Origin of the sequence: Glaciimonas sp. PCH181 (assembly GCF_003056055.1) — a bacterium.
Lineage (GTDB): Bacteria > Pseudomonadota > Gammaproteobacteria > Burkholderiales > Burkholderiaceae_D > Glaciimonas.
The window spans coordinates 346,029-461,371 of the sequence record NZ_PYFP01000001.1 but is presented as its reverse complement, the minus strand read 5'-3'; the positions used below and the strand labels follow the sequence as shown (position 1 = coordinate 461,371).

Below are 115,343 nucleotides of genomic sequence, written 5' to 3'. Positions count from 1 at the left end.
ACAGTTTGCCTGGCGACGGCTGCGCACCGGTATCTGTCGAGAAACCACTTTCGAGCTGAAAGTTAGCTTTCAGGTTACCGCCCAAATCTTCGCTACCGCGAAAACCGATACGGTCAGGCTGCATCGTGCCTTGATCAAGACGCACAACGGATTTGCCACCCAGATTATTAACGTAAGCAACCCCGGCATCCAGACTGCCGTAAATCGTCACGTTGCTTTGTGCAAAAGCACTTGCCGTCAAACTTGTCGCTGCCACGGCCATCAGTATCTTTTTCATGTCTCTCCCCTTCTATGATAACCACGGCCTTAACCGTGTTCACTGCTCCCATATGCCCCACGCCTACGAGATGTGTTCTGCATGGCACCGTTGATGGACAGCGATTTGTCTCGCCAGTGAATCAACGTTCCGAAAAAAATTGAGTCCAAAAAAATACCCGAACAATGACGGGTATTCAAAACCTGCTCGCTACAAATCGAGTACCAGCCGCCGTCCCTTGCAGCCCGACACGCAGACCATCATCATCTTGTTTGATGCCCGTTCGCTTTTGCTGAGCACGCCGTCGCGATGTTCCGGTTCGCCTTCCAGCACGCGTGTCTCGCAAGAACCGCACACGCCTTCGCGGCAGCTATGCTCTATCTCCAGACCAGCGTCCAACAGCGCATCCAGTAACGATTTTCCAGCTGGCACAGAGATGGTTTTTTTACTGCGCGCAAGCTCTGCAACGTAAGCGTCGCTTTGCACCGCTTCAACATTTTCAGCGGCAGCGAAGCGCTCGATATGGACGTTTGGCAGCCCGAGTTCGTCGCATATGGCTTCGAATGCATTCAGCATTGGGGTCGGGCCGCAGCAATAGAAATGCGCGTCCTTCGGCTTGCTTGCCAGATAGGCGCGCAAATCTGGCGGTGCGCCTTGTTCGTCGTCGAAATGACCGGTGACACCCGCCTGCTGCAACAGCAACGTACTAAAAGCCGCTTCGCTGCGCGATCTGGCGCAATACAGTAGCTCTGCCGATTTGTCCTGACTGCGCAGTTGATTCAGCATGCAGGAGATCGGCGTGATACCGATGCCGCCAGCAATCAACACCGAGTGGCGTGCAGATGCATCGAGCGCAAAATTATTTCGCGGTGCGGAAATGGTGATACTGGAACCGACCCGCAACTGCTCATGCACATAACGCGAACCGCCACGGCTGTTGCGATCGTTCAGCACGCCAACTACGTAGCGATGGCGCTCCGTCGGCGCGTTCAATAATGAATAGCTGCGCACAATACCGTTACCTAAATGGAGATCGACATGCGAACCGGCCTCAAACGGCGGCAAGTCAGCGTCGTCTAGCGCCACCAGCTCTACGCTGACGATACCTTTTGCTTCGAAGCGCATGGCCTGAACCCGCACCGAAATCAGAGAATTACTCATAAAAACCTCATACCGAACTTATACAAACGCATTGCAAAGCGGTGGCTTATTCCACAGCCTGTAAATCAATGTCCAACCGCGCAAAGGCATCAATCTCGACGGTCAGTTCGGGAAATACCAGCCCACTGACTTGCACCAGCGTTGAACAGGGATACGGTGCCCGGAAGAAGTCGCGGCGTGCTCGCCCTACTTCATCCTTGTCGCCGATATCTTTCACATAAATGACCAACTTGTAGATGCTGCCGAGCGATCCGCCAGCGGCTTCCACCAGATCACGCAACTTACCCAGTACCACCAATGTCTGCGCGTAAGTATCCAGCGTCGCATCACGTGAAGCAGGATGTGCGGTCATGCCTGACATCACTACTTCGTTGCCGATAACCAGACAATTGGACCAGGTGCCCGATGCAGATTCCGGCACCTGGTCAGTCTTCACATGCCGGACTCTAGACATCTTGTTCACGCTGCCTTCGTAGGAGCCGCTGCGTCTTCTCTTTCCAATTGTTCCTTAGCAAGATTGCGCATATGGCGACGCCAGCGCACCAACCCCATGTCGTGCTGGTACAGCATTTCACGTTGATTGGCATCCGGCTCCATCATTTCCAACACCACGCGATCTTGCTCCAGCACAGTCCAATGGCGCGCTTCCAGACGATTCCGATACAGGAAGCGCCAGGTATCGCGTTGCCAACCGCTTAGCTTGCGGCAACGCCAATGGAATACTGCGGCAACGTTATCGGTAATCGGGGTATAGCTGCCGATAATGAAAAAACTGCCGCCGGGACCGCCCGTTTTTGGATACGGAATCGCCAGGCGCATCCAATGCAGACCGGTATCGGCCCATTCGGTCCAATCGAAATTAACGCCGCGCTGGCCTTCTTTTTCGAACACAAAGCCGAGATCGGTTTCGCGCACGCGGAAGGTCGCCGTGTTATCGCCCTCGGCCATCGAGTGCGATTGCTTATGCAGGAAAGTACCGTGCATCGGATCCATGACGTTGTCGGTGACATAGCGATAACCGCCCTTCCACTCGGTATAGCAAAGGAAGTGAGAATACTCATCGCTGGTCAACTCCTCGGGCAAGCGCAACGGCGGCGGCTGGTCGACATTGACGGTAGAGTTATAAAGAAAAATCGCGCCGCAGGCCTCTTGCACATGGAATGAACGCGTTGCCTTTGCACCTTCCAGCTTGCATCCCGGGCTTCCCGGTACGCTGGTGACGACGCCATCGAAACGCACTTGCACGCCGTGATAACCGCAAGCGATACGGTCGCCCATGGCGATCCCCATCGACAAGGGTGCGCCACGATGCGGGCAATGATCTTCGAGTGCATGCAGCTTGCCTGAAGCTTCTCGCCAGAGCACAAATTTTTTGCCCAGACGTCGCAGCGAGACTGGCCGCTCGGCAACAAATTCGGATGGGCAAATCGGATACCACAAATCTTTCAAACCAGCGGCAAGGACTGCTTCCACTGGGTCATTGGCTATTGTTCTCATCACTACTCTCCTGAATGGATTGGTCTGCTCAAGCAGCCAGTCTTGTCATTTCTTCCTGATACAGGGCTTCGGTCCAGACGCCTTCGTTTTGCAGGCAACCGGGGCCGGTGCGATTCAGATGCGCCACTAAACCTTCAAGATCGTGAATGCCTGCGGCAAACGCACGCTCAATAGAATCGCCCAGCAAATCTTCATACGGGGTCGGTGGGCGGCGGCGCGCCTGATGTGGGTTGAGATAAACTTCCTGCCTTAATTCGCTCATTATTGGCCTCCATTGTTTACGCGTTCGCGAATACGCTCACGCACAGGTACAAAATCGTAAGTGGGATAACATTCGGTGCGAAACACACCCCAGGCCGAACGTTCGAGTTCGACATTCACCTGCGGCAGCAGCGACGGCGGCAGTTCCAGAGTAACGATCTGGCCCAATCCCATCGCCACCGTCCACGACACCACACGCGTGCCCGCCACAGGAAAACGTTCCCACCAATCGACACTTTTCATGTGGTCCTGGATTTGCTCCAGGTTCTTTGTCTGATCGTGCTTCAGCAGTACGGTCAGCAACATTGTCTGTGGCTGTGCAGTCATGATTTACACCGTTTCGGTTTCCAGCGGCACCGTCCACGCGTCATAGCCGTAGACCCAATCGGCATTGCCGCCATCACGCAGCCAATTATTGCCACGCGAACCTATCTGGATCTTGCTGGTACGTTCCAGACGCAGTTCTTGATAGCACTGCAAGGCATCGGCAACCGCCGCCAACGTCGTGGCATTTGCCAGACAACGCGCTAATACCACCGCATCTTCGATCGCCATACCAGCGCCTTGCGCCATGAATGGCATCATCGGATGGCAGGCATCACCTAGCAGCGTCATATTGCCCTTGGACCAATGCGGCAAAGGATCGCGTTCATACAAGGCGGTCTTCAAGACTTCATCGCAGGCATCCAGCAAAGCCCGCGCATCACCATGAAAATCGGCGTAACTATCGCGCAATTCCTGCACACTGCCGGGAGTCGTCCATGATTCCAGATGCCAGGTTTCTTGTGCCGTTGTAGCGAAGATAAAAATATCCTTGCCGCGATTCAGTGGAAAAGTGACGATCTGGCTTTCTGGATTGGGCCCCCACCATTTTGTGAATGCCTGCAGGTTCGGGACATCGGCAACACTGTTAGCCGGAATCACCGCACGGAACGCCACCACGCCGGTAAAGCGCGGACTTTCCGCACCAAACATCGCGCTGCGGACTGCCGAGTGAATGCCGTCGCCGCCGATCAGTACATCCACTTTATCGGTGCTGCCATCGGTAAATGCTAGAACGATGCCTTGATCTTCCTGCGAGATCGTTTCGGCGCGCTTTGCAAACCTCACACGTTCCGCAGGAAATATTTCTGCTAGCGCTGCCAGCAGATCGGCGCGATGTATCGTCAACTGCGGTGCGCCATATTTCTTTTCGGCGGTATCGCCCATTTCGAGACGAGAGGTTTCCGCGCCGCTATCCCAGGTCCGGCTGATGCGATGTGTCGGCCGTGCTGCGGTACGACGGACCGCTTCGCCTATGCCCAGTCCGTCCAGCGCACGTACCGCGTTCGGGGTCAGATTAATATCCGCGCCAACGCGCAGGAACTGCTTGGATTGCTCGTACACGACGACGTCATGACCGGCGCGATGCAACGCAATCGCCGCAGTCAAACCGCCGATGCCGCCGCCGAGAATACCGATTTTTAATGCAGACATGGAATTACCTCGTATCAGGATTTAGCGCGGTCGGTCAGAAACTTGCCACTGGGAGCATCGGCATTTTTTTGACGGCGGGTATTGCCGTCAATGCCACCGTCGATCGCCCATTCGGCGAACACCGTCGGGCCCGGTTCGAAATCGCGTGGCTGCCATTCTTCGTTAAGCTGATCTTCATCGGCGTAGTACTCAATCAGGCCGCCTGCGGGATTACGGAAGTACCAAAAATAAGCCGATGAAATCGGATGGCGACCGGGGCCGAGTTGCGTGTCCCAGCCTTTGCGCGACATGTGCAAGCCGCCGCCAAAGACTTCATGGATATCACGTACGGTGAATGCGACATGATTCAATCCGGCGCGCGGCTCGGGCGGTTGCAACAGAAAAATATCGTGATGACCGCCATCTGCGGCACAGCGCAAGAAAGCGCCACGGCCCGGATAATGATCGGACGGCACGAAGCCGAAATTGTCGCAATAAAAGCTTTCACACGCTTTTACATCTTTGACAAAAAACACTACGTGGCCGACTTCAATCGGCGCGGCGCTTTCGTATGCCGGGCTGCGCTGGTTGATGCGATGTTTATGCGACCAGGTATTCATTTCCGCACATTCGAGATCGATCTCGCGTTTTTGTGTGACCTGAAAGCGCACCGCCAGACCGTTTGGATCCGTACAGCCAATTCGTGTGCCTTGATTTACATAACCGGGCATGGCTGCAATCCGCCCAGCAAAACGTTCCAAAACTTCTTGTGCCGATACACCCCAGACTACTTCACGCAACGTCGGCCCTGCTTCGATTGCTGGTGGCAAGTCGGGGTCGTCGCTGTGTTTGACGACTACCCGACAACCGTTTTGCGTTACGAATACCAACACCTGTTCAGTCTCTTCCGCGAGCGTCATACCCCAGTCGGAAAAAAATTGCTTACACAACGGCAAATCGTCGGCGCCGTATGTAATTTCATCAATACCTAATACATCCATGTTGCGTCTCCTCGCACTACCCTTGGTTACTAGTCCGTCATTACCGCAAACCCGCTCAGCCTGCCCACGGTAACGGTTGTTCATTCAAACCCCAATACATGCTCTTTTGCTCCATGTATTGCAAAATTCCCAGCCGTCCTTTTTCGCGCCCTAGCCCACTATCACGCCAACCGCCGAACGGGGTTGAAATCGATAGTTGCTTATAGGTATTGATCCAGACATTCCCGGCTTGCACTGCGCGACCAAAGCGCCAGGCTTTTTTATAGTCGCGAGTCCAGATGCCCGCCGCCAATGCGTAAACACTGTCGTTCGCCTGCGCGATCAAATCTTCTTCGTTATCGAAGGGCATCGCCACCAATACCGGTCCAAAAATCTCTTCCTGGCAAATGCGTTGTTCGTTGGTCAGGCCTTCGATGATGGTTGGAAGATAGTAATTTCCGCGTTCGAATAATTTACCTTCTGGACGCATACCGCCGGTACGAATCTGGCCGCCGTCTTCGACGCCCATCGCCACATACGATTCAATCGAATCACGATGACGCGGAGTAATCAATGGTCCCAACTGCGTACGTTCATCGGCTGGATCGCCAACGCGTAAAGCCGCAGCCCCGGCAGCGAGTCTTTCAATAAAATGTTCGTAAATACCACGGGCAACAAACAAGCGCGAACCGGCTATACAAGACTCGCCGGACGAACTGAAAATCCCGTACAAGACACCCGCCACCGCATGTTCCAGATCAGCATCTTCGAACACCATCGTGGGTGATTTTCCGCCCAACTCCAACGATACCGGCATCATTTTGTCAGCAGCAATGTGGGCAATATGTTTGCCGGTAGTGGTGCCGCCAGTGAACGATACACGCCGTACCAGCGGATGCAGCGTGATGGCGTCACCAATTATTGAACCCTTGCCCGGCAATACACTGATTAGTCCCTTGGGAACACCGGCTTCCTCACAAATTCTGGCCAGCTCCAGCGCCATTAACGGCGTTACTTCGGCTGGCTTGACAACCACGGCATTGCCAGCGGCCAGCGCAGGGGCCATCTTCTGCGCCTCGCTAGCGATTGGCGAGTTCCAGGGTGTGATGGCGGCGACCACGCCCATGGGTTCATATACGCTCATCGTCAGGTTGTCGCCCCGCATCGGCGTAATGGTGTCTTCCAATGTTTCGCAAGCAGCGGCAAAGAACTGGAAAGTGTTCGCGGCGCTGGCCACCAATGCGCGCGTTTCGGTAATCGGCTTGCCGTTGTCCAGACGTTGGCGCTGCGCCAGATATTCCGACTGATCGCGGATCAACTGGGCGACGCGATGCAGCACCGTTGCCCGTTCATGCGGCTTGCGCTGCGCCCAGCCGCTGGTGCGGAAGGCGTGATCGGCACCAGCAATCGCTTCTTCCACGTCGGCGATGCTGGCGGCGTTTAGCCACGCAATCGGTTCGCCAGTGGCGGGATACAAGCTAGCATAGCGATCGCCTTGTCCCAAACGCCAGTTTCCTGCGATGCAGATCGGCAATGTCTCATTTGGATTCATGTCGTTCAAGTCACTCATGTCACTCTTCACTCAAATAGATAAAGCGTGGGCGCGATTGCCAAGCGCACGTACCACACTGAATACGGTCAACGCGGAGGTTTTAGGATTCGCAGCGAGAGGCTTGCCGCGCATGGTCAATTCAAAACCGCCAAACTCGCCTTTGGCCTCAACGTGATGCACGTTCTCGGTGACACCGGGATCGGCCAGCAAGCGCACCTGCGTGTGATCCAGTCCCAGACCGGCTAACGATAAGGTCGCGGCGACGTTGGCATTTTTTGGATACAGACGTGCGGCCTCGCGTGCCGTGCCTTCAAAAATGACGGTAGCGGTTTGCAAATTATCGAGATCGAATAAACCATCGGCTGGCGTGTCCTTCCATGCTGCCGGTGGTTTACGTCCGGTGTAGATGACGGAATCAAGGCCGCCGACACGCGCTGCCGATAAGGCATCGATCGCACCGATTGCGCCTGATAGCAGTTGTACCTGGGTCTTGCCTTCGCGGGCTGCCGCTTCCAGCCGCTCTACCAAGCCCAGCTCAGACAACGCACCGATAGAAACAACCATGCAAGGAATACCGCGTTTCAATGCAGGAATGATGTGCTCCTCGATAGCGCGATGCCCAGCACACTCGATCAGCAGGTCAGGACGATCTCCCCGTTCTTCCAGCCGATTGACAACACGCGCATGCGGTGCCAGTGAAAACACGACCGGACGCGCCGCTTCCATATGCGCCTCGGGTACGATGACCATATCGAAAGCGACTTCCGGGTCGCTTTTCAGCAACTCCATCACGCCGATGCCGATGGCACCACAACCGATCATTGAAACATGCAGCATGTCATTCTCCTCAAGCTACCGTGGCGATGGATTTTTCTGCGACTTTTTCTTCATTCACCGGTGGCCCCGCGAAAGCGGTTTTAAATTTACCGATCGATAACATGTCGATTTCCAGCATGAACGGACCCGGCTCGGCCAACGCCATACGTAATCCTTTCTCGATATCGGCCAGATCGCTGATGCGGGTATGACGCAGACGTAACGACTGCGATAACAGTGCGTAATCCGGCGTATGCAATTCAACGTAGTGGCGACGACCGCCGTATTGCGCATCTTGAATATTCTTGATGACCCCGTAACTCTGGTCGTTCATCAGGACGATGACCATATCGGCACGTTCTTGCACGGCCGTTGCCAGCTCGCCCAGATTCAGGATAAAACCACCATCACCGGCCAGACAGAAAGTCTTTTTCCCCGATGCCGTCACCGCTGCGCCGACCGCCGCGCCGATGCCCATCGCCAAACCTTGTCCGATACCGCCGCCGAGCGCATGCACGCCTGCCAGTGGATCGAAAATCCGCAGATAACGATTGCCCCAGGTGCTGTTGGAGACAGTAACATCACGCACCCAATTGAAATTGCGCCCGGCAGCTTTTTGCAACTGTTCGACTAACGCGCTGTAAGGACCCAGCCCATCGATCAGACCATGCAACGCGCTTTCACGCGCCTTTTGCAAATCACCGATAAATGTCGGATCGACGTCTAGCGATTTCAACTCCTGCAATCGATCTGCTAAACCATCCAGCGCCAGTGCAGCATCACCGCAGACGAAATAATCACTGTTATAGCAACGGCCTTCGGCAGCTGGATCAGCATCGATGCGATAACGGGCTTGCGGTAATTTCAGCTCGTACTTTAAGGTTTCATTGCCGCGCAGGCGCGAACCCACTACAACGACTGCATCACAAGTCTGGTAAAAATTCTCGACCGGTTTATGCAAGTTGAAAGCACCCAGCGAACGCGGATCGTCTTCCGGCACAATACCGCGACCTTGCGTGGTGGTGACCAGGCCGAAACCCATATCAAGCAGACGTTTAACTTGCTTGCTGGCATGGCGTGCACCACCGCCCACCCACAGCATTGGCCGCTTGGCTTTGACCAGTCGTGCGGCCAGTTCATCCAGCGCATGCGCCGATGGCGTATTGGATGGAATCGGCAATGGTCGCAAATCCGACGGCATCGGAATCAAGGCTGCCTGAATGTCAATCGGAATCTCGACACTGACCGGCCCCATCGGCGGTGTCAGCGCAGTTTGCACCGCCAGTTTGATGGTGCTGATCGCGGTATCGATGCTGCGCACGCGGAATGCTGCCTTCGAAATCGCTTTGAGCATGGTCAGTTGATCCGGCGCTTCATGGATATAAGACAGACTCTGATCCAGATAAGGCGTCTCGATCTGGCCGGTCAGATGCAGCAGCGGCGTACCGGCGGTCAATGCTTCAACCATGGCACCGGCAGCATTGCCTGCAGCAGTGCCGGTGCTGGTCAGGCAAACGCCCAGACCGCCGGTAGTGCGAGCATACGCATCGGCCATGTTAGCGCCGCCAGCTTCGCCGCGCGACATCACGAAACGAATCTTGCCGCGTTCACCGAAAGCGTCAAGAATCGGCATGTTGTGAATCGAAATGACGCCGAAGGCCGCCTTGACATTGCACTGTTCGAGAAAGGCTGCGATGGCGCAGCCGACAGTAACCTGATGGATGGTTTTGGTTTTATTAGGCATGGCGAGAAAGTCCTCCTGAAACGTCAATATGACTGCCTGTTGTGTACGAAGAAAGTGCCGTCGCCAAAAACATGATGGCGCGTGCGGCTTCCTGTGGATGGCCTAAACGGCCGAGTTGAATATTTTTCTTTTGTGCAAGTGCCTGAGTCCATTGTTCCCAGGATAATTCGCGTTCTGTACGCGCCTCATACCGACGTCGCCATTGCCCGGATTCCACCAGACCGATGAGAATGCCGTTGACGCGAATGCCCAGCGGGCTGAATTCAGTAGCTAATGAACGAACCAGATTGTGGACACCGGCGCGGGCGGCAGAGGTCGCTACCATGTGCGGCTCGGGCTGAATCGCCAGCAGTGAATTGACGCATACGATGGCAGCAGTGCCATCCGCCTTCGCCATTTTTTCTAGTTGAGGCTGGAACGCTCGGGTCGGGTAAATCACCGAGAAAAACTTCAGGCGCAGCTCTTCCATCCACGCGCCATCCTCAGTGTCGGCGAAAGTCGATACCCGTCCCTGCCCTGCATTGTTGACCAGCATCGATACCGGACCAAGTCGTTCTGCAACCTCGTCGGCGAACTGTTGTACCTGCTCTTGCGACAGCACATCGCATACTGCGCAATAAAGTTTGGCTTGCGGAAAACGCAGCCGCAGCATGGCTTCGACTTGCGTCAGGCGTTCTTGATTACGTCCACACAATGCTACCGCCGCGCCCGCTTCTAGCAGCAATTCTGCGGTGGCAAGGCCAATGCCAGAAGAGCCGCCGGTAACGACGGCAACCTTGCCGTCAAGTCGAATCATGCTCATGCTGTTTTATCCCCGCCACATGTGAACAACCTTGCCGCCCGATTTTTCGGGAGCATGGTCAAGCAAACCGGATAATTCACCGGCAGTTTCGCGCACGCAGCGCACGATATCGTCCAGCTGAGCAGGGTCGATGTGCGGCAACGGTATCGTCGCCCCCATCGCTGCCACAACTTTGCCGGAATGGTCACGTACCGGTGCCGCGACGGTGGAAATGCCGGTTTCAAAAAAAACCTTCCTGCAATACATAACCGCGTTTGCAATCGTGCTGCACCATGTCGAATAATTCGACGACGGTTTTAGGTGTGTTGCTGGAAAAACTCTCCAGATGTTCTTCTGGATATAGTTGGCGCAATTCCGCCAATGACAGGTCTTCCAACAGGACACGACCGAGCACAGTAGCGTGCGCTGGCAAACGTGTACCGACATTGACCGAACTGACAAAAGCAGTCGGCGTCACTGACTTGGCGACATACACGATCGAACGGCCATCGCGCACCACCAGATTGCAGGGATAGGAAATCTGATCACGCAGGCGATCCAGCAGCGGCCGACCGATTTCAGTCAGTTCCAGCGATGCCAGATACTCGAAACCCAGGCGCAGTACTGCCATGCCAAGACGGTAATCACGACCGCCTTCGTTGCGTTCGACGAATCCCATGCGTTCTAACGTAGTCAACAGTCGGAACACGGTCGAACGCGGCACACTCAGACGGCGCGCCAGTTCCGGTGCGGACAAGCTTTTGTCCTGACGGTTGAATTCGCTTAACAGACGCAAACCGCGTTCCAATCCCGGCACGAGGTATTTTTCTTGCATTTCTTCTTCTGGCAACTCTGGTTTATTCATGATCTTGTCTCAAGAAAGTTGATAAAGGTGACGACGTAGCATTGCCGCGACTGCTTCCGGCTGCTCGATATAGCAAGCATGACCGGCACCGTCGATTAGCTGAAACGGCAACTGAAAACTCTCAGCCAGCGTTCGACTGTCCTGCGGCGATGTGACAATATCGGCGTCGCCGCAATATACCGCAGCCGCCATTGTTATCGGTACTGTTGACAACGCTGATTGACCGGCAATCACTGCCAGATGCTGGTGAATATCGTCGTTGCACAGCATCTGTACCGCTTGCATATAACCTGCCGGTTGCAAACTTTGCGTATTCCAGCTCACCCAGGCACGGGCTGCATCGGCGGCTTGCGCCGACAGCATCCGCTCCGGGCTTTTCTGCGCCATTCCCGTCAAACCCAATGTCGTCAGCGCATCAAAGCGTTGCCGCACCATCTCTTGCCCACGCTGGCGCTTGTCTTCGCTGCCGTAGCCCTGCGCCGGACTGAGCAGCAATAGTTGCCTGACCCGGCCCCGGCCATAACCCGCAGCCATGTAGGCCGATCCCATGATTGCGCCCAGCGAATGCCCCACCAGCAGGCAATCACTCACCTCTAAGGCCTGCAATAACTGCTGCAACCGCAACGCGTAATCCGCTGCAGCCGGATGTGTCATCGGCAACGGTGTCGAATTGCCATAACCGGGCGCATTCCAGGCAATTACTCGCACATCTTTTGGTAATGCCAACGCACACTGCAACCACGACGCCGCACTCGATCCAATGCCGTGCAACAGGACGACACAGCGACCGCTTTCCACAGCGCTGCCACAGCTGCGATAAGACACTATGCTGCCGTCAATATCGATACTGGATTCTGGAAACTGCGCATCCAGCAAGGCGAGTGTTTCCTGCATTTCTGCGGTGGCGGTGGTTACAGGCGCTGTCATGTTCATGTCAGCCGCGCTTGATTTTTGCCAATGGATGATCGGGCGGATAAGTTGGCGTGATCGGCGTTTTTGCGCCTAGCATCACGCACATCAACGCATCTTCGTCGCCGATATTGATTTCTTCGCGATACACGCCCGGCGGGATCGACACTACATCGCGCTCGGTCAGAATCGTTTCGTAACGCTCGCCGTCTTTTTCCAATACCAGCTTGAGCTTGCCGCGCAACATAAAAAATACTTCCTCGACATCGACGTGTAGATGCGGCGGGCCTTCATGACCGGCGGGGATGATCATCGTCGAAAACGTGAAATGCTCGGACGGAATCACGCTGCTATCCGCTGCCACGCCGGTGCCGCCGGTGCCGATATAACGCATTTGCGCACGGCGGTATTTGGGGTCGTGATCTGCCTGGAACTTTAGTGCGTTCCAATCGTATTTACGGCTCGAAAAGCGTGCTACGCGGGTTTCCATCCACTGGCTGAAACTGCTGCCATCGGCTTGTGCCCACGTCGGCTTGATATTCTTTTGTTCGGATAAATCGGTCATCGTTATCTCCTTGCTAGTGTTCAGTTGTCCAGAAATTGAGAATTAGTTCATCACAAAGCCGCCATTGACAGCCATGACTTGTCCGGTATAAAACCGCGATAGATCGGATAAGGCAAAAATCACTGCGCCACAAACGTCTTCAGGCAACTGGTCACGCTGGATCGCACGATGATCGTGATATACCTGATGCCGTGCTTTCGGCACGTATTCGGTGGCCTCGACTAGCGTCAGGCCCGGGGCTATCGCATTGACGGTGATGTTATCGCCGCCCAGCTCGCGCGCCAATGAGCGCGTCATGCCGAGTATCGCGCCCTTACTGGCGACATATGCCAGCAAATTAGGCGCACCCCACAACGGTGTGTCAGACGACAGATTGACGATGCTGCCACGGCCAGACTGACGCAGCGCTGGCAGGCAGGCGTTCGTCATCAGCCAGGTACCGCGCACATTGACGTTCATCACTTTGTCCCACATGTCGACTTCCAACTGCTCAGAAGTGCGGCCGCCGGAATTGGTAACGGCGGCGTTGTTGACCAATCCGTCCAGTCCGCCTAACCAGTCGATGGCATGGCTGGCGCACTGCTCGACCGATGCCGGATCGCCCAAGTCAAGCGCAAAACCTGCAACCTTCAAACCGCGCTGCTGAAGATCGGCCACGGCAACTTGCAAACTATCGTGCAGGATGTCGGCCATCGCGACGGTGGCACCAGCTTCAGCGACAGCAGTAACGAATGCCAATCCCAGTCCGCGTGCAGCACCGGTAATCAAAATGCGTCGTCCTGCCAGTAATTGTGTGCTTTGGGTCATATCTCTCTTATGTCTCTCTCTTGCGCTCTCTTATTATTTACTCCGCGGTCCGGATATTTTCCGGAGACGTATTACGCTGAGTAAGAAATCTATTTGTTTCATATATAAACTACTAATCTATATATAAAACATCTTAAGTAGAAATATAGCAGGTATCTTTAAAAAAGATAAGGCTTTTTACTACTTTTATTTTTAACGTAACTTGCTGATTTATATATGAAATTTTCCGCACGCAAGCTTATACAGGCGTCTGGAATTGCCGCAGTGCGAATCTTGTCAATAGAGCATATTTATCTGGCGCAGCCGATGCCGGAACACGCCAGCACCGGCCGCCTCCATCATTGCGTAACGACGCCTTGCGATTCCGACTGCGCTGACTGGGTATAACCGCGTTCTCGCAGCCAAAGGATGAAGCCACAGATAAACACCACCATTTGCGTACCAATCAACAGTGCAAAACCTGCGAAAAATCCCGCCCCTGCTCCGCCGCTTGCGCCGGAACCGGCAGCCACTGCGCTGATGACGCCGCCCATAATGGCGGGCATGAAACCCGCAACAAGGCTACCCGTTCCATTGACGACGCCGAAGGCGCTGGCCGTGTGTTCGGGACGCGAATAATATTGCACCGTGCTGGGAATCGCCGGACTTAACAAACCCCAGAAGAAATTGGCGGCGATCAGACTGTAGGCTGCCATATAAGGATTCTGCACATTGATCGCTAGCAACACCGACAGCGCCACGCCGACACTCGCCGCCATGAAAATGAACGGAACCCGCTGCCGCTCGACCTTATCGATAATGATCCCGCCAAGCAGCACCGCCAGCACTAACGCGTACTGCGGCAAGGACGCCAGCCAGCCCATTTCCTTGATCGAAAAACCGCGTGCATCTTTCAGATACGCGGGCAGCCAATTACTGCTGCCCCATAGATAAGCCAGCGCAGCAGATGTCAGTATGGTGATCACTAGTAGATTGCGGGTTTTCAGAGCGCCACGGATAATATCGCCAGCTTGCTTGACTGCATCGCCAACCGAGTTCGGTCGGTCCATATAGGCTGCCATCTTCGGCATCCGCACAAAAGCCATCACCAGCGGAATACCTAAAGCAATGTTCAACAACGCCAGCAGGTAGAACGAAACTTCCCAATGAAAACTGACCAACATATAGCCGATGATAGGATAACCGAGCGCCAGACCTAGCCCAGTTCCCATATTGACGAAGGAGTTAGGCTTGCCATTTTCGTGGTTGGCGAAATGCGCCTTGATATATGACGACGCGAGAGAAAACAGCGGTCCCTCCGCCACACCAAGCAAGATGCGCGAAGCCACCAAAATCCCATAGCCATGAAAATAAGGCGTCAGAAATGTCACCAGGCCCCACATGATCAAGCCATAAATCAAACTCCGGCGGACACCGAATAGTGCCGCGCAAAACGGCGTGAAGATGAAAGCGGATATGCCATAGCCCAGCATGAATGCCGTAGCGAGAAAGCCCTGACTGGCGCGATCTGCTTTAGCAATCCCGATGTGCGCCAGAAATGCCGGATCGGTGATCAGTACCGAGATGTTGATCCGGTCTATATAGGAAATGGCGACGATCACGAACAGTGTAATGACGCCATACCAGCGGCCGCTATTGGATTTCATACCATCCTCCAAGTGATCGAAGGATTGTATTCAGCAGCATTCAATTGGCGGCAGCAAGGCGTGCCAGTCCAATGAATAACGACGACGCCCATGCGGGACGTCCACAAATCGGCAAGGCTGTTGCCGACATTACGCAATGCAGTTTCGCTCATGATGCCTCTGGCTAGTTAGTGTAGGTAGCTGCGTACCCATCCCAGCGACTGCCTTTGAATGCCGCAATGGGAAAACCCATCGAGGCTAAACAATCGCTTTTTGTCTCATATATAAAACATTAAACCAAATATGATTTAAGTCAAATAAATATAGCAGATTTCCTTGAATATGAAAGCGCATTTTTGTTTCATATATGGTTTTTTGATTTATATAAGAGATTATTTTTATCTTAGCAAATCTCATACCAGCTGAATTTGCCGTTTTTGTCTTATATTCGGTTGCCTAATTCACCAAAGAATCACATTTCTGCACATTCAAGGTGCAGCGTGCACCAGTGCAAATATGCTGTGTAGTCGTGAGCCAGGAAGTTTTGTGCGAGCCGCAGCGTGATATGGCGAGTAGGTAACGCCCGACTAAAGCGCTAAGCTAAAGATATTGCTAATGGCTACCGATGTTAGCAGCGCGGCAAAGAGTTCGCCTTCCGCTACGGCATTCTTCGCCGCCCTCGATTTTCCAGGATGAACGTAATGCAGCATCACGAGAGCCGCGCTGCGTTGACGGTCTACACTTTTTTCATATCTAAAAATTGGCTCGGAATGATCGTCAGGGGAGAAAAATGGCCTTTGACACGTATTCCATTACACCCTGATCAGATTAGCGATGAAGGGCTATTCAGAAGCGAATGCCAACTTAATACAAACTTTAACCGCGACATACAAACATTAAGTAAACTTGCAGCGGGACAAGCGGCGATGCGCCATGTCATTAACGCGATGGGAAACTAAATGATGCATTGGTATTGGCAACCTTTTCACCGACTTTCGTTAGAGCAACTTTATGACGCACTCAATTTAAGGCAGCGCGTCTTCGTTATCGAACAAAACTGCCTCTATCTCGATGCCGATGGCCTCGATCAGTCTTGCTGGCACGGCTTGGGTTATGACGATAACGGGACGTTGCAAGCCTATGCCCGTATTGTTCCACCTAAGCTACGCTATCCTGAACCTTCCATAGGACGCGTCATCGTCTCCGAACAATCTCGTGGGAAAGGCGTCGGCCAGACGTTGATGCAACAGGCAATAGCGCAAACTTCAGATCTCTATCCCGGCTTACCGATCCGCATCAGCGCGCAAGCGCAGTTGGAAGTTTTTTACGGCACGTTAGGATTTGCTACCGTCGGCGAACTATATGACGACACGGGCATCCCTCATATCGATATGTTGTACCAGCCCCCGAAGTAAGAAATTTTTGACGTTATTGCGCGACGAGGAAGATCGCACATTATTCTCGCTGAGGAATTCAGACTCGCATCAACTATAAAGATGCGAGTTTGACTTTTGACTTAAGCGCAACCTCTGCGGCAGCAGCTATCCTACCAACCTCTAAATCGCGCCCACACTGCCAAGATGTCGAAAGAATCGCGATGAACAACGTGGTATTGCGCATGTTGCGCGCTGGTGGCGCAAGCGTGATTTGGCAGTATGCGCAGCATCGTACCGATGGGAAGATCAGGGGTCTTCGCCGGATCGCCTGAGCGATGCGCGATTACGCCGTGCTCCTGATTGGCGTCTACGACCAAAACATCGGATAGCAGCTCACCGTTTAGATCGCATACCAGGCCATATCCCTGATCGACTGGTTGTTTGCTAGTTCCACGGTCGCGCGACATCGCCATCCAGCCTGCATCCGTGATAATCCAGCCTTTTTCCTTTTGATGGCCTATGACCGTGGTCAGCACTGAAAGCGCGATGTCTTCTGCGCCGCAAACGCCCAATCCCGCCATCACTAAATCTTCAAAAACGAAAACACCTGCACGCACTTCAGTCACACCGTCGAGATTATCGGCGAGCATGGCAGTCGGCGTCGAGCCGACGCTGACTGTAGGGCACGCAATGCCAGCATCACGCAAGCGATTCGCGCAGCGAACTGCGGCATCGCGTTCCTGCATAGCCATCTTTTTTATGGCATCGATAGACCGACAGTTATAAGAGTTTCCGGCATGCGTCATTACGCCGATGAGATTTTGTCCACCAGCGACCAATGCTTTACCGATTTCAATGAGCGATGCCGACTCCGGATCAACACCAGACCGATGACCATCACAGTCAATTTCTATCATTACGTCGAAGCTAGTGCGCGCTTGTTTCGCCTTGTCGCCCAGTGCCTGTGCAATTTCAAGGCTATCTAATACGACGATCAGTTTTGTACCAGCTTGACGAACCCTGATCACATGGTCGAATTTGCTGGGAATAATGCCCACAGCATACAAAATATCTTTAAAACCATGCGCTGAAAAATATTCGGCTTCCTTCAACGTTGATACTGTAATTGCGCCAGAGGTATCGCCAAGCATATTCTTGACAACGTCAATGGACTTGTTAGTTTTGACGTGCGGCCTGAAATTCACAGAAAACCGGGCAAGGTTTGAACGCATTTTTTGTATATTTTGATCCATCCGATCTCTATCCAGGACCAGTACCGGGGTTTCAAGATCGGTTAACTTTGATGTCAAAGTTTGAGGAAAATTATCCATTTCAGTTCCTATTACTGTGTTGTGGCTACGAATTGAAGAACATCTGAAATTTCTGCCGATTCAGCCATCGGCGCAGGTGCTCCGGCAGGCGACGTCAAACCGATGCGGTTGTGCCAAAAAGTGTCGAGACCGACTTTGGCGGTGCCAAATAAATCATAGCCAGAACCCGCAACGAAGAGGACTTGCTCGGCGGGCAAGCCAAGCTCCTCCAATGCCAATTCATAAGGCCGTGGATGTGGTTTGTAAAAACCGGCCTGCTCTGAGGTGACGACGATATCGAATGGAACACCTACTCTGTCAGCGGCGATGCGCCCAAGTCTTTCAGAGCAGTTGGTAACAACACCAATGCGATGCGTTTTTTTTAATGCTGTCAGCGTCGAAACAACCCCGGGCCATGGATCCAATGCCAGCCAATTTTGTTCTAGCTCTTTCGCTAGCGATGGTGCGATGCCACTATTTTTTGCCGCTTGTTCGACTAATTCTTCATAGGGTTGATAAGCGCCGCAGCCATAGGTAAGTCTGAGGTATTCTGCGCGCCAGATACGCCCGGTTTCTTCCGAGCCTGCGGTCTTGTTCCATACGGACCAGGAATCCAAAAGCGCAGTGAGTAAATCGCATAAAACCGCTTGATATTTTTGTGCCATTTCAATCTCAATCATGTTTGTGTTTGTAGATTATGACTGCCTGCTTTGAAAATATGGTTAAATGAAAACTACTGTTAAATTAAGTTTTACTTAATAATGATTCCCATCCACGATATTCGCTTTTTTTTGATTTTGGTGAAGGCAGGCAGTCTCGCCGCTGCGGCAAGAGAGATCAACGTCACGCCGCCAGCGATCACCCAGCGCTTACAACAACTAGAAATAAGATTAGGGGTGCGGTTGCTTGATCGCTCAACCCGAAGCATGCGACTGACCGATGAAGGCGAGCTGTTACTAGAAAAAGGCACGGCGATTTGCGCCGAAAATGATATTTTATTTGAACAGCTCAGCGCACGTCGGGCAGTTGTAGCAGGGCATCTTCGAATAAACGCGCCGCTTGGATTTGGTCGTCGTTATATAGCACCTCTCGTGGCACAATTTCAGACAACGTTTCCTGAAGTGAAAATTTCGCTTACTTTATTCGATCGTTTTACCTCCAGCGCGGCACACAATGCTGACGTTACATTTCACATTGGCGCGTTGACTGACTCTAGTCTTGTTGCATACAAAATTGCAGAGAATGCGAGAATTTTGTGTGCCGCACCGGCTTACATTCGGCGCATGGGAATGCCGTCTGATCCTGAATCTCTCTCCCAGCATCACTGTCTCGTATTACGAGAAAACAACGAGGATGTGAGTCTCTGGAGGTTTTCAAAAGGACGGATTCATCAGAGTGTTCGTGTTGATCCAATTTTGGCTTGCAATGATGGCGAAGTTATTCACCAATGGGCCTTGCTTGCGAAGGGAATCATGATTCGTTCTGAGTGGGATGTCGCTGAAAACGTCAGGGGCGGCAGGTTGACTGAACTGCTTCCTGAATGGGATATTCCCTCTGCTGACGTTATTGCGCTTGTTCCGCAACGCCGGGGCATGTCTGCTCGGGTGAAGAAATTTATTGAGTATGTCGTGGAAGAATTTGCGCCGTTGCCGCCTTGGCGGATTAAGAAGTAGAGGATTTTGGTTATTTAAAACGGCGGGCTCTCCGTGGATAGTTTACCGAAGGCGGCCCGGCAGCCGGTCACTTTCTTTTGCTTCAGCTCGGCGCCCGCACTAAAAGAAAGTAAACCAAGAAAAGGCGACCGCAGATATCGCTGCCCTGCGGGTTCCCAAATGTTTCAGGCGTTTACCGGGGTACGTCAACTATCACTACCACTTCAAAAGCCGCTTCAAAAACCGCAGCCTTTTTAGTGGCGGATTGTTGGATTAGACGAAAACTGAGGAATATAAATTGCTCTTAAGGTTGCCCCTCCCTGTTCATGCTCGGCATCACCGCCGAAACCGCCTATGTTAGTACGTACCCATTTCAACGCTAACGCCAGATCGCCCAGCGCCATGTTGCCGGGCGCAATGCCTGGCATGCATAAATTACCGGGTATACCCTCCCAGCCGAAATGGTCGCTGAAAGCAGCCGTCAGAATACCAGCGCAGTTTCCGCCCAGTAGAAAGCCGCAATAAGATGCCGCCAGGGCCGTCGGCCTGTTGCGATCTGTAGCGTACTCGGCAACGAACGTCGCCACCACAGGCATCGCCGCGCCTATGCCGACGCCGGTTACAAAGCGCCACACAATTAACTGCGTCAAAGAAGAAGCGGACTTTGCTGAAAGAATGGAAACGACGCCACAGCCCAGTAAAGCGGTTACCACAACGATTTTCCGACCGAACATCAAGAAAGCGCTGATGCGCGTTCGGCGTTCGACATTAAGTTTTGGGGACAATGGTTCACCGCAAAATATGCAGCACCGCGCATCCCGGCTGGCGGTGCGCTCATTACTTAAATAATTACTTAAATAGTTAGCGCACGCGTAGTCGCTAAGGAGAATCTGCGCCGTATTTCAACTGACGTGTGCAGCAACATCAGGCAGACGGAATGCGGCAAGTTCTTGCGCATTCAATTGCCCGAGCAAGGCTAGCTCCCAGTCTAGATATTGCCGGGCTGCGACCTTATTGCCGTCATGTCGGTCATGGGTAAAAAACAGATAGTCAATGCATTGCGCATCGGCAGGTAAAGCCGGTGTGGATATGCTTGGCAAACCGGCTGCCCGCCAGGCGGAGAAACCACCATCCAGCGCGCGGATACCGGCCTGTAATGACGGTGGCAAGTCGGCAATCGCCCATGCGGCGATGTGCGGATCATCGCTCACCAGAACCACTGGCTGCAAAGCAGATGCAATCACCGCAGCCAAATGGGGACGGATTGCCCAGCGGCTGCCTGCAATATGTGCCTTCCGAAATGCCTGGCTATCGCGTAACTCAATGACTTCGACAGTTCCCGCCAGAAGCTCAGCCGCCAGTTCGGCAACCGACACCAGCGGCAACGGCGCTGGGTAATGCGGCTGCGATACGTTGACTGACAGGCCGCTGCGCACGCCACCGATCAATACGTAAGCCTGATGTCCGAGCTGCCGCAACCAGCTTGCGGTGAGTGGCGCACGGATATTATCGTCATCAATCAACACCAGCGTGGCGTGCCGCACCCCCACATACAGATCCAGCGCCTGCTGTAACTGGCCACCGGGCGTGTGCTGCGCGCCGGGCAGACTGCCGGTGCAAAACTCTTCATGCGTGCGTACATCGCACAAGAAGACACTGCGCAGCGGATCTTGCCACCAGCGCCCAACCTGCGCTGCGTCCACCCACATTACACCGGTACGTTCGGCCAATGCCGTTGCAGCGGCAATCCGCCCTTCACCCTTTTGCCCCGATGCCGGATAACGCCGTTGCTGCCCGTGCTGCAATGGTAAATCTGCGAGAAACCAGCCCTGTGTCCCATTCTCTAATGCGAAGACCGGGTTGCGGATAGCCAGGTTGATCAAGGTTTGTGCGCCCATGATGCTGCGCGTACGACCGGCACAATTAATAACGATGGTGGTGCTATCATCGTCAACCAAATCATCAATGCGATAGCCGAGTTCGCCATTAGGACAACAGATGGCACCGGGAATACTCATTTTTTGATATTCGGTAAATGGCCGCCCATCAAGGACAACTAACTTCTCACCAGCCGCCTGTTTCGCCGCCAACTCGGCAGCACTAAGTCGAGGCGTATGGTAATGGGTTTCCACCAGCTCGCCAAAAGCCTTTGACGGCAGGTTGACACCTTTGAACAACATCTGCCCATAGGCTAACCATGCAGCAACGCCCCCTGTCAGACAATGCACATTGGTATAACCCACTGTGGCGAGACGGTCGGCGGCACGCAAGACCAATTCCTGCTCATCGCCATACACCACCAATCTGACGGCGCGTTTGGGGGCGAGGCGAAATACGTCGCGTTCAAGCACGCTGTAAGGTAAAGAGACGGCATAGAACAAATGTCCTTCGCCATACTGGCCGTGTTCGCGCACGTCGAACACGGCAATTTCATCCCCATCGTGTAGCCAGCGATGGAGGGTTTCTGCAGAAATCATCAAAGTAGTAATCCGGATAAAGGTAAGGCTAAGCGTCTTCAATAGCCGTAGCTGATCGGGGGCGGTTCCCCGTTGAGGTTGTAATCGCCGATGACGCGATATTTGTACGCGACAGGATCGTGTGTCGTGTGCGTGCGCGCGTTGCGCCAGTGCCGGTCGAAATTATGGCTACGTAAGGTAGTTGACGCGCCACCTACATCGAACAGCGCTTGCCCTGCGAATAAAGCTGCCTCAGTTGATATTGCCTTGGCTTCGGCGGTGATGATAGAAGCGTCGATTGCCAGCTTTTCTACGATGGCCGGATCGCCAGCGCCATAGCGCGCATCAGCAGCAGCGTCGATACGCTCGGCGGCGTGCAGTACGAACGCTTCTGCGGCATGCGCCTGTGCAGAAATCTGACCCAACGTCTGCAAAATATACGGATCGTCCTGCGCGCGCTGTACGCCGCTTTCCTTGACTGGACGCACGCCTCTGCGGGCCCAGCTTGCGGCGTCTTCCAGCGCGGCCAACGCGATCCCGACTTCGATGGCGCTATGGATGATCTGCGAAGCCGCGCCGGTATGATGGCGTTCGGTCTGCCAGCGTGCCACACGCATCACTTCATGCTCTTCTACATAAACATTTTGCAGCTCCGTAGTCCCGCTGACGGTCCCGCGCTGACCCAGACCGTTCCAATCGTTATGGCGAACAATCCCTGCGCGTCCTACCGGCAAGACTGCCAAAACGCTGTCGCCAGCTTCATCCACTGCCAGCACCTTTATCAGATCACCGATCAACGCACCGGTAGAATATTGCTTGATGCCGTTCAGCCGATAGCCGCCCTCGCTGGCCGCCAGCAAGGTGCGCACCTCGCCACGAAACTTGCCGCCGCGCTCGGCCGATGCGCCGCCCACCAGCGCACCCGAAGCAACCTGTGCGAGTAAATCGGCGGCTTGTGCAGGCGTCGCCATTAGCAGCGTACGTTCTACAAATACGAAATGCGGCAGCAGCGCCTGCGCCACGCTAGAATCTCCACGGGCAAGCGCAATAATCATCGCCGTGACATCGCGAATGCGCCCGCCCGCGCCGCCCAGCGATCGCGGCACCCGCATGGCCCCTAGCCGTAGCGTCCGGATCCGGTCGAAGGCAGCCAGATTCGGTTCCCCTGCCAGATCCCATTGCGCCGCCTCAGTCGCCAGCCAAATACCGATTTCATGTGACGCCGCTAACAATTGATGCGGATGCAACACCTCAGCTGCGTGTTTATTAAGTGTCGTCATTATTTCTCCAGCCATGCATCTGCCAGGCTTGAATAGAACAGCATCGGTCCCTTGCGCAGGCCATGTAATTTCTTGGAATAGAATCCAAAAAATTTGATTTCCAGCAAATTAATTGACGCGACATCGGTTTGCACCAGCTCTTGCATCTGGTCTATCAATATCTTGCGCCGGGCGATATCACCCTCCTCCTGAATGCCTTCGATGATGCGATCCATGGCCGGATTTGAATAATTGGAGGCGTTACTCGACGGCGTTCCATCCTTGATATTTTTGCTCCAGAATCGCCTTGTAACCCCGATCTGCGGATCGGGATAAGCCGAATACCACATCGATGCGGTATCAAAATCACGGTCCGTATACAGCTTGCGGATCATCGTCGCCAGATCGAGATTGACCAATGTCATCTCAATGCCCACGTTCTTCAATTGCTGACGCATGGCTTCTGCCGCACGCAGATAGACCTGACCGTAGGATACTTCGGTGATATGGTCGATGCGCAGTCGCACGCCATCGGCACCACGCTTGAGCCCAGCCTCGTCAAGTAGTTGCTCGGCGCGCTTGGGATTGAACTCGTATTGCGGCAAATTGGGCTTGAAAAACTGCTTTTGAAAGCTCGGCACGCAACTTTCAGCCACGCTGGCGAGGCCATACCAGACGATTTCAGCCAGCGCTTTGCGGTTGATGGCATGAGCAAATGCCTTGCGTACGCGGATATCCTTGAACAACGGGCGACGGAAGTTGAAATCAAAGAAAAACATTGGTGCCGGTGCTTCCCAGCCTACGGTATCGAGTAACAACCGTGGATTTTTTTGCAGGCGTGCAACATCGCTTTCCGGCACTGGATTGTTGGCCGCAAACTGAATTTCGCCACTTTCCAGCGCGACGGCACGTGCCCCTGCGTCTGGAATCATCTTGAAGATGATACGGTCGAGGTAAGGCTTGTCTTTGTCCCAATAATGCGGATTACGTTCCAGCGTGACATGGCTGCCGCGCACCCATTCTTTGAACACAAACGCACCGGTGCCGATCGGCTTGGCGTTCCACGGATTAGTCAGCGGATTGGTGCCTTCATATAGATGCTTGGGCACAATCTGCGTTTCGGTCCCGAACAGGACAGCCCACAATACCGGTGCTCGACCGCTGAGCCGGAAAACTACAGTATGTTCATCTGGCGTTTCTACTGCGATGACTTTAGCCAAATTAGAGGCGCCGCGCGGATGGGTTTTCTTGACGACGTTCAGAATAGAATACTGCACGTCGGCGGACGTAAACGGTGTGCCGTCGTGCCACAGCACACCTTTACGCAAATGAAAAGTAATGGTCTTGCTATCCTTCGATTGCTCCCACGATTGTGCCAGTTGCGGCTGCGGTTGGTAATTGTTGTCATAGCTCACCAGCCCGTCGAAAATACTGGCAGAAATGACGACCGCCGGACTCGATATATTGATACCGGCCACCAGCCCTGTCGGTTCTGGCGCGACGTTAGCGAACAAGGTGCCACCTTTGACTATAGCGCCCTCGCTGGCCGTCCCAGCCTGCGCTGCCAAGGCAGACGGCAGCATACCGACGGTCGCAGCAGAGCCAGCAGCGGCCAGCATCATGTGCAGCATCTGGCGACGGTTCAAATCTTCAAAATCAAATTTCATAAGTAGTTCGTCCTTAAGATCAATAAGAAAAAGTCAGCGGCGGCGCATTGCCGTTCAACAAATAATCACCAATTGCACGGCACTTGTAAGCCACAGGATCGTGCGTGGTATGGGTGCGCGCATTGCGCCAATGACGGTCGAGATGGTCGTGTTGGCGATGTTGTGGCAAATTGCCCGGCTCCTGATCGGCAATGCCGCCGATATCAAACAGCTTTTGGGTCACCTCCAGCGCGGCCTGGGTGGAGATGATCTTGGCGCGTGCGGTTGCCAGCGACGCGTCTAAGGCTGCTGCCTCGGCGTTCACATCGGCTTGTCCTTTCAAATGTGCGGGACCTGAAAACCGCAGGTGTGCAGCATTTTCCAAAGTCTGCGCAGCGCTTAACACGATGGCTTCGGCGGCGTGGGCACGTGCCGCCATTCGTCCTAACGTATGCAAGGTATGCGGGTCGCTTTTATCAAGGCTGCCACTGCGTATCCAGCTTGTCGCATCGCGCACCGCCGCCAGCGCTATGCCTGCATCTATCGCGCAATGGATGATCTGCGCGGCTGCCCCGGTATGATGCCGTTGACTGGTCCAGACCGCCATCGGCATGATCTCGTCTGCGGCGACTGCAACATTGCTCAGCGTAGTAGTGCCGCTAGCGGTGCAGCGCTGGCCCATGCCGTTCCAGTCGTCAATCCGTTCTATGCCTGCACGATCGGCGGGTATCAGTACAGAAATCATCCGATCCCGTTCATCAAGCGCACGTATTTTCAACACATCGGCAAACAAAGCGCCGGTTGAGTAGTGTTTGGTCCCGTTCAGTCGATAGCCTGCGCCGTCGGCCGTCAGGCGCGTCGCCAGCTCACCACGAAAACGGCCACCGCGTTCAGCAGCAGCGCCGCCGAACAATGTGCCGCCCGCAGCCAGCGGCAACAATCGCAGACACTGATCGTGACTTCCCATCAGACGCAAACGCTCCACGAAAACATAATGGGATAAAAAAGCCTGCGCCACGCTTGCGTCGCCTTGCGCAAGCAAAATGAATAACTTTGCAACCGCGTCCCAGGTTGCCCCGGCTCCGCCATAGGCCTGCGGTACTCTTAGCGCACCGAGGCGTTGGCGACGTAGGGCATGCATGGCATCAAACGGCAACAGACGATGGCGATCTGCCGCAGCCGCCGCCAGCGCCAGTTCTTGTGACAAGTGCTCTGCGGCGATCAACAATGCGCCCACGTCGGGAACTGCAGGTATCTCAGAAATTGTCATATCAGGCCCCGTATCGATGGTGACTGTTTCTGCCAGACAACCGGAAAATGACAGGCCACAGCATGATCTCCAGACAACGAAGACAACGCCGGGTCTTGATCTCTGCAAGTCGGAGCGGCATGGGGACAACGGTTTGCAAAGCTGCATCCGGTCGGTCGAGCGTAAGGACTTGGCGGCTCGGCATCGGCCAGCGCCGACGCAGCCACAGCGGCACGCCGCATCCCCGGCATCGGGCGTGGAATGGCATCCAGCAGCAACCGGGTATAGGGATGCGCTGCGTGTGTCCATAGTTTGCTCTTGGGCAAAATTTCGACGATGCGCCCCAAATACATCACTGCAATCCGAGTGGCGATCTGTTCAACCACGGCCAAATCATGGCTGATAAAAAGGTAGGCGATGCCCAGCCTGCGCTGAAGGTCTTGTAGCAAATCGATAATTTGCGCCTGCAAGCTGACATCCAGCGCCGATACCGGTTCGTCGCAGACGATCAGTTGCGGCCCGGTCGCCAATGCACGCGCTATGTTCAGGCGTTGCCGCTGTCCACCCGATAACTGATGCGGAAAACGTTGCGCCAGCGTTTCGTCCAGGCCGACCTGCGTAAACAATTCACTGCGACGCGCCAGACGGCCAGCAGCGTCAAGCCGACTATGCAACCGCAACGGCAAATCAATCGCATTAACGACGCGCTGACGTGGGTCAAGCGCGGACAAAGAGTCTTGAAACACCATCTGAATGCCACCGCGATACGGTTTCCACTGGCGGCGCGACAGCGGTGCCAGATCGACACCCTGATACAGAATCTGGCCGCAGTCGGCATGATTCAGCCCTACTAGCGTCTTGCCGAGCGAAGTTTTGCCACATCCTGATTCTCCGATCAAGGCCACGGTTTCGCCTTGCTGCACCACCAGATCGACCGCTTGCAAGGCTGTCAGCAGACCATGCGGCGTACGATAGCGAACGTTCAGCCCACGCACTTCAAGCAATGGCTGTGTCATAAAGAACCTCCTGACAAGGGTCGTGAGGCCATTAACTGGCGCGTATAAAAATGTTGCGGATGGTTGAACAAGGCGATTGCCGATTGCGCTTCTATACACTCGCCGTGGCGCATTACCATTACGCGATCAGCCATTTCAGCCACCACGCTCAGATCATGCGTAATGAGCAGAATCGCCATGCCTGTTTCGTCCTGCAAATCACGTAGCAACGCCAGAATCTGCGCCTGTACTGTCATGTCCAGCGCGGTGGTTGGCTCATCTGCAATCAAAATATCCGGCTGACCGGCCAGCGCGATAGCAATCACCACGCGCTGCCGCATGCCGCCCGACAAGCGGTGCGGATATTCCGCCATTCGCCGTTCTGCCTCCGGTATCCGAACCCTTTTCAAGAGAATCAAAGCTTTAGCTCTGGCTTCGGCCTTGCTGACCTGTTGATGCAGGCGCACCGCTTCTGCTACCTGATCGCCAATAGTCATCAGCGGATGCAAGGCAGAAAGTGCATCTTGAAACACCATGCCGATATGACCGCCCCTAACCGCCTGCATGCGCTTTTCATCTGCATGCAAAAGATCGATATCGCCTATCCGCAGGCAAGTGGCGCTAACTTCAGCCTGCACCGGCAATAAACCCAAAATAGCAAACCCCGTGGTCGACTTGCCACTGCCCGACTCGCCAACTAGCGCCAGCGTTTCACCGGCAGCTAACGAAAATGACAGATCGCGCACTACTGGCGCACCAGCGACGCCGTGCTCGTCAGTAAAGCGGACATTAAGATCGGTAACCTGTAGCAGGCTCATCGTAAACTCCCGCTACGCGGATTAAGCCACTGGTTCAATCCGCTGCTCAATAAATTCAACGCAGCCACGGTCAGCAAAATTGCCGCGCCCGGCTCCGCAGTCATGTACCAGGCAGTGCGTAGCTCGTCGCGCCCACTGCCGATCATGCTGCCCCAAGACACCACATTCGGATCGCCCAATCCGAGAAAGGCAATCGCGGCTTCCGTCAGGATCGCGTGACCGACCAGCAAGGCTAGTAATGCAATAACCGGCATCAGTGCATTGGGCAGGATGTGGGTAAAAATAATGCGCAGGTCGCCCATTCCCATAACCAGCGCCGCTTCGATAAAATCGCTGCGCTTGAGTCGACGCGCTTCGCCACGCGACAATCTGGCAACCTGAGGCCAGGATGTGGCGGCGATCCCAAGCGTGATACTGGCTACCGTTGGTTTCAGAATCACCACCAGTACCAGCGTAAAAATCAATGATGGCATTACCTGAAATAATTCAGTGACGCGCATCAGCAGGTTATCGATCCGACCGCCGAAATAACCCGCTGCACAACCGACGAGTAAACCGATTCCGGATGCCAGTAAGCCTGCCTGCAAACCAATCCGCAGCGAAACGCGTGCGCCGTGGGTAATACCGCTCCAGATATCGCGGCCCAGCATATCGGTACCCAAAGGATAGGCATGCTCTTGCCCCGGCCACAGATAGGGGCGCGCCACCATATCCAGCGGGTTGGCGCCAGTCAGGCTATCGGCACCCAGCGCTAGCGCTAACAACAGTAACAATCCCACAGCACCGATCCAGGCACCGGGATAACGTTTGACAGAACTGCTCAGCCTATTCATGTCCGGCTCCCAGTTGCATCGATACGTGGGTCCAGCCAGGCCAGCAACAATTCCGTCAGCAAATTGACAGCGACCACGAACAGAGACGACACGAATAAGATACCGAGCAGTAAATTGATATCTCGCGAAGTCACGGCCGCGAGCGCCAATTGCCCCAGTCCAGGCCATGCAAACACGGTTTCGACGGTGATAGCACCACTCAATAAAGCGCCGAACTGCAATCCCGACAGTCCCACTACCGGCAATACTGCATAGGGCACGATATGGCGCCAGATCAGACGGTTGCGCGAGCTCCCCTTGGCGCGCGCGGTGCGCACAAAGTCCAGCAATGCCGCATCACGTACAGCGTCATGCATCAGCCGTATGTAGAGCGCCAGATAGCTAAAGGCGAGGCAGCCTACCGGCATCAACATGTGTTTGCCGAGGTCGATCAAGTAAGCGAAACCGGTGTGCGACGCGCCCATTTCCGTCATCCCGCCCGAAGGCAACCAGCCGAGCCTGATGGTGAATAGCACAACCACCATCAACGCCAGCCAGAATCCCGGCGTTGCAAATCCCAATGTTGCCAGTGCTGAAATCGCCCGCGATAGCCACGCCCGCCGCGTGACCGCCGACACAATCCCAAGTACCGTGCCGAGCACAACCGCCAGCAGCGAAGCGCACCCCATCAGTAAAACTGTGGCCAACAAACGTTCCAGAATCAAATGGGCAACCGCATCGTTGTAGCGAAATGACCAGCCGAGATCGAAAGATAGAATTTTTTTGACGTACTGCCCAAACTGCACAAGCAGCGGCTGATCGTCACCAAATTGGCTGCGCAGTTGCGCCATGAACTCCGGCGTGGCGGCACCTGCTTCTCCAGCGATGACGTCCGCCAGATCGCCGGGCACAGCCTTGAGCAGAAAAAAATTCAGCACCACCACCATCAAAGCCAAGGGCAACGCTTGAAACAAGCGGGTAGAAATAAAACGCAATAATTTCATATAGATACTTTTCGCATGCGTCTAAATGCGCAGTCCGGCTTGTTTGAGCAACGGCAGCACCGCTTCTCCGAAGTACGCCAGATCAGCTTCGAAATCATAGAAAGTCAGTTGCACCCCGTCGCAACCGGCAGCTTGCAGGCGCAGTAAATACTCGACGATTTGTGCCGGGCTGCCGACCAGCTGGATGTTGCCGCCAACGGCTTTCTGGTCGCGTTGCGCACCACGAAACGAATGACTATCGCGAGCCTGCGCCGAAGCAAAGAAATTGTCGACGGCTGTGCGATCCTGTGCAGCCACGATCGCATCGTGATAGTCCCAGGCTTCGCGCTCTGTCGGGCGGCAGATCACCATCGGATTAATCAGAGTGCGCAACACTCTGCCCTGACGTGCGGCAGCGGCCTGAATCTGCCCGCAGTGCGCAGGCAGCGCGCCCAGTGCAGCTTCAATTTCGGCACCCGCTGGGCTGGTGATAAAGACCAGATCAGAGTGACGCGTAGCATATTCAATCCCCGGCACGGACCCGGCTGCATTGACCATAATCGGCCGGCCAAATTTAGGTCGGGGCGATACGTAAGCATTTTCGGTAGACCAGAATTCGCCTTGTGCACTAAAGGTTTCTTCGCTATGCCAATAGGTCTTCAAGAACGCCGCGAATTCCTCGGCCATGCGGTAACGCGTTGCATGTTCGATCTGCGCCTTGCCGAACATACGCGCATGACTTTCCAGATTGCCGGTCACCACATTGATGCCCCAGCGCCCGCCCGTAATGCTATCGAGGGTCGCACCGAACTTGGCCAGATGCAGCGGATGCCAGGGTCCGTACAGCACGTGAATAGTGGAAATCAGCAAGATGCGCGTGGTGACGCTGGCCAGCGCAGCGGTGACCATGAACGGGTCCAGACTGTCTTCGCGGTAGCGCATTTCGCCACCATGGCCACCCTTTGGATTCCATTGGGCCAGCCCGAATACCAGATCGAGACCGAGCGCTTCCGCTTTGAGTGTCAGCGCCTTGTTATAGTCAAAATGCCAGTCGGTACTGCGGGGCAGCGTCGAGGCGCTCCAGCCGCCGTTTTGAATCGGCAGAAACAGTCCTAGCAGAAACGGTTGCTTGAATATCTCATGCAGAGGACTTCCGACGATGTCGGCCGGGGATACGGAATGGCTTGCTGCTTCTAGCAATGAATCGGTCATACGTACCATTTACATTTGATTGAAGAATGTAATAGATGGTAAGAATCAGGACCGACGATGCGAACGAATTATAGTGAATATCATTATTCTTTTTATGAAAAGCGATACCGACGCTGCTCTGAAGCCAGCAAAACAAATCGTCCAAGCCACTGTTTTATATAGGAATATTAATTATTAAGTGTTTATTCACGCGCTGCACCCAGATCAAAACACATAAATCTTCTTTATCGATTACGTCGCACCGCTTAATGATTTTGTGTGCCGTTCTTGCCCGGCAGATTGCGCTTGAGCAAAGCGAAGGCGTCCCGCACCAGCGGATTTGGATTACCGGGCCGCTTCCACAAGTAATAGTTGACATCTGGCAGACGCGGCAAGCCGTCGCTGTCGCCGAGCACGCGCATTTCAGGACCCAATAATTCGATGCTGCGCGCAGTCACGCCTAACTGCGCCCGTATCGCTGCTTTGATGCCAAGCAAATTAGAGGTCACGTAGGCCTTGCGCCAACGCACATGCGCAGCATCTAGCGCCTCGATCGCCAGCCGTCCGAAAATACTCGGCTCATCGGCCAGCACCAATGGCAGCGGCGAACCCGGCTCATGCACATATTGTGAGGCGCAAATCCATGCGGTCGGCGAGGTCCGGAGCAACAAGCCTTCGAGCGCCGGATCGCGGCGCGTGGAGATGGTCATATCGATTTCTCCGCGATGCAAGGCGTCCATCAGAAATGGACTACGCCCGACATCCAATTCAAGACGCAAATTCGGTGCCCAGCGTGCGATATGGCTCAGGATAGGTGGCAGCAAAGTATCCGATACGTCGTGCGGGCACCCGATCCGCAGCACTCCGGCATGACCGCCACTGGACATCAGACGCATGGCATCGTCATTCAGAAGCAACAATTCGCGCGCGTAGCTTTGCAACTGATGACCGTGTGCCGTCAACGCCTTATTCCGGCCATTTTTTTGAAATAGTGGCAGACCGACAATCGCCTCAAGTCGCTGCATTTGCTGGGTGACAGCAGCCTGAGTCTTGCCGATCTTGATGCCGGCACGGGAAAACGTCTGTTCGCCAACTACCGTGACAAAGGTGCGCAACAGTTCAATGTCCAGATTTTTGATGGTTTCCAGACCGGCTCCCTCTAGGCAATATCATTAGGCAAGGCGGCTAAAATAACAAAAGCGGTGACGATCAGCCAATACCAATTCTGTATTTGCTTATACCCTCCACACTTCCAGAGCGCAAAGCACGTCTGACAATGTGTTTTCATTAAAACGCCGAAAATGCCTAGAAAACAAGGGCAAGAACGATTAGTACAACGTTATTTGGTGAATGCGTTGCGAAGGTCCGCAAAGCCAACATTTTTGCTATGCTAGCGCCTTTCCACTGGCGCATTACTAGTCAGGCAGGCGAACCCTATTTACGGAGTGGTACAGATGGTCTCGTTACAAGAACAATTTTTGAAAGCTGGCCTGGTCGACAAAAACAAGGTCAAAGTGCTCAATCAAGACAAAAATAAGCAGAAGAAAGTTGAGCGCAGGAATGGCACACAAAGTGTGGACGAGGCGCGCGTGGCAGCGCTCGAAACACAACGCAAAAATGCTGAGCGCGCCCGCGAATTGAATGCCCAGCGTGATGCCGCTGCCAACCAAAAGGCGATTTTGGCGCAAATTATCCAGATGGTGCAAAAGAATCGCCAAAGTAAAGGCAGCGGAGAAATCGCCTATAACTTTACGCACGACAAGAAAATTGAACGGCTATATGTGTCAGCTGCAGTTCAGGCGCATTTAATGGCCGGTCGTCTGGTGATCATCTGTCAGGGCGGCACTGTCGAATTGGTCCCAAGAATCATCGCTGACAAAATCGCCGAGCGCGATGCCTCGCTCGTCGTGCGCGTAAACAAGACCAGCAACGAAATCGACGAAGAAGATGAGTATGCAGCCTTCCAGATTCCAGACGATTTGATGTGGTAATGCCAGTGCCTGCCTGACTTAGCATGGGCAGGCAGCACGTTCTGCACAGCATCGTAAGACTTGGATGCCCGTTGTGCGCAGGAGAATGCGCATGGCGGACCGATGCTGAATTGACACAGTTATCTGGATATCACGACCCTATTTGATAGAGCAACTCACTGTCTATCGGACCGAATAACCACACCAAAATGCATTTATATTGACTTTCTTTATTGTGCTAATTATGATCACAATCATGTCGCACACAAACGTCCAGTTTTCAGTCGCTTCGCATCTGCTCGCTGCATTGACTCTTTATCAGGGAGAGCATGCGACGTCGACGATGCTCGCCCAAAGTATCAATGCGGACCCTAGTTTCGTTCGTCGGGTTTTATCGAAATTATCGAAAGCAGGATTGGTGATTGCGACCAGAGGGAAAAATGGTGCTTGTGCGCTTGCACGTGATCCCGCTGACATTACCTTGTTGGATATCTACAAAGCCAGCGAGGCACCAGCAACATTTGCCGTGCACACGTATCCCATTGAAGCAATGTGCCCGATCAGTTGTCATATTAAAGAGGTGATGGCAGAGGTTCTCAAAAAGTCGCAAAGTGACTTTGAACTCAGTCTTTCCGACCAAACCCTCGCAGACATTACGGCGAGTATCAAGACTAAATATTAGAAATTTTTTTAATCTTAAATGTTTTAATTATTGTCTCAATAGGATTGTGACTGTTTGAGGTGATATTCCCGAAAAAATTTTTCCTATAAATGTGCTAATTATTAGCACATTACAGACAGCCAGCTCAGGGAAGTACAAAGAAAAGCAAAGATTTAGCACAACAACGCACACCCATTGGTGGCGCAAGGTTTCAGACATTTTTTAAAATTCAGGGGAATGCAAGATGAAATACGGTCGATATCTAACAACAACAAAAACGGTAAACCGCCCGCTTTTGGCTGGACTGGTGCTAGTCGGATTGGCTGCGATAGGTCTTTCCGGTTGCGATTCAGCAACCGGAAAAGTCCCGTCGCAAGCTGCAGCGGAAGCAGGTGCGCCAGTATCGGCCGCCATCGTAGTCGATAAACAAATCGTTGAAACACAAGAGTTTTCAGGTCGGATGGAAGCTATCGAACATGTGGAAATACGTTCACGCGTAAGCGGCTTCATCACCTCGGTCAACTTCAAACCGGGCAGCAAAGTCAAGAAGGGTCAGGTACTTTTCGTCATCGACCCACGCCCTTTCCAGACCGAATTACGCCGCGCTGAAGCGACAGCGGTATCAGCCCGCGCCAAAGCTGATCTGGCGAAGCTGGAATTAACCCGCGCTGCAAAACTGTTCGGTGAAAAAGCCATCGCCCAACGCGAGTTCGACGAAAGCACCTCTGGATCAAAAGAGCTTGAAGCCAACGCCAGCGCTGCCCAAGCCCAATATGAGACCGCCAAACTCAATCTGGGCTACACACAAGTTGTCGCGCCAATTGATGGCCGCGTAAGTAAAGCCGAAATCACCACCGGAAATTTAATCGACTCTTCCACCATATTGACATCGGTCGTTTCAGACGAAAGTATCTATGCCAGCTTCGATGGCGATGAGGATACCTATTTGCGCGTCGGTGCGCAGGTACGCAATAACCAGCCGATAGCAGTACGCGTCGGGCTAGCCAACGAAACCGGTTTCCCGCACGAAGGCAAACTGGAGTTTGTGGATAACCAGCTTGATCCGCGCACCGGTGCGGTCCGCATGCGGGCGACTTTCCCGAATACTGACAACACGCTCTCGCCCGGCCTGTTTGCCCGCGTTCAATTGGATACTGGCAACGGCACTAATGCCCAGACCAAGGCAATTCTGATCAATGATCGCGCTGTAGGTACAGATCAAAGTCGCAAATTTGTGTTCGTTGTTGGGCAAAATAACAAAGCGGAATATCGTCTGGTGACGCTTGGTAAAACTTTCGATGGATTACGCATTGTAAGAAGCGGCCTTAAGCCAAATGAAAAAATTGTTGTCAACGGTTTGCAACGCGTTCGTCCTGACGCTCAGCTTGTACCAAAGATTGTGGCGATGAATTTTGACGTGGTGAAAGTAAATCAAGAGAAGGATCTGACTTCCGATTCGGCCGCCAAAGACGTTAAGGCGAAGGACTAATCCACATGAATATCTCTCGCTTTTTTGTGGATAAACCGATCTTCGCGGCGGTTCTATCCATCATCATTTTCGTGGCTGGCTTGATCGCCATGGTAAAGCTACCGATCTCGGAATACCCTGACGTCGTGCCCCCCTCCGTGGTGGTTCGCGCACAGTATCCCGACGCCAATCCTAAGATCATTGCCGAAACAGTTGCCGCCCCTTTGGAAGAACAGATTAACGGTGTTGAGGGCATGATTTACATGTCGTCCCAAAACACTTCCGACGGTGCGCTAATGTTGACGGTGACGTTTAAAATCGGCACCAATATTGAGCAGGCTGAAACGCAAGTACAAAACCGCGTTCAACGTGCTTTGCCGCGCTTGCCGGAAGAGGTACGCCAGATCGGTGTGACCACCGTCAAGAGTTCTCCTAATCTGACGATGGTGGTGCATCTGGTGTCGCCAGACCTGACATTTGACGAGCTGTATCTGCGTAACTATGCAGTATTGAATGTTAAAGACCAGCTTGCCCGTATCCCGGGTATGGGTGATACGCAAGTGTTCGGGTCCGGCGACTACGCCATGCGTGTTTGGCTAGATCCGCAAAAGATCGCCGCCAGAAATATGACGGCAAGTGACGTTACCGATGCGATCCGGGAACAAAATATTCAAGTTGCGGGTGGTGCGATTGGTTCTTCGCCGTCAAAAGACAGCGAATTTCAGCTCACCCTGAATACCAAAGGTCGTTTAAAAACCACCGAAGATTTCGAGAATATTATTGTCCGTACTGGCACCAATGGCGCAGTGACACTGCTCAAAGATGTAGCACGGGTTGAGCTGGGCGCCGGGTCCTATTCCTTACGCGCTCTGTTAGACAACAAGCCTGCAGTGGCGCTGGCAATTTTCTCATCGCCCGGCGCAAACGATTTGCAATTGTCGACCGACGTGCGCGCCAAGATGGATCTGCTGCAAAAAGACTTCCCGAAAGGCATGGAATATCGCGTCGCCTACGATCCGACCATGTTCGTCCGCGATTCAATTAGTGCTGTCGTGCATACCCTGCTTGAGGCGCTGGCGCTGGTCGTTCTGGTCGTGATTGTGTTCTTACAAACATGGCGCGCATCCATCATTCCACTGCTGGCAGTGCCAGTGTCGATCATCGGCACGTTTGCTGTGATGTTGTGCTTTGGTTTCTCGATCAATACCCTCACCCTGTTCGGTCTGGTGCTATCGATTGGTATCGTGGTTGACGATGCGATTGTTGTGGTTGAAAACGTAGAACGGAATATTGCCAATGGATTAGCACCGCGCGAAGCGACGATTCAGGCCATGAAAGAAGTCAGCGGCCCTATCATCGCGATTGCCTTGGTGTTATGCGCAGTGTTCGTACCGATCGCTTTCGTGTCAGGACTTTCTGGTCAGTTCTATCGTCAATTTGCATTGACCATTGCGTTCTCGACAGTCATATCGGCATTCAGTTCGTTGACACTTGCACCTGCTTTGGCAGCGGCATTGTTAAAACCGCATAGCGCGCCAAAAGATGCATTAACCAGAGGGATGGAGACAGTATTTGGCAGCTTCTTCAGCTGGTTCAATCGTTTCTTTGGTCGGGCTTCGCAACAATATGAAGTAGGCGTCAAGAGTGTTTTGTCGCGCAAGAGTGCCTCGCTAGGGATTTACGTTTTGCTGATCATTGCGGCTGTTGTGATGTTCAAGGTGGTGCCAGCTGGATTCGTACCATCGCAAGATAAAGGCTATCTGGTCGGCTTCTCGCTATTGCCCGATGCCGCCTCGCTGAATCGGACTGAGAAGGTCATTCGTCGCATGACCGATATATCTTCTGAGGTTCCCGGCGTACGCAATTCGGTCGCTTTTCCGGGCTTGTCGGTGAACGATTTAACCAATGCACCCAATGCAGGAATTGTTTTTAACGGCCTCAATGCATTCGACGAGCGCATAACCTCTGCGTTGAGCGGATCGGCAATTGCCGCTGAAATCAATAAACGTGTAGGCGCTATCGAAGATGCTTTCATCATGGTGTTCCCTCCTCCGCCAGTCAACGGGCTAGGCACGATTGGCGGCTTCAAAATGATGATCGAGGACAGGGGCAATCTCGGCTATGACGAGCTATATAAAGCGACTCAGGCACTGGTCGACAAGGCCCGTGCTGCGCCGGAACTTGTCGGTGTGTTCTCTGGCTATCAAATCAACGTTCCGCAACTGTACGCGGACATTGATCGGACTAAAGCAAAACAGTTGGGCGTGCCACTGACATCGATCTATCAAACGCTGCAAATCAATCTCGGCTCTCTGTACGTAAATGACTTTAATCAGTTTGGGCGTACTTTCCAGGTTCGCGTGCAGGCCGATGCAAAATTCCGCTCACGTGCCGAGGATATCGGGCAAATGAAAGTACGTAGCACCACAGGCGAGATGATTCCACTATCATCGCTAGTTCGTATCAGCGATAGCTATGGCCCGGATCGCGTGCAGCGCTATAACGCTTACGTGGCAGCAGATGTGAACGCAGGTCCGGCACCGGGGTATTCGTCCGGTCAGGCGCAAGCGGCACTGGAAAAACTGGCGCAAGAAGTGCTGCCGAAAGGCGTCTCTTATGAGTGGACTGAACTGACCTACCAAAACATCATCGCGGGCAATACGATGATCTATGTTTTCCCGTTGTGCGTGATTTTGGTGTTCCTGGTATTGGCTGCGCAATATGAAAGCTGGACCTTGCCACTGGCCGTCATCCTGATCGTGCCGATGTCGATTTTGTGTGCATTGATAGGCGTCAAGCTAACCCATGGCGACAATAATATCTTTACCCAAATCGCGTTATTCGTCCTGGTGGGGCTGGCCTCAAAAAATGCCATCCTGATTGTCGAGTTTGCCCGAGAACTAGAGAACCACGGTCGCACTGTGGTGCAAGCCGCCCTCGAATCCTGCCGTTTGCGTCTGCGTCCGATTCTGATGACGTCAATCGCCTTCATCATGGGCGTGGTGCCGCTAGTGTTCTCGCACGGCGCTGGCGCAGAGATGCGTCACGCGATGGGTGTTGCAGTGTTTTCCGGGATGCTTGGCGTTACCTTTTTCGGGTTGTTTTTGACGCCTGTGTTCTATGTCTTGCTGCGCACGCTGGCAAAACGCCTGGAGCGCAAAAAGTCACGACCAGCTGCACCTGTCCCGCATTTAGAAAGCTATCACTAATATGAAATCGTCTATCTACGTGAAACATATTTCATCATTGCTGGCGGCCTTGCTGCTGGCCGCCTGCGGTACGCCGGAGTTTAAGCAACCAGCCATCGCTGTACCGAGCAATTTTAAAGAGTCGTCCAGTGTGATTATTGCACCCGACGGAACAAGCTGGAAACAGGCAAACGCTGCGGAAGCCCAACCGCGTGGCGAATGGTGGCTGGCTTTCAACGACCCGCTATTGACGCAATTGATTGAAACAGCGACTAAGGAGAACGCCAATCTGGCTATCGCCGCAGCGCGTCTCAAACAAGCCCGCGCCATCGCCGGTATCGCCTCCGCTGATCGTACGCCGCAAATCGGCGTCAACGTCGGCGCGGCGCGTGAACGTGCTTCGCCGTTATCCCTGAACCTTCCGGGGAACACACCAGTTGCGCCGATCAACGTTTATCAGGCTAACCTGACGGCTAGTTATGAGGTCGATCTGTTCGGCCGCGTGTCGTCCAATGTCAGTGCAGCGCATGCCGATGCGGCCTCGGTTGAAGCCAACTACCGCTCGGTCTTGCTGTCATTGCAAGCGGATGTGGCGCAAACGTATTTCCGCCTGCGTGAAACTGATGCCGAACTGGCGACCTTGAACCAAACGGTCAGCCTGCGTGAGAAAAGTTTTCATGTGAATCAGCGCCGCTATGACTTAGGTGATCTGGGTGAGTTTGACCTTGCACGCTCTCAGACAGAGCTATCGATCTCGCGTGCCGATGCAATTGGCTTGCAGCAACAGCGTGTAGCCAATGAGCATGCGCTTGCCGTCTTGCTAGGTCAGCCAGCGGCGAACTTCTCTGCCAGCGACAATCCGCTGACTAGCCTGGTCGGGCTGCCTGTTATCCCGCCTGGATTGCCCTCCTCGCTGTTGGAACGTCGTCCCGATATCGCCTCGGCACAGCGGGCGATGGAAGCATCGAACGCAAGGATTGGAGTAGCCCGTTCTGCAATGTTCCCTGCGTTGATGCTCAACGCTTCGGCGGGCGGCGAAGGCACCAGTTTTGCTGATTTGTTGAATTGGAGCAGTCGTTCCTGGGTTCTCGGCGCGTTGATGTCATTGCCAATAATCGATGGTGGCCGCAACAAAAACAACGTCATACGCAGCGAAGCGGTGCTGGAAGAATCGATCGCAAGTTATCGACAACGTGTACTGGTAGCATTCAGCGAAGTTGAAGATAACCTGGCCGGTTTACGCATTTTGGCCGGACAGGCAGCACAAATCGATGCAGCACTCGTATCTGCACGACGCTCCGCCGATGTAGCGCAAAAACTCTATGATGCCGGCCGTTTTCGGTATCTGGATCTGCTGGATACACAACGTAATCTGACGGCAGTTGAACGCAGCGAAGCCCAGTTACGTGGAAGTCGTGCAGTCACGACGGTGGCGCTGATTCGGGCGTTAGGTGGAGGCTGGGATAGTGACGCTGCGATCGGAAACCCGCACCAGAACGCACCGGTGAAAATCAGTCAGATTATTTCGGATTAATCGCCGGATAAATTATAAACAACGGGAGAGTGCATCTGGATGCCGCACTCTCCACATTGTCTCTTCATAGCATGAGCATCCGCACAATTTCAAGTGACGCGTGGCCCGGATGCTGCAATGCAGAATCTCAATCAGTCAGCATGCACCAATAATTTCGCCAAAAAATCTTTAGCCCGTATGCTTTCTGGATTCTTAAAAAATTCCGAAGTCACCCGATCTTCAACAACCGCTCCCTGATCCATAAAAATAATGCGATCAGACACTTTTCTGGCAAATCCCATTTCGTGCGTAACCACCACCATGGTCATGCCATCAGCAGCTAATGCTTCCATAATTTCTAGAACCTCGTTGACCATTTCTGGATCTAATGCCGAGGTCGGCTCATCGAACAAAATAACTTCGGGGTCCATTGTCAGAGCGCGTGCGATTGCGACACGCTGCTGCTGACCGCCCGATAATTCACTCGGGCGTTTTTCGCTTTGGGAACGTAATCCAACACGTTCCAGAAGGCGATATCCTTTTTCTGTTGCTTGCTCCCGACTGCGCCCTAGAACTCTTATCTGTGCGAGACAAAGATTTTCAATAATGGTCAAATGCGGGAACAACTCAAAGTTTTGAAACACCATCCCCACCTTCGCCCGCAAGGCAGGAAGATTGATATTTCCGCCTACCGATATCCCGTTGACAGTAATGCTTCCCTCTTGGAAATTCTCCAATGCATTGATACATTTGATTAAGGTTGATTTACCGGACCCTGATGGACCGCAAACAACGGTAACTTGGCCTTTCTCGATAAACGTCGAGCATCCTTGTAATACCTTAAAATCTCCATACCATTTTGTGACATTTTCTATGGCGATCATTGCTGTCTCCTCTATTAAGAATATTAAAATATTTTTTTTCTTTGCACATGCCGGACCATTACCGACAATGAAAAACAGATGATGAAATAGACGACTGCGACAAAAAGGTACAACTCAATCAAACGATTCTCTCTTTGGGCAAGTTTGCTGGCTGCGCCGACAAAATCTGTGATCGAAAGCACGTAGACCAAAGACACGTCTTGAAACAGGATAATGATTTGTGTGAGTAATACCGGCAGCATGTTTCGGGCTGCTTGCGGAAAAATAATGTGCCGCATGTTTTGCCAGGAAGACAAACCCAACGCCGCACCGGCAACTTTCTGCCCACGACTGACCGAATTGATCCCGGCGCGCATAATTTCACAGAAATAGCACGCTTCAAACATGATAAAAGTAATCACTGACGAGGCATAAGCACCTACTCTGACCGGGGACGAACTTCCTGTAAGCCAGCCGATGAAATACGGCGATAAAAAATAGAACCAAAAGATGACCAGAATCAGCGGAATCGACCGGACTATATTCACGTATGCGCCACAAACAGCCGCCAAATAACGGTTGCCGGATAAACGGCATAGTGCAAGCAACGTTCCAAAACAAAAGCCTCCGACCAACCCGATTCCCGTCAATTTGAATGTAAAAAAGAGTCCATCGACAAACAGATATTTCCAGTTGGCAAACACCACATGAAAGTCAATATCAAGCAGGCTCATGTTTGCTCCTTACCAGAATCGTGGCATCAGGCTTGGTGGCGTTATGTTTTGGAAGCAACGAATAGCGGGCCTCAATTTTGCGCATTCCAAACACAACAATAGTATTTATTATCAAATAGACGAGCGTCGCTGCCGCAAAAGATTCGAATATTTGGAACGACATTTCTTGCATAGTACGAGCACGCGCAGTCAACTCCATCAGGCCAATGGTCATTGCGACAGATGTGTTCTTCACCAAATTGACAATCTCGGAAGTCATTGGCGGCATGATCAACCGAAATGCTTGCGGTAAAAGAATAAGTCGATAAATATCAGGCAGAGAAAGTCCCAACGCTTGTCCCGCCTTAAGCTGACCTTTTGATAGCGCACCGATACCGGATTTAACCTGCTCTGCGACACGAGATGACGTAAAAAGACCGAGGCAAACAACCGCTGTCAGAAAAGGCGCATATTCAAATTGCTTAAGCCATGAGCCGAACCGCTCTGGCATTAATTCCGGGAAGACAAAAAACCATAAGAACATCTGCACCAACAATGGGATATTCCTGAATATTTCAACGTAAATACTGCCGATAATCTGGAGTGTTTTCGATGGCAAAGTACGCCCTATTCCCACCAGCACCCCAAAAATGATGGCGATTGCCAACGATAGGATAGCTGTTGCTAACGTCCATGCAGTACCGTCTAAAATCGTCTGAATATACGAGACCGAGCCACCTGGCGCCATCTCAAGAAAAATGTGCCAGTTCCAACTGTAATTCATGATGTTCTCCTAGGAAAAACGCTTCAATCTTGAATTTTTTTTCGCGCCAATGTCCCTTGGCTTCGCGCTGCATCTATGCCGTCAGACGACTTTGATAGATTCCCAGTGTTTTTCCAGAACTGGTGCAATTAATGCTATTTCAGAGGCAGACAATGCGCCGATGGGCGGCAACGCATGCAACCAGGAAGATTGCGAGGTTGTGCGTGCAACGGCCCATTTGACAGCTGGTAAAAGAGGGAGCGATTGCAAAGCTAATCGAATTTCTGCCGCAGCTTCCAGTGCTGCAACTGCATCGTTATTGCTGTTCCAATATTTGCCAGCTAAGGGCGCGGTAACGTTGACAGTGGCTGAAATGCATCCCGCGTATCCCCTCTCTTTCGCCAGTCCTAGCGAACTTTCCGAGCTGGGGAAAACATCAAAATCGGGCACTGCGGCAACGAATGCAGAGGACACCGATAAGTCGCCGGTACTATCCTTCAACCCGGCAATTACATCGCCGTATTTTTCTTTTAAGCGAAGCGCAATCGTGGGCGTGTACGGCACACCTGTATAGGCGGGCATGTGGTAAAGATAAAGCCGACATTGATCAACATCGACTTTGTTCAACACAGCTTCGATAAATGACACGATACCGTCTTCGCTTATGCCCTTGAAATAGAAAGGCGGCAGCAATAAAACCCCGGCGAATCCGAGTTCTACTCCCTGTGCGGTCAAGACTTGGGCATCCTCCAACGCACTGGCCCCTGTGCTGATCATTAGCCGCGAAAGCGGCAAGCCTGATGCCGAGATTGCCTGCATCACCGCCAATCTTTGGCGAACCGACAATGAGGTTCCTTCACCAGTTGTTCCCAACAGGTTGATGCCATCGCAGCCATTGCTTAACAGCCATGCGCAACGTTCTATCAACAATGCGTGGTCTACATTACCGTCACGGGTAAAGGGCGTCGTTACCGCTGGCATCACGCCAGAAAGTTTGAATTTGTTCATTTATTCCTCGATATATAAGTTCAAAAAGTCGATTTATGCGACGCCTGATGTCGTGCAGCGATTTCTTCGGCCACGCGAAAACCGGTCGCCAGTGACAATGTCCAGCCAAGCGCGCCATGCCCCACGTTAAGAAACAAATTCTCTATCTGCGACATGCCAACAATCGGCGTACCTGCCGGAGTCGCAGGGCGAAGGCCGCACCACGGGTTAATGTCATCAAAATTTCCGTTAATGCCGAAGATTGCTTTCGCTTCAGCGACCAGCACATCGACGCGGCTTTGATCGATGATTTTTTCATAGCCGGCAATGTCAGCCATACCGCCTACACGCAATCGTTTTCCGAGTGGTGCGTATACGATCCGTCGATCATAATCAGTGAAACTTAATGACGGCAGGCCCGCTGCGGTTTTCATTGAAACAGTGATGCTATAGCCACGGACTGGATAAATCGGCACTCTGAGACCAACGGGCACAAGTAAATTGTTGGCCTCAACACCAGTAGCAACAACGACAGCCTCAGCCTGAATAAAGCCATTTGCAGTCGTGACGCCACTAATTTTTCCGTTTTCTATTGCCAGTTTCTGAACAGTTTCGCCGTATCGAAACTCACTGCTGCTAAAGTTCTCAGACAAGTAAGCTGCAAGTTTCTGGCAAAACAAGAAAGCGTCTGCGGTGTGATCGCCTTTGGTAAAAATTGCGCCGACAATGCGCTCTTGAATCGCCATTAACGAAGGCTCGATTTCTATGCACTGCCCGGCGCTGATTACCTCTTGCTGACTACCTTGATTACGTTGCAAAGCCACTTGCTGCTGCGCTGCGTCGAAACTGCTTTTCTTTGAGTAGACAACCAACTTTCCCTTGTCCGAATAATCAAAATCAATAGGGACCGACTTGACGAAATCCGCCATCAGTTCGCTGCTAAGCGCAGAAAGCGCCAACAAGGTTTGCGTTGTTGCAGCAGCCGATTTAGCGTTGCATTTCGCCAAGAACTGCAAGCACCATCGCCATTGATGGACATCCATTTTTGGTGAAAAGCGCACCGGAGAATTTTTATCGCTCAGCCATATTGGCAATTTTGAGATAACCCCCGGCCCCGCCAAAGGCGCAACATAGCTATAGCAGAGTTGTGCGCCGTTTCCCTTGCTGGTGCCCTCTCCGGCCTGAGCATGTTCATCGACGACGATGACTTGCGTGCCTTTTCTCATCAAGAAATATGCCGTCGCCAATCCGACAACACCTGCACCGATAACAATGACCCTCATTATTCCTCCGGATCAGTCAGGAATAGCGTTCAGTTCAAATCCCGCTTTCGTCAATGGCGAAAGGGGCATTTTCAACTTGCCAAACCATTTTTGATACAGCACTTCGCCCTCACCTAACCGAAATTTTTCAGCAATGGTGCGGTTAACGATGCCTAGCAATGTGGAGTTATTTTTTGCAACCATAATCCCGTATGGCAAATAGGAAAGAGGACGCCCCGTGATACGAAAATCATCTGGATGACTAGCGCGATTTTTTAGCCCGTAAAGAATCGTGTTATCGGTGATGTATGCCGCCGCTCTTCCTGTATCCACGGCCAGAAATCCCTCTGCCTGATCCTTCACATACAAGAACCGCATGTTCAATTTTTTCTTAGTATTGATTTCCATAATCAGGCTAAGGCTGGTCGATGCGGTCGGTAACGCAATTTGCTTGCCGGCCAAATCCTCTAATTCCTTCACGGGCGAAGATGCCTTTACAAGGATCTGATCTGCAGCGATCGCGGTAACGTAAGAAAAATCAACTTGTTTTTGCCGCGCCAATGTATTGACGGTCGAGCCGCACTCCATATCGATAGTGCCGTTCTGCGTCAATGGAATGCGTGTGGACAAATCGACAGGCTGCATATTTACCTGGAGATTTGGCATATTCAGCTCTTTTTTCAATGTTTCAACTACCGCCGTGCACAGGTCAATCGCATAGCCTGCAGGTTTCTGATTACCATCCAAAAATGAAAATGGAAGGCTCGATTCTCGATAACCAATCGTCACTTTCTTCAATTCCTTGATGCGCGTAATCGCCGCATCCGCCGTTTGTGCCTCGACTGAGCCACAGATCAAATTACTAAAAGCTGTCGCTACAATCGCGATGGCAACCAATTTGTTTTTCTTGTGGCTCATGTCGTTCCTCCAGATATTTATAGGTTTGTTTAGGCGATTGCCAGATGCGCCTGATGATAAAGAGCAAATTCATGCATGGAATTGAAAGTCAGATCGGGCTTCGCGCCAATCGCATCCTCTGGTCGTGAACCCAGGCTGCGCCCCGGCCGATTTATCCAAACGCTCGACATACCTAGTTGATTCGCCGGGATAACATCTGCACGAAGACTTTGACCGACGTGAAGAATGCGATGCTTCTCAATACCTAAATCTGCGAACGCCTTAAAAGAAGCCGCGAAATGGGCATGATCCGGTTTGTAGGCATTGACGTTTTCTGCGGTGATGATCACGTCCGCTTTGATCCCCAGCTTGCGTTCGGAATACGTGATGGATTGGTTGTCAATATTGCTAAGCAAACCAATCCGAAAATGTTTCTTCAAGTGCGCTAGCGATTTAAGGGTGTCGTCGAACGCAGGCCACAACATGACCGAATTGGCATACACCTCGCATTCGTTATCGTTTGCCTGAATTTTGTATTTGCTGCAAAACTGCCGATATGCCGATCTCAGCACATCTGGATAAAGCAAGGCCGGACGCTGTCTTTGTAATGCAGCACGCGCCTGGTCAAATTCCATCAGAAACTCTTCATCTGAAAGATGAACACCATACTGATCTGCCGTGCTGTGAAACATGGCAATAATCGTTGGCTCCCAGTCAATTAATGTTCCGTAAACATCAAATGTCAGTGCATCAAACTCCGTAAGATTAATAGTCATTCTCTTCTCCTTGTGAAAATCAATTATCGATAATCGTTAATATAGTATCGATAATCGACTAGGTCAAGGAAATTTGTTAAAATGCGCGAACGGAGGTAAATATGGAAATTTTGGAATCTTTTGCGCAGGAAGCCATCGCAAAGCGGCAACCTGCCACCGCATCAATCGCTGATGCGCTTCGGGAAGCAATATTGAAAGGCGCGCTGAAAGGCGGTGACCCATTACGGCAAGACGCAATCGCCAAGCAATTTGCCGTCAGCCAAGTTACCGTGCGGGAAGCGTTCAGATTGTTGGAACATGAAGGCTTGGTTGAGGTCGTTCCGAGACGCGGTGCGGTGGTGTATTCGCTGTCTCCGGCCGATGTGGCAGAAATTACAGATTTGCGCGCAACGCTTGAAGCGCGCTTGATTGAAGCCGCAATACCGCAGTTATCTGCGGCCGACTATGCGATGGCCGAAACCACAATTAAACAACTAGAAAAGGCGCATCACATCGATGACCTGATTGCGTTGAATGTGATGTTTCATAAATGCCTCTACCACAAAGCGAACCGCCCTCGCACCATCGCGATACTGGATCGACTGCGTATCAGCATGGAACCGTATCTCCGCCTTTTGTGGTCAAAGACTGGCTATAAGATGGAGTCGCAGGCAGATCACAAAGAAATTCTCGTGCTCTGCAAAGCGGGCAAAGTGGTTGCAGCACAAAAGTATCTGCGACAGCATATTGAAAAAACGGGAAAGGAAATAGAGCAACTATTACACTCTCAGCTGCCCGCCGAATAATGTTGAATGGGCTTAGATCTCCGCCGTGTTTGGCGGAGTTGTTCAACAAATTTTCGACATTTCCCTATTAGACTAACGACATGCCTGGCGGTAGTTGTTGCTGGCGTGGCTCACACTTGGCGCTTGTGCTGCATGAACGACCAGAGCTTCTATGCCGGCTGACTGACAGCCCGTGCAGTTAAGCCGCGCAACGGGCGACAAAACCAGACGCCAGCCACCAATTGCACCCCCAAAGAAATCGCCCAAGACACTTGATGCGCAACTACGGCATAACCGCCTCCAGCGTGCGGCCAGGTATTCAGTAATAGTCCAAATCCATACTGCACAACGAAAGCGCCAGCAAAGATCGCTAAGGTCAAGCCGGTGCTGACACGACCGGCCAGATGTGCAGGAAACTCTCGCACCAGCGCCGCGTAAGTCAATATCCCCGATGTCCCGAACAACCCGTACATGCTCCACAACATCCACATTGGCAATGCCACGTCCAGCAAAATCAACAGCTGCGCCAACATGAACAAAAACATCCCTGCCCCTGCGGTGATATGCAAAGAAATACCGCGCTGCTGCAATCGTCGCGCCAGCCATCCCGAGCCCACCGCCCCCAGAACCATCGCCAGGCCGATCAGCGCTACGATATTTGCAGAAGCAACCGCCGGTAACCGGCTCACATCCTGCAAATACGGCCCAGCCCACAGACCTTGCACGCCAAGAAATACGCCCTGACTAGCCATTACGAACGGCGCAGTACGCCAAAAAATCGCGCTACGAAATATGCCGCCGATATCGTGCAATTGCGCTCTCAACGTGCTTTTAGGATGCTGCTCATTTTTTTCTGGGACTAGCGCGAACAGCGCGAGCACGACCAACAAGATCAATGCCGCCACCACCACAAACAGCATGCGCCAGGTGGTTAAGCCAAGCGCCCATGCAATCGGGGTGCCGGTCGCCACCGCGCCCAAACCGCCAATTGCATACATCGCGCCGTTCATCACAGGCAGGTGATCATGCGGATTCCAGGCGACGACTGCCTTCAGACCGGCCATCAGACATGCCGACGTCCCAATTCCTAGCAACAGTCGACCGATTAGCAGCGTGGAGAACTGTGCGCATTGGCCGATACCAACGCTCCAATCGCCGCCAACACCAGCAAATAAGCAAGAACCTTGCGTGGACCAAAACGATCAAGCAATATCCCCAAAGGCATTTGGCACGCAGCAAAAGCAAAGAAATACAAGCTGGTGAGAAGGCCTAACTGCGCTGGCGACAAACCAAGTTCGCTGCTGAGCATCGGCGCCAACGGCAAATTGATGCCGCGCGCCAGATAGGAGATGAAATAGCCTGCAGAAAATATCAGGAACACACGGGTAGCAAGTTTCATGGCAAGTCACTAATAAGAACAGAATATTGTCGATAGTAGACAGCCAGCTATACGAAAGCCAACGAAGTGTTTTATCCTTATATGTGAATAGAATTAACCGATTATCCGAACAGCCAATAATCAACCGTTGCCCTCATGTTTGAACGCCTGCCACCCACCCAGACCTTACGTGCTTTTGAAGCAGCCGCCCGCCTCGGCAACTACACCCGCGCCGGTGAGGAACTAAATCTGACGCATAGCGCTATCAGTCATCAGATCCGTGCCCTCGAGCAGCGCACGGGCCGCAAGCTGTTCCAGCGAGATGGTCGCAAAATGGTATTGACCGACAGCGGCCGTTTGCTGGCGGGAGAAGTACGGCAAGCGTTGCTGGCCCTGGATCGCGCGTTGCAATTGGGCCGGATCGAGCGCCAGCAAGGATCGCAAACGTTAAGCGTCAGCGCTTGGCTGGTGCCGCGACTGGCAGGATTTCATCAACTGCATCCGCACCTCAGCATCAGCTTGCACAGCGCGCACGAATTGAGCGAACTTGATTTCAACGATGCCGATGTCGCCATCTGGTACGGCCGCGCCGCTGACAAGAATTTCCGCTATAAACGTTTGTTCAAAGAAGTGGTTTTTCCGGTATGCAGCCCAGCGTTCGCCGCCAACCATCCAGCGATCACGCCGCAAGACCTGCCACGCCATTCGTTGCTGCGATTTGCGCATCATGGCGGCTGGGAGCCTTGGTTTATGGTCGCTGGCATCAAGCAAAGCGAGCCGAAGACAGGCCCGGTTTATGATGACCCGATGCATCTGCTAGATGCCGCTGCGGCCGATCAGGGCATCGCCCTGGCGCGCAGTTGCCTGGCGCACAACCATCTTGCCAGCGGTCGTCTAATACGGCTGTTCGACATTACGGCACCGGCCCGCGGTAGTTACTTCGCAGTTTCGCCTTTCGATACTGAAAAGGCTGAGGCAATTGCAGAATTTCAAGCATGGCTGATCGCTATTTTGCCGACTTTGCTGGCCAATGGCGAAGTCAGCCCCACGCACGGTGGCAAAGAAAAATAATGCGGCCAGACTACGGACCGCAAAATTGGTTGCATATGTAACGAACACCATCGTCATGTCTTCCTCCGTCAACCGGATCTGAGCGTATCCATTCCCCATCTAATATCGCCCGATGAAGGATTGCATGTGTGCGATTGATCGTCGCATTCGCAACGACGGTCGACAATTTTTATGATGAAATCGCACCCTATAAAGTTGTGCTTAAATATACAATATTGCTCTTAACCAAGCATGGCAACTGGTGATCTACCTATAAAAAGAGCAAGGGAAGAGTATGCATAACGACTTGATCAGCCGAATTGTGAGTTTAGTATTGGCAATCGGCATAGTTACCGGAATCGTTTGGATGATGTCCAAATCAATCGTATTTCCCGAAAAAGTCAAAACGCCCACGCCAGCAGCATCCGAGCCAATGCCGTCTTCAGCAAAAAATAACGCCTACTCGCCTCCGCCTAATACAGATCCTGCCAGAACATTCTCTCAAGAACTGCCGCAACCACCGCAGGCCGCACAATCGGGACAAATATACAAATGCGAATCAAACCATAAAGCAACTTACTCAGATCAAAAATGCCTTAGTACCGAACAAACTACAACAGTAAAAATCCGAGAAAGCAGCGGTGGCTTTGTCAGTCCAGATCAACAAACAATCGCAGAAACACGGGAAAGAATACGGCTTGGCATGTCGGATCCGGGGGCCGCAGTCATCACGAACAAAAGAGTTTCGGGAATGACGAACAACATGCAAGGGCAATGCTATTACCTTGCAAACGAAATCGATGTGATTGACGCCACATCCAGGCATAGGCTAACGGGACAAGAACAACAACGGCTTCGGATTCGTCGAGGAGATATCAGGGCGCGACAATACCGTTTGGGTTGTTAGGCTTGAATGTCCGAAACAACGATAATTAAAATGAAAGATCAAGTTAAGTACAACAGGCGCCCTCGCAATACTGACGTTAACATCGTCCACTCAACACCCCAGGCACCCATTAGCCCCACCGTTCGTGGAGAAATGCATGCTCTACGTGCACAAGTTGAGTTGCACCACACAAAGATCAATTTTTTACATGCTTCAAGCTGCCACAATCGATAAGCTACACAACTGCGCAGTATCTCTGCACTTGACCGATACCCACCTGGCTAGCGATTCGCTGAGGTGGACGAAGCAGTTGTATTTGAGCACTTCGCCATACGAATAACCTACCGGTAAATGACTTATGACCACCTACAGCTTTCTTGACGACTACAGCGAGGGCGCACATCCTCAGATTTTGCAAGCGCTCACAGCAACCAACTCGGTTCAGCAAGCACCCTATGGGGAAGATGCATATTCACACGAAGCGAAGGCAAAAATTCGAAGTCACCTGGCTAACCCAGATTGCGCAATATTCTTTGTTGCAAGTGGGACCCTGGCCAACATCATCACAATCGGAAGTTTTCTTCGTCCCCATGAAGCGGTTATCGCCGCAGCTTCCGGGCATATAGTGACGCGAGAAACTGGCGCTATCGAGGCAATTGGACATAAGATCATTACCGTCCCGCCAGTGAATGGCAAGCTCACACCCGATGGCATACGCGCTGCGTTAGAAGCGAATGCGCATTTCCCGCACATGGCCAAACCCCGCTTGGTATACATCTCAAATGCGACAGAGATCGGGACTATTTACTCTAAGGCAGAACTGCAAGCGATCTCAGACCTGTGCAGAGAACGAAAGCTGATCTTATATATGGATGGTGCGCGCCTTGGAGCGGCCCTTTCCGGCTACCAAAACGACTTGACGCTGACTGATATTGGACTATTGACGGACGCGTTCTGGATAGGAGGCACGAAAGTCGGCGCGCTTCTTGGAGAGGCAATCGTCATTACAAATCCATCGCTGGCCGAGGATTTTGCTTTCCATATCAAGCAGCGCGGCGGGTTGCTGGCAAAAGGACGGATTCTTGGTCTTCAATTTCAGGAGTTGTTCGGACCAACTAATTTGTTTTTTAATCTGGCCCTGCACTCCAATGCAATGGCTAAAAAATTAGCGACCGGAATAACAAATGCGGGATACGAGTTAGCAGCTAACACCGAGACCAACCAAGTTTTCCCTATCTTGCCAAATGCTTTAATTGCGTCGCTCAGCAAACTCTTTGCATTCTATGTATGGGAAAAACGGGGCGAGCACAATTCAGTCATTAGGCTGGTGACTTCTTGGGCGACAGAAGAGGCGCAGGTTGACCGCTTGGTCGAAGCCATCAACAGCGAAACTGTCAGCACAAACGTCTAGCTAGCATCGCCTTTGCGCTAAAGTTGCGCCGCAACGACGCATTTATCGGCATAGCCTGCGCGCAAATAATGAACGTAAGGGCGAATAAGCGGACTCATTAAGACATCGACTAAGCAATCGCGGCGCACCAGATTCGCCACTAAAAAATCCTCGGATTTTTCGGGAGATGGTGTATTCCTGAAGGTTGCAAAACCTATGTGCAACCGCGATTTTTATGGCATGAGCCGCAGTGCTGACGTGGTGCTTACCCGCATCCCACCGCAGTTCTGCTTCGATTAACGGCTATCTCATCCTCCGATTAACGTCTTTGGCTCTAAGTACGACTCCAAACCAAACACGCCAAACTCCCGGCCAATATCTCATCTCATACGGGTAGCACTAATCATTTTTCCAGAGGCTACTTGAATGATTAATAGTACGCCCAGAATCAAACGCAAATCAGTCTGAAAGCAAACCCGACATTACAGAATGTATTATCGCGTTACACACTCCCAAATATGGGAATGGCAGAAAATGTATAGCCATCAAAACATAAAAGCCTCCCGATTACTCGGGAAGCTTTATGTCTATTGGTGGGGCGTGTGTGACTCGAACACACGACCTACGGATTAAGAGTCCGCTGCTCTACCAACTGAGCTAACGCCCCAACAGGGGAAAGATTATAGCGGCTATTAACCGTTTCTAGCAAGTAATCTAGATTTAATAGTTTATTTCACTTCTACCCTTCCTCGCAAACAGATTTGCGAGGAAGGGAATCTTTATCAATTAACAAGACTGAAAACGACACTCCACGGCAGCAAAAATACTTTTCGCAAGATTTCCAACCGCATCGCGCCCTTCAATCCATATTAAAAATCTCAAACACGCTCAATAACAATCGCAATACCCTGCCCGACCCCTATACACATGGTACACAGCGCATAGCGACCGTTAATCCGTTGCAACTGATTAATTGCGGTCATGACGAGACGTGCACCGGATGCGCCTAGTGGATGTCCGAGTGCAATCGCACCGCCGTTTGGATTGACGCGGGGATCGTCGTCTTGCAAGCCAAGTTGCCGCAGTACAGCTAACCCTTGGGCTGCAAATGCTTCGTTGAGTTCGATTACGTCGAACTGATCTAGTCTCAACCCGGTTAGTTCTAATACTTTTAATGTTGCGGGAAACGGTCCAATGCCCATGACGCGTGGCGCAACGCCAGCTGTAGCCATGCCGACGATGCGTGCTCTCGGGGTCAGGCCATATTTAGCAGCGGTGGCGTCATTTGCCAACAGTAATGCGCAGGCGCCGTCATTCACACCGGATGCATTACCGGCTGTGACCGTGCCATCTGCTTTGACGATGGGCTTGAGTTTTGCTAATACCTCAAGCGACGTCGCGCGTGGATGTTCGTCTTTGCTGATGACGATGGCGTCGCCTTTTTTTGGCGTAATTGTGACCGGTGCTATCTCGCTATCGAAGAATCCCGCTTGTTGCGCAGCAATGGCTTTCATTTGGCTGGAGACAGCCATTTTGTCTTGATCGGCGCGGTTGATGCCGTATTCGGTGGCGACATTTTCAGCTGTTTCGGGCATCGAATCGACGCCGTATTGAGCCTTCATTAGTGCATTGATGAAGCGCCAGCCGATGGTTGTATCTTCCATTTTGGCGGCGCGTGAAAATGCGCTTTCAGCCTTACCCATGACGAAAGGTGCGCGACTCATACTTTCGACGCCGCCAGCGATCATCAGTCCTGCTTCGCCACTTTTGATGGCACGAGCCGCGGTGCCGATAGCGTCTAATCCCGATCCGCACAAGCGATTGACGGTTGCGCCGGGGACGTCTATCGGCAGACCAGCCAATAGCGCCGACATGCGGGCAACGTTGCGATTATCTTCGCCTGCCTGATTCGCGCAGCCATAGATCACGTCGGTCACAGCTTGCCAGTCGACTTGTGGATTACGCGCAATTAAAGCGCGGATCGGGACTGCCCCGAGGTCGTCAGCGCGAACGCCTGACAACGCACCGCCGTAGCGACCGAAGGGTGTTCGTTGGGCATCGCAAATGAAAGCATGGGACATTAAAATCTCCTGAATATAGAGGTAACAGGTATAGGGGTTATGACGGCATTTTTGTCAGGATTACTACGATTGCGCAGCAACATTCGGCAGCGCAATCAATCTATGCAATTCGGCAGTATCAGCAAGCGTTGACCAACGTTACCGCGGTCACTTTTTGCAGCTCATCGAACGATAATCCGGCGACGATATCGATCACTTTAGCGCCATCGGGGGTCAAGTCGATCACGGCCAGATCGGTATAAATCCGGCTAACGCAGCCTATGCCAGTGAGCGGATAAGTGCACTCGGAGACGAGTTTGCTCGCCCCGGATTTGGTCAGATGCTCCATCATGACGTAAGTCTTTTTGGCACCGATGGCAAGATCCATTGCGCCGCCAACGGCTGGAATCGCATCCGGTGCGCCGGTGTGCCAATTGGCGAGGTCGCCGCTGGCGGAAACCTGAAACGCGCCAAGTACGCACACATCCAGATGGCCACCGCGCATCATTGCAAAACTGTCCGCGTGATGGAAGAAGCAGCCGCCCGCCAATAGCGTCACCGGTTGCTTGCCTGCATTGATCAGGTCATAGTCTTCTTCACCCTCAGCGGGAGCCGGTCCCATGCCGATCACGCCGTTTTCGCTATGCAGAATAACTTCGCGATCACTCGGCAAATGATTGGCGACCATCGTTGGCAAGCCAATTCCAAGGTTGACGACATCGCCATCGGCAATATCTTGCGCCACGCGCACTGCCATTTGTTCTCTGGACCATTTTTTCATATTGCCGCCGGTTGTTGTCGCGTTGGTTAATTTCTCACTCATTCTTCTTTCCCCCTTAAGCCTTGAAGCCAGCCGGACCGGTGGCGACGCGTGCTACTTGCACCACGCGTTTTATATACAGGCCCGGTGTGATGACCGTCTCTGGATCAATGCTGCCCAGCTCGACGATATCGTGTACCGAGGCAATGGTGATCTTGGCGGCGCTGGCCATAATCGGGCCGAAATTGCGGGCGGTCTTGCGATAAGTCAGATTGCCCCAGCGATCGCCAGCCTCGGCCTTGATCAGCGCAAAATCTGCATGAATCGGATATTCCAATACATACATACGACCATTGATCTCGCGCGTTTCGCGACCATTTGCCAAATCCGTGCCGTAACCGGTCGGGCTGAAAAATGCGCCGATGCCCGCCCCTGCCGCACGAATGCGCTCGGCCAGATTGCCTTGCGGCACCAGTTCCAGTTCAATCTTTCCGGCGCGATATAAACCATCAAAAATATGCGAATCTGCCTGACGTGGGAAGGAGCAAATGATCTTGCGCACCTGACCGTTTTTTAATAAAGCCGCCAGGCCCGTTTCGCCATTGCCAGCGTTGTTGTTGACGATCACCAGATCTTTAGCGCCTTGCGCAATCAGGCCATCGATCAATTCGGCGGGCTGACCAGCCCCTCCAAAGCCGCCAATCATGACGGTTGCGCCATCGTGAATATCTGCTAGCGCGTCTGCTACGGTATGGACAATTTTATTAATCATGGCCTATTCGAACAATTGGTTGAAAATCGATAGAAAAGTTCTTATAATGAACAAATATTCGTATTTAGAACTTAATGACGTAAGAATAGTCATCCGATAAGGCCTTGTCAATGGTCTTGTCTGGTCGATTATTGAAATTAGGTGGATCAGAGGTGGGCGTAAAAATCGGCACATAGCGCTGTTGTCCGTGGCCTACAATAATGCGCATCGTTGCATGTTAAGCAAAAGAAAAGAGGTTTGAATGTTGCATCCTGTTCCGTTATCAGAAGCCGAAGACACGCAAATTGCCGCATCCGACCCCAAACCCGGCGACAGCTATGTGCAATCTTTTGCACGCGGACTGGCTGTGCTGCGCAGTTTTGGGGCTGGCGCACCGGCCCAGACGTTGACTGAAGTCGCCGAACGGGCTGGGTTGACACGAGCTGGTGCACGACGGATTTTGCTGACCTTGTTACATCTCGGCTATGTCGAGACTGAGGGACGTCTATTTCGTTTGACGCCTAAAATTTTGGAATTGGGTTTCGCTTACCTGTCGTCATTGCCGGTATGGACGCAGGCGCAGCCGGTAATGGAAGAGTTGGTGGAGAGTCTGCGCCAATCCTGCTCTGCCGCTGTGTTGGACGGTGATGAAATCGTCTATGTATTACGGGTCCCGGCCCATAAAATCATGTCGATCAATCTTGGCGTTGGCAGCCGTCTTCCGGCTTACTGCACATCGATGGGAAGAGTGCTATTGGCCGGTTTGCCGCCTGCGACACTCAAAGAACGCGTTGCCAGCATGACGCTAACGCCATTAACACCACACACAATAGTTGATCCGGAGCGCTTGCAAGCGGCAATCGAACAAGTGCGGATTCAGGGTTGGTGTCAGATCAGTGAAGAACTCGAACAAGGGCTGGTCTCGCTGGCAGCACCGATTGTCGATCGCAATGGCAGGGTCGTCGCGGCAATCAACATCAGCGGTCAGGTAAACAATCCGGGACCGGCCAGTTTGCTAGAAAAGAGCCTGCCTAAATTATTGGCCGCAGCAGCAAAAATCAATGTACTGGTGCGTGCGCAACAGTGATGGTGCGGCTAATTTGTGAGGCGGCTGCACGTCGGCCTCATCGCCTTGCCCAAACGCTCTAAAACTTTGATGTTCATAGGTTAGCAGCGAATCACGAACCCCTTTACACCGAAAAGACCGCTCCACAAGATAGGCTGCCGAATATTTACGTCTGACCGCGATAGTTTGTACAATCACCATCGCCCATTTGCCCTTCATCAAGGAGATTTCATGTCAACGCCAAAACAGCCGCTATCCCGCACCTTTGGTTTGCGTACTTTAGCCGTACATGCCGGTCAGGCACCGGATATCACCACCGGTGCCACCGCGACACCGATCGTCGCTACGTCATCCTTTGCATATGACGATTTCGATGCGGGTGTGCGGCGGTTTAACGGCGAGCAACCGGGATTCTTATACAGTCGCTTTGCCAATCCGACCGTACAAACCTTTGAAGCGAAGATGGCTGCGCTAGAAGGCGCAGAAAGCGCTGTGGCATTTTCCAGTGGCTCAGCCGCTGTTTCATCGACATTGCTTGGGCTGGTTTCTGCCGGGGATGAGGTCATTTATGTCGGCACGGTGTATGGCGGGACTGACGGGATATTACGCGGACTATTGCCGCGCCTTGGCATTCGGACGATTCCAGTGCCGGATTTGGCCAGTGTTCAGGCGCAACTCAGCCCACGTACCAGACTGATCTATGTGGAGACGCCAGCCAATCCGGTGATGGGCATTATTGATCTGGCAGAAGTTGCGCGTATTGCGCATGAGGCTGGAATTCTCAGCGTTGCCGACAACACTTTTTCTACGCCATGCCTGACCCAGCCGTTGGCGCTGGGGATCGATGTCGTTGTACATTCGGCGACCAAATACATCGGCGGTCATGGCGACGCCACTGGCGGTGTAGCTTTGGGCCGCGCAGACCTGATGAAAACCATCCGTTCAATCGGCATGAAAGAACTTGGCGGCTGCATGAGTCCGCATGAGGCCTTCATGTTTATTCGCGGCTTAAAAACGTTGCCGCTGCGAATCGAGGCCGCCTGCGACAACGCACAACAAATCGCCGCGTTCTTGCATAGCCATCCGGCAGTAGAGCGCGTGTATTACCCCGGCCTGCCCTCACATCCCGGACACGAAATTGCGCGCCGCCAGATGCGACGTTTCGGCGGCATCCTGTCGTTTGAGTTTCGCGGTGGCCGTGCGATGGCGCGTCTCTTCCTAGATCGTTTGCAACTGGTCACGCAAGCGGTATCGGTCGGCGATGTCGATTCGTTAGCCTGTCATCCTGCCTCCACCACGCATAGCGCTGTGGCCGAGGCTATTCGTTTGAAGAATGGCGTGACGGAAGGACTCGTCCGCTTTAGTGCTGGCATCGAAGACCCGGAGGATCTGCTGGCAGATGTCGAACAGGCGTTAGCCCATGCCAGCAAAGAGGTCTGAACAAGCTGCATTAATGCCATTAATGCATTAAATAAAAGGTGCCCACAATCTGCATTGTGAGCACCTTTTATTTCGTCAACCCTATTGCAACCGCAAAGCGGCTCGCAACAAATAAGTCGATAACCTCTTAAACCCGACGCGGTGCGACCACTGCCTCTATCGAACGCCCGATCGCCAGAATACGATGATCGGTATTCTGCGTACCCGCGATCATGAGACCGACTGGCGCGTCACCCGCTTGATGGCAAGGCACAGAAAGTGCGCAACCATCAAACAAATTAACAACTGACGGATTGCGCAACATACGGCCATTAATGCGGTAGTAACTCTCGTCGTCCTTCAACACCTCGGCAATAGTTGGCGCGATGTCCGGTGTGGTTGGCATCAGCATCGCATCATAGCCAGCTGCGGCCTGATTGATCGAGCGGATAAACTCGCGCCGCAGCGTCAGCAACTGCACATAATCGGGCGCGCTGATGGCCGCACCGGTTTTGATCCGAGCCAATACGCGCGGATCGTACTTGTCAGCGCCATTCTCAATATATTTGCGGTGCCAGGCATAGGCCTCCGAAGCAGTGATCATTCCGCGTGGATTGATGTTTGCCGCTTGCGCAAACTCAGCCATCGGCAATTCGACGATCGTTGCACCCGCTGCGGACAGTCGCGACAGGGCGATAGCAAATGCACGTGCCACCGGCTCTGACAAGTCGGTTTGAAAGAAAGTCTTTGGCACAGCAAAGCGTAATCCACGCAACGAGGGCGCATCCGGCACCTGGACGGCCTCGGCGGTAAGCACTGCATCCATCAGCGTGCAATCGGCCACACTCCAGCTAATTGCCCCTGCTGAATCCAGCGTCGTTGATAAAGGCATCACGCCTTCTAACGGCACACGGCGTTGTGTCGGTTTAAATCCAACCAAACCGTTAAGTGCCGCCGGAATCCGCAACGAGCCGCCAGTATCGGTACCGATAGCAGCGACTGCCATACCGTCGCCGACAGAAATCGCTCCGCCTGAGGTCGAACCGCCTGGAATCCGGCCGGTAGCACGGTCATACACATTTTTTGGTGTGCCGTAATGCGGGTTCACGCCCAATCCGGTATAGGCAAATTCGACGGTATTAGTGCGTCCGATAATGACCGCTCCAGCCTTACGCAATCTGGCAACAACCGTCGAATCACGCACTGCAGGAGGTTGCCCAATCAATACCGTAGAACCGCCCAATGTAGTTTGCCCTGCTTCATCAAACAAATCTTTGATCGAGATAGGAATACCGGCGATCGGCGAGGCAACGATTCCTTTGCGGCGCTGCGCATCAATCTCAGTCGCCACCGCCCGCGCCTGCGCGGCGTACACGGTCATGAAAGCACGCGCACCCTCAAGATTTGGATCGCCGATAGCGGCAATCGCCTCTTCTACTAGCTGGCGGCTGGTGAGCGAACCGGCGGCCATCCGCTGCGACATTTCCGTTATCGACAACTTGCCCATAGCGGTGCTGCCAGTCGTCCGCGCAAACACTTGCGGCACAACCGTGCTCAACCCGGCAAGGGCTGCATAACAACCTGTTTTTTGCAAAAAATTGCGACGTTGCGTATCCATTTCTATCTCCATTAACATTATTTATCGCGGCGCTTGATGACTGGCCAACGTCGTTATAAGCACGTGCTATGCCATACGCAAACTGCGTTAGCAAAGGTCTGAAAACTAGTGGTTTTTATGCTGAAGCGCATAGAAACTCACACGAATTCACAAGGATTTTCAGAAAATATAAGAAAATCTGGATGGAAATTCAGACGACAAAAAAACCGATTTCCGAAAAAAGTAACAAGGCCTTAAGCCCTCTTCCAACGCAACTTAAAACAAGTCATGTAACTCACAGCAACTCAATCAATCGCCCGCCCGGCAGCCAACTGATATTTCTTAAGTTTGTCATACAGGGTTTTTTTGGGTAAGCCGAGGCGCTCTGCCGTCAGCGCAACATTGCCCTCGTTGGCAGTCAGCGCTTCGGCAATCAACCTGCGTTCATAGGCGTCGATCTGCTGCGGCAAGGTGGCAGCATCAGCCGCGATTTCTGGCAGCCGATCATGGCTATCTGCCCAGCCTTCGGCCACGCCCAACACCAGGCGATCAGCAAAATTGCGTAACTCGCGCACGTTGCCCGGCCAGTCGCGTGCTTGCCATTGCGTCATATCGGCTGGCGACCATTCTGGAAGCGGCCGTTGATAGCGGACCGCAGCGCCTTGCGCAAAATAGGCTAGCAGCAATGGGATATCTTCGCGCCGCTCGGACAGACGTGGCAAGCCTATGCTGACGACGCCAATCCGGTAATACAAGTCTTCCCGAAACTTGCCAGCCGCGCTGAGTTCCAGCAAGTCGACCTTGGTGGCGGCGACGATGCGGCAATCGATCTCGATGCTGTCGTTACCGCCCAATCGTTCCAGACGGCGCTCTTGCAACACGCGCAATAACTTCACTTGCAACGCCAGCGGCATACTTTCGATTTCATCCAGAAATACCGTGCCGCCTTTGGCATATTCAAGTTTACCGATGCGACGTTTCTGCGCACTGGTAAAAGCACCCGCTTCATGCCCGAAAATTTCACTTTCGAACACCGATTCTGGCAGCGCACCGCAATTGATCGCGACGAAAGGCCCTTTGCGCCCGCTGGCGATATGCAACTGGCGTGCGACCACCTCTTTACCGGTGCCGGTCTGCCCATTGATCAGGATATCGACCGCAGTCGGGCCGACACTCCGAATCATGGTCCGCACCCGTTCGGTTGCCGCAGATTGTCCGATCATCGCGGGCATGTCCGGATGCGCTGACCATGCGGCCTTAAGACGGCGATTCTCCAGGACAAGGTGACGCTTTTCTTGTGCGCGGCGGGCAGTTTCCATCAATCTTTCCGAGGCGAACGGCTTTTCTATGAAATCGTAAGCGCCCTGACGCATGGCCTCTACCGCCATGCTGACGTCGCCATGACCGGTCACAACGATTACCGGCAGGTCTGGGTCCAGCGCGACGACTTGCGCCAATACTTCCAGCCCTGAACGGCCCGGCAAGCGCACGTCGGTCACGATTACGCCCGCAAAATCGGCACGCAACCACGGCTGCGCCTGTTCCGCGCTTTCACAAGCGTGCACCGTAAAATCTCCCAGCTCAAGCGTTTGCGCAGTCGCCTTGCGCACCGCGTCTTCATCTTCGATTAATACCGCTTCAAGCGTCAATACGCTGGTTTCCATCAAGACTCCATAATTTGCAATAACGGCAATCGCAGCAGAAATTCTGCGCCACCATCGCTATGATTATTTGCCGTCAATTGGCCGTCCATCGCCTGCACAATCGACGAAGAAATCGCCAGACCAAGGCCAAGCCCTTTACCAGATGGTTTAGTCGTAAAAAATGGCGCAAACAAATGCTGCGCTACCTGTTCAGGGATACCCGGTCCGAAGTCGCGGATACGGATAACGGCGGTATTTTCTTCGCGCTCTAATGACACGCAGATGGATTTTCGCTCTACCGTGGCGACCGCATCGATCGCATTGTGCAACAAATTAATCAGCACTTGTTCCACCCTTACCGTATCGCCGATCACCTGTAAGGACTCACGAATCTCGATATCAAGATGCACTGCATGCTGTTTAAATTCGTTTTGTAATAATGCTGCGGAGGCATTAATTGCCTGCGCCAAATCGACCACAGCGACGGTTTCGTGACTTTTTCTGGCGAAACCTTTGAGTTGCCCGATGATAGTTCCCATACGGGCGCTGGCAGCACTGATATGCGCCAGATTTTCACCTGCTTGCGTCGCCTGGCCGCGTGCCAAAAAAGTCACGGCATTATCGGCAAAAGCGCGGATCGCCGCCAACGGCTGATTCAATTCATGGGTAACGCCAGCCGCCATCTGGCCCAACATCGCCAGCTTACCGGCCTGCACCAATTCGTTTTGTGTGGAGCGCAGCAAATGCTCGGTTTCCTTTAATTTCACATATTTAATTTCAAGATTCTGATTGGCTAATTGCAGCTCTTGCGTGCGTTGTACGATTTTTTGTTCTAGTTCTACCGCTGCACGTTGCAATGCATTGCGCGACTCCAGCCGCTCCTGCAAACGGCGGCGGCGCTGGTACATCGCCCACAATGTTGCGCATGCCGTTCCCATCAATAACGACACCGCCAAAGTCCACAATGACGCCACCCGCTGGACCCGTGCCTGCGACGGAAACAACATCAGTTGCCATCCCAGACGGCCAATCGGTCGCGTCAAATGCGCACCGAATCCAGCCTGCGTCGCCTTCGGCAGCGCGGCAACCGGCGTGATAGTTTGGTTAGCGTATTGCAGTGTCCCCGACATATCGTTCTGCACCGCGTTATCCAACGGTTGCAAGCTGTGATATTTCCAGGCGGGACGATTGCTTAAAAACACCACTCCGCTTTGATCGGTAAGTGTGATGGGGCTTTCGCTACTGCGCCAGGTATCTTCAAATTCTGCCAAATCGATCTTGACCGTCATGATACCGATAGGCGCAACCGATCCGTGCACCGCGCCGGAAGGATAGACAGGCTGAGCAATGAAATAGCCAGGCTGGTTAGTCGCATTGCCAATGCCATAGAAACGTCCGGCACGGCCTTTGATTGCTTCCAAAAAATAGGGGCGAAAGCGGAAATCCTTGCCGACAAAACTGAATGGCTGATCCCAATTACTGGATGCCAGCGTCATGCCGTTGCGATCCTGCATATAGATCGCGACTACTTTCGATTGGCGCTGAATTGCCTGCAAAGTCAGATTCAGACGCTGTATGACGACCGGGTCATCTGGATGGGTTAATGCTTGTTCGACATCGGCCTGATAGCCCAGCGCGAACGGCAGGGTTTCGAATTTTTCTAATACTGATTCAAGATCGAGTGCGATGATCTGTAGCTGCGCTTCGCCCGCTTCCCGGCTGTCATTAGTCGCTTTGATCGCGGCAAGTACATACGTTGCAAAGACCACCGCAATGATAAAACCGATGCCCGACACCAGCAAAACCGTGGATTTTTTAAAGCTCATCTGATCGCCAACATAGTTGCCAATGGGTGCATAAATCGCGCGCTAGCCGAATACGTAGATTCAACGTCATTGAAATGTGGCGCCGAATTGCGCCACGGAAGTCATATTAACGCTAGCGCGCTTCACCGTCAGCAGCGCAGATCAGAAAATTTGCGCCTTAAGCTTCGTTTTTGAGATAACCCTCTTTACCTGGATCACGCATCCGGAATGTGACCACTAATCCAATTGCACACATTGCGGTGACATACCAATAAAAAGTAGACTCCATACCGATCGATTTCAACGATAACGCCGCAAATTCAGCCGAACCGCCAAACACCGCGTTGCCCACCGCGTAAGACAATCCCACGCCTAAAGCGCGCACTTCCGGCGGAAACATTTCCGCTTTGATCAAACCGCTAATCGAGGTATAGAAACTGATAATCGCCAAAGCCAGCACCACTAAACCAAAGGCTGCATAGGGATTCGATACATCTTTCAGTGCGTGCATGATGGGCACGGTACACAGTGTTGCCAGCACACCGAACCACAACATCGAAGTACGACGACCAATTTTGTCGGATAACGCGCCGAACAGCGGTTGCATCAACATATAAACCAGCAACGCGACCGTCATCACACTGCTGGCGGTCTTGGCATTCATACCTGCCGTATTTACCAGATACTTTTGCATGTACGTGGTAAAAGTATAAAAAATCAACGAGCCGCCTGCGGTAAAACCGACTACCGTCATGAACGCGCCCTTGTGCTTCATTAGTCCGGCTAGCGTACCTGCATCTTTGCTCTTTCGGGTTTCTGCAGTGGAAGTCTCGCTCAAGGATTTACGCAGATATAACGCAACGACTGCCCCGACTGCGCCCAGCATAAACGGCACGCGCCAACCCCAATCTCGCAATTGCTCAGTGCTCAGCAATTGTTGCAATATGACCAACACCAACACGGCCAGTAATTGCCCGCCGATTAACGTCACATATTGAAATGAAGCATAAAAGCCACGCCGGCCTTTCAGCGCCACTTCGCTCATGTACGTCGCGCTGGTGCCATATTCGCCACCCACCGACAGCCCCTGAAACAGGCGTGCGATCAATAGAAATACCGGTGCAGCCGCGCCGATGGTGGCATAAGTCGGTAAAAAAGCGATCATCAATGAACCGCCGCACATCATCAGCACCGAAATCATCATCGACGCCTTACGACCATGCTTGTCGGCGATGCGTCCAAACAGCCAGCCGCCGATCGGGCGCATCAAAAAACCAGCCGCAAATACACCGGCGGTATTTAACAATTGAGTGGTTGGGTTACCGCTAGGGAAAAATGCCGGGGCAAAATAAATCGCGCAAAACGAGTAAACATAAAAATCGAACCACTCGACCAGATTGCCGGACGAAGCGCCGACGATAGCGAAAATACGCTTCCGGTTATCGGCTGCCGTAGTTGGGGGAAGCTTGGACATGTCTGTCTCCTGTTGATTGAATTGTGTGGCGGGTATTGCAGACTTCGTGCCAACTAACGCAACAATGCCAAGTCACTGATTTATAAAGATTTATTTCAGCCGAGATAAAATAATGCCCCATTTTTGTGCGGAAATTCAGAATCAAACGTGACCGCATTCCGAGAACCCGCGGAAAAACCCACACATAGAAAGCCGGTATTAAGAGCCAACTGCACGCCCAGATATTCCGCGATGCGGAAAAATTTGTAATGCCTATTGTTTTACAAGAAGAACGCCGCATATCCCACTCCAGATCACCCGTCGGTGGAAAAAATGATAATCTCCCTTCATTCATCTCTCCGACTTTGTGTTCGCTTTCAAGGAACTGGTATGCGTACCTATGACAAGTTGATTGCTGTAATTCGTGTTGGTCAAAGGAGCCGTAGCTTGCGCCCCTCCTTTGGCCCGAATTCGCACGACGGTGTAATGACACCGTCCGGCAAGTCAACTTTTTCATAACGTACCAAGACGCCCGGACAATCTGGGCTATACCACCTTAAAAGGCACTATCATGACCCGCAAGACCCCTATCGAACGCTATCGCAATATTGGCATCAGCGCGCACATCGACGCTGGCAAAACCACGACTACCGAACGCATTTTGTTCTACACCGGCGTCAAGCATAAAATTGGCGAAGTCCACGATGGCGCAGCCACGATGGACTGGATGGAGCAGGAACAAGAGCGCGGCATCACCATCACGTCGGCGGCTACGACTGCCTTCTGGAAAGGTATGGGCGGAAATTTCGCCGAGCATCGGATTAACATTATCGACACCCCCGGTCACGTCGATTTCACCATTGAAGTTGAGCGTTCCATGCGCGTGCTAGATGGCGTCGTCATGGTGTATGACGCCGTCGGTGGCGTGCAACCGCAATCCGAAACAGTCTGGCGTCAAGCAAATAAATACGCCGTTCCGCGTGTGGCCTTCATCAACAAAATGGATCGGGTCGGCGCAGATTTTTTCCGCGTATATCAACAGATCAAAGATCGACTCAAAGGCAACCCTGTTCCGATTCAGATTCCTGTCGGCGCAGAGGATCAGTTTTTGGGCGTGATCGACCTCGTCAAGATGAAAGCCATCATTTGGGATGACGAAAGTCAAGGCGTAGTTTTTGACTATCGAGAAATCCCTGCCGACTTGCTTGCTTTGGCGCAAGAATGGCACGACAAAATGGTCGAGCAAGCTGCCGAGGCAACCGACGAACTGATGGAAAAATATCTCAGCGGCGCACAACTTAGCGAGGCCGAAATCATCCACGGCCTGCGTGTACGCGCCGTTGCCAACCAGATCGTCCCGATGCTGTGCGGCAGCGCGTTCAAAAACAAGGGCGTGCAGGCGCTGCTGGATGCAGTCGTCCAATATATGCCGTCGCCGCTAGACGTCCCGGCGATCCTAGGGCACGACGAAAACGATCAGGAAATTGAACGCCATCCCGCTGACAATGAGCCATTTTCTGCGCTTGCTTTCAAGATCATGACCGATCCTTTTGTTGGTCAATTGACTTTTTTCCGGGTCTATTCCGGCGTGGTCAATTCTGGCGATGCGGTCTATATTCCGGTCAAAGGCAAAAAGGAAAGACTCGGCCGTATTTTGCAAATGCACGCCAACGAACGCAAAGAAATCAAAGAAGTGTATGCGGGCGATATCGCGGCCGCAGTGGGGCTAAAAGACGTAACAACCGGCGACACATTGTCGGACCCGGAACACGTGATTATCCTTGAGCGCATGATTTTTCCTGAGCCGGTAATTTCACAGGCGGTGGAACCAAAAACCAAGCCCGATCAAGAAAAGATGGGGATGGCGTTAAATCGTCTGGCGCAAGAAGATCCATCATTCAGAGTACATACCGATGAAGAATCTGGCCAGACGATCATCTCCGGCATGGGCGAATTGCATCTGGAAATTCTGGTAGATCGGATGCGTCGCGAATTTGGCGTTGAAGCCACCGTCGGTAAGCCGCAAGTCGCCTATCGCGAAACGATTCACAAAGCCGTGGAAGACGTCGAAGGAAAATTCGTCAAACAATCCGGTGGACGTGGGCAATACGGGCACGTGGTCCTGAAACTGGAACCACTTGCCCCAGGAAAAGGCTATGAATTTGTAGACGCCATCAAAGGCGGCGTAGTACCGCGTGAATACATTCCAGCAGTCGACAAAGGCATACAGGAAACCCTCAAAAGCGGCGTGCTGGCGGGATATCCGGTGGTCGATGTCAAGGCAACGCTGACCTTTGGTTCTTATCACGATGTCGATTCCAATGAAAACGCGTTCCGCATGGCTGGATCAATTGCGTTCAAAGAAGGCATGCGGCGCGCCAATCCGGTATTGCTAGAACCGATGATGTTGGTCGAGGTAGAAACGCCGGAAGATTTCATGGGCAACGTCATGGGCGACCTGTCATCACGCCGCGGCATGGTGCAGGGAACTGACGACATCGCTGGCGGCGGCGGCAAAACTATCCGCGCAGAAGTCCCTCTGGCAGAGATGTTTGGCTACTCCACCACGCTACGTTCGCTTACCCAGGGGCGAGCAACGTACACGATGGAATTCAAACATTATGCGGCGGTGCCGAAGCATATTTTGGATCAGATACGCGTGACCAAAGGCTAATACCACGTCTGACAAAACAGGCTCATTTGTATCTAAATGTCTTTTAAAGGTTATTTTTAGCGGCTATCGGTTGTTAAAAATAACTTCCCCTACTCCTCTGCCAATGACCAAATTGGCTTCCGATTTCGGTGGATTATCACGTTGCTGGCAATCCACCGAAATCAATTATTCTGAACAACAAGTATTGCATTGCAACATCAACTCTTCTTGCTTAACTGATTTCTTTGGATAAAAATGTAATCGGTTACATTTTTTATTCATTTGACATGCATCCTATTGAACCCTCCTTTTCCACCCCTGATTCGCCAGTCTCGATTGCAGCTGTCGCAGAGCATGCAGGGGTTTCTGTCGCCACAGTTTCACGGGTTATGAATGCCCAGGACGGTGTGCGGCCAAAGACGCGGGACAAGGTTTTGGCCTCTGTCGAAACGCTTGGTTATCGGATGAATTATCTGGCACGTAACTTACGCACCGCCGAAAGCCGATTACTGCTGACGATGGTGCCAGATATTGGCAATCCGTTCTATGCAGAGATCATGCGCGGCATCAATTCAGTGGCGCTTCAACATGGCTATTTCGTGCTGCTGTGCGACACCGGCGCGGATGCAAAACAAGAGCGTTCCTACTTCGACTTGCTCCGCACCCGTCGTGCGGATGGCGCGATTTGCCTTGATCCGGATACGATTCAACACGCATCGGCGAGCGATGCCACGGGCTTGCCGTGGGTCGCCTGCTGTGAGTTCGATCCCACAGTTGCCGTACCTTACGTCAGCATCGATAACCAACGGGCTGCGGGCGACGCGATCCGGCATTTGCTGGAACGGGGACATCGGCGTATCGGTTTAATCAACTCGGATGAACGCTATCTGTATGCACGGCAACGGCAAGCTGGTTACCTCGACGCCATGACCGCTGCGGGGCTGACGCCGCGTCCCGAATGGTGCAAAACCGTGCAATGTCTGGATTACGCCGCAGGGGCGGCTGCCACGCTGGAGATGATGGCCCAACCTGATGCGCCGACGGCGATTTTTGCAGTCTCCGATACGCTTGCCATAGGTGTGCTGAGCGGCCTGCGCCAACTTGGCAAGCGTGTACCAGAAGATGTCGCGGTAATCGGCTTCGATGATATCGCCGTCGCGGCACAAATTAATCCGGGCTTAACGACGATTGCCCAGCCAATGCGCGCATTGGGCGAAACCGCGGCAAACCTTCTATTGCAACGTCTGCATGCGCCCACGGTGCCGGTTCCCGGCATTTTGCTGAATCATCAACTGGTTATTCGAGGGAGTACTTAATTGCCTAACCGTCATTCACATACCGTTAGCTTCAAAAACATCTGCAAAGATTTTGGCCCGGTGCGCGTGTTGCATGACGTCAATTTTGATTTAACGCCGGGACGCGTCTATGGCCTGCTAGGAGAAAACGGCGCAGGCAAATCGACGCTGATGAAAATTCTGGCTGGGTACGAGAACGTTAGCGATGGCCAGTTGGTCATTGACGGTGAACCGCGACGCTTCACCAGCTCCCGCGACGCCGAAGCTTTGGGGATTGTGTTAATCCATCAAGAATTCAATCTCGCCGAACATTTGACGGTGGCACAAAATATTTTTCTCGGCCATGAAAAGCACAAAGGCTGGTTGCTCGACGATGCTGCGATGCGGACCGAGGCTACGGGTTATCTGCAACAGGTCGGTCTGGATATCAGCCCCGATACCAAAGTACGGCATTTGATCGTGGCCGAAAAACAGTTGGTCGAAATCGCCAAAGCGCTGGCACGCAAAGCACGACTTCTAATTATGGACGAGCCGACCGCCACCCTGACCTCCTCCGAAACACAGCGATTATTTGCCGTAATGGATCAGCTCAACGCCGACGGCGTCACCATTTTATACATTTCGCACAAACTCGATGAGGTCGAACGCGTGACCGATGAAGTCATCATTATGCGCGATGGTCGCTTTATCACCCGTGAGCCTACAGCCGGATTAACGCGACAACAAATGGCGAATTTGATGGTTGGCCGCGATCTGTCGGACATGTTTCCTGAGAAATCTGGCCACGCCGCCGATGCGCCGATTTTGCTGAAAGTTGATGGCTTAAGCGTACCGGGTTGGTCGAAAGATTTAACGTTTGAAGTACGCGCTGGAGAAATATTAGGCTTTGCCGGGCTGGTCGGTGCAGGTCGTACCGAATCCTTCGAAGCGTTAATTGGCCTGCGTCCGCGCAGCGCCGGAAAAATAACATTGAATGGCAAGCCAGTCGACCTGCGCAATCCACGTCAGGCAATGCAACAGGGCATCACCTATTTAAGCGAAGACCGCAAAGGTAAAGGCTTGCACGTCAATCTTGGCCTGCGCGAAAACCTGACCATGATGACGGTAGAACGCTACGCAGATCCATGGCTAAACGTTAATGCAGAAAAAAAGGCGATGAGCGACGCGATCACGGCATTCAACATCCGTACCGGCGATAAAGGCGGCAATATCAAAGCCAGCATGCTGTCCGGCGGTAACCAGCAAAAACTGGCGTTAGCCAAAATTTTGCACCCCGATCCCAACGTCATCATTCTGGATGAGCCAACCCGTGGGGTCGACGTCGGTGCCAAACGCGACATCTATTTTTTGATTAAAAAATTGGCTATGGAAGGGCGTGCAGTCATCGTCATTTCGTCCGAATTGATCGAGCTTATCGGCCTTTGCCATCGCGTTGCCGTGATGCGCGCAGGCACCCTACAAACCACGCTCGACAGCGAGCATTTGACTGAAGAGGAGTTGATTGCACATGCAACCGGCACACACTAACGCACGTACCAGCTCCGCAGCTGCAATCTTCGGCCGCATCAAAAATATGGGCCCATTGCTCGGATTGATCGCGTTGTGCATCGTCGGCACGCTGCTCAATCCCGACTTTGCCACAGTCGACAATATGATGAACGTGCTCACCCGCACCGCCTTTATCGGCATCATCGCGGTCGGCATGACGTTCGTGATTATTTCAGGCGGGATTGATTTGTCGGTGGGATCAATGGCAGCACTGATTGCTGGCAGCATGATTTATCTCATGAATACGCTGATGCATGGTTTTGGTGGCGTTCACTTTAGTCCGATGACGATCGTAGTGCTGGGGATAGTGATGGCGCTGGTACTCGGAGCCGCGTTTGGCTTGATTCACGGATTGCTGATTACCAAAGGAAAGATCGAGCCTTTTATTGTCACGCTAGGCACGCTGGGGATATTCCGCGCATTTCTGACGTATCTGGCCGATGGCGGTGCGCTGACGTTAGACAATCAATTGTCCGACCTCTACAGCCCGGTGTATTACACCAGCGTGTTGGGTGTGCCGATTCCCATCTGGATATTTTTATTAGTCGCGATTGGCGGCGCGGTGATTCTTAATCGCACGACGTTTGGACGTCACGTGCAAGCGATTGGATCGAACGAACAAGTATCGCGTTACGCGGCGATTCGGGTCGATCTCGTCAAAATTTCGACGTATATTTTTCTGGGAATGTGCGTTGGTGTGGCGACGATTTTGTACGTTCCCCGGCTTGGCTCTGCATCGCCTACTACCGGTTTGCTATGGGAGCTGGAGGCCATCGCTGCGGTCGTGGTCGGCGGCACTGCGCTAAAAGGTGGCGAGGGGCGGATTGTTGGGACAGTGATTGGCGCCATCCTGCTTTCGGTCATCAGCAACATTCTTAATCTGACTAGCATTATTAGCGTTTATCTGAACGCTGCCGTGCAAGGCATCGTGATTATCGCAGTCGCTTTTTTGCAGCGGAATCGGCGATAACGTTGGATAGATCAAAGCATCAATTGCAACACGCATTACGGCATCAATCAGTACAGGATTTTTACAAAGGGATTGTCGCTCACGACACCCATAACTTGGAGGAAACACCATGAAACGTATCACCCGTTTAGCAGGTGCAGGACTGTTGGCTTTAACTGCTGTGTCGGCATTTGCGGCAGAAAAAATTGTAGTGGGCGTTGCAATCCCAACCGCAACCCATAGTTTTACCGCAGGTATCGTCTGGTGGGCGAATGAGGCGAAAGCAGAGTTGGAAAAAGCCCATCCCGGTTTAAAAATCATCGTCAAAACCGCTGCTACCGCGCCGGAACAAGCTAATCAATTACAGGATATGTTGACGGTTAACAAGATCAATACATTGGTGATTTTTCCGATTGAATCTGCTTCGCTGACCCAGCCTGTGGCACAAGTTAAGAATAAGGGTGTGTACGTCACTGTGGTGGACCGTGGGCTGACAACGACGGATGCGCAGGATGCTTATGTTGCTGGTGATAATGCGGCTTTCGGTAAGTTACCGGCTGAATATCTGGCTAAGCGTCTGAATGGAAAAGGGAATATTTTGGTGCTCCGCGGGATGCCGACTACGCTGGACAATACGCGTTTTGATGCGTTTAGTGCGGTGATGAAGGGCCATCCTGAGATTAAGATTTTGGATGCGAAATACGGTAATTGGAATCGGGATGACGCATTTAAAGTGATGCAGGATTATTTGACGCGCTTTAAACAGATTGATGCTGTTTGGGCGGCGGATGATGATATGGCGATTGGGGTACAGAAAGCGATTGAGCAAACTAAGCGGACTGATATTAAGGAAGTGTTTGGCGGCGCGGGTGCTAAAGGTGCGGTTAAGAAAATTATGGACGGATCTGATACACAGATTTTGGCGGATGTTTCCTATTCACCGAAGTTTATGTATGACGCTATTAAGATAACGACTGAAGCGCGATTGAAGGGGGAGAAATTGCCTGCTAATACTATTATTCCTTCGGTGTTGATTACTAAGGAAAATGCTAAGCAGTTTTATTTTCCTAATTCGCCGTTTTAAACTGAGTTTGGTGGAGTGCCAGGCGATGGCACTCCGTCCAAACAACCCCAATTAACAAGGAATAAACCATGAAAACCATCAAGGGCCCAGCCATCTTCCTAGCCCAATTCATGGGCGACAATCCCCCATTCGATACATTGGAAAACCTAGCCAAATGGGCAGCTGACCTCGGCTACAAAGGCCTCCAATTACCAACCAATCCCCGTTTATTAGACCTAACATTAGCAGCCCAAAGCCAAACCTACTGCGATGAAATAACCGGCGTATTAAGCCAGCACGGCCTGCAAATCACTGAACTATCAACTCATCTACAAGGACAGCTAGTAGCAGTCCACCCAGCCTATAACGACCTATTCGACAACTTCGCTGCCCCTCACGTGCGCGGCAATCCAGCCGCCCGAACAGCCTGGGCCATCGAACAACTAAAACTCGCCGCAAAAGCATCCCAAAAACTAGGCCTTAAAGCCCACGTCACATTCTCAGGCGCACTAGCGTGGCCCTATTTATACCCGTGGCCACAACGCCCGCCCGGCCTCGTAGAAACCGCATTCACCGAACTAGCCAACCGCTGGCTCCCCATCCTCGACGCCTTCGACGAAGCAGGAGTCGACCTCTGCTACGAACTCCACCCCGGCGAAGATCTTCACGATGGCACAAGTTTCGACCGCTTTCTAGAAGCCGTAAACCAACACCCACGCGCCAGCATCCTATACGACCCCAGCCACTTCATGCTGCAACAACTCGACTACCTGGCCTTCATCGACATCTATCACGACCGCATCAAAGCATTCCACGTCAAAGACGCAGAATTTAGGCCCAACGGCAAACAAGGTGTTTACGGTGGATTTTCAAACTGGCAAGACCGTGCCGGACGCTTCCGCTCACTCGGCGATGGACAAATCGATTTCAAGGCAATTTTCTCAAAAATGGCGCAATATGATTTCCCCGGCTGGGCTGTGCTGGAATGGGAATGCTGCCTGAAACATCCCGAAGACGGCGCAGCAGAAGGCGCAGCATTCATCAAACAACACATCATCCGCGTCGCAGACCGTGCTTTTGATGATTTTGCAAGCGGCACAGTGGACCAAGACCAAATCAACAAACTACTCGGCCTCTGAAGTTGAACAAATTTTATAGACACAAGAAACAAAGGAAACAACAATGCAACGGCGATTAAGACTAGGCATGGTAGGCGGCGGACAAAATGGCTACATCGGCGCAATACATCGCATAGCAGCGCGGCTGGACGATCATTATGAATTGGTGGCCGGAGCCTTATCCAGCGACCCCGCCCGCGCCGCCAGCAGCGCACAAGAAATCCGCATCGACCCCAGCCGCAGCTACAGCGACTATCAAGAAATGGCGCGTCAAGAAGCCGCGCGCCCCGACGGCATTGATGTCGTTGCCATTGTCACACCGAACTATCTGCACGCCCCTGTCGCTACAGCATTTTTAGAAGCCGGTATTCATGTCATTTGCGACAAACCGCTAGCCATTTCGCTAGCAGAAGGTCAGGCGCTAGCAGCCTTAGCCCAACAAAAAAACCGCGTCTTCGCCCTCACCCATACTTACACCGGCTACCCGATGGTGCGCCACGCCAAGGCATTGGTTGAAGCTGGTGAGCTAGGCGAACTACGCTTGATCCAAGTCGAATACTCACAGGACTGGCTAGCCGCCTCCATCGGTCGAACCGATACCGGGGCGGCCGATAACTGGCACAACGACCCATTACGCTCAGGCCCGGGCGGTACGCTAGCCGATGTCGGCACGCACGCCTATCAACTAGCCCAATTCATCAGCGGCCAGACGCCCACCCAATTGCTAGCCGAATTATCAACTTTCGTCCCCGGCCGCCCAATCGATGATCATGTCCAAGTCATGCTGCGCTACGCCAACGGCGCACGCGGCACGTTATGGGCCAGTCAGGTCGCCACCGGCAGTGAAAACGCCTTGCGTGTGCGACTCTACGGCAGCAAAGCGCAGATCGCCTTCAATCAGGAAAATCCGAACGAATTGTGGCTAACACCACAAGGCGGCAATGCCCAACGCCTGACGCCGGGCCGCGTCGCCAGCGCCGCAGCAGCGCACGCCACACGCGTGCCCGCCGGTCATCCCGAAGGTTACTTTGAAGCTTTCGCGCAACTGTATGCGGATGCCGCCTTGCAGATTACGGCGATCAACGCCGGTCAACCGGTCCCCGAGGCGACACGCTGGCTGACAAATGTGAATGATGGCGTCGCCGGCATGGCGTTTATTGAAGCAGTTATTCGCAGCCATAAAAATGACGGCCAATGGACCGATGTGGCGCAATAAGATTGCATTATTAAAAAAATAGGGGCCATGCGTAAAATCCGCACTGCCCCTATTTTTTGCTACGCCCAAATGTCTGCGCTTCTCTCTTGATGCCAATTAAGGCTGCGCTCGCCGCGTTCTTGCCAAGTCTAATTTCTCACATAAAATCGCTGCGCCATCGATAATGCGAGGACCAGCACGATTCATCAAATCGGCGTCAATACCAAACAAATTACCGCGCCGTACTGCCAACAAACCGGCGTAACTGCGCCAATATTCCAAATCGCTTTTATCGTCTTTACGCTGCCCGCTTACCAGCACTTCCGGATTTTCTGCTAACACTGCTTCAATATTCACAACCGGTGCGGTCACTGGCAAATGCGCGAAAATGTTTTCACCGCCGCAGATATTAATCGCATCGCTGACAATCTGGCTGCCGTTGAGCGTATATAAAGGGCGGCTCCAGACCTGATAAAAAACCTTTACGCGTGGACGTTGCTGATATTTAGCCGCTAACGCATCCACTTTTTGGGTTAACGCTGCCGCTGCTTTTTCCGCTTCTGCGGTGGTTCCGAGTAATTGACCGAGGCGAACAATGCCATCCGGGATATCTCGCAACTTATGCGGATCGCTGTAAAACCACGGAATGCCCAATTTGCGTAATTGCTCCAACTGACGTTCGGCGCTGTTATGGCGCCAAATCACCAGCAGGTCTGGTTTCATCGCAATCAACCGCTCAATATCCAGCATGCTGTTATCGCCAATTCTGGGGATATTTTTTGCCGCCGCCGGGTAATCGCTGTACTTCACCGTCCCGACGATGCGGTCCCCACCGCCTGCGGCAAATACCAACTCGGTAGTATGCGGTGCCATCGTAATTACGCGCTGCGCGGGTTGCGACAATGTGACGATATTGCCCGCATCGTCACGCACGCTGATCGCCGCTTCTGCTGCCGATATCGACAAACTTGCCAGCAATATTATGAGAAAAGATGAGCGCTTCAAAAAATGTCGTTTCAAGGTGTTGGTCTTTCAGTAGGCATATAAATAGTCCGATGTCCATGCTGAATTATTTCTATCGGATGCCCCAGACAGCGGCTGAGGATCGGTGCGGTCATCACTTCCGCCACGGGACCAGCTTGCCATTGCCCGTCACCCATCAGCAACAGTGCATGGGTCGCGACGCTATGCGCCAGATTCAAATCGTGGCTTACCATGACAACCGCTTTAGACGAACTATCATTTGTGCCGCAAAGATCGGCCAGCAAACGCATCACACTGACTTGATGGGCCAGATCGAGGGCGTTCGCCGGTTCATCCAATAGCAATAACGGCGTGTCTTGCGCCAATATGGCGGCAATCGCCACGCGCTGACGCTCGCCGCCGGACAAGGTACGAATATCGCGCTCTGCCAACGTCCCCACATCTAACGCATGTAACGCATCCAGCGCCGCCTGCTGATCGGCATCAGACTCCCAATAACGGGAATCGTGATACGGATGACGCGCGGCCAACACGGTTTCAATCACACGATAACCAAACGCATCACGACTGCCCTGCGGCAGAAATGCACGAGCACGCGCCAAGGTCTGCAAAGGCCATGCCGATAAAGGCCGATCATCCAACTCAATCACGCCGCCGTCCGGCCGACGCAAACCAGCGAGAGAGCGAAGAAATGTACTTTTCCCGGCTCCGTTACGTCCAATGACGCACCAAAGCTGACCAGGGCAAACTTCCCAATTCAGTCCTGCAACCAAGGTGCGGCCACCGATACTGAGATCAAGATTCCGCGTTCGCATAAGGCGGGGAATAGAGGAGGAAATAAGGGTGGACATCGGTGTCATCGTCTACGAATATGGTGCAGTTGCAACAGAAAAGCCGGTACGCCAATCAACGCTGTAATCACGCCGACAGGCAATTGCTGCGGTGCCAAAATAGTCCGCGCCAGTGTATCCGCCAACACCAAAAAAGTCCCTCCGGCAATCGCAGCGGCAGGCAACAACAAGCGATGATCCGGCCCCAACGCAAACCGGCAGGCATGCGGCACGATCAATCCAACAAATCCAATCGAACCAGCGCTACTGACCGTAGACGCCGTCAACAACGCCGCACAAAAAAACAAGCCCTTACGCAGCGATCCCACATGAATTCCCAACGTAGACGCCGCCTCAGCATGCAGCACCATCACATTAATATGCCGCGCCTTACGCACCGAAAAAACCAGCGCACCGCTCAATATTATCCAAGGCAACCAGCGCAACTGCACACCAGACAAATCCCCAATCAACCAAAACACCATACTCCGCAATCGATTATCCGGCGCAATAGACAACATCAATGTCACCAAAGCCCCACACCCTGAAGCCACAATCACCCCGGTCAGCAACAACAACGGCGCATTCCCATCAGAAATCCCACCCCGCAAATCCCGATAAGCCAATCCAAACAACAACAACGCCACCGCAATCGCCCCTGCAAAAGCAGCAACATCCACCATCCACGTAGCACTAAAAAAAAGCATCGCCGACAACGCCCCAACAGAAGCACCACCAGAAACGCCCAACACATAAGGATCAGCCAAAGGATTACGCAACAAAGCCTGCATCATCACCCCCGCCAACGCCAACATCGCCCCCGCCACAAAGCCAGCCAACGCCCGCTCCAACCGCAACTCCAACAAAGTACCCGCCATCGTCTTAGGCACAACCTTCACCAACCCACGCAACACCTCACCCAACGCCCCAAAAAGATCAGAACCAGACAAAGCCACAGACCCGACAGCACAAGCAAAAACAATACTCAACACCGCCAACACCCCCAACCCGCCCAATACCCCAACAGCACGCCGCCCATCCGCCGAAGCACGCATCTGCACAGAACCAACCGGGGAATTTTTCATCAACGAAAATCAATCACTAAAAAGAATAATTATTAAAACTGCAGAACACATTACAGCTGCCACAGAAGTTGTTCTTGAAGTAAAGGCGCAGCCACAGTTGAAGAGGTTCTTGAACTCAGGCGCAGCCACCCTTGACGTTGCGGTTGTTTTTGAACTGGCAGCTGCGGTCGCTGTTGAAGCTGCTGTTGAAGTTGACCTACCCCGTCATGGGGCGCTGCCGATTTTTTAGCTGTCACTCGGAAATAGGCGGAAAACATGTTTGAGCGCAGCGAGTTGGTTTCTCGACCCAAGGGATGGCTAAAAAATGTGGGGACCCGAAGGGCGGCGTCTTTGCGGTCGCCTTCTTTTTGGTTGCGTTTTCTGCGGGGGCGCCTGGCTGAAGCAAGAAAAAGTGACTAGCTGTCGGGTTACCCCCCGACAATCTAACCACGAAGCACAAACCCTCCAAACCACCGCCCCACCCCAACCATTCCAGATAAACTCCAGCGATATTGCGATCAACAGCAATATCGCCAAAAATCACTGAAACCCGTACCTAACCCCAACAAACAAACTAGACCCAGCAGTAGCATAATTCCGCGCCAACTCATAATCCTTATTCAGCACATTATTCCACCGCCCAAACAACGCCCAACTAGCCGCAAAATCATAACTCGCATACAGATTAAGCAAACTATACCCACCCAAAATAACCGTATTAGTCGTATTGTCATAGCGCTTACCAGACACCACAACCTCAGCGCCCGCTTTCACCGCCCCAAACCCATAATCCAATCCAACAGTCCCATGCTGCCGCGCACGTCGCGTCAACATCTTCCCCGTAGTATCGTCCTGCGGATTCTGCAGATCCACCGACCCACGCAACGCCCAATTCCCAAACTTAGTACTGCCACCCAAAGAAACCCCTTCAAGCGTCGCCTTATCAACGTTATACGCACAACCATACTGATGCGTACTCACCTCAACCGGACAAACCGGCGCAAAAACAATCAGGTCAGTAATTTTATTACGATAATACGTCGCATTTAACGTCGAAGTGCCATCATCATAAACCGTCCCAATTTCCGCATTTTTACCTTTTTCCGGCTTATTCGATGCAACGCCATAGCCAGGGTAATACAGCTCATTAAACGTCGGTGCACGGAAACTAGTCCCATAACTGGCATTCACACGCCAATCCTTATTCAACTTATAGCCATAACCAAGACTACCGGTAACGTGATTACCAAACGCTGAATTGTTGTCGTTACGCAGACTAAAAGTCGCTAAATGCGCACCACGCTTAAGTTGATACGAAGCAGCAATCGAATTAGTTGTCCTGTCCCCCGACACACCACTCGCATTAACCTCTTCCTCCCGACGCTCAGCCAATAACTGCAGCACATCAGGCCCAAGCGACAAATCATTCTGCCAGCTCAAATTATTCTGCGTAGTCGTAATCAACGTCGTACCGGCAGGCAAATTACTAGAAATATTGACGCCTTTATCCTTGGTTTGCGATAGCTGAATAGTGCTATTCCACCACGGCAAAAACTGGTTCTTAGAATAAGCGGCCAGATTATCCAAATTTTGCACCGTGCGCGTATCGTAGCCCGGACCATTGTCATACTGCGCATTCAAACGGCTCTGCAAAAAGGTAAAACCAATCTCATGTCCCTTTGCCAGTTCCAGCCCAAACTGCCCGCTAGTGCTGTCCTTTGTATAGCCATCTTTATCAGGGTTATAGCCAAATGCACCCGGTTTAGTCGCCGAAAACCCATCCGAACTTTCATGCGCAGCACCGATGGCATAGCTAAACCGATGATCACCATCAGTCGCGCCAGAAACATTCGCATCCATCGTGCGCGTGCCGTAACTGCCATAACCACCAGAAGCTGAAATACGCGGTGCGCCGCTACCCTTCTTGGTAAAAATCTGAATCACGCCGCCAATCGCATCCGCACCATACAAACTGCTCAGCGGACCATAGACGATTTCGATGTGATCAATTTGCGATAAAGGAATACTGGACCAGGTAGCACCGCCCGTAGTCGACGAACCGACGCGCACGCCATCGATCAGCACAATATTCTGATTATTTGCCGAGCCGCGCATGAAAACAGAGGCCGACGTGCCCGGACCGCCATTGCTGGTGATCTCAATGCCGCGTTGTTTTTGTAATAGCTGCACCAAAGAAGTCTGGCCCGATTGCGCAATCTCTTCAGCCGAAATAACCACGTTATCGCTGAGTACGTCGCTAGCTTTTTGTGCGGTACGGGTCGCCGTTACCAACACTGGATCGAGCGCTTTATCCTGCGTCGATTGCGCAAAACTGGGCGCTGCAAAAGCAGAGATAAAGCAAGTAGAGATCGCCAGAGTAGAAAGGCGCAGCGGTGTGTTCGCCTTGGAAATAGCAGCAGCACGGGTACGCGGATGCGTCCGTCGAATAGTTGAGGTCATGATAATTTTAATGTGAACAGCTACCAGCCTGCCTCCCCGCGGGCTGGATTCAAAAGAAATACTGGTTTATAGAAGGGCGCATAACATCGCGATGTTCGATCACGCCATTTCAGTGCGCAGTATTTCCACCTGCTCTGGCCGGTATCCGGGCTTACAAGTCCAACTGCTTTACCTTCCCATGCAACAGCACAGTGGTGTCAGAAGCAGCTTGCCACGATACACAGACCGTGACGCTTGATTACCGTTGCGGGGGCAGCACACGTTTAGCGTGTTTCCCGTTTAACTGCGCACACAGACGTGTTCGCGAGCACCAAAAGCACCGGCATTTTAGTATTCATCGGTCTGAACAGCAATCAGCGACTGCATTTGTAGACCTGGTTACAACACTTCTCAACAAGAGAATGAAATTACGCCGCCATAAGCAATCGCGTGGGGCTTGCTGGCCGCCAGACGTGCAACGTCCGCCAGAACTAACGTATCGGCAGCGCAACCCTGACAGGCTAATAAGAGCCGAATAGTCCCTGCGTGACAAATCACGATGATGTTGTCGTCATGATGATTGCCGAAATCACCACGCAACACATCCAGATAAAACGCACTGACGCGGGCGGCCATCTGCATGACACTTTCACCGCCGCCGGGTTGATAATCGATAGGCGCATTGGCCCAGGCATCAATTTCTGTGCGGGGAATAGCGTCCCACGGCTGCATTTCCCATACACCGAAATCCAATTCAGCCAGGCGCTGATCAATGACCGGCGATGCCCAGCCACACTCCTCTGCCAGGCTATGCGCAAAAACGGCGCAGCGTTGGAGAGGACTGGAAAATAGCAGTGTTGGCGTCGGTAACGTCTGTATTAATTGCTGTAAGACACGGGTATTTTCTTGTGCGGATACCGTCAGATCGGTATTGCCATAGCAGGTATCGGCGGCAACGTCCGGCTTGGGATGACGGATCAAATGCAGTTGCATTTAATGCGCCACGACAGCTAACAGGCCGAGATAAAAAGTTACCTCTGCCATCTGCTGCACAGCGCCCAGACAATCGCCGGTGTAGCCGCCAATGCGCTTGACAAAGAAGCGCGCCAACCACAATGTTGTCAGAGTGCTGAGTAGCAATCCGGCCGCAATGCCGGTCCACGATACCCAACCGGATAAACCGCTTGCCAGCAACGGCAATGCCGCAACGCCAGCCGAAATAGCAAACTCGCCACCAGACATTTTCTCTGCCAGCGGTTTGGCTTTGCCTTCCGCTTTGACATAGGACAACCGCCAAATCAACGCGCTGGCCATCAGGCGCGATACAGGATGGGCAATCAACAAAGCGGCAATCACAGACCAGAATGACAGTTGGCTAAGTACCGTATACTTCAAACCCAACATCAGCGCTATGCCAATGACACCATAAGCACCAACCCGCGAATCTTTCATGATGTCAAGAATGCGTGCGGCGGTATAGCCACCGCCAAAACCATCGCAAACGTCGGCGAAGCCATCCTCATGAAACGCGCCGGTCAGATAAATACCGCCAATAATGGATAACAGGATTGCCACTGCTGGCGGCCAAAAATAGGCCGCCACGCTCGTTATTGCCGCCGTCGCGATGCCGACAACAATCCCGACTGCTGAAAAATAACGTGAAGATTGCTGCAACCATGCCGGATCAAAGCCAACCCAGTCGGGAATAGGTAGCCGCGTAAAAAATTGCAGCGCGATAAAAAATAACCGTAGCTGATGGACGCTTGCATCGATCCAACTGCGTGAAGGCGTGCTGGACATTCTGCTTAGTTACTTTGACTAACAGCGGCAGAATCAAAAGTCGCCATTTCAGCCATAAAATGTACTGCCGCCTGCACCAACGGTAACGCCAGCGCACCGCCCGTGCCCTCGCCCAGACGCAAGCCCAATTGCAGCAATGGACGGGCGTTCAGGTGAGCCAGCATTTGTCGATGTCCACGCTCATCCGAGCAATGCGCAAAAATGCAGTAATCAAGTATTTCCGGACGTAATTGCGCAGCGATCAATAACGCGCTGGTAACAATGAAGCCATCAATCAGCAATACCGAGCGGCGCTCCGCAGCGCCCAGCATGGCACCGACCATCATGGCGATTTCAAAGCCGCCAAACGTAGCCAGTATTTCCAATGGTTCAACTACGCCAGCATGAACATCCACAGCACGCTGAATCACACTTTGCTTATGCGCGATACCGGCGGCATCCAGCGCCGTTCCTGCACCAACGCATTCTGCTAGCGGCAAACCCGTGATTTTATGCATGATGGCGGCCGCAGCTGTAGTGTTGCCAATCCCCATCTCGCCGAAACCGACGATATTGCCGGGCAGCGCTTTCGCCAAGGCTATCCCGTGCGCAATCGCGGTGACGCATTGCTCAGCCGTCATGGCGGCCTGATGAATGAAATTCTGTGTTCCTAATGCGATTTTTCTGTCCCATAACTGAGGCCGATCGCCAAAATCATGGATGACACCGGCATCGACGATATGTAAAGCGCAGTTGTTTTGCCGTGCAAATACGTTAATAGCAGCGCCATCGGCGAGGAAATTCTCAACCATTTGCCATGTCACGCTTTGAGGATATGCAGAAATATTCTCGGCAACGATGCCATGATCGGCGGCGAATACAATGATTGCCGGATCGACTAATGTTGGATGCGTATTTTTTTGAATCAACCCAATTTGATGCGCGATTGTTTCCAGCAAACCTAAACTGCCTAAAGGCTTGGTTTTGTTGTTAATGCGTGTAGTGAGGATGTTGCTGAGATCGCTATCCTGTGTGGAAACGATGTGGGGGATCTGCATGGCGGCGATGTCCGATGAATTTAAGCAGGGAGATAAAGGCAAAATAAAGTGGCGACGATGATGCCACAGTTGCGCGCACATCATGCAAAAAAAGGCAGCAGATGCACTGCTGCCAATACTGTTCTAGTTACTCATTATGCGATGTTCGCCAAACCTACGCCTGACTGGTTTAACTGTTCATGCAAGCTACATCAGCCTGACACGGCGACGCCTCTTGTCGAGATTCGACTAGCAGCGGGACGAAACATCAATCTATCAAGCTATCCCGAACTATCCTTAAACCGCTTCCGGGCCAGTTTCGCCAGTACGGATACGGATGACCTGCTCAACATCGCGCACAAAAATTTTGCCATCGCCGATTTTGCCGGTGCGTGCCGCTTTGATGATGGCGTCAACTGCTTGCTCTGCAAGTGCATCATCGATCACCAGTTCGACTTTTACTTTTGGCAGAAAATCGACGACATACTCAGCGCCACGGTACAACTCCGTATGACCTTTTTGGCGACCGAAGCCTTTGACTTCGGTGACGGTTAAGCCATTGACACCTACTTCAGCCAGTGCTTCGCGGACCTCGTCCAGTTTGAACGGTTTGATAATGGCAGTAATTTGCTTCATGACAACTCCTTTATGCAATTAACAAAAATCTTTTGGTGGAAGGCGATTCGCGCTGAACATTACTTTAGTTACTCTCTAAACTTTGAGGTAATCGGATAACGCCAATCACGACCAAACGCCCGATGCGTCACGCGACAACCAACTGGTGCCTGACGCCGTTTGTATTCGTTGATCTTGATCAGCCGCGTGATGCGCTGAACATCTTCGCTGCGATAACCGGCGGCTTCGATCTCGGCGATACTTTGATTCTCTTCCATATACATTTGCATAATGGCGTCCAACACATCGTAGGGCGGCAGCGAATCCTGATCGGTCTGGTCCCGTCGCAGTTCGGCGGAGGGCGGGCGCGTTAAGATTCGCGTCGGAATCACCTCCCCAAGTGTATTGCGATAAGCACACAATCGGTACACCAATGTTTTGGCGATGTCTTTAATCACCGCAAAACCACCCGCCATATCGCCATACAACGTGCAATACCCCACCGCCATTTCACTCTTGTTGCCGGTGGTCAGCACAATTGCACCAAATTTGTTCGACAGCGCCATCAGCAGCGTCCCACGGATACGCGCCTGAATGTTTTCTTCCGTGGTGTCTTCGGCCACGCCTTCAAATTCCTTTGCCAGCGTCGACTTGAAAGCGCTAAAGCAATCGTTGATAGAAATTTCATCATAGCGCACGCCTAGCCGTTTCACCATATCGCGTGAGTCAACCCACGAAATTTCGGCAGTATAAGGAGATGGCATCATGATGCAGCGTACTTTGTCAGCCCCCAGCGCATCAACCGCAATTGCCAATACCAGCGCAGAATCGACGCCGCCAGACAAACCAAGCAGCACGCTAGGGAAACCATTCTTACCAATATAGTCGCGTACGCCCAATACCAAAGCCTGATAAACCTGCGCCTCTACTGACAGCGTTGGTGTAATGCAGGAAGATGCGCTGGCAAGCGGCAATGCGCCATCAAACTCAACAATCTGCAAATCTTCCTGCGCATGTTTCAGTTGCGCCGTCACGTCGCCCTGCTGATCCATCACGAAAGAATTGCCATCAAAAATCAATTCGTCCTGCCCGCCAACCAAATTGGCATACACAAGCGACAAACCCTGCGTGGTGACGTTACTGCGCATAACGTCGTAACGCAGATGCTGCTTGTTCATGTGGAACGGCGAACCGTTTGGTACTAGCAACACCTGAGCGCCAGCAGCGCGGGCGCGGGCCGGAGCATGCGGGTTCCAGGTATCTTCACAAATATTCAGTCCGAACCGCACACCTTTGACTTCAAAAACAAAAGGCGTATCAGCAGAAGAAAAATAACGTTTTTCGTCAAAGACGGCGACGTTCGGCAAAGCGTATTTCCGATAAGTGCCCAACAATGCACCATTAACGATCACGGATGCAGCGTTAAACCGTTCGCCATCTTGCAAAACGGGATGGCCGACGACGACGTAGACATCGTGCAAGTCAGCCAGTTCGGCGGTCAGCGCGATTAACGTTTCGGCACTTTTATCGTAGAAGGCCTGACGCAGCAATAAGTCCTCGGGCGGATAACCGACTAACGACAACTCCGGCGTCAGAACAATATCGGCACCTTGTTGCGCAGCTCGGCGAGCAAATTCAGCGATTCTGGCGCGGTTACCGGAGAGGTCTCCGACGGTACTGTTGATTTGGGCAATGGCGACTTTAACTGTCATAACAATAAATAAGCGTGAAGGTGAATGTCAATATGCATCAGGCACATGATGCGCACTGCAAGAGATTGCGCAGCATTTCTAGCGTCCAATTATCGCATGGGTATCGCATGTCTTCTCTGAGAAATCAGCTAAACGCCTATGAGATTGCGATATCAGCGTCAGATCCGCGTCGCCCGACGACGCAAACATTTTTGGATAGACCTGCATGCTCACCAAAACAATCCTTAATTCGGTTAATTAATGTATAAAACAGCAATCTTTCACCATTCCTCCTACCTTTATCCAAACCAAGCGTGAAAGATGGAATGAAAAAGCAGAAAAGCTTACCGTCGTCAGATTGCATATTGTTATGCGCGACTAAAAATATTTTCTCAGCGAGTGCTAAACTCAGCCCCTTGTACCAACACTTCTGGCATCTTTCATTGCATTGACCAAGTTGAAAAAGCACACACCTCCAACCACATCGCACATCACGACACGCATCGTTTCTTCCTTGAGTGAGATCGGCCAGCAAGCCTGGGATGATCTGCTGGCGTGCCAGAGCAAGGCGGACGCCAATCCTTTTTTGTCGTTCGCGTTTCTGGACGCGTTGCATGAAACCGGCTGCGCATCCGAAAAATCCGGCTGGCAACCACAATATGTAACTCTCTGGGATGACAATCCCGCGACTAATTCCGAGACTGCCGATGCGGCCTCCCCCGCGCCGCAATTGCTGGCAGCGCTGCCGTTATATGTGAAATACCACTCTTACGGCGAGTACGTATTCGACTGGGCCTGGGCCGATGCTTATCAGCGCAGCGGTCTGGAATATTATCCAAAACTGTTATCAGCGATCCCTTTTACGCCAGTCACTGGCGGACGTTTGCTGGCACGCGACGCTGCTTCCGGCGCAATGTTGATGGAAATATTGAAGACCTTGCGCGTAGATACGCAAACCTCTTCCACGCATATTTTGTATCCCCCGGCAGAGCAGGCGGCAGCATTAAAACAAGCCGGATTTTTATTGCGTAGCGGCGTTCAGTTTCACTGGCTGAATCCGGGCTATCCCAACTTTGATGCATTTCTCGATACGCTGGAGCGCAAGAAACGTAAAAATATCCGTGCCGAACGCCGCAAAGTAGCCGATGCAGGCGTGTCCTTCAGGCACGTTCGGGGCGTTGATGCCAGCGACGCCGACTGGGTATTTTTTAACCGTTGCTACCGCCATACCTACGCCGCTCACCATTCCACGCCGTATCTGAATCTGGCTTTCTTTCAGCGTATAGCTGCCACGATGCCGCAAAATATCCTGCTCATTGTCGCCGAGCGCGATGGCCGCCCGATTGCATCCTCACTGCTAATTCATACCGAGACCACTTTATATGGCCGCTATTGGGGCGCGATAGAAGAAGTCCCCTGCCTGCATTTTGAGACCGCCTATTACCAGCCGCTGGAATTTTGCATCGCGCAAAAGATCGCCTGTTTTGAAGGCGGTGCGCAAGGTGAGCACAAAATGGCGCGCGGCTTTCTGCCCCAAAAAACCTGGTCCGCACACTGGCTGGCGCACCCGGACTTTTTCAACGCCGTCGCCAACTTCGTGCATCGTGAAACCGACGGCATCGCGGCGTACATGGATGAACTGAACGACCGTAACCCATTCAAGGCCGACGCCTTACCGGAACAGTAATATGCAACCTAGCGACTTCCTTTTAGCATTGCTGACGGTCACCATCTGGGGGTTCAACTTTGTTGTCGTGAAGATCGGGCTGCAGGATTTACCGCCGTTATTATTTTCTACGTTGCGCTTTATTTTCGCAGCGATTCCGCTGATATTTTTTATCAAACGTCCGGCAATACCGTGGCGTCTGCTCATCGGTTTTGGCTTATTCCAATTCGCATTGCAATTCGGCTTCTTGTTTTCCGGGATGAAACTCGGCTTTCCAGCCGGTCTGGCCTCGTTAGTCATCCAGTTGCAGGCGTTCTTCACCATCGGCTTAGCCGTATTGATCTTGAACGAACGCCCCCGCGCCGCGCAGTTATGCGGAGCACTGATTGCCCTCGCAGGAATAATATTAGTCGCCGTCAATGTAGAGGGCACCGCCACCCTTTTAGGATTGCTGCTGATCATCGCTGCCAGCCTAAGCTGGGCCAGCGCCAATATCGTCATTAAAGCCATCGGCAAAGTAAATCCGTTGGCGCTGGTAGTCTGGGGGTCGCTAATTGCCGCCCCGCCGCTATTGCTCGCCTCATTAGCGCTGGAAGGTCCGGCCGCGTGGACCGCCGCCGCCGCACATTTCAGTTGGCAATCCGCCGGTGCGATACTGTTCCAATCCTATCCAAATACCATCTTGGGCTATGGCATCTGGTCTTTCCTGATGCGCAAATACCCAACCGCCACCATTGCGCCGTTCCCTTTGCTGGTCCCGGTCGTCGGTATGCTAAGCGCAGCGTTTGTATTGAACGAGCCTTTGCCATGGTGGAAAATAATGGCAGGTATCCTGGTCCTGTGTGGCCTCGCACTCAATCAGTTTGGTGGCAGATTGATGCTGCTCATTAAACCAGCCAAATAAACACTGCCGGAACAACCAATCAACATTAGCCGCACCAAAAACCGCACCATTCCGTAAACAAAAAAAGCGCACCGAAGTGCGCTTTTCAACAATCATCACAACAGATTACTTGGCTTCCAACGTTTTTTGGTAAGCAGCAACGCCAGACAATATCTCTGCACGTGCATCATCAGGACCGCCCCAACCATCAATCTTGACCCATTTACCTTTTTCCAAATCTTTGTAATGCTCAAAGAAATGCTGAATCTGGTTCAAACGCAATTCGTTCATGTCTTCCGGCTTTTGCCAATGCGTGTAAATGCTCAACACTTTATCCACTGGCACTGCTAGCAACTTAGCGTCCTGACCTGCCTCATCCGACATTTTTAATACGCCGATTGGGCGGCAACGCACCACAACACCAGGGAACAACGGAAACGGTGTAATCACCAATACATCGACCGGATCACCATCATCGGACAAGGTTTGCGGAATATACCCGTAATTACAAGGGTAATGCATCGCAGTGCCCATGAAACGATCAACAAAAATCGCGCCGGATTCTTTATCGACTTCATACTTGATCGGATCGGCATTCATAGGGATCTCGATGATCACATTGAAATCGTTGGGCAAATCGCGCCCGGAAGATACGTCATTCAAGCTCATGGTGTGCTCTCGTCTAAAAAGAAATGGTAAGAAAATTCGTTTGCGCGAAATTATAACGGGTCTGGGCTGCATCATGCACTGCAACATTTAAAGAAAAGCAGATAAAAATTGTTCAATAATTACCGCTTTCATTCTTCGCAACACCCGTGCAACACTCTCATCGGACCGTTGTTGCGTTTTGAAACAGCCCTACCGTCACAAGCATGCTCCTCAGCAACTTATTGACTAGCCAAAAAAACAACTGTCGCCTGCAAGACCACTTCCAGTTGATCGCGATGCGGCGAATGCCCACAATTTTCAATCTCAAGCCGTTGTGTATAAGGCGTGTTGGCAACGATCAGGTCGACTTGGGCCATACTAAAATATTCATCCTGAACACCTTGGATAGCCAGAACTGGCATCTTAATACCTGCAAGGCATTCTTCAATATTCCAGTCACGAAAAGACGACGAAAGCCAGACGTCATGCCAAGACCAAAAAACGTGCTCAACATCCTGATGATGGCGCTTAAGCTTCTTCGCCAGATCCGTTGTCTCGTAGGCCTGCCGCGCAACCCCTATGCCATCGAGTGCTTTTTGCTCAACATTAACGTGCGGCGCTTCTAATATAAGGCTGGCGACGCGCTCCGGAAACAACGCACCCGCCAGAATCGCCATCGTCGCACCATCGCTATGTCCAAACAAATGTGCTTTGGGGACAGAAAAAGCATCCATGACCTGCGGCACTAACGCCGCCTCCTGCGCAAGATAGTCAGAAGAGCGCGGCCCGGCAGGTCGACCAGAACCGCCGTGCCCCTGCCGTGACCACGCAATCACCTCATGGCCGGTCCGTTGCGCAAGCGCCGCCGGGAAATCGCGCCAGATCGATACCGATCCGAGCGCTTCGTGTATCAACATAATAGGCGGTTTGGCCGTTTGCGCGCCAGCCCAGCGCTGGTATTCCAAACGAATACTGTCAACCACAATAAAACCGCACGCGTCCATAAACATCCCTTTTTCTGAATGCGCACAGCATAGCGCGGCAGCGGCAGATTGCGAAGAACTGCCCTGCTTAATATCAAATTGCGTCTAAAAAAACACGACGAGGCTAAATACATCCGTAATAAATATTTTTAACAACAAAACTTCCCGCATCCATATAAGCAGAAAAATCAGCTATTTCGCCCATTTACACTTTTAGATCATAGGAAGTAATCGCCCCAATTGATCTTGCAAATATTCCTGATTTATCATACATTTCAGTAATTACTGAAAATTCAAAACATTATCATTCTATTTATATGCCTTCTACACCCTCCGATCACAGCGCCAATCCGCTCACGCCCCTCACTCCTCTGACCTCCCGCTTCATTTCCCACTTCGGGGAAATGGGCAGCCGTTGGGGTATTAATCGGACAGTGGGACAGATTTATGCGTTGTTATATGTTCTTGGGCAACCACTGAATGCGGATCAAATTGCCGAGTATCTGGCGTTTTCGCGTTCAAATGTCAGCATGGGATTGAAAGAATTGCAATCCTGGCGACTGGTGAAATTACTGCACCAACCGGGTGATCGGCGTGAATATTTTGAACCTCCTAAAGATATATGGGATATCTTTAAGGCCTTATTAGAAGAACGTCGCCGTCGAGAAATCGAACCAACGCTGTCGATGTTGCGCGACGCACTACTAGAAAATCCATCCTCAGTCGCCGATAAACAGGCGCAACAGCGGATGCGCGAGATGTATGACTTGATCGAATTATCCAGTTCCTGGTTCGATGATGTGCAACGCCTATCACCAGAAACGCTGGCGTCTTTAATGAAGATGGGATCAAAAGTTGGCAAGTTGCTGGATGTGCGGGATAAATTTCGTATTTCGCCACTCGGTAAAAAAAACAAGCCTGACAACAACAAAGCTAAGACGACAAACAGCGCAGCCAACCCAGAACAGGCAATCAACCATCCTCCTGACGTGCAACCGAAGGAATAAAGATGCTCTCCCTTACCGCATCAAAACGCTGGCCACGCTTACCGTTGGCACTAGAAATCACGATAATTATCATCGTCAAACTGGCGTTGCTGTTCGTGCTATGGAAACTATTTTTCTCAGAACCGCAGACAAAAAAAATGCGCATGCCGACCGATTTGGTCGAGCAGCACTTTCTCACCAACCGAGCAGGTGCCGCGCCTGCTGCGCCTCTAATCAACCCAGCGACGGTCACCACCTCAACGACACCGTCAGCGACTACCGATTTACCTCCACCCTCTCTCACTCCCGAGGCGCCTCATGATTCCCATTGATGAAGTTGTCAATTTATCGCGGTTGCAGTTTGCTGCCACCGCGATGTTCCACTTTCTGTTTGTCCCCCTCACCCTCGGCCTGGCCTGGTTACTTGTCATTATGGAGTCGGTCTATGTCATGACCGGCAGTCAGGTCTATAAAGACATGACGCGCTTCTGGGGCAAGCTGTTCGGTATCAACTTTGCGATGGGTATCGCCACCGGCATCACGCTCGAATTCCAGTTTGGGACTAACTGGTCCTACTACTCCCACTATGTCGGCGATATTTTCGGCACGCCGCTGGCGCTTGAAGGGATGATGGCGTTCTTCCTCGAATCAACATTTGTAGGCCTGTTTTTCTTTGGATGGGATCGTCTTTCAAAAGTCCAGCATTTGTTCATCACGTTTCTAGTCGCGCTGGGCTCAAGCTTATCGGCGCTATGGATTTTGATTGCCAACGGCTGGATGAATAATCCTGTTGGCGCAGAATTCAATTACGAGACGATGCGCATGGAGCTGACCAGCATCGTCGATGTCATCCTCAATCCGGTTGCCCAAGTCAAGTTCGTCCATACGCTCTCTGCTGGGTATGTTTGCGGCTCGATGTTCGTGCTGGGAATTTCTTCCTACTATTTGCTAAAAGGCCGCGATACCGCGTTCGCTCTGCGATCGTTTGCGATTGCCGCCGGGTTCGGCTTGGCGTCCACCCTATCCGTCATTGTCCTCGGCGATGAATCAGGTTATACCGCCGGTGAAGTCAACAAAGTCAAAATGGCGGCGATGGAAGCCGAATGGCATACCGAGCCAGCACCAGCCGGCATCACGGTATTTGGCTGGCCGAATGAGAAGGAGCAACGCACCGATTACGCCGTCAAGATTCCGTATGTACTGGGTTTGATCGGTACGCGTTCGGTCGACAAACAAATCACCGGCATCAGTGAGCTAAAAAGAGATCACGAAGTCCGTATTCGTAACGGGATGCTAGCCTACGCAGCGTTAAATCGCCTTAAATCCGGCGATAAATCACCGGAAGCCGTAGCCGCTTTCGATGCGCTTAAGGATGATTTAGGTTTTGGCTTGCTACTGAAAAAATATACTCCGGCAGTAGTCGATGCTACGCCAGAACAAATTCATATGGCGGTACAGGATACCTTCCCAAAAATCGCGCCGATGTTCTGGTCGTTCCGGTTGATGGTCGGGCTTGGCATTCTGTTTCTGTTTATTTTCTCGACATCGTTCTATTTCCTGATCCGCAAAAAATTGGCAGAACAACGCTGGTTATTGCGTCTGGCGATGTACAGCATTCCGTTGCCTTGGGTCGCCATCGAACTCGGCTGGATATTGGCTGAATATGGCCGTCAGCCGTGGACGATTTCCGGGATACTGCCAACGCATTTATCGGCATCCACCTTGCAGCCGTCGCATCTCTACTTCAGTCTGATTGGCTTGCTGTTCTTCTACAGTTTCCTGTTCGTGATCGAAATGATCCTGATGGTGAAATACGCCCGCCTCGGTCCGAGTAGCTTGCATACCGGCAAATATCATTGGGAACGGCTAGAAAAGAAACTAAAAGGCAAGTCCAACAATAGCCCTGACATCACCCCGGCTGCCTGAGGAGAAATACCATGATCTTCGACTATGAAACATTAAAAATAATCTGGTGGGGCTTTGTTGGCGTGCTGTTAATCGGTTTCGCACTAACTGGCGGCTTTGATTTCGGCGTCGCGATCACGCTGCCATTTATTGGCAAAACCGATACTGAACGCCGCGTCGTCATCAACTCCATCGGCAGCACGTGGGAAGGCAATCAAACCTGGTTCATCACCGCTGGCGGCGCACTGTTCGCGGTGTGGCCATTAGTCTACGGCGCGGCATTTTCCGGCTTTTATGTCGCCTTGATGTTATTGCTGTTTTCATTATTCTTCCGACCTGTAGGCTTCGACTATCGCAGCAAAGTTGCCGATCCACGTTGGCGCAATTTCTGGGACTGGGGCCTGTTCGCCGGTGGTCTGGTACCCGCATTGATTTTCGGCGTCGCCTTTGGCAATCTATTATTAGGCGTACCGTTTCATTACGATGACACCATGCGGGTGGAGTATATCGGCGGTCTTTTCGGACTTCTTAATCCCTTCGGCCTGCTATCCGGCGCGCTCAGCATCGCCATGTTAGTCATGCACGGCGCTAGTTTTCTGCAAGTTAAAACAGAAGATGTCATCGCGTTACGTGCCCGCAAAGTTGCCATCGTGGCGGCAGTGGTCACGGCGACATTGTTTATCATCGGAGGATTCTGGATCGCCTTCGGAATTGATGGTTATCGCATCACAGCTATGCCAGACGCAAACACCGCCTTCATGCCGTTAGCCAAAACAGTCGTCACCGCAAGCGGCGCGTGGATGGACAACTATGCACGCTGGCCCGCAACCTGGGCCTTCCCAGTGATTACCGTGTTGGCGGCATTGCTCTGCGTCGTGTTTAGTCTGGCACATAAAGCATTACCAGCATTTTTAGCCAGCGGCACCGCAGTCACGGGGATCGTTCTGACTGCTGGCGCTGCGATGTTCCCTTTCGTGATGCCCTCTTCGCTTGACCTCAAGAGCAGTTTAACGGTCTGGGATGCCGTCTCCAGCGAGAAAACGCTAGGCATTATGTTTTGGGTAGTCGTGATCATGCTGCCGATCATCATCCTCTACACAAGTTGGGTCTATAAAATCATGCGGGGCAAAGTAACCCGCAAGGATATCCACGACAACGAGCATACTGCTTATTAACATTTCTGAATCCTGTTTAAAAAGCAGGATTTAAAAGGAGAAAATTATGTGGTACTTTGCATGGATTTTAGGCATTGGACTGGCGCTGGCTTTCGGCATCATTAACGTGATGTGGCTTGAGTCCAACTATGCTTTTGGCAGCCGTGACGAAGAAACGACACGCAAACGTTTTGAGGACGCTGCCGATGAAGAAGAAAACAGACCGCGCAAGAAATAGACGACATCTGCAATAAAAAATGCCAACCGTTTCAGGTTGGCATTTTTATTATGTCGCATCAAAACGTCAAAATGCATATCGCTTATCTAAAAACGCTCATCATAATTAGTGATTTGCAAAAGCAATTTATTACAACTTGTGCAGTGGACCAGTACTTGCGACAGCTTCGATTTCCAACGCCAATCCGTAATGCAATATTGGCACTGGAACAACGCAGCGTGCGGGACGATGCTCTCCCAACCACGTGGCATAGAGTTGATTAAAATACGGCCATTGTTCGATATCGACCAGATACACGCGCACTTGCACCAAATTTTCCCGCGTACAACCGCTAGCGTGCAGCACTTGATCCAGATTATCAAACACCTGCCGAACTTGAGCCTCAAATGGCGCGCCCGTAAGCTTTTCGCCTTGTGGCGTAATCGGCAGTTGTCCCGACACGAAAATAAGATCACCCACGTTAACCCGGACCGCATGACTGTAATGTCCCGCTGGCGCTCTCAATTCCTCAGGATTACTTAAACTCGCATCAAACATTAAGCCGCTCCTTGAATCAACGCTGCAAAACGCAGCAAATCGACGTTACCGCCAGAAATCACCACCCCGACCTTTTTACCTTTCAGGTCGTACTGTTTGCCGAAAGCCGCAGCAGCAGCCAGACATCCGGTCGGTTCCACGACCATCTTCATGCGGCCAGCGAAAAATTTCATCGTTTCAACCAGTTCGCTGTCACTGACCGTCAGAATATCGTCCACTAGTTTTTGCAATACAGGAAAAGTATATTGGCCCAGGTGCTGAGTTTGCGCGCCATCTGCAATCGTGGCCGGCGTATCAATATGGACGATCTTTCCTTCACGGAAACTGCGTTGACCATCGTTACCCGCCTCTGGCTCGACACCGATTACGGTACAGCCCGGACTCATCACTTTTGCGGCCGTCGAACACCCTGACAACAAACCTCCTCCACCCAGCGGCACGAACAAAAAGTCCAGCTCGCCAACTTCCTCGATCAACTCTTTCACACACGTACCTTGCCCGGCCATGATGTGCGGATGATCGTAGGGCGGAATCAGCGTCAGGCTACGCTCGTCCGCCAACTGCCGTCCAATTGCTTCGCGGTCTTCCGTATATCGGTCATAAAGCACTACCTCGGCACCATAACCACGTGTTGCAGCGACCTTGATAGCAGGCGCGTCCGTCGGCATCACAATCACCGCTTTTACATCGAGCAATTGCGCAGACAGTGCAATCCCCTGCGCATGATTGCCTGACGAAAATGCCACAACGCCATGCGCACGTTGTTCTGGCGTGAACTGAGAAATAGCGTTGTAAGCGCCACGAAATTTAAACGCCCCGGCGCGTTGAAAATTTTCACATTTGAAGAAAATTTGCGCACCGCTCAGATCATTTGCAGTGGTCGAGGTAAGCACCGGCGTCCGATGTGCAGCACCGGCAATACGCGCGTGCGCCTGAACAATATCGTCGAAAGAAATGGGCAGACTACTCATAATTTGGCTCCTTCATCAGGCAAATAGGTGTACACAGTAGAGCGCGCAACGCCAAGAATTTCAGCCACGGCGGATTGCGCATTTTTCAGATCCATCAATCCGGCCTGCGCCAATTGACGGACCGCTTCTCGCCGCTGCGCCGGACTAAGCGCACGTGGCGTGGAATTCAACCCGCTAGCGAAACTTTCCAGCATCGTCCGCAGCGTATTTAATCGATGTGAAACCAGCGATTCCCGAATCTCGGTCGGCGATGCTTGCGTTTGCGCCAATTGATTCAGACTAGCCGTCACGGAAGTCAGCATTGCAATATCAACGTTTAGACAGATAGCGGCAACGTAATCGCCCTGACTATTTTTCAAACCAATAGACGTACTTTTAGCCGGACGCCCGTCTGGAAACCGATTGGCGTAGTTCTGCAAAACCTCAGGAAAGGATGGATCAGCCATCCGCGCCAGACCGATTTCAGTAGCCGGATCACCAACACTGCGCCCAGATAAATTATTGGAAATGGCAATCACGGTATGGGCCGATTGCGTCAGATCATGCAATACAACCTCCACCAAGGGGGCAAGAGTTTTCCCCAGCGCATCGACAATCTTTGCGCCTTCTCTGAGTAATAATTGGTTTTCGGTGAGTTTCATGAGCGACATTTTGTCATATTCCGACTATTTGTCAAGTTGCAACCGAATTATGTCCGGCAGGTGCAGATCGCCCCATTTGCCATCAGCGCTCTGCATCGATATCACCGGTTTGTTGGAATGACCACGCTTCGATCAACAGCATATAAAAACATCAATGCGCAAACTTTCTTGCCTGCATGCTAAGCAAAAATGCGAAGGACGGTCTGGATGGGTGAATCTTTAGCAGCTACATGGGTGCAAAGACCGGTGATGGAAAGATAGTATTAAGACCAACAAGACCAACTCTTGGCCGAAACGGGACACCTTTTACAACATTGCCTTATTCGCCGCTCCGCGCCTCTGAAAGCGCAATGGTCAAGTTCTGCACCTTCTTCTTCAACTGATTACGCTCTTCCGTCAATTCGGCGACGGCTAACGTCAAACGGTAAATTTCCAGTTGATCAGGCGAGGCGTCGCTGGGCGGCGCATCCACTTCGACCTTAGGTTTTGGCGGCAGTCGCGCCTCACGCACCTGTCTTGCCGCCTGGCGTAGTTCTTTCTTGCCGCCCGCAACGGCTGCGATCTGTTCCTCGCTAGGCAAGGAAGCCACGGCAACCGCCGCATTAATCGAAATGACGCCTGATTTCACGGCGCTGACCAACTCTGGCGCGGCCGTTTTCTGGATTTTTTCGATTTGCCCCAAAGTCGCGCTGCTCACGCGGGCAGCACGCGCCACCGTTTCGCGCGTCCACGGCGGTTCTCCCTCGGACTGCGCGGATGGATCAGCGCTAGCCGGTTCTGCGGAGGATTGCTGCGATTGAGTCTGTGCGACGCGTGCCGATACGATCTCTTTCTTGCGTAATGCCAGCACTCCGCGTTGAAAATCCGATACGCTACGCCGCCCCAGATGATTATCGATCATCCAAAGATGCACATCTTCGATGGATTTGAACGTACTGTTCTGCATCGTATTAAAAGAAATTTCGTGCTTTTGGCAGATGCTATAGCGGTTGTGTCCATCCACCAGAATGTCGCCCCACAGTACCAACGCGTCGCGGCAGCCTTCCGACAACAAACTACGTTCCAGCGCAGCGAATTCATCTTCGCTCAATGGATCGATATAGGCACGGAGGTCTTCGTTAATATTAAGGGTCATGGCTTAGAGAAAATAAAATGATAGCGCGGTAGTGTACGCAACGCCGCCATTTTAAGCCACATGCCGTTTCTGACCGAATTGCTTCTATTTAAATTACCGCTGACCAAATATTTCAGACACAAACGATTTACGACAAACAGCCGCGACTGTGTATGAACCGGCTAAAAACGCGGCCACCTGAGTACCGTCTCAGCCATTTCATTCCCGTGCAATCAACGCCAACAACGTATCAATCCGATTCCCATCGCAAGCGATCGCCAACCCCTCTGCAAATATCGGCGCAGTCAGATGTGTCAATACGTTCCCGCTTGGCATCTCAATCGCCAGCCGTGCGCCACGCTCCCAGGCTAGTCTGGCGGTGTCTGACCAATGCACTTGTTTTGCCATATTCTGCGCCAGATCGTTGGCAATCTGGACCGGATCGAACATTGCCCGTGCAGCGCTGGCGCTAAGATAGGTTATCCGAGGCCGTTCGATTTTCACCATAGAAAAGGCTGTCTGCATCTCCACTGCCGCCGCATCAAACAACTCACAATGCGACGGTACATTCACGGCAAGTTTAGTCGTTTTAGTTGCACCGGATGCCAACGCCAGCGTCATCACCGCTTGCATCGCCGACTCTCCACCGGATATCACGATTTGGCGTGGCCCATTCAAATTAGCCATATACACCGGCGTCGCATCGGAGTGAATTTTTGCAATAAGCGGCGCTAATTGATAACGGTCCAGCCCACTGATCGCCGCCATTCCGTAGCCATGCGGATAAGCGCTCTCCATCAACTGTCCGCGCCGCTGCACCAACTTCACCGCATCGGCATAGTCCAATACGCCAGCCATCACGGCTGCCGGATACGCGCCTATCGACAAACCGGCCACCATGTCTGGCGCTGCATGTTGGGCAACAAAAACACGTGCCATGGCAACCCCGGCTACCAGCAGGCAAAGCTGCACCGCGTAAGTAGAATTTAACGCTGAGTCAGTGTCAAGAAGTAAAGGATCGCTGCCGAGGATGGCGCTGGTTTCATCCAGCGTGCGTTGAACTTCGGGGTCTTGCGGCAACGTATGCAGCATATGGGGCCGTTGCGCACCCTGACCGGGGAAAGTAAATAAAACGCTCATGATGCACTGCCAGCGGCAGGCCGGTGATTATCCTCATAGGCCCATGGATCTGCGGTCAGAAAGGGGCCAATACCCGTCTTTAGTAACACAGTTTTGCGTCCGCTGATCCACTCAGCAAAAGCAAAGCCACCATAACCTGTATCGATTTGCAGATCGATGCGGCACGCTGACGATGCGCACACGCTTTGCAGTAGTTCGCATTGCGGGGTGCAAAATGGTGCGTTCGTCCTGATCACTAAATCGAGATCACTGTCTTCACGCAAGACCGGCAATCCACTTGCCAGCGCAAAACCAACACTGCCGGTCGGCCCCCAATCCAGACCAAGCGCATTCATAGCCGCAGCCATATTCGCAAGCGCTTCGACCGCGGGAAAAATTTTATACTGGGAATGAATATTCCACGCTTCAGTGCGCACCAACAATTCTGGCGAAATATGTTTAGTGACCGCCTCGGCAGACAGCAATGCCTTGAAGCGTTCACTCCGCGTTTTGCCGCGTAATCCGACCGGAAGCCATGCAACATTTTCCACCGTCTCGCGGCGAATGACCACCGGCGCGCGTTCTAGCCACTCGGCGCTGACCCACGCTGGAAAAGGCTGCTCTGCGACAAGGGCATCCAGACCCGAAATCCATAACAGATCATGGGCACGTGGAACCGACTTACTATCGTCGTGAGCAGAATTTTTTAGCATCGGAAGAAGTGTTCAATCAGTGCACTTAACAAGCAATAAGCAACAAGTAACATTTAACAGGTAACATTTAACAGGCAAAAAGGAGACCGAAGCAAGCCTCTGATCTCCCTTCACTACCCTACCTCATCAGCGCTTTCGTCGCAAAAAATAACACCGACGGTCCAAGCAAACAGCCAATCCCGGTATGGAATGTCGCCACCAGCGCACCGTAAGGCACCAACCGCCGATCCGTTGCGGCCAACCCAGCAGAAACACCGCTTACCGTCCCCGCCAAACCACCAAACACCATCGCTGATCGTGGCGTTTTCAGGCCTAGAAAACGTGCTGCAATCGGTGTACCCACCATCACCATAATCGCCTTCAACAAACCGGTCGCAATACTCAACGCCATCACATCCGAACTTGCGCCTATCGCTGCGCCGGTCACCGGACCAACGATGTACGTCACAGCCCCGGCGCCAATAGTCGTCATGCTGACCGCGTCGGAATAGCCAAAAGCATACGCAACGCTGGCACCGACAATAAACGGCACGATCGTTCCTAACAGCAACGCAACAACGCCGATCAATCCGGCCTTACGGGCCTCGCTGGCCTGCACTTCAAACGCGGTAGCCACAATCGCAAAATCCCGTAACATCGCACCGCCCATCAGTCCGATGCCGCCGAACAGAGAAATATCGGCCAATCCTTTTTCGCCACCGCTATGAATACCGCCCCAGTAAGCCAGTCCCAAGCCGATCAAGATTGCAAACGCCGATCCGTGCACTCGCCCAAACGTCAGATAGCGCGACAAATAACCGGAGACAAAAATAATAATACCGACCACCGCAAAAGCGGCTACCAAGCCATTTTGCAGCGCGGCTTTTTCAAATATTTCTAACATGATGTCTCCTGGTTAAGCTGATGGCGTTGCTTCGACTGCGAAAGGATCTTCAGTCGTCGCAGGTTCAAACCGATTGATCAACGCGATACAGCAAGCGCATAACGCAACCGCCCCAAACGCCGCCAGCAAAGCGACCGGCCCACCCCGCAATGCCGCCACCACATTCTGTTGCGCCGCCATCGCCACCACTACCGGGATATACATTGCCGCCCAAAATCCCACTCCTGCTTCGGTAGGTTTCGGCAACAAGCCACGCGGTTGCATATACAGTCGCGCAAAAATAAGCAGCAGCATCGCAATACCGACGCCGCCAACGTTCGTTTTAACGCCAATCAAATGACCCAGCAAATCACCCAGAAAAATTCCGAGCAAATGGCAGATAGCCAGTAAAGCGGTTCCATAGATAATCATGTTTGTCTCCTTCAATGACTTCAGTGTTGATCTGAATCGGTTTTAGCTTTTGCGCTAAATGTTATTTTTTGAAATATTGATACACCAAATTAAACGCGAGCTTGTTACGCCGGTTACGCTTCATCCTTCCACTGCGCCCGCAACATCTCACGCACTTTCGCCGAGGCCTGCCGATTCTCTGCGCCCAATCGACTGCTTAAATCCCGCAACGGATCTACTTCAATATTCTTTAGGGCGGCCTGTAAACTCTGCCGTACCGTCGCCACCTCGATTGCCGAAGGCTTATCCGGCTGTTCCAGCGTCAAGCATTTCCACAACAATCCTAGCGAGGCGTAACTATTAATGTCATAAGCCATCGGCGGAATTTTTGCAGCAAACGCCTCCAACGCCTCGACCGAACGTAATGTAATCCGTGCTGCCGAAGCCTTACCCATCGCGTGCACCATTACCTCAGGATCATCAATCGCAATCAACCGATTAGCCTGATAACCATGCGCCAAAAATGCCCCAGACATCGCTTTGCCAACGATCAGACCAATCACGGCATGACCAGCCAATCGCGCACTGGCGTAAGCCCCAGCAGCAGCAGCCAACGCCAGATGGATGCCGTAACCTTCTTCACGTCGTCCATAAGCCTGACTAGCAACATCGATCACCGCGACGATAGGCGTTTTGTTGTCGCTGTATTGATCCGCATCAATCACCTCTTGCACGGCGCGCGCCAACTGCCAGCCCTCGACCAACCCAACCTCGCCATTGCGTGCACGTGGAAAGCGATTTTCCGGATCGGGAACAACGGCGATATACCGCGTGCGCCGCCCTGCCAAATCCGCATCCGCCACCAATACTGAAGCCACATAACCTGCCTGCAAAGCCGCGTTATCGGTCAATTGTGTCAACCAGACTGCACCGCGACTCTGCGTCGATGTCGCGTCTATCACTGCGCTCATAATGAAAGCCCTTTCTGATAAATGCTGCGCACCATTTCCGGTGTCGCCTGCACACTGGCATCAACCGCATCCAGACATGCCAGGAAAGCCTGCGACTGTTCGCTGCGATGTTTAGTCGGTACGCCACGCACGATCAACTCCCGCAGCGTTGTGCGCATCAATGCGCTATCGTCCTCAATGCAAGCATCGGCCAGACCTGTTTGAAAGCGTTGTTCACCGCCAGTAAAACTCCAGATAAACGGTCTATCGCGAGAATCGTATTCGGCGATACCGGCTTCCTGTTCGATCACCGCCGGGCCATTCAATCCGACTCTGGCCTCTCGCGTCACCACCAGGTAACTGCATAGCGCAGCGGCAATGGACATTCCGCCAAAACATCCCACCGTGCCTGCCGAAATTCCTACCACTGGCTGATAACGGCGCAAATCAACAATCGCAGAATGAATATCGGCAATCGCGGCCAAGCCCAGATTGGCCTCCTGCAAACGCACGCCGCCGGTTTCAAACAGAATCGTCGCGCCAGTCGGAATACCGTTGCGATTATCTTCAGCCGCCAGTTCCAGCGCGCCAGCAATCTTCGCGCCGCCGACTTCGCCAAGGCTGCCGCCCTGAAATGCACCCTCAATCGCCAATACTAGATAAGGCTGCCCATCAAAGCTTCCCTTGGCCACCACCACGCCATCATCCGATTGCGTGACCACGCCTTGCATCGCCAGCCAAGGTGAGCGCATCCGGTCAAACGGACCGATAAGTTCGCGCATCGAACCGGGGTCCAGCAGCGCCTGTGCCCGGCTACGCGCCGTCATTTCAATAAAACTCTCGCGCTTGAGTAATTGTTCAGTATTCATCGGGGCCTCTGCTTTATATCAATTTCATGTCAGTTTGAGTTCTTCAAATGCCTGCTCAATCCGCAAGCGCACCACGCCGGGCGTTGCGCCAAAATCGTTAATCTCAACCTGCATGGCGGGCAACAATGCGGCAGTAAAAATGCGGCGCAATAATGCTTCCCATACGCTCGCCATCCCATCCACCGACGTATTGACCTGTATTGTCGTCAAGCCAGCTTTCAGCGGTGCACTCTGCGGCTCAACCAATACTTCCAGATCGCCAGAACCGACTACGCCAGCTAGAACGCGTCCTATTGCTGGATTACCCGCAGCAAATTCATAAGAAATTTTTTCCATCAGTTGTCCCTCTTTTTTTCTGCCAGATGCATCATGAAAATTCGGTTTCCAGTTGATCCAGAAATAAGGTCGCCGCCAACAAATCCGCTGCACCGCCCGGCGAAACATGGCGCGCCAACAAATCGTCTTCCAACTTTTGCAGCGCAATTTTTCCTTGTGCGGCAGCAACGCCACCCAACGCCAACACTTGCTGCGCACCGCCTTGCACCGCATCTAGTGCGTCAACGCCGCCACGCGACAACACGCAGGTATCGTCCAACTCCGCGATGATGGCAAGCAACGCGTTCAGGCGTGCCACGTTTTCACTATCACCCCGCGCACGGCTACGTTTTAAGCATGGCAATGCCATATTCAACACGTGCGGAAAGCCCGCTTGCGCCTGTGCCCGCGCACCGCCGACGCCATAAGTCTGGCAAGCGCGCTCGCCTTTATTACCCGTCATTTCTGGAGAAAATTGATCATGCAAACGCGCCAGCAGTGCCGCTCGGTTAGTCACCGCGCTAGCCTTGACCGAACCGGCATTCTGCGCCACTGCCGTCACCAACAAACCGAGCGCCCAGATAGCTCCGCGATGGGTATTGACGCCGCCGGTTGCAGCCATCATTGCAGCTTCACCTTCACGCCCAATCCGCCCGATTTCTTCACGCAATTGCTGAGGCGCTGAAATAGTCTGCCCCGCCAGCGCCATCGCAACAAAAGTCGGGCGTAAAACCCAAGCCGAATGGCACATCAAAAGCCAACTCAAATCATCGTGGGCACCACGGCTGCGCATATCGACAAGACCCGGCTTCGGCGTCAGCGTGACCTCATCAATCAACGCCGCCACCACCATCTGCGCCAGACGTTCGGCAAACGCTGTTGCGGTCTGATCAACGACAACCGGTCTCTGCAAGCAAGCAACATCAGCGACCGCAATCATTACCAGCTCCTGAATTTTGCCGGTGGCTCATATAAGCCATCGGACCACGTCACCAGATCGGCCACACTTTTCGCCGCCAGCAGCGAACGCGTGGCTTCATTGCGATTCACGCCCATATCCTCAGGCAGCGCAATCAAACCATCCTTGCGCAATTTTGCAGTCGTCGCCGGATCGTGATGCATGCCAATCGGCGTCACACCCGCCACCGCCGCCACCATCGCCTTGCGTTCTTCCAGCGAGCGCGCTTTGTACAAATAGGCAATACCTTCTTCGGTCAGCACGTGCGTCACGTCGTCGCCATAAATCATGATCGGCGCAATCGGCATCCCGGATTCTTTACCTACCGCAACCGCATCCAACGTTTCGACTATCGTCGGCTGACCGCCGCCCTGAAAAGTCTCCACCATCTGCACCACCAATTTTTTACCACGCGCCAACGGATCGTCGGTTTCAATCAAATCTAGCCATGCAGGGCTAGGATGGCGACGACCGCCCGGATCATGGCCCATGTTCGGTGCGCCACCAAAGCCGGTTAAACGCCCGCGCGTCACGGTGGAAGAATTACCCAGCCCATCCATTTGCAAGGTCGAGCCAATAAACAGATCAACCGCGTATTGACCGGCAAGCTGACATAAAGCACGATTAGACCGCATCGATCCGTCCTTGCCAGTGAAAAATACGTCCGGACGCGCAGCGACATAATTTTCCATGCCAAGCTCACCACCGAAGCAATGCACGCTTTCCACCCAACCGGACTCAATCGCAGGGATCAACGTCGGATGCGGATTGAGGGTCCAGTTTTTACAAATTTTGCCTTTTAAGCCCAGTTTTTCGCCATAAGTCGGCAAAATCAATTCGATGGCGGCAGTATTAAAGCCGATGCCATGATTCAGCGATTGCACCTGATGACGCTCATACACGCCCCGGATCGCCATCATCGCCATCAGCACGTGCACTGGCTTGATCAGACGCGGGTCTCTGGTAAACAATGGTTCCAGAAAGAAAGGTTTGTCAGCTTGCACCACAAAATCGATCCACGAACCGGGAATATCCACACGCGGCAAATCGGCAGGATCATCGACAATTTCATTGACTTGCGCGATCACGATACCGTCACGGAAGGCTGCCGCCTCGACCAATGCGGGGGTATCTTCCGTGCTAGACCCGGTATAAAGATTACCCTGCCGATCCGCCTTAAAACCGGCCACCAACACCACATTTGGCGTCAAATCAACGTACAACCGCGCATACAACTCAACATAGGTATGAATCGCACCGACTTCCAATACCCCGTCTTGCAACAGCTGGGAGATTCGTAAGCTTTGCGCACCCGCAAAGGCGAAATCAAGCTTACGGGCAATACCGCGCTCGAATAGATCAAGATGTTCTGGCAGACTGACGCTGGGCATGATCAGATGCAGATTGTTCACTTTAGCCGGATCAATCTGCACTAAAGAACGCGCCAGAAAATCGGCCTGCTTCTGATTATTCCCCTCCAGCACGACCCTATCGCCGGACGAAATCAGCATTTGCAACGCGGGGAGTATATCGGCGGTGCGCAACACCGGACCATCGGCCAAATGCGCGACTGCTGCCAGACGGCGGTTCTTCTCGGTACGGCGCTTGCTCCACTGCGGATTAAGTGGGCGCGTCAGCTGTTTTTGGGCTTGCATCTCTACTCCGGCGTTCAGTCATCGTGGTAAATACATTAGAAGGAAGTGGATGACACTTCAATCAACCTTTATGTTGATTTATTACTTTTAAGGTAATGATCTTCAGAATTCAGTCAATTTGTGACGGAGAAAGCTGAGATACAATGTATCGCAACTATCCAAGGAGGCCCTATGGCTACCACCACAATGGTCCACGTCCGCGTGGATGAACAAATTAAGGCGCAAGCCACCGAGACACTCGCAGCAATGGGGTTGTCAATCTCTGATGCCGTACGCGTATTTTTAATACGTGTCGTTGCTGAACAGAAAATGCCGTTCGCGCTGGAAGTCCCTAACGTGGAAACGCGTGCAGCCATGACTAAAGCAAACGAGATAGCTCAAGCGCGGCGTACCCGCTTTAATACCGCCACCGAATTATTTGATGACATTGAAAAGAACAACCGCAAGTAAGCGCGCTCCACTGCCGCGTGCAGCGGACTACGCAAAGTCGTTTTTGAAAGATTGGGAACGGTTATCACGGTCTGGGCGGTATGACATGTATCGGATCAAAGAGGCAATGCTCTGCTGATCGCCAACGATGCCCAATTCGGGCCTGAGTGGCTAGATCATCCATTGGGCGGTGAATGGGACGGGCATCGAGAATGCCATATTGGTGGCGACTTTTTGCTGGCCTACAAGATTGATGACAGCACAAAAAATGGTTTAATCGTGTTTGTGCGCGCAGGCACACATGCCGATCTTTTCGCGTAAAGTCGAGCATAACTATCGTTCCTTCGTCATCGCTCAATCAACATTTCGATTACGACCAGCGTCACTAAAAACGATAAAAAGACGGAGACAATATGGCAATCGACGATGCAATTACGTTGAAAAAAATGGAAGTTTTTCTGGCTTTCATGAAGCTTAATAATATGGCGCGGGTATCCGAGTTGTTGGGCCAAAGCACGGTCAGCGTGCATCGTTCTTTGCATTCATTGGAGGAAGCCTTGCGGTGTCCGCTGTTTAAGCGTGAGGGCCGCAGTTTGATTCCGTTGCAGGCTGCTTATACTTTTGCTGAGTATGCGCAACGCGCCAGAAATGAGTGTGAGGAAGGTGTGCGTAAGGTGCATGAGGCGGCTGGATTTAACGCCACGCGGTTGAAAATCGGTTCTCTCTATTCGCTGACGTTGCGGTGTATTCCGCAATTGATGATTGGGTTAAAACTGCGTAAGCCTGCGTTAGATATTGATTTAACGTTAGGATCGAACCGGGATTTGATGCAGCAATTGGCTGATGGCAAGCTGGACGCGATCGTAATTGGTTTGCATGAGCAAAGCGATATTAATCAGTCGATCGAGACTAAAGCGCATAGCGATGCGAATAATCAGGCGTTGATTGCGGTGCCGTTATTTGATGATGATGTTTTTTTGGCAGCGCCGTTAAACTCTCCTTTTGCGGGTCAAAAGAGTATTGATTTGCAGGATTTACGAGATGAAAAATTTGTGACGCTGACGGAGGGGTTTGTTACTTCGCAGGATTTTTCGTTGTGTTTTGAGAAGGCGGGATTTACGCCGAATATCAGTATGCGGGTGCAGGATATTTTTTCTTTGATTAATTTGGTGAGCGGCGGGATTGGGTATAGTTTGCTGCCCGGGCGGGTGGGGAAATTTAGTGCGCACATTGAGTTGATCGGATTGGCGTCTAAATATGGGGTAAGGCAGCGGATTACGTTGCTGCTGCCGAAAAGTCGGGAGCGAGATCCGAATTTGTTAGCGCTGGCGGCTGAATGTCGGATGTATGGGCGGCATGATGGAAAAAGTGCAAATTTTCTTTAAATTTTTGCCGTATGGGATGGTTTAGTGGTTGGTTTATTTCTTCGATTTCGCGCTGTTGTTTAAGAAGGCGTCACCGAAGAAATCGTCAATCGGGAATTCTTTGATTTTGATTTTATGGGTTTATTCTTATGTTTCTATTTAAAACGGTTTGTTTTCCGTAGAGGCAAGCCGGGGGCGGCTCGGCAGCCGGAGCCGGTCACTTTGTTCTTGCTTCGGCTAAGGTCCCCCGACGAGCTAACCACGAAGAAAAGCACGTTTTAAATAACGCCAAACCGAAACAAAACCCAAATGAACAATCTCCCAAAATACGCAGAACTCCAATGCGCAACAAACTTCAGCTTCCTGCGTGGCGCATCCCACCCAGAAGAGCTAACAGCCCGCGCTGCAAAGCTAGGCTACAGCGCTCTGGCCATCACCGATGAATGCTCAATAGCCGGTGTAGTCCGCGCCCACACCGAAGCAAAAAACCACAATCTACATCTGATCATCGGCAGCCAATTTCAATTAATAGACAAAGAAGAAAACCCAACTTTCTCAATAATAGTATTAGCCCAAAACCGCGAAGGTTACGGAAACCTAGCCGAGCTAATCACCCTAGCCCGCACCCGTGCAACCAAAGGCACCTATCGCCTAAGCGCCGACGACTTGGATAATACAAACATCACCAACACCCCCTACGCCCACCTACGCAATCTGCCAGATTGCCTGGTAATCCTATTACCCGCCCACAACATCAACCCAACCACGCTAGCCACTCAAGCAAGCTGGCTAAAAAACACCTTTCAAAACCGCGCCTGGATAGGTCTGACATTGCTCCACCACCCCAACGAGGAACAACACCGCACCACCATAGAAACAATCGCCCACACCCTAGCCATCCCAATAGTCGCCACCGGCGATGTCTGCATGCACGTGCGCTCCCGCAAACCCCTGCAAGACACCCTAACCGCCATCCGGCTAGGCAAACCCGTCGCCGCCTGCGGCTACAACCTCGCCCCAAACGCCGAACAACACCTCCGCACCCGCCTGCGCCTAGCCAACCTCTACTCAGCAGCAGCACTAAACGAAACCATCACCATCGCCAATTTATGTACATTTTCACTAGACGAACTCCGCTACGAATACCCCGATGAATCCGTCCCCGCAAACCACACCCCAACCACCTATTTACGCCAGGAAACCCTCATCGGTGCCCACCAGCGATTTCCACAAGGCATCCCCCCAACGGTCCAACAACAAATAAAACAAGAACTCGACCTCATCAATGACCTCGGCTATGCATCTTATTTTTTAACCGTCTACGATATCGTCAGCTTCGCCCGCAGCCAAGACATCCTCTGTCAAGGACGTGGCTCCGCCGCCAATTCCGCCGTCTGCTATTGCCTCGGCATCACCGCCGTCGACCCAGCCCGTGGCACCCTCCTATTCGAACGTTTTATCAGCAAAGAACGTAACGAGCCCCCCGATATCGACGTCGATTTTGAACATCAGCGACGCGAAGAAGTCATCCAATATATCTACAACAAATACGGCCGCCTGCGCGCAGCCCTCACCGCTGTCGTCATCAGCTATCGCCCCCGCAGCGTTCTGCGCGATGTCGGCAAAGCCCTCGGCGTCGACCCCGGCGTTATCGACCAAGTCGCCAAATCCCATCGCTGGTGGGACGACAAACATCAACTCGAACAACATTTTCTGGCATGCGGCGTCGACCCCGACACCTCCCTCGCCCAGCAATGGGCAATGCTATCCCACACACTATTAGGATTCCCGCGCCACCTGTCACAACACCCCGGCGGCTTCGTCATTTCACGCGGCAAATTATCGCGTTTAGTCCCCATTGAAAACGCCGCCATGCCAGACCGCAGCGTCGTCCAATGGGACAAAAACGATCTGGATGCGCTAGGCATCCTCAAAGTCGACATCCTCGCGCTCGGCATGCTAAGCATGTTACGGCGCGCACTCGCAATGGTCGCAGAACAACGCGGCGAACCTTTCGAACTAAACCAGATTCCCGCCGAAGATATCGCCACCTACGAGATGATCTGCAAGGCCGATACCATCGGCGTATTCCAAATCGAAAGCCGTGCCCAGATGAGCATGCTGCCGCGCTTGAAACCAACAAAATTTTACGATCTGGTTATCGAAGTAGCGATTGTCCGACCCGGGCCAATTCAGGGCGGCATGGTCCATCCCTATCTACGCCGCAAACAAGAAAAGGAACCAAGCACCCTGCCCCATGATGAATTAAAAATCGCCTTGGAACGCACCTTAGGTATCCCTATTTTTCAAGAACAAGTCATGCAAATCGCCATCATCGCCGCCGGATTTACCCCCGGCGAAGCCGACGGCCTGCGCCGTGCAATGGCCGCATGGAAACGCAAAGGCGGACTAGAAAAATATCGCGAAAAACTGATCACCGGCATGACCGCGAACAACAAATATAGCCTCGCCTTTGCCGAAGCCATCTATAGCCAGATTCAAGGCTTTGGCGAATACGGCTTCCCCGAAAGTCATGCAGCCAGTTTTGCGCTGTTAGCCTATGCCAGCGCCTGGCTAAAATGTCATGAACCGGAAGCGTTTTTATGCGCTCTGCTGAACAGTCAACCGATGGGCTTTTATTCGCCATCGCAACTGATGCAAGATGCGCGGCGGCATGGCGTGGAAGTATTGCCAGTGGATGTCACGGTCAGTAATTGGGATGCAATGCTGGAAACATCCTCCCAGCCAGAAGCCGCCCGTCCCGCCGTACGACTGGGCTTGAACTTAGTGCGTGGTCTATCGTCAGAAAGTGTTTTGGAAATTGAAGTAGCGCGCGCAGTCCGCGCCTTTAGCGACATCCACGATCTGGCCTTACGCGCCAACTTAAAGCGCGATCAATTACAGGCTTTAGCTGCCGCAAACGCACTAATCGCCCTCTCCGGCAATCGCCGTCAGGCCTTATGGCAAGCGCTGATCAGCGCACCCGATAAAGACTTACTCAAAACCGCCAAAGTGACAGAAGCGCCGTTATTACTAAACGCCCCCAGCGACGCAGAAAGTCTGGTCAATGATTACCACACAATGGGTCTGACGTTAGGCCGCCATCCGTTAGCATTTTTGCGCGAACAATTAAGCGCCAAACGCTTTGTCACCGCCGATGACCTCAACACCTTTGCTGACGGCCAACTAGCCCGCGGCTGCGGCATCGTCACGGTGCGTCAACGCCCCGGCACCGCCAAAGGAACCATGTTTGTAACCATCGAGGACGAAACTGGATCGATCAACGTCATCATCTGGCCAGCGCTGGTCGATAAACAACGCAAAGAAATACTGGGCGCTACACTTCTGGGGGTATATGGAATTTGGCAAAGCAAAGACAACGTTCGCCATTTGGTCGCCAAGCGGCTGGTGGATTTGTCCCCGCTATTAGGACGACTGCACGCCAGCAGCCGGGATTTTTGTTAGGTCAGCGTCAGTGCTGTTTAATCAGACTTTTTAGGTGATGATGACGGAGCATTTTCCGCTGCGTCGGTATGCAACAAACTGCTGCCGCTCTCTTTTTTCGATTCCACCATTTGCTCGATACCCGCGCCAGGGTCTTCGCTGCCGTCCGCTTCTACCGACACTTCATGCAATATATGCTGCGCAGGCGGCTTAGCTTCATCTTTAGTCGTGCTGGGAACAGACTGTTTCTGGCTTGATAATTTGCCATCATCCGCATCTGGCGTTGGTGTATTTGTCGCCATTTTCTGCTCCCATTCAGGTTAATTGCATCTATTTTGACGATTATGCCGCGATTTACGGTTCGATACTCCATCCTGCATAAACGTCGCGCCGATCATCTTCATATTGCCATTTTGTACTGCAATCCTCACAGACATAATGGGTCATGATCACGGCTGGCTGGCCCATATTACGTACTTTTACAGGTTCGCCCACTGGCATCAGCTTTGCATGCCCCAGCCCCTTACGTTTTCTTAACTCTATCGCATTACAAGCGTCGCACAGCATACACATCCTTTGTTATTTCCCTGCTACTCACCGAAACATCGTCCACCCGCATTAACTGGCACTAACTGGCGCTAGCGTCAATGTCAGCAAGGCTTTCTTGTCCGCGTACCGTGATTTCAAAACCATCGCCGGAGGAGCTGGGGATAATATGGCCTTTTCTACCCAAAAACGCCTCAACATCAGCGTCAAGCGGGGCCAAAGGATCGGTGGAGATAGCGCGTAAGCCGTCGATACAGCTTTTGACAAACAAGGTCTGTTCGCCCTTTTCGGTTAAAGCCAGTTGCCCATGTTTGCCATAAGCAACGTATTTCAGCCCGGACAGACGCTTCGCATTGCGCGCTACGCAAGTTGTCTCAGCCCCACGCGCAGGTCCGCGCGCGATATGTCCCAGTGCATCATATTCGTCTTTTGATAACCCTTTTGTCACGCCATTAGTCATTGCAATTCCTGTGAAATATTCTTCTGTTATTTTTGGCCTCGAAAGAAGCTAGGCCATTTTAACGCACCGCTTACGAAAAGCAGCGCTATTCCACAGTGTTGCAAGGATCGTTCTTCCCGGCATAAACGGCGCAATCCGTTCTTATTACGTCTTTATTGCGGTCTCGCTAAGGGATTCCCCTATAAAGAAACCGGGATCGCCGATAGTGCGAGCTAATGCAATACGCCATGCTCTACGTGTCGTCCCAGATCCGTACCAGGTTAAATCGACCAGCGTGCACGATCACCTCCTTAACCACCCCAAAATTTGGGTGGTTTTTTTTGACCAAGAGCGATTACGTTACTAAGCCAGCTTCAATAGCGTCATTTTTTAAACCAATGATGCAAATGTAGCGGTTGGCTAATACCGATTAGCTAGCAAACCAATGGCATTTTCCGTATGCGTCTTTAAAACGACAGACCTTGCACTGTTTTCGTGACCGCCTCTCGCACATCAGGACGCTCCATATGATGGCATGCCGCCAAATGATCACCGGATACAGTCCTAAGTAATGGCTCATCCGTTTTGCAGATTTCAGTCGCAAAAGCACAGGAACGCTGAAATCGACATCCCGGTAACGGCGCGGATGGATCTGGCGGTTCTGCGCGGACCTCGATACGACGCCGTTCGCGCTCTACCTTTGGGTCAGGCACAGGAACCGCAGACAGCAATGCCGCCGTATAAGGATGATGCGGGGTTGTGAACAAGCGATCCCGTAGCGCCACCTCCATTACTTTCCCGCCATACATCACGACGATTTGATGCGACATATGCCGCACCACACTAAGATCATGCGTGATGAACAGATAGGTGAGATTACGTTCTTTTTGCAGATCCTGTAACAGGTTGATAATTTGCCCTTGAATACTGACATCAAGCGCCGATACAACTTCATCCAGCACGATGAAGCGCGGTTCAATCGCTAACGCCCGACCGATGGCTACACGCTGCCGCTGCCCGCCCGACAATTCAAATGGATAGCGCAGCACAATTTCTTTGCGCAGACCAATGCTGTCGAGTAATTCTGCCACCCTGCGATCAATTTCAGCGCTGGGCACCATGCGATGTACCGTCAATACTTCACGCAGTATTGCACCGATGGTCATCCGCGGATTAAGACTGGCGTAAGGGTCTTGATATACCAGTTGGGCCAGTCTCGGCAAGTTCTCACGATGACTCTGTATCGTCTTCATTTCCTGACCGAAATAGTGGATAGCACCACCGACAATCGGCGTCAGGCCGAGCAGAGCACGGCCCATAGTACTTTTACCGCTGCCGCTTTCGCCAACCAAACCCACGGTTGTCCCGTTTGGAATCGTGAACGAAACACGATCAACTGCGCGCACGGCACCCGTCACGCGTCGAAGAATACCGGTTCGGATCGGGAAGTGCACTTGAATGTCGCGTACAGCAATACCCGCTGCAGCATTAAGGATATTTTGGTCGATCATGGCGCGCTCCGTAAGCTGGCTTGATACAGACTTGCAAGCTGTTGGTCCTCAATCTTCAATGGATCAACGCTACAACGAATCAAATGAGAAGGCCACGAGTCTTTTTGCGCCAAATCAGGCAACTCCTGAGTGCAAAGCGATTTAACAAATCCACAACGGGGATTAAAAGCACAACCGGGTACGGGATGTCTGGGATCGGGGGGCAAGCCCGGTATCGGTTTCAGACGCTCCCTGACCGCGCCGCCCAGTGCCGGAATCGCATCCAGTAATGCGCGCGTATAAGGATGCCGCGGCTGATCAAAAATGATATCCGTTGACGCAGTTTCGATCACTCGTCCACCATACATAATGGCGACTTTATCGGCCACTCCCGCGACCACGCCTAAATCATGCGTGATCAGAATTAATGCCATCCCCAACTCGCTTCTGAGACGGTGCAACAAGTCCAGAATTTGCGCCTGAATCGTCACATCCAGCGCGGTAGTAGGTTCGTCAGCAATCAGTACTTTTGGATTGCAACTAACCGCCATGGCGATCAGCACGCGTTGTCGCATTCCGCCAGAAAGTTGATGCGGATAAGTACTCAGCCGGGATGCAGCTCCGGGAATGCCGACAAACTCAAGAAGTTCGATACAGCGCAGGCGCGCTGCAGTGCGGGTCATGCCACCATATTTGACTAATGGCTCGGCCATCTGTGTGCCAATCGTCATAGCAGGATTTAAAGCGGACAACGCATCTTGGGAAATCAACGCAATGCCCTGACCTCTGACGTTGCGTAACGCACGCTGTGACAACTTTGTCAGATCCTGCCCTTCAAATAACACCTCACCCGCGCTAATCCGGCCGCCTTGCGGTAAAAGTCCCAGTACCGCCAGCATCGTCTGGCTTTTACCACATCCTGATTCCCCGACAATTCCCAGCGCTTCGCCTTTAGCCACGCAGAAAGAAACATTATTCACAGTATTCACCGACGATGCATCGCGTCCGTAAGTAACACTCAGATTACGTAACTCCAAAATACTGGGTGCTGGTGCCTTGGGAAGTGGCGCAATAAAAGAGGTAGCTGACATAAACTCAGGCGAGTTCGATTTTTGGATTGAAGTAAGCATAGAGCACGTCCACGATGAAATTGATTATCACGAATGAGAGCGCGAGCATGAGAATTCCACCTTGAATCAGCGGAATGTCGCGTGTGGAAATGGCCTGATACATCGCCAATCCGACACCTGGCCAGGAAAAAACGGACTCGGTTAATACAGCACCGCTGAGCATAAATCCCATTTGCAAACCGATGACGGTAATGATCGCTGGCATGGCATTTGGCAGCGCATGTCGTAGCACAATCGAGAGTTCGCCGATGCCGCGACTGCGAGCGGTACGAATGTAATCGCTTCCGATTACATCCAGCAAAGCGGAGCGTGTCATGCTGGCGATGATGGCGACCGACCATGCGGCAAGCGTAATAGTCGGCAGCACCATGTGCTTAGCGATGTCTACTATGCTGCCATCGTCAAAAGAAGACATGCCTCCAACCGGCAACACCCCGGCATACAAACCAAACACCATGATTAATAGCAGCCCTAGCCAGAATGACGGCATGCTGTTCAATATCAATACACAAATAGAAAGCGTGCGATCTCTGGCCGAACCCGGCTTCAAAGCCGCCCAACTACCGATGGCGATGCCAACAATCGAAGAAAGAAAGATTGCTGAAACCGACAACAACGCGGTGTTGAACAAAGTGTCTGACAGCACCTCGGAGACAGGCTGGGCAAACGTTAACGACTGGCCGAGATCGCCATGCAGAAGCTTCCATAAATAATGCAGATACTGCATCCAGAGCGGATGGTCCAGACCCATTGCTAATCGTAGTTGCTGCCGATCTGCTTCAGTGGCACCAGCCCCAAGTAGCGCGCCGGTAGGATCGCCGGGAAGAATTTGAGATAAAAGGAAGGTTGCAAGCGAAACCCCGAGAATGACCGGGATCATCTGCAGCAGCCGACGTGCTATGAAGGTTAGCATAAGCTGATGCTCCGTGAATTACTTCAGACCGCGCTGGCGACGTGGATCCAACAGATCACGCGCACCATCGCCAATGAGATTAAAACCAATGGCTAGCAAAACAATTGCAAGCCCAGGAATAGTTGCTACGAACGGTGCTGTGGCAAGCGCTGCGCGTCCGCTACTTAACATCTGACCCCAATCAGCTGTCGGCGGTTGCGCGCCCAGCCCCAGAAAACTCAGGCTGGCCGCCAAAATCACGTTTCGGCCAGTCTGCAGGGTGCCGTATACGATGACGGGACCCACTACGTTCGGCAGAACGTGTCTTAACATAATGCGAATCTGGCTATAGCCCAATGTTCGCCCTGATTCGACGTATAACTCTTCTTTCACTCCCAGCACCATACCGCGCGTAATCCGTCCAAACGCGGGAATGGTGACAACCATCATCGCAATCACCATAGAACTCAATCCAGGGCCAAGTGCTGCGCTGATGCCGAGGGCTAACAGAATGCCTGGAAACGCAAACATCACATCAAATATACGCATGACGATGGTGTCCCAGACGCCTCCCACATAGCCGCTAATCAGGCCGATGCAGCCACCGATAAACATCGCAATTAAAGTGGGAACAACGGCGACTAAAAGTGCTAGTCGGGAACCATAAATAAGTCTGCTCAGGATGTCCCGACCGATTTCATCCGTTCCTAAGAAATGCCCCGCAGAAAAGGGGCGTAGATAACGGATCAATGGATCAGCGACAATCGGATCGGCGGGCGTAATAAAATCAGCAAACATCGCCACCAGAATGATGCCGCCGACGATAAGAATGCCCAGAAAAAGTGGTGGATTACCCAACACACGGCGGACGAACACAGGTACAGCAAACCTAGCTGAAATAGGATGCGCGCTCACAGGCATTGGGTGTCTCCTTTAATTTTTTGTTAGGACAGTGTTATTTATGCGACGGTCCAGAGTTTTCCCAAATTAGGAATGACATCCGGCAATCCAAGCGTACGAAGCGCGCTCCAGAGCGTAGCCTGATTGCTGCTAACGACTGGCAAGCCAGTGTCCATTTCAAGATAAGGAATAATTTCAAAGGTGCGGAAGGTTCCGCATGAAATCAAGATGGCGTCGGCCTTACCAGCTTGTTTTAATACCTTGCGAGATAGCCGATAAGCGGTATCTGCGTCATGCAAACTTGCTTCAAACGGATCGGTAAGCTCCAGCCCTTTAATCGCTTTTACTGAAAAACCATGGGCTTCCATGCATTCGACCATCTTGTCGTTAACTTCAGTCGAATAGATAGTGGCCACCGCAATATTCTTGGCACCAAGCGCCTTCAACGCATCCATCTGCGCGGCCATCATGGTAATGGCAGGAATACCTGTTAGCTCCTTGATTCTCGCCACGACTTCTGCGTCGTGATGCGGACCGACCAGAAACGTTCCGGGAGCACCGCACTGTGCAATCAAATCAACCTTTGCCGTTGCCAGCTGACGGGCGGCTTCGTCAACCTGACTCATCATTACTTTCAATCCGGCCGCATCGACACGCGGTACGATCGTGCGGGCATCTGCGAAGGCTACGCCGACTGGCGCGACAGAGCGCCATTCTTCAGCGCCTTCGATTGCGGTTGCGGGCCGCATTTGTCCAATTCTCGCTCT

109 protein-coding genes, 1 tRNA gene, 2 pseudogenes and 1 riboswitch (2 of these 113 cut by a window edge) are annotated in these 115,343 nt (G+C 52.4%); of the genes and pseudogenes, 32 read left to right on the top strand and 80 right to left on the bottom strand.

What is annotated here, in order from left to right; translation table 11 throughout:
• The 18 genes and pseudogenes from C7W93_RS01995 to C7W93_RS24545 form a co-directional block, all read right to left on the bottom strand.
• Positions 1-277, bottom strand: the 5' portion of a protein-coding gene (locus tag C7W93_RS01995) for a porin (protein ID WP_201747145.1). Its footprint begins 809 nt before the window's first position; 277 of the gene's 1,086 nt are visible here — the first part of the coding sequence; it begins with the start codon at positions 275-277; the stop codon falls past the left edge of the window.
• Between the two features lie 189 nt (positions 278-466).
• Complete coding sequence (locus tag C7W93_RS01990) at positions 467-1,417, bottom strand: PDR/VanB family oxidoreductase (protein ID WP_108438509.1); 951 nt, start codon at positions 1,415-1,417, stop codon at positions 467-469.
• Positions 1,418-1,463: 46 nt separating this feature from the next.
• A complete protein-coding gene (locus C7W93_RS01985; RefSeq protein ID WP_108440429.1) occupies positions 1,464-1,871 on the bottom strand; it encodes a RidA family protein in 408 nt (135 codons plus the stop codon).
• A gap of 5 nt (positions 1,872-1,876) precedes the next feature.
• Positions 1,877-2,914 carry an aromatic ring-hydroxylating dioxygenase subunit alpha gene (locus tag C7W93_RS01980; RefSeq protein ID WP_108438508.1) on the bottom strand — a complete coding sequence of 346 codons (1,038 nt, stop codon included), beginning with the start codon at positions 2,912-2,914 and terminating at the stop codon, positions 1,877-1,879.
• Positions 2,915-2,942: 28 nt separating this feature from the next.
• Positions 2,943-3,176, bottom strand: a complete 234-nt coding sequence (locus C7W93_RS01975) for a recombinase-like helix-turn-helix domain-containing protein (protein ID WP_108438507.1) — start codon at positions 3,174-3,176, stop codon at positions 2,943-2,945.
• Positions 3,176-3,502: a hypothetical protein gene (locus tag C7W93_RS01970; protein ID WP_108438506.1), complete on the bottom strand. Its 327-nt coding sequence runs from the start codon at positions 3,500-3,502 to the stop codon at positions 3,176-3,178. The genes C7W93_RS01975 and C7W93_RS01970 overlap by 1 nt, the downstream gene beginning before the upstream one ends.
• Before the next feature lie 3 nt (positions 3,503-3,505).
• The gene (locus C7W93_RS01965) at positions 3,506-4,651 is read right to left on the bottom strand and encodes an FAD-dependent monooxygenase (protein ID WP_108438505.1); all 1,146 of its coding nucleotides are present in this window, start codon (positions 4,649-4,651) and stop codon (positions 3,506-3,508) included.
• Positions 4,652-4,665: 14 nt separating this feature from the next.
• Positions 4,666-5,631, bottom strand: coding sequence for a VOC family protein (locus C7W93_RS01960; RefSeq protein ID WP_108438504.1), 966 nt, complete (start codon positions 5,629-5,631; stop codon positions 4,666-4,668).
• Positions 5,632-5,686: 55 nt separating this feature from the next.
• Entirely contained in the window at positions 5,687-7,162 is a 1,476-nt protein-coding gene (locus tag C7W93_RS01955) for an aldehyde dehydrogenase (protein WP_108440428.1), read from the bottom strand.
• Positions 7,163-7,192: 30 nt separating this feature from the next.
• Positions 7,193-7,999, bottom strand: coding sequence for an aspartate dehydrogenase (locus C7W93_RS01950; RefSeq protein ID WP_108438503.1), 807 nt, complete (start codon positions 7,997-7,999; stop codon positions 7,193-7,195).
• 10 nt (positions 8,000-8,009) lie between these two features.
• A complete protein-coding gene (locus C7W93_RS01945) occupies positions 8,010-9,722 on the bottom strand; it encodes a thiamine pyrophosphate-binding protein (RefSeq protein ID WP_108438502.1) in 1,713 nt (570 codons plus the stop codon).
• Complete coding sequence (locus tag C7W93_RS01940) at positions 9,715-10,524, bottom strand: SDR family oxidoreductase (protein WP_108438501.1); 810 nt, start codon at positions 10,522-10,524, stop codon at positions 9,715-9,717. The genes C7W93_RS01945 and C7W93_RS01940 overlap by 8 nt, the downstream gene beginning before the upstream one ends.
• Before the next feature lie 6 nt (positions 10,525-10,530).
• Positions 10,531-11,368, bottom strand: a pseudogene (locus tag C7W93_RS01935) (IclR family transcriptional regulator).
• A gap of 9 nt (positions 11,369-11,377) precedes the next feature.
• Complete coding sequence (locus C7W93_RS01930; protein WP_370446384.1) at positions 11,378-12,295, bottom strand: alpha/beta fold hydrolase; 918 nt, start codon at positions 12,293-12,295, stop codon at positions 11,378-11,380.
• 7 nt (positions 12,296-12,302) lie between these two features.
• Entirely contained in the window at positions 12,303-12,842 is a 540-nt protein-coding gene (locus C7W93_RS01925) for a cupin domain-containing protein (protein WP_108438499.1), read from the bottom strand.
• A gap of 42 nt (positions 12,843-12,884) precedes the next feature.
• Positions 12,885-13,649 carry an SDR family oxidoreductase gene (locus tag C7W93_RS01920; RefSeq protein ID WP_108438498.1) on the bottom strand — a complete coding sequence of 255 codons (765 nt, stop codon included), beginning with the start codon at positions 13,647-13,649 and terminating at the stop codon, positions 12,885-12,887.
• 338 nt (positions 13,650-13,987) lie between these two features.
• Positions 13,988-15,295 (bottom strand): MFS transporter, encoded by a 1,308-nt coding sequence (locus tag C7W93_RS01915; RefSeq protein WP_108438497.1) that lies wholly within the window; start codon positions 15,293-15,295, stop codon positions 13,988-13,990.
• Positions 15,292-15,447: a hypothetical protein gene (locus C7W93_RS24545; RefSeq protein WP_161539855.1), complete on the bottom strand. Its 156-nt coding sequence runs from the start codon at positions 15,445-15,447 to the stop codon at positions 15,292-15,294. The genes C7W93_RS01915 and C7W93_RS24545 overlap by 4 nt, the downstream gene beginning before the upstream one ends.
• A 528-nt stretch (positions 15,448-15,975) precedes the next feature.
• Here C7W93_RS24545 and C7W93_RS01910 point away from each other — a divergent pair.
• Positions 15,976-16,233, top strand: a complete 258-nt coding sequence (locus tag C7W93_RS01910) for a hypothetical protein (protein ID WP_108438496.1) — start codon at positions 15,976-15,978, stop codon at positions 16,231-16,233.
• A complete protein-coding gene (locus tag C7W93_RS01905; RefSeq protein ID WP_108438495.1) occupies positions 16,234-16,689 on the top strand; it encodes a GNAT family N-acetyltransferase in 456 nt (151 codons plus the stop codon).
• Between the two features lie 131 nt (positions 16,690-16,820).
• On the opposite strand, the gene C7W93_RS01900 is transcribed toward C7W93_RS01905, so the two are convergent.
• On the bottom strand, positions 16,821-17,981 hold the full coding sequence (locus C7W93_RS01900) for a DSD1 family PLP-dependent enzyme (RefSeq protein WP_108438494.1): 1,161 nt from the start codon (positions 17,979-17,981) through the stop codon (positions 16,821-16,823).
• Between the two features lie 11 nt (positions 17,982-17,992).
• On the bottom strand, positions 17,993-18,625 hold the full coding sequence (locus tag C7W93_RS01895) for an HAD-IA family hydrolase (RefSeq protein WP_108440427.1): 633 nt from the start codon (positions 18,623-18,625) through the stop codon (positions 17,993-17,995).
• 96 nt (positions 18,626-18,721) lie between these two features.
• On the opposite strand from C7W93_RS01895, the gene C7W93_RS01890 reads away from it, so the two are divergent.
• Positions 18,722-19,633 (top strand): LysR family transcriptional regulator, encoded by a 912-nt coding sequence (locus C7W93_RS01890; protein ID WP_108438493.1) that lies wholly within the window; start codon positions 18,722-18,724, stop codon positions 19,631-19,633.
• A gap of 233 nt (positions 19,634-19,866) precedes the next feature.
• Here C7W93_RS01890 and C7W93_RS01885 read toward each other — a convergent pair whose 3' ends face one another.
• From C7W93_RS01885 to C7W93_RS01840, 11 genes are all read right to left on the bottom strand, one after another.
• Positions 19,867-20,397: an MFS transporter gene (locus C7W93_RS01885; protein WP_146177501.1), complete on the bottom strand. Its 531-nt coding sequence runs from the start codon at positions 20,395-20,397 to the stop codon at positions 19,867-19,869.
• A 117-nt stretch (positions 20,398-20,514) separates the two neighbouring features.
• Positions 20,515-22,089, bottom strand: a complete 1,575-nt coding sequence (locus C7W93_RS01880) for a rhodanese-like domain-containing protein (protein WP_108438491.1) — start codon at positions 22,087-22,089, stop codon at positions 20,515-20,517.
• A 38-nt stretch (positions 22,090-22,127) separates the two neighbouring features.
• Positions 22,128-23,348: an acyl-CoA dehydrogenase family protein gene (locus C7W93_RS01875; protein WP_161539854.1), complete on the bottom strand. Its 1,221-nt coding sequence runs from the start codon at positions 23,346-23,348 to the stop codon at positions 22,128-22,130.
• Positions 23,348-24,994 carry an ABC transporter substrate-binding protein gene (locus C7W93_RS01870; RefSeq protein ID WP_201747144.1) on the bottom strand — a complete coding sequence of 549 codons (1,647 nt, stop codon included), beginning with the start codon at positions 24,992-24,994 and terminating at the stop codon, positions 23,348-23,350. Before C7W93_RS01870 ends, C7W93_RS01875 begins: the two co-directional genes overlap by 1 nt.
• Before the next feature lie 19 nt (positions 24,995-25,013).
• Positions 25,014-26,243, bottom strand: a complete 1,230-nt coding sequence (locus C7W93_RS01865; RefSeq protein WP_161539853.1) for an acyl-CoA dehydrogenase family protein — start codon at positions 26,241-26,243, stop codon at positions 25,014-25,016.
• Positions 26,240-27,238 (bottom strand): ABC transporter ATP-binding protein, encoded by a 999-nt coding sequence (locus tag C7W93_RS24755; protein ID WP_201747143.1) that lies wholly within the window; start codon positions 27,236-27,238, stop codon positions 26,240-26,242. The genes C7W93_RS01865 and C7W93_RS24755 overlap by 4 nt, the downstream gene beginning before the upstream one ends.
• Complete coding sequence (locus C7W93_RS24750) at positions 27,235-28,035, bottom strand: ABC transporter ATP-binding protein (protein WP_201747142.1); 801 nt, start codon at positions 28,033-28,035, stop codon at positions 27,235-27,237. Before C7W93_RS24750 ends, C7W93_RS24755 begins: the two co-directional genes overlap by 4 nt.
• Positions 28,032-28,868: an ABC transporter permease gene (locus tag C7W93_RS01855; protein ID WP_108438488.1), complete on the bottom strand. Its 837-nt coding sequence runs from the start codon at positions 28,866-28,868 to the stop codon at positions 28,032-28,034. The genes C7W93_RS24750 and C7W93_RS01855 overlap by 4 nt, the downstream gene beginning before the upstream one ends.
• Positions 28,865-29,851 carry an ABC transporter permease gene (locus C7W93_RS01850; protein WP_108438487.1) on the bottom strand — a complete coding sequence of 329 codons (987 nt, stop codon included), beginning with the start codon at positions 29,849-29,851 and terminating at the stop codon, positions 28,865-28,867. Before C7W93_RS01850 ends, C7W93_RS01855 begins: the two co-directional genes overlap by 4 nt.
• A gap of 21 nt (positions 29,852-29,872) precedes the next feature.
• Positions 29,873-31,051 (bottom strand): LLM class flavin-dependent oxidoreductase, encoded by a 1,179-nt coding sequence (locus C7W93_RS01845; RefSeq protein WP_370446383.1) that lies wholly within the window; start codon positions 31,049-31,051, stop codon positions 29,873-29,875.
• 236 nt (positions 31,052-31,287) lie between these two features.
• The gene (locus C7W93_RS01840) at positions 31,288-32,160 is read right to left on the bottom strand and encodes a LysR substrate-binding domain-containing protein (protein WP_108438486.1); all 873 of its coding nucleotides are present in this window, start codon (positions 32,158-32,160) and stop codon (positions 31,288-31,290) included.
• A 315-nt stretch (positions 32,161-32,475) separates the two neighbouring features.
• Between C7W93_RS01840 and C7W93_RS01835 the strand changes: the two genes are divergently transcribed.
• From C7W93_RS01835 to C7W93_RS01815, 5 genes are all read left to right on the top strand, one after another.
• Positions 32,476-33,012 (top strand): DUF2058 domain-containing protein, encoded by a 537-nt coding sequence (locus C7W93_RS01835; RefSeq protein ID WP_108438485.1) that lies wholly within the window; start codon positions 32,476-32,478, stop codon positions 33,010-33,012.
• Between the two features lie 235 nt (positions 33,013-33,247).
• The gene (locus tag C7W93_RS01830; RefSeq protein ID WP_161539852.1) at positions 33,248-33,673 is read left to right on the top strand and encodes an Rrf2 family transcriptional regulator; all 426 of its coding nucleotides are present in this window, start codon (positions 33,248-33,250) and stop codon (positions 33,671-33,673) included.
• A gap of 223 nt (positions 33,674-33,896) precedes the next feature.
• The gene (locus C7W93_RS01825) at positions 33,897-35,141 is read left to right on the top strand and encodes an efflux RND transporter periplasmic adaptor subunit (RefSeq protein WP_108438483.1); all 1,245 of its coding nucleotides are present in this window, start codon (positions 33,897-33,899) and stop codon (positions 35,139-35,141) included.
• Positions 35,142-35,146: 5 nt separating this feature from the next.
• On the top strand, positions 35,147-38,329 hold the full coding sequence (locus C7W93_RS01820) for an efflux RND transporter permease subunit (protein WP_108438482.1): 3,183 nt from the start codon (positions 35,147-35,149) through the stop codon (positions 38,327-38,329).
• 1 nt (position 38,330) lies between these two features.
• On the top strand, positions 38,331-39,842 hold the full coding sequence (locus tag C7W93_RS01815; RefSeq protein WP_108438481.1) for an efflux transporter outer membrane subunit: 1,512 nt from the start codon (positions 38,331-38,333) through the stop codon (positions 39,840-39,842).
• A 131-nt stretch (positions 39,843-39,973) separates the two neighbouring features.
• On the opposite strand, the gene C7W93_RS01810 is transcribed toward C7W93_RS01815, so the two are convergent.
• The 7 genes from C7W93_RS01810 to C7W93_RS01780 form a co-directional block, all read right to left on the bottom strand.
• On the bottom strand, positions 39,974-40,705 hold the full coding sequence (locus tag C7W93_RS01810; protein ID WP_108438480.1) for an amino acid ABC transporter ATP-binding protein: 732 nt from the start codon (positions 40,703-40,705) through the stop codon (positions 39,974-39,976).
• A 23-nt stretch (positions 40,706-40,728) separates the two neighbouring features.
• Positions 40,729-41,418: an amino acid ABC transporter permease gene (locus tag C7W93_RS01805; protein ID WP_370446382.1), complete on the bottom strand. Its 690-nt coding sequence runs from the start codon at positions 41,416-41,418 to the stop codon at positions 40,729-40,731.
• On the bottom strand, positions 41,405-42,181 hold the full coding sequence (locus C7W93_RS01800; RefSeq protein WP_108438479.1) for an amino acid ABC transporter permease: 777 nt from the start codon (positions 42,179-42,181) through the stop codon (positions 41,405-41,407). The genes C7W93_RS01805 and C7W93_RS01800 overlap by 14 nt, the downstream gene beginning before the upstream one ends.
• Before the next feature lie 81 nt (positions 42,182-42,262).
• Complete coding sequence (locus C7W93_RS01795; RefSeq protein ID WP_108438478.1) at positions 42,263-43,168, bottom strand: dihydrodipicolinate synthase family protein; 906 nt, start codon at positions 43,166-43,168, stop codon at positions 42,263-42,265.
• 20 nt (positions 43,169-43,188) lie between these two features.
• On the bottom strand, positions 43,189-44,430 hold the full coding sequence (locus C7W93_RS01790) for a D-amino acid dehydrogenase (RefSeq protein WP_108438477.1): 1,242 nt from the start codon (positions 44,428-44,430) through the stop codon (positions 43,189-43,191).
• 12 nt (positions 44,431-44,442) lie between these two features.
• The gene (locus C7W93_RS01785; protein ID WP_108438476.1) at positions 44,443-45,327 is read right to left on the bottom strand and encodes an amino acid ABC transporter substrate-binding protein; all 885 of its coding nucleotides are present in this window, start codon (positions 45,325-45,327) and stop codon (positions 44,443-44,445) included.
• 29 nt (positions 45,328-45,356) lie between these two features.
• Positions 45,357-46,082 carry an HAD hydrolase-like protein gene (locus C7W93_RS01780; RefSeq protein WP_108438475.1) on the bottom strand — a complete coding sequence of 242 codons (726 nt, stop codon included), beginning with the start codon at positions 46,080-46,082 and terminating at the stop codon, positions 45,357-45,359.
• Between the two features lie 101 nt (positions 46,083-46,183).
• On the opposite strand from C7W93_RS01780, the gene C7W93_RS01775 reads away from it, so the two are divergent.
• Positions 46,184-46,867 (top strand): GntR family transcriptional regulator, encoded by a 684-nt coding sequence (locus C7W93_RS01775; protein ID WP_108438474.1) that lies wholly within the window; start codon positions 46,184-46,186, stop codon positions 46,865-46,867.
• A gap of 149 nt (positions 46,868-47,016) precedes the next feature.
• On the opposite strand, the gene C7W93_RS01770 is transcribed toward C7W93_RS01775, so the two are convergent.
• Positions 47,017-47,940 carry an MFS transporter gene (locus C7W93_RS01770; RefSeq protein ID WP_370446381.1) on the bottom strand — a complete coding sequence of 308 codons (924 nt, stop codon included), beginning with the start codon at positions 47,938-47,940 and terminating at the stop codon, positions 47,017-47,019.
• A gap of 11 nt (positions 47,941-47,951) precedes the next feature.
• Positions 47,952-48,245, bottom strand: coding sequence for an MFS transporter (locus tag C7W93_RS25400; RefSeq protein WP_108438472.1), 294 nt, complete (start codon positions 48,243-48,245; stop codon positions 47,952-47,954).
• A 135-nt stretch (positions 48,246-48,380) separates the two neighbouring features.
• On the opposite strand from C7W93_RS25400, the gene C7W93_RS01760 reads away from it, so the two are divergent.
• The 3 genes from C7W93_RS01760 (at position 48,381) to C7W93_RS01750 (ending at position 51,571) form a co-directional block, all read left to right on the top strand.
• The gene (locus C7W93_RS01760) at positions 48,381-49,295 is read left to right on the top strand and encodes a LysR substrate-binding domain-containing protein (protein ID WP_108438471.1); all 915 of its coding nucleotides are present in this window, start codon (positions 48,381-48,383) and stop codon (positions 49,293-49,295) included.
• 274 nt (positions 49,296-49,569) lie between these two features.
• Complete coding sequence (locus C7W93_RS01755) at positions 49,570-50,181, top strand: hypothetical protein (RefSeq protein WP_108438470.1); 612 nt, start codon at positions 49,570-49,572, stop codon at positions 50,179-50,181.
• 337 nt (positions 50,182-50,518) lie between these two features.
• Positions 50,519-51,571: a low specificity L-threonine aldolase gene (locus tag C7W93_RS01750; RefSeq protein ID WP_108438469.1), complete on the top strand. Its 1,053-nt coding sequence runs from the start codon at positions 50,519-50,521 to the stop codon at positions 51,569-51,571.
• 570 nt (positions 51,572-52,141) lie between these two features.
• On the opposite strand, the gene C7W93_RS01745 is transcribed toward C7W93_RS01750, so the two are convergent.
• The 4 genes from C7W93_RS01745 to C7W93_RS01730 all read right to left on the bottom strand — a co-directional run bounded on the left by C7W93_RS01745 (position 52,142) and on the right by C7W93_RS01730 (position 55,142).
• Positions 52,142-52,217: transfer RNA gene (locus C7W93_RS01745), tRNA-Lys, on the bottom strand.
• A 211-nt stretch (positions 52,218-52,428) separates the two neighbouring features.
• Entirely contained in the window at positions 52,429-53,631 is a 1,203-nt protein-coding gene (gene pcaF / locus C7W93_RS01740; RefSeq protein ID WP_108438468.1) for a 3-oxoadipyl-CoA thiolase, read from the bottom strand.
• A 118-nt stretch (positions 53,632-53,749) separates the two neighbouring features.
• Positions 53,750-54,391 carry a 3-oxoacid CoA-transferase subunit B gene (locus tag C7W93_RS01735; RefSeq protein WP_108440423.1) on the bottom strand — a complete coding sequence of 214 codons (642 nt, stop codon included), beginning with the start codon at positions 54,389-54,391 and terminating at the stop codon, positions 53,750-53,752.
• A gap of 55 nt (positions 54,392-54,446) precedes the next feature.
• Positions 54,447-55,142, bottom strand: coding sequence for a 3-oxoacid CoA-transferase subunit A (locus tag C7W93_RS01730; RefSeq protein WP_108438467.1), 696 nt, complete (start codon positions 55,140-55,142; stop codon positions 54,447-54,449).
• Positions 55,143-55,383: 241 nt separating this feature from the next.
• Between C7W93_RS01730 and C7W93_RS01725 the strand changes: the two genes are divergently transcribed.
• Both C7W93_RS01725 and C7W93_RS01720 read left to right on the top strand, forming a co-directional pair.
• A complete protein-coding gene (locus C7W93_RS01725; RefSeq protein WP_108438466.1) occupies positions 55,384-56,208 on the top strand; it encodes an IclR family transcriptional regulator in 825 nt (274 codons plus the stop codon).
• 210 nt (positions 56,209-56,418) lie between these two features.
• Positions 56,419-57,627: a PLP-dependent aspartate aminotransferase family protein gene (locus C7W93_RS01720; RefSeq protein WP_108438465.1), complete on the top strand. Its 1,209-nt coding sequence runs from the start codon at positions 56,419-56,421 to the stop codon at positions 57,625-57,627.
• Between the two features lie 127 nt (positions 57,628-57,754).
• Here the strand turns inward: C7W93_RS01720 and C7W93_RS01715 are convergent, their stop codons facing one another.
• From C7W93_RS01715 to C7W93_RS01700, 4 genes are all read right to left on the bottom strand, one after another.
• Entirely contained in the window at positions 57,755-59,113 is a 1,359-nt protein-coding gene (locus C7W93_RS01715) for an amidase (RefSeq protein WP_225869841.1), read from the bottom strand.
• A 395-nt stretch (positions 59,114-59,508) separates the two neighbouring features.
• Positions 59,509-60,867, bottom strand: a complete 1,359-nt coding sequence (locus tag C7W93_RS01710; RefSeq protein ID WP_108438463.1) for a sigma-54 dependent transcriptional regulator — start codon at positions 60,865-60,867, stop codon at positions 59,509-59,511.
• Positions 60,867-62,672 (bottom strand): ATP-binding protein, encoded by a 1,806-nt coding sequence (locus C7W93_RS01705; RefSeq protein WP_108438462.1) that lies wholly within the window; start codon positions 62,670-62,672, stop codon positions 60,867-60,869. The genes C7W93_RS01710 and C7W93_RS01705 overlap by 1 nt, the downstream gene beginning before the upstream one ends.
• Positions 62,673-62,829: 157 nt before the next feature.
• Complete coding sequence (locus tag C7W93_RS01700) at positions 62,830-64,125, bottom strand: MFS family transporter (RefSeq protein WP_108438461.1); 1,296 nt, start codon at positions 64,123-64,125, stop codon at positions 62,830-62,832.
• A 550-nt stretch (positions 64,126-64,675) separates the two neighbouring features.
• On the opposite strand from C7W93_RS01700, the gene fusA reads away from it, so the two are divergent.
• From fusA to C7W93_RS01665, 7 genes are all read left to right on the top strand, one after another.
• Positions 64,676-66,778, top strand: a complete 2,103-nt coding sequence (fusA, locus tag C7W93_RS01695) for an elongation factor G (protein WP_108438460.1) — start codon at positions 64,676-64,678, stop codon at positions 66,776-66,778.
• Positions 66,779-67,044: 266 nt separating this feature from the next.
• Positions 67,045-68,073, top strand: coding sequence for a LacI family DNA-binding transcriptional regulator (locus C7W93_RS01690; protein ID WP_108440422.1), 1,029 nt, complete (start codon positions 67,045-67,047; stop codon positions 68,071-68,073).
• Positions 68,074-69,579, top strand: a complete 1,506-nt coding sequence (locus C7W93_RS01685; protein WP_108438459.1) for a sugar ABC transporter ATP-binding protein — start codon at positions 68,074-68,076, stop codon at positions 69,577-69,579.
• Positions 69,560-70,570 (top strand): ABC transporter permease, encoded by a 1,011-nt coding sequence (locus C7W93_RS01680; RefSeq protein ID WP_108438458.1) that lies wholly within the window; start codon positions 69,560-69,562, stop codon positions 70,568-70,570. The genes C7W93_RS01685 and C7W93_RS01680 overlap by 20 nt, the downstream gene beginning before the upstream one ends.
• Before the next feature lie 109 nt (positions 70,571-70,679).
• Positions 70,680-71,633: a substrate-binding domain-containing protein gene (locus C7W93_RS01675; RefSeq protein WP_108438457.1), complete on the top strand. Its 954-nt coding sequence runs from the start codon at positions 70,680-70,682 to the stop codon at positions 71,631-71,633.
• A 68-nt stretch (positions 71,634-71,701) separates the two neighbouring features.
• Positions 71,702-72,751, top strand: a complete 1,050-nt coding sequence (locus tag C7W93_RS01670; protein ID WP_108438456.1) for a sugar phosphate isomerase/epimerase — start codon at positions 71,702-71,704, stop codon at positions 72,749-72,751.
• A 43-nt stretch (positions 72,752-72,794) separates the two neighbouring features.
• On the top strand, positions 72,795-73,946 hold the full coding sequence (locus tag C7W93_RS01665) for a Gfo/Idh/MocA family protein (protein ID WP_225869724.1): 1,152 nt from the start codon (positions 72,795-72,797) through the stop codon (positions 73,944-73,946).
• A 96-nt stretch (positions 73,947-74,042) separates the two neighbouring features.
• Here the strand turns inward: C7W93_RS01665 and C7W93_RS01660 are convergent, their stop codons facing one another.
• The 9 genes from C7W93_RS01660 to C7W93_RS01620 all read right to left on the bottom strand — a co-directional run bounded on the left by C7W93_RS01660 (position 74,043) and on the right by C7W93_RS01620 (position 84,385).
• Positions 74,043-74,930 (bottom strand): cobalamin-binding protein, encoded by an 888-nt coding sequence (locus C7W93_RS01660; protein ID WP_108440421.1) that lies wholly within the window; start codon positions 74,928-74,930, stop codon positions 74,043-74,045.
• Positions 74,931-74,941: 11 nt separating this feature from the next.
• Positions 74,942-75,760 carry an ABC transporter ATP-binding protein gene (locus C7W93_RS01655; RefSeq protein WP_225869723.1) on the bottom strand — a complete coding sequence of 273 codons (819 nt, stop codon included), beginning with the start codon at positions 75,758-75,760 and terminating at the stop codon, positions 74,942-74,944.
• A 5-nt stretch (positions 75,761-75,765) separates the two neighbouring features.
• Positions 75,766-76,824, bottom strand: a complete 1,059-nt coding sequence (locus C7W93_RS01650; RefSeq protein ID WP_225869722.1) for an iron ABC transporter permease — start codon at positions 76,822-76,824, stop codon at positions 75,766-75,768.
• 519 nt (positions 76,825-77,343) lie between these two features.
• Positions 77,344-79,263, bottom strand: coding sequence for a TonB-dependent receptor domain-containing protein (locus C7W93_RS01645; protein ID WP_108438453.1), 1,920 nt, complete (start codon positions 79,261-79,263; stop codon positions 77,344-77,346).
• A 118-nt stretch (positions 79,264-79,381) separates the two neighbouring features.
• A riboswitch (cobalamin riboswitch) is annotated at positions 79,382-79,593 on the bottom strand.
• Between the two features lie 60 nt (positions 79,594-79,653).
• Entirely contained in the window at positions 79,654-80,235 is a 582-nt protein-coding gene (locus tag C7W93_RS01640; protein WP_108438452.1) for a histidine phosphatase family protein, read from the bottom strand.
• The gene (locus C7W93_RS01635) at positions 80,236-81,042 is read right to left on the bottom strand and encodes an adenosylcobinamide-GDP ribazoletransferase (RefSeq protein ID WP_108438451.1); all 807 of its coding nucleotides are present in this window, start codon (positions 81,040-81,042) and stop codon (positions 80,236-80,238) included.
• 5 nt (positions 81,043-81,047) lie between these two features.
• On the bottom strand, positions 81,048-82,079 hold the full coding sequence (gene cobT, locus C7W93_RS01630) for a nicotinate-nucleotide--dimethylbenzimidazole phosphoribosyltransferase (protein WP_108440419.1): 1,032 nt from the start codon (positions 82,077-82,079) through the stop codon (positions 81,048-81,050).
• Positions 82,080-82,355: 276 nt separating this feature from the next.
• Positions 82,356-82,694 (bottom strand): P-II family nitrogen regulator, encoded by a 339-nt coding sequence (locus tag C7W93_RS01625; RefSeq protein WP_108438450.1) that lies wholly within the window; start codon positions 82,692-82,694, stop codon positions 82,356-82,358.
• A 68-nt stretch (positions 82,695-82,762) separates the two neighbouring features.
• The gene (locus C7W93_RS01620; RefSeq protein ID WP_108438449.1) at positions 82,763-84,385 is read right to left on the bottom strand and encodes an NAD+ synthase; all 1,623 of its coding nucleotides are present in this window, start codon (positions 84,383-84,385) and stop codon (positions 82,763-82,765) included.
• 436 nt (positions 84,386-84,821) lie between these two features.
• On the opposite strand from C7W93_RS01620, the gene C7W93_RS01615 reads away from it, so the two are divergent.
• Both C7W93_RS01615 and C7W93_RS01610 read left to right on the top strand, forming a co-directional pair.
• On the top strand, positions 84,822-86,051 hold the full coding sequence (locus tag C7W93_RS01615; protein WP_225869721.1) for a GNAT family N-acetyltransferase: 1,230 nt from the start codon (positions 84,822-84,824) through the stop codon (positions 86,049-86,051).
• A 1-nt stretch (position 86,052) separates the two neighbouring features.
• On the top strand, positions 86,053-86,934 hold the full coding sequence (locus C7W93_RS01610; RefSeq protein ID WP_108438448.1) for an EamA family transporter: 882 nt from the start codon (positions 86,053-86,055) through the stop codon (positions 86,932-86,934).
• 105 nt (positions 86,935-87,039) lie between these two features.
• Here C7W93_RS01610 and ppa read toward each other — a convergent pair whose 3' ends face one another.
• Entirely contained in the window at positions 87,040-87,582 is a 543-nt protein-coding gene (ppa, locus tag C7W93_RS01605) for an inorganic diphosphatase (RefSeq protein WP_108438447.1), read from the bottom strand.
• 218 nt (positions 87,583-87,800) lie between these two features.
• The gene (locus tag C7W93_RS01600) at positions 87,801-88,571 is read right to left on the bottom strand and encodes an alpha/beta fold hydrolase (RefSeq protein WP_108438446.1); all 771 of its coding nucleotides are present in this window, start codon (positions 88,569-88,571) and stop codon (positions 87,801-87,803) included.
• 377 nt (positions 88,572-88,948) lie between these two features.
• Between C7W93_RS01600 and C7W93_RS01595 the strand changes: the two genes are divergently transcribed.
• Genes C7W93_RS01595 through cydX form a run of 5 tightly spaced genes read left to right on the top strand, consistent with a single transcriptional unit; the run spans position 88,949 to position 92,827 of the window.
• Positions 88,949-89,551 (top strand): GbsR/MarR family transcriptional regulator, encoded by a 603-nt coding sequence (locus C7W93_RS01595; RefSeq protein WP_225869840.1) that lies wholly within the window; start codon positions 88,949-88,951, stop codon positions 89,549-89,551.
• A gap of 2 nt (positions 89,552-89,553) precedes the next feature.
• Positions 89,554-89,862: a cytochrome oxidase putative small subunit CydP gene (cydP, locus tag C7W93_RS01590; RefSeq protein ID WP_201747141.1), complete on the top strand. Its 309-nt coding sequence runs from the start codon at positions 89,554-89,556 to the stop codon at positions 89,860-89,862.
• Positions 89,849-91,456 (top strand): cytochrome ubiquinol oxidase subunit I, encoded by a 1,608-nt coding sequence (locus C7W93_RS01585; protein WP_108438445.1) that lies wholly within the window; start codon positions 89,849-89,851, stop codon positions 91,454-91,456. The genes cydP and C7W93_RS01585 overlap by 14 nt, the downstream gene beginning before the upstream one ends.
• 11 nt (positions 91,457-91,467) lie before the next feature.
• Positions 91,468-92,610, top strand: a complete 1,143-nt coding sequence (gene cydB, locus C7W93_RS01580; protein ID WP_108438444.1) for a cytochrome d ubiquinol oxidase subunit II — start codon at positions 91,468-91,470, stop codon at positions 92,608-92,610.
• Between the two features lie 46 nt (positions 92,611-92,656).
• The gene (gene cydX / locus C7W93_RS01575) at positions 92,657-92,827 is read left to right on the top strand and encodes a cytochrome bd-I oxidase subunit CydX (RefSeq protein ID WP_108438443.1); all 171 of its coding nucleotides are present in this window, start codon (positions 92,657-92,659) and stop codon (positions 92,825-92,827) included.
• A gap of 129 nt (positions 92,828-92,956) precedes the next feature.
• Here the strand turns inward: cydX and C7W93_RS01570 are convergent, their stop codons facing one another.
• The 13 genes from C7W93_RS01570 to mdcA all read right to left on the bottom strand — a co-directional run bounded on the left by C7W93_RS01570 (position 92,957) and on the right by mdcA (position 103,942).
• Positions 92,957-93,364: a RidA family protein gene (locus C7W93_RS01570; protein ID WP_108438442.1), complete on the bottom strand. Its 408-nt coding sequence runs from the start codon at positions 93,362-93,364 to the stop codon at positions 92,957-92,959.
• Positions 93,364-94,335, bottom strand: coding sequence for a threo-3-hydroxy-L-aspartate ammonia-lyase (locus C7W93_RS01565; protein WP_108438441.1), 972 nt, complete (start codon positions 94,333-94,335; stop codon positions 93,364-93,366). Before C7W93_RS01565 ends, C7W93_RS01570 begins: the two co-directional genes overlap by 1 nt.
• Positions 94,332-94,976 (bottom strand): transcriptional regulator, encoded by a 645-nt coding sequence (locus C7W93_RS01560; RefSeq protein ID WP_108440417.1) that lies wholly within the window; start codon positions 94,974-94,976, stop codon positions 94,332-94,334. The genes C7W93_RS01565 and C7W93_RS01560 overlap by 4 nt, the downstream gene beginning before the upstream one ends.
• 319 nt (positions 94,977-95,295) lie before the next feature.
• Positions 95,296-96,111 carry a hypothetical protein gene (locus C7W93_RS01555; RefSeq protein ID WP_108438440.1) on the bottom strand — a complete coding sequence of 272 codons (816 nt, stop codon included), beginning with the start codon at positions 96,109-96,111 and terminating at the stop codon, positions 95,296-95,298.
• 198 nt (positions 96,112-96,309) lie between these two features.
• Complete coding sequence (gene mdcH / locus C7W93_RS01550) at positions 96,310-97,230, bottom strand: malonate decarboxylase subunit epsilon (RefSeq protein ID WP_108438439.1); 921 nt, start codon at positions 97,228-97,230, stop codon at positions 96,310-96,312.
• Positions 97,227-97,922 (bottom strand): malonate decarboxylase holo-ACP synthase, encoded by a 696-nt coding sequence (locus C7W93_RS01545; RefSeq protein WP_108438438.1) that lies wholly within the window; start codon positions 97,920-97,922, stop codon positions 97,227-97,229. The genes mdcH and C7W93_RS01545 overlap by 4 nt, the downstream gene beginning before the upstream one ends.
• A 118-nt stretch (positions 97,923-98,040) precedes the next feature.
• Complete coding sequence (gene madM / locus C7W93_RS01540) at positions 98,041-98,805, bottom strand: malonate transporter subunit MadM (protein WP_108438437.1); 765 nt, start codon at positions 98,803-98,805, stop codon at positions 98,041-98,043.
• 12 nt (positions 98,806-98,817) lie between these two features.
• The gene (madL, locus tag C7W93_RS01535) at positions 98,818-99,216 is read right to left on the bottom strand and encodes a malonate transporter subunit MadL (protein WP_108438436.1); all 399 of its coding nucleotides are present in this window, start codon (positions 99,214-99,216) and stop codon (positions 98,818-98,820) included.
• Positions 99,217-99,329: 113 nt separating this feature from the next.
• Entirely contained in the window at positions 99,330-100,154 is an 825-nt protein-coding gene (gene mdcE / locus C7W93_RS01530; protein ID WP_370446436.1) for a biotin-independent malonate decarboxylase subunit gamma, read from the bottom strand.
• An 8-nt stretch (positions 100,155-100,162) separates the two neighbouring features.
• Positions 100,163-101,014 (bottom strand): biotin-independent malonate decarboxylase subunit beta, encoded by an 852-nt coding sequence (locus tag C7W93_RS01525; RefSeq protein ID WP_108438434.1) that lies wholly within the window; start codon positions 101,012-101,014, stop codon positions 100,163-100,165.
• Positions 101,015-101,038: 24 nt separating this feature from the next.
• Positions 101,039-101,350 (bottom strand): malonate decarboxylase subunit delta, encoded by a 312-nt coding sequence (locus C7W93_RS01520; RefSeq protein ID WP_108438433.1) that lies wholly within the window; start codon positions 101,348-101,350, stop codon positions 101,039-101,041.
• Between the two features lie 31 nt (positions 101,351-101,381).
• Positions 101,382-102,269, bottom strand: a complete 888-nt coding sequence (locus C7W93_RS01515; protein WP_108438432.1) for a triphosphoribosyl-dephospho-CoA synthase — start codon at positions 102,267-102,269, stop codon at positions 101,382-101,384.
• The gene (mdcA, locus tag C7W93_RS01510; protein ID WP_108438431.1) at positions 102,269-103,942 is read right to left on the bottom strand and encodes a malonate decarboxylase subunit alpha; all 1,674 of its coding nucleotides are present in this window, start codon (positions 103,940-103,942) and stop codon (positions 102,269-102,271) included. The genes C7W93_RS01515 and mdcA overlap by 1 nt, the downstream gene beginning before the upstream one ends.
• A 171-nt stretch (positions 103,943-104,113) precedes the next feature.
• Between mdcA and C7W93_RS01505 the strand changes: the two genes are divergently transcribed.
• The 4 genes and pseudogenes from C7W93_RS01505 (at position 104,114) to C7W93_RS01490 (ending at position 109,200) form a co-directional block, all read left to right on the top strand.
• Complete coding sequence (locus tag C7W93_RS01505) at positions 104,114-104,392, top strand: type II toxin-antitoxin system RelB/DinJ family antitoxin (protein WP_201747140.1); 279 nt, start codon at positions 104,114-104,116, stop codon at positions 104,390-104,392.
• Positions 104,364-104,692 (top strand): annotated as a pseudogene (locus C7W93_RS25395) (type II toxin-antitoxin system YafQ family toxin). Before C7W93_RS01505 ends, C7W93_RS25395 begins: the two are co-directional and overlap by 29 nt.
• Before the next feature lie 92 nt (positions 104,693-104,784).
• Positions 104,785-105,756, top strand: coding sequence for a LysR family transcriptional regulator (locus tag C7W93_RS01495; protein WP_108438430.1), 972 nt, complete (start codon positions 104,785-104,787; stop codon positions 105,754-105,756).
• 288 nt (positions 105,757-106,044) lie between these two features.
• Positions 106,045-109,200 carry an error-prone DNA polymerase gene (locus C7W93_RS01490; protein ID WP_108438429.1) on the top strand — a complete coding sequence of 1,052 codons (3,156 nt, stop codon included), beginning with the start codon at positions 106,045-106,047 and terminating at the stop codon, positions 109,198-109,200.
• A gap of 17 nt (positions 109,201-109,217) precedes the next feature.
• Here C7W93_RS01490 and C7W93_RS01485 read toward each other — a convergent pair whose 3' ends face one another.
• From C7W93_RS01485 to C7W93_RS01455, 8 genes are all read right to left on the bottom strand, one after another.
• A complete protein-coding gene (locus C7W93_RS01485; protein ID WP_108438428.1) occupies positions 109,218-109,481 on the bottom strand; it encodes a hypothetical protein in 264 nt (87 codons plus the stop codon).
• 52 nt (positions 109,482-109,533) lie between these two features.
• Complete coding sequence (locus tag C7W93_RS24540; RefSeq protein ID WP_161539851.1) at positions 109,534-109,680, bottom strand: hypothetical protein; 147 nt, start codon at positions 109,678-109,680, stop codon at positions 109,534-109,536.
• A 127-nt stretch (positions 109,681-109,807) separates the two neighbouring features.
• On the bottom strand, positions 109,808-110,185 hold the full coding sequence (locus C7W93_RS01480; RefSeq protein ID WP_225869720.1) for a hypothetical protein: 378 nt from the start codon (positions 110,183-110,185) through the stop codon (positions 109,808-109,810).
• Positions 110,186-110,631: 446 nt separating this feature from the next.
• On the bottom strand, positions 110,632-111,675 hold the full coding sequence (locus tag C7W93_RS01475; protein WP_108438427.1) for an ABC transporter ATP-binding protein: 1,044 nt from the start codon (positions 111,673-111,675) through the stop codon (positions 110,632-110,634).
• Positions 111,672-112,745 (bottom strand): ABC transporter ATP-binding protein, encoded by a 1,074-nt coding sequence (locus C7W93_RS01470; protein ID WP_108438426.1) that lies wholly within the window; start codon positions 112,743-112,745, stop codon positions 111,672-111,674. Before C7W93_RS01470 ends, C7W93_RS01475 begins: the two co-directional genes overlap by 4 nt.
• A 4-nt stretch (positions 112,746-112,749) precedes the next feature.
• A complete protein-coding gene (locus C7W93_RS01465) occupies positions 112,750-113,697 on the bottom strand; it encodes an ABC transporter permease (protein WP_108438425.1) in 948 nt (315 codons plus the stop codon).
• 18 nt (positions 113,698-113,715) lie between these two features.
• Entirely contained in the window at positions 113,716-114,597 is an 882-nt protein-coding gene (locus C7W93_RS01460) for an ABC transporter permease (protein ID WP_108438424.1), read from the bottom strand.
• Positions 114,598-114,635: 38 nt separating this feature from the next.
• Positions 114,636-115,343 carry the 3' portion of an aspartate/glutamate racemase family protein gene (locus C7W93_RS01455; protein ID WP_108438423.1) on the bottom strand. It continues 15 nt past the right edge of the window, so only the last 708 of its 723 coding nucleotides appear in the window; its start codon lies off the right edge, out of view; the stop codon is at positions 114,636-114,638.

What these genes read in the sequence shown, in the direction of transcription:
- C7W93_RS01900 (WP_108438494.1), bottom strand. Translation starts at nt 17,981, where the DNA reads ATGGATAATTTTCCTCAAACTTTGACATCAAAGTTAACCGATCTTGAA.
- cydX (WP_108438443.1), top strand. Translation starts at nt 92,657, where the DNA reads ATGTGGTACTTTGCATGGATTTTAGGCATTGGACTGGCGCTGGCTTTC.
- C7W93_RS01775 (WP_108438474.1), top strand. Translation starts at nt 46,184, where the DNA reads ATGGAAATTTTGGAATCTTTTGCGCAGGAAGCCATCGCAAAGCGGCAA.
- C7W93_RS01785 (WP_108438476.1), bottom strand. Translation starts at nt 45,327, where the DNA reads ATGAGCCACAAGAAAAACAAATTGGTTGCCATCGCGATTGTAGCGACA.
- mdcH (WP_108438439.1), bottom strand. Translation starts at nt 97,230, where the DNA reads ATGAGCGTTTTATTTACTTTCCCCGGTCAGGGTGCGCAACGGCCCCAT.
- C7W93_RS01915 (WP_108438497.1), bottom strand. Translation starts at nt 15,295, where the DNA reads ATGAAATCCAATAGCGGCCGCTGGTATGGCGTCATTACACTGTTCGTG.
- mdcA (WP_108438431.1), bottom strand. Translation starts at nt 103,942, where the DNA reads ATGCAAGCCCAAAAACAGCTGACGCGCCCACTTAATCCGCAGTGGAGC.
- C7W93_RS01560 (WP_108440417.1), bottom strand. Translation starts at nt 94,976, where the DNA reads ATGAAACTCACCGAAAACCAATTATTACTCAGAGAAGGCGCAAAGATT.
- C7W93_RS01670 (WP_108438456.1), top strand. Translation starts at nt 71,702, where the DNA reads ATGAAAACCATCAAGGGCCCAGCCATCTTCCTAGCCCAATTCATGGGC.
- C7W93_RS01680 (WP_108438458.1), top strand. Translation starts at nt 69,560, where the DNA reads ATGCAACCGGCACACACTAACGCACGTACCAGCTCCGCAGCTGCAATC.
- C7W93_RS01700 (WP_108438461.1), bottom strand. Translation starts at nt 64,125, where the DNA reads ATGTCCAAGCTTCCCCCAACTACGGCAGCCGATAACCGGAAGCGTATT.
- C7W93_RS01475 (WP_108438427.1), bottom strand. Translation starts at nt 111,675, where the DNA reads ATGATCGACCAAAATATCCTTAATGCTGCAGCGGGTATTGCTGTACGC.
- cydP (WP_201747141.1), top strand. Translation starts at nt 89,554, where the DNA reads ATGCTCTCCCTTACCGCATCAAAACGCTGGCCACGCTTACCGTTGGCA.
- C7W93_RS01795 (WP_108438478.1), bottom strand. Translation starts at nt 43,168, where the DNA reads ATGAACAAATTCAAACTTTCTGGCGTGATGCCAGCGGTAACGACGCCC.
- C7W93_RS01720 (WP_108438465.1), top strand. Translation starts at nt 56,419, where the DNA reads ATGTCAACGCCAAAACAGCCGCTATCCCGCACCTTTGGTTTGCGTACT.
- C7W93_RS01880 (WP_108438491.1), bottom strand. Translation starts at nt 22,089, where the DNA reads ATGATTTCTGCAGAAACCCTCCATCGCTGGCTACACGATGGGGATGAA.
- C7W93_RS01835 (WP_108438485.1), top strand. Translation starts at nt 32,476, where the DNA reads ATGGTCTCGTTACAAGAACAATTTTTGAAAGCTGGCCTGGTCGACAAA.
- C7W93_RS01465 (WP_108438425.1), bottom strand. Translation starts at nt 113,697, where the DNA reads ATGCTAACCTTCATAGCACGTCGGCTGCTGCAGATGATCCCGGTCATT.
- C7W93_RS01735 (WP_108440423.1), bottom strand. Translation starts at nt 54,391, where the DNA reads ATGAAAAAATGGTCCAGAGAACAAATGGCAGTGCGCGTGGCGCAAGAT.
- C7W93_RS01665 (WP_225869724.1), top strand. Translation starts at nt 72,795, where the DNA reads ATGCAACGGCGATTAAGACTAGGCATGGTAGGCGGCGGACAAAATGGC.
- C7W93_RS01760 (WP_108438471.1), top strand. Translation starts at nt 48,381, where the DNA reads ATGTTTGAACGCCTGCCACCCACCCAGACCTTACGTGCTTTTGAAGCA.
- C7W93_RS01845 (WP_370446383.1), bottom strand. Translation starts at nt 31,051, where the DNA reads ATGGTACGTATGACCGATTCATTGCTAGAAGCAGCAAGCCATTCCGTA.
- C7W93_RS01985 (WP_108440429.1), bottom strand. Translation starts at nt 1,871, where the DNA reads ATGTCTAGAGTCCGGCATGTGAAGACTGACCAGGTGCCGGAATCTGCA.
- C7W93_RS25400 (WP_108438472.1), bottom strand. Translation starts at nt 48,245, where the DNA reads ATGAAACTTGCTACCCGTGTGTTCCTGATATTTTCTGCAGGCTATTTC.
- C7W93_RS01815 (WP_108438481.1), top strand. Translation starts at nt 38,331, where the DNA reads ATGAAATCGTCTATCTACGTGAAACATATTTCATCATTGCTGGCGGCC.
- C7W93_RS01790 (WP_108438477.1), bottom strand. Translation starts at nt 44,430, where the DNA reads ATGAGGGTCATTGTTATCGGTGCAGGTGTTGTCGGATTGGCGACGGCA.
- C7W93_RS01870 (WP_201747144.1), bottom strand. Translation starts at nt 24,994, where the DNA reads ATGAAATTTGATTTTGAAGATTTGAACCGTCGCCAGATGCTGCACATG.
- C7W93_RS24545 (WP_161539855.1), bottom strand. Translation starts at nt 15,447, where the DNA reads ATGAGCGAAACTGCATTGCGTAATGTCGGCAACAGCCTTGCCGATTTG.
- fusA (WP_108438460.1), top strand. Translation starts at nt 64,676, where the DNA reads ATGACCCGCAAGACCCCTATCGAACGCTATCGCAATATTGGCATCAGC.
- C7W93_RS01955 (WP_108440428.1), bottom strand. Translation starts at nt 7,162, where the DNA reads ATGAATCCAAATGAGACATTGCCGATCTGCATCGCAGGAAACTGGCGT.
- C7W93_RS01690 (WP_108440422.1), top strand. Translation starts at nt 67,045, where the DNA reads ATGCATCCTATTGAACCCTCCTTTTCCACCCCTGATTCGCCAGTCTCG.
- C7W93_RS01800 (WP_108438479.1), bottom strand. Translation starts at nt 42,181, where the DNA reads ATGAATTACAGTTGGAACTGGCACATTTTTCTTGAGATGGCGCCAGGT.
- cobT (WP_108440419.1), bottom strand. Translation starts at nt 82,079, where the DNA reads ATGCAGATCCCCCACATCGTTTCCACACAGGATAGCGATCTCAGCAAC.
- C7W93_RS01750 (WP_108438469.1), top strand. Translation starts at nt 50,519, where the DNA reads ATGACCACCTACAGCTTTCTTGACGACTACAGCGAGGGCGCACATCCT.
- C7W93_RS01640 (WP_108438452.1), bottom strand. Translation starts at nt 80,235, where the DNA reads ATGCAACTGCATTTGATCCGTCATCCCAAGCCGGACGTTGCCGCCGAT.
- C7W93_RS01810 (WP_108438480.1), bottom strand. Translation starts at nt 40,705, where the DNA reads ATGATCGCCATAGAAAATGTCACAAAATGGTATGGAGATTTTAAGGTA.
- C7W93_RS01545 (WP_108438438.1), bottom strand. Translation starts at nt 97,922, where the DNA reads ATGCTAAAAAATTCTGCTCACGACGATAGTAAGTCGGTTCCACGTGCC.
- C7W93_RS01460 (WP_108438424.1), bottom strand. Translation starts at nt 114,597, where the DNA reads ATGCCTGTGAGCGCGCATCCTATTTCAGCTAGGTTTGCTGTACCTGTG.
- C7W93_RS01490 (WP_108438429.1), top strand. Translation starts at nt 106,045, where the DNA reads ATGAACAATCTCCCAAAATACGCAGAACTCCAATGCGCAACAAACTTC.
- C7W93_RS01825 (WP_108438483.1), top strand. Translation starts at nt 33,897, where the DNA reads ATGAAATACGGTCGATATCTAACAACAACAAAAACGGTAAACCGCCCG.
- C7W93_RS01945 (WP_108438502.1), bottom strand. Translation starts at nt 9,722, where the DNA reads ATGCCTAATAAAACCAAAACCATCCATCAGGTTACTGTCGGCTGCGCC.
- C7W93_RS01715 (WP_225869841.1), bottom strand. Translation starts at nt 59,113, where the DNA reads ATGGGCAAGTTGTCGATAACGGAAATGTCGCAGCGGATGGCCGCCGGT.
- madM (WP_108438437.1), bottom strand. Translation starts at nt 98,805, where the DNA reads ATGTTAGAAATATTTGAAAAAGCCGCGCTGCAAAATGGCTTGGTAGCC.
- C7W93_RS01780 (WP_108438475.1), bottom strand. Translation starts at nt 46,082, where the DNA reads ATGACTATTAATCTTACGGAGTTTGATGCACTGACATTTGATGTTTAC.
- C7W93_RS01585 (WP_108438445.1), top strand. Translation starts at nt 89,849, where the DNA reads ATGATTCCCATTGATGAAGTTGTCAATTTATCGCGGTTGCAGTTTGCT.
- C7W93_RS01470 (WP_108438426.1), bottom strand. Translation starts at nt 112,745, where the DNA reads ATGTCAGCTACCTCTTTTATTGCGCCACTTCCCAAGGCACCAGCACCC.
- C7W93_RS24755 (WP_201747143.1), bottom strand. Translation starts at nt 27,238, where the DNA reads ATGACACAGCCATTGCTTGAAGTGCGTGGGCTGAACGTTCGCTATCGT.
- pcaF (WP_108438468.1), bottom strand. Translation starts at nt 53,631, where the DNA reads ATGTCCCATGCTTTCATTTGCGATGCCCAACGAACACCCTTCGGTCGC.
- C7W93_RS01905 (WP_108438495.1), top strand. Translation starts at nt 16,234, where the DNA reads ATGATGCATTGGTATTGGCAACCTTTTCACCGACTTTCGTTAGAGCAA.
- C7W93_RS01755 (WP_108438470.1), top strand. Translation starts at nt 49,570, where the DNA reads ATGCATAACGACTTGATCAGCCGAATTGTGAGTTTAGTATTGGCAATC.
- C7W93_RS01950 (WP_108438503.1), bottom strand. Translation starts at nt 7,999, where the DNA reads ATGCTGCATGTTTCAATGATCGGTTGTGGTGCCATCGGCATCGGCGTG.
- C7W93_RS01620 (WP_108438449.1), bottom strand. Translation starts at nt 84,385, where the DNA reads ATGACAGTTAAAGTCGCCATTGCCCAAATCAACAGTACCGTCGGAGAC.
- C7W93_RS01855 (WP_108438488.1), bottom strand. Translation starts at nt 28,868, where the DNA reads ATGAATAGGCTGAGCAGTTCTGTCAAACGTTATCCCGGTGCCTGGATC.
- C7W93_RS01710 (WP_108438463.1), bottom strand. Translation starts at nt 60,867, where the DNA reads ATGGAAACCAGCGTATTGACGCTTGAAGCGGTATTAATCGAAGATGAA.
- cydB (WP_108438444.1), top strand. Translation starts at nt 91,468, where the DNA reads ATGATCTTCGACTATGAAACATTAAAAATAATCTGGTGGGGCTTTGTT.
- C7W93_RS01570 (WP_108438442.1), bottom strand. Translation starts at nt 93,364, where the DNA reads ATGTTTGATGCGAGTTTAAGTAATCCTGAGGAATTGAGAGCGCCAGCG.
- C7W93_RS01990 (WP_108438509.1), bottom strand. Translation starts at nt 1,417, where the DNA reads ATGAGTAATTCTCTGATTTCGGTGCGGGTTCAGGCCATGCGCTTCGAA.
- C7W93_RS01725 (WP_108438466.1), top strand. Translation starts at nt 55,384, where the DNA reads ATGTTGCATCCTGTTCCGTTATCAGAAGCCGAAGACACGCAAATTGCC.
- C7W93_RS01865 (WP_161539853.1), bottom strand. Translation starts at nt 26,243, where the DNA reads ATGACAATTTCTGAGATACCTGCAGTTCCCGACGTGGGCGCATTGTTG.
- C7W93_RS01675 (WP_108438457.1), top strand. Translation starts at nt 70,680, where the DNA reads ATGAAACGTATCACCCGTTTAGCAGGTGCAGGACTGTTGGCTTTAACT.
- C7W93_RS01975 (WP_108438507.1), bottom strand. Translation starts at nt 3,176, where the DNA reads ATGAGCGAATTAAGGCAGGAAGTTTATCTCAACCCACATCAGGCGCGC.
- C7W93_RS01650 (WP_225869722.1), bottom strand. Translation starts at nt 76,824, where the DNA reads ATGAAAAATTCCCCGGTTGGTTCTGTGCAGATGCGTGCTTCGGCGGAT.
- C7W93_RS01920 (WP_108438498.1), bottom strand. Translation starts at nt 13,649, where the DNA reads ATGACCCAAAGCACACAATTACTGGCAGGACGACGCATTTTGATTACC.
- C7W93_RS01940 (WP_108438501.1), bottom strand. Translation starts at nt 10,524, where the DNA reads ATGAGCATGATTCGACTTGACGGCAAGGTTGCCGTCGTTACCGGCGGC.
- C7W93_RS01805 (WP_370446382.1), bottom strand. Translation starts at nt 41,418, where the DNA reads ATGAGCCTGCTTGATATTGACTTTCATGTGGTGTTTGCCAACTGGAAA.
- C7W93_RS01820 (WP_108438482.1), top strand. Translation starts at nt 35,147, where the DNA reads ATGAATATCTCTCGCTTTTTTGTGGATAAACCGATCTTCGCGGCGGTT.
- C7W93_RS01505 (WP_201747140.1), top strand. Translation starts at nt 104,114, where the DNA reads ATGGCTACCACCACAATGGTCCACGTCCGCGTGGATGAACAAATTAAG.
- C7W93_RS01595 (WP_225869840.1), top strand. Translation starts at nt 88,949, where the DNA reads ATGGGCAGCCGTTGGGGTATTAATCGGACAGTGGGACAGATTTATGCG.
- C7W93_RS01610 (WP_108438448.1), top strand. Translation starts at nt 86,053, where the DNA reads ATGCAACCTAGCGACTTCCTTTTAGCATTGCTGACGGTCACCATCTGG.
- C7W93_RS01875 (WP_161539854.1), bottom strand. Translation starts at nt 23,348, where the DNA reads ATGACGACACTTAATAAACACGCAGCTGAGGTGTTGCATCCGCATCAA.
- C7W93_RS01830 (WP_161539852.1), top strand. Translation starts at nt 33,248, where the DNA reads ATGTCGCACACAAACGTCCAGTTTTCAGTCGCTTCGCATCTGCTCGCT.
- C7W93_RS01890 (WP_108438493.1), top strand. Translation starts at nt 18,722, where the DNA reads ATGATTCCCATCCACGATATTCGCTTTTTTTTGATTTTGGTGAAGGCA.
- C7W93_RS01705 (WP_108438462.1), bottom strand. Translation starts at nt 62,672, where the DNA reads ATGAGCTTTAAAAAATCCACGGTTTTGCTGGTGTCGGGCATCGGTTTT.
- C7W93_RS01730 (WP_108438467.1), bottom strand. Translation starts at nt 55,142, where the DNA reads ATGATTAATAAAATTGTCCATACCGTAGCAGACGCGCTAGCAGATATT.
- C7W93_RS01970 (WP_108438506.1), bottom strand. Translation starts at nt 3,502, where the DNA reads ATGACTGCACAGCCACAGACAATGTTGCTGACCGTACTGCTGAAGCAC.
- C7W93_RS01895 (WP_108440427.1), bottom strand. Translation starts at nt 18,625, where the DNA reads ATGGCACAAAAATATCAAGCGGTTTTATGCGATTTACTCACTGCGCTT.
- C7W93_RS01960 (WP_108438504.1), bottom strand. Translation starts at nt 5,631, where the DNA reads ATGGATGTATTAGGTATTGATGAAATTACATACGGCGCCGACGATTTG.
- C7W93_RS01555 (WP_108438440.1), bottom strand. Translation starts at nt 96,111, where the DNA reads ATGACCCTTAATATTAACGAAGACCTCCGTGCCTATATCGATCCATTG.
- C7W93_RS01485 (WP_108438428.1), bottom strand. Translation starts at nt 109,481, where the DNA reads ATGGCGACAAATACACCAACGCCAGATGCGGATGATGGCAAATTATCA.
- C7W93_RS01965 (WP_108438505.1), bottom strand. Translation starts at nt 4,651, where the DNA reads ATGTCTGCATTAAAAATCGGTATTCTCGGCGGCGGCATCGGCGGTTTG.
- C7W93_RS01565 (WP_108438441.1), bottom strand. Translation starts at nt 94,335, where the DNA reads ATGAGTAGTCTGCCCATTTCTTTCGACGATATTGTTCAGGCGCACGCG.
- C7W93_RS01850 (WP_108438487.1), bottom strand. Translation starts at nt 29,851, where the DNA reads ATGAAATTATTGCGTTTTATTTCTACCCGCTTGTTTCAAGCGTTGCCC.
- C7W93_RS01910 (WP_108438496.1), top strand. Translation starts at nt 15,976, where the DNA reads ATGCAGCATCACGAGAGCCGCGCTGCGTTGACGGTCTACACTTTTTTC.
- C7W93_RS01480 (WP_225869720.1), bottom strand. Translation starts at nt 110,185, where the DNA reads ATGACTAATGGCGTGACAAAAGGGTTATCAAAAGACGAATATGATGCA.
- C7W93_RS01980 (WP_108438508.1), bottom strand. Translation starts at nt 2,914, where the DNA reads ATGAGAACAATAGCCAATGACCCAGTGGAAGCAGTCCTTGCCGCTGGT.
- madL (WP_108438436.1), bottom strand. Translation starts at nt 99,216, where the DNA reads ATGATTATCTATGGAACCGCTTTACTGGCTATCTGCCATTTGCTCGGA.
- C7W93_RS01635 (WP_108438451.1), bottom strand. Translation starts at nt 81,042, where the DNA reads ATGTCCAGCACGCCTTCACGCAGTTGGATCGATGCAAGCGTCCATCAG.
- C7W93_RS01645 (WP_108438453.1), bottom strand. Translation starts at nt 79,263, where the DNA reads ATGACCTCAACTATTCGACGGACGCATCCGCGTACCCGTGCTGCTGCT.
- C7W93_RS24750 (WP_201747142.1), bottom strand. Translation starts at nt 28,035, where the DNA reads ATGAGCCTGCTACAGGTTACCGATCTTAATGTCCGCTTTACTGACGAG.
- C7W93_RS01520 (WP_108438433.1), bottom strand. Translation starts at nt 101,350, where the DNA reads ATGGAAAAAATTTCTTATGAATTTGCTGCGGGTAATCCAGCAATAGGA.
- ppa (WP_108438447.1), bottom strand. Translation starts at nt 87,582, where the DNA reads ATGAGCTTGAATGACGTATCTTCCGGGCGCGATTTGCCCAACGATTTC.
- C7W93_RS24540 (WP_161539851.1), bottom strand. Translation starts at nt 109,680, where the DNA reads ATGCCAGTGGGCGAACCTGTAAAAGTACGTAATATGGGCCAGCCAGCC.
- C7W93_RS01495 (WP_108438430.1), top strand. Translation starts at nt 104,785, where the DNA reads ATGGCAATCGACGATGCAATTACGTTGAAAAAAATGGAAGTTTTTCTG.
- C7W93_RS01655 (WP_225869723.1), bottom strand. Translation starts at nt 75,760, where the DNA reads ATGTCCACCCTTATTTCCTCCTCTATTCCCCGCCTTATGCGAACGCGG.
- C7W93_RS01930 (WP_370446384.1), bottom strand. Translation starts at nt 12,295, where the DNA reads ATGACAGCGCCTGTAACCACCGCCACCGCAGAAATGCAGGAAACACTC.
- C7W93_RS01525 (WP_108438434.1), bottom strand. Translation starts at nt 101,014, where the DNA reads ATGAATACTGAACAATTACTCAAGCGCGAGAGTTTTATTGAAATGACG.
- C7W93_RS01625 (WP_108438450.1), bottom strand. Translation starts at nt 82,694, where the DNA reads ATGAAGCAAATTACTGCCATTATCAAACCGTTCAAACTGGACGAGGTC.
- C7W93_RS01925 (WP_108438499.1), bottom strand. Translation starts at nt 12,842, where the DNA reads ATGACCGATTTATCCGAACAAAAGAATATCAAGCCGACGTGGGCACAA.
- C7W93_RS01600 (WP_108438446.1), bottom strand. Translation starts at nt 88,571, where the DNA reads ATGTTTATGGACGCGTGCGGTTTTATTGTGGTTGACAGTATTCGTTTG.
- C7W93_RS01515 (WP_108438432.1), bottom strand. Translation starts at nt 102,269, where the DNA reads ATGATTGCGGTCGCTGATGTTGCTTGCTTGCAGAGACCGGTTGTCGTT.